This window comes from Pseudomonas putida (genome assembly GCA_041879295.1).
GTDB classification, from domain to species: domain Bacteria; phylum Pseudomonadota; class Gammaproteobacteria; order Pseudomonadales; family Pseudomonadaceae; genus Aquipseudomonas; species Aquipseudomonas putida_Y.
On record CP047152.1, the window covers coordinates 800,611 to 913,554 of the forward strand.

The window sequence follows — 112,944 nt, forward strand, 5'->3', positions numbered from 1 at the left end:
AGATCTCTGTTGTTCTCTAGTGCTGCATCGAGGAGGCGGACCAGCGCTGGATCTTTAAAAAACTCTTTTGCCTTGGGGAGAGCCGTCGCGATACTGCGTTGGTCTCCCTGCCCGCCGTAGGCCTGGCCCGTTGGCCATTGTGCCTGCATCGGTGCGGCTGGCTGCTGATAGTCGGGGATCAAGCTGCATCCGCCGAGCATCAGCAAAGCAAACATGGGGAGTGACTTAAACTTCATGAGTCACCTCCTTGACCGCGTTTGGCTTTCTTTTCATGAGCCCCTCGAAAAGCTTGACAACTACTACGTAGAACAGCGGAACAAAGAAGACAGCCAGCACCGTTGCTGTGATCATGCCTCCGACGACGCCGGTAGCAATGGAGTGCTGGCTGCCAGCGCCTGCGCCGGATGCTATGGCCATCGGCAGCACACCGAAGGTGAATGCCAGCGAGGTCATCAATATCGGACGCAAACGCAGCTTGGCGGCCTCTATCGCAGCTTTGACGATCGGATAACCCTCCTTCTCATACAGCTCTTTGGCGAACTCTACGATCAGGATGGCGTTCTTGGCGGACAAGCCAACCGTGGTCATCAAGCCCACCTGGAAGTACACATCTGCCGTCAGGTCGCGCCAAAGCGTTGCCAGCACCGCGCCCAAAATACCCAGAGGAACAACCATGATCACTGAGACCGGTACCGACCAGCTCTCATACAGAGCGGCCAGGCACAGGAAAACGATCAGCACAGTCAACGCATAGAGCAATGGTGCCTGGTCGCCAGTTTGGATTTCTTCATATGAGAGACCGGTGTAGCTCAGGCCAATGCCGGCAGGCAGTTGTTGCATGATTTCAGCGATAGCTATCATCGCGTCACCCGTGCTGTATCCAGGGGCTGGCTCGCCGAGGATGTTCAGGGACGAAATGCCACCGTAGCGCTCCAGCTTCGGTGAGCCGTTCACCCACTCACCGGTTGCAAACGCCGAGAACGGAACCATCTGGCCCAGGCTATTGCGCACGTACCATTTATCGAAGTCCTCAGGGGAGATTCGCGAGATGTCTTCGCCCTGGACGTACACCCGTTTGACCCGGCCGCGGTCGATGAAGTCGTTGACATACATCGAGCCCCAGGCTGCCGACATCGTTTCGTTGATGGACGCGATGCTTACTTGCAGCGCACGGGCCTTTTCGTCATCGATGTTCACCTGGAATTGCGGCTCGTCGTCCTTGCCGTTTGGACGAACTGCCTGGAGCTTAGGGTTCTGGCTTGCCAGTTGCAGGAATTGGTTTCGAGCTGCCATCAATGCTTCGTGGCCTAGACCGAGGTTGTCCTGCAGATACAAGTTGAAGCCCATCGCGTTGCCCATTTCCAGAATGGCTGGAGGGACGAACGCCATGACGCTGGCATCTTTGATCTTGGCAAAATGCTGATTAGCCCGTTGCGCGATGCTGAATACGTCTTGCCCAGCACCGTGACGCTCCTTCCAGTCCTTGAAGGTGATCAGCACCAGCCCCGAGTTCTGACCACGACCAGCAAAGTTGAAGCCATTCACCGTCATGAAGTGCTCAACCAATGCACCTTCATCATTGGCCAAGTAGTCTCGCACCTCTTGAAGCACACCCTCGGTACGTTCAGCGGAAGCGTTTGCCGGTGTACGCACCTCGATCATCATCAAGCCCTGATCCTCGTTGGGCAGGAATGCCTTAGGGATCTGGGTGAACAGATAGCCGGTTCCTCCGGTGATGAGCAAGAACGCAAGCAGGTACCTACCGCGCCCCTTCAGCATTGCGCCGACGCCTCGCTCGAACCGCCGCGTGCCGCGGTCGAAGATGCGGTTAAACCAGCCGAAGAAGCCCTTTCTCTCGTGGTGTGAATTACCCTCCGGAGCTTTGAGAATGGTCACGCAAAGTGCTGGGGTGAACACAAGAGCGACCAAGATCGAAAGCCCCATGCAGACTACGATGGTGATCGCAAATTGTTGATAGATGATGCCAGCGGAGCCACCAAAGAAGGCCATGGGTACGAATACAGCCGACAGCACCATGCCGATGCCCACCAAGGCCCCTGAAATCTGATCCATCGACTTGCGGGTAGCCTCAAGAGGCGACAAGCCCTCGTCATGCATGAGCCGCTCAACGTTCTCGACCACGACGATTGCATCGTCGACCAGCAAGCCGATAGCCAGCACCATGGCATACATGGTGAGCACGTTGATATTCAGGCCGAAGTACGGCAAAAGGGCGAAAGTGGCGAGCAGCACCACTGGAACTGCCAGGGTGGGGATCAGTGTGGCCCGGAAGCTCTGCAGGAACAGATACATGACCAGGAAGACCAGTACCACCGCCTCAAAGATCGTGTGTACTACCGACTCAATCGAGGCCTCAACAACCGGTGTCGTATCGTAGGGATAAATGACCTCCACGCCGTCTGGCAAGTAGGCCTTTTGCTGCTCCATCAGCTTTTTGACCGCGTCTACGGTTTCCAGCAGATTGCCGCCGGTGGACAAGCGCAGCGCCAGGCTTGCGGTTGGCGAGTCCTTGTACTGCGCGGAAATGGCGAAGCTGTCAGCCCCAAGTTCCGCACGACCAACATCCTTCACTCGTACCTGCGAGCCATCCGGGTTTACCTTGACCAGAATCTCATCGAACTGGCTAGGCGTGGTCATGCGCGTCTTGCCCAGAACGGTCGCATTCAGCTGGACGCCTGAGCGAGTTGGTAATCCACCCAACTGGCCGGAGGACACCTGAACGTTCTGCTCTCGGATAGCGCTGGCGACGTCAGTGGGCGTCAGCTGATAGCTATTGAGCTTGCCTGGGTCCAGCCAGATACGCATGGCATAAGGCGAGCCAAACAGCTGGAAATCGCCGACGCCTGGGATGCGCGAAATGGGGTCCTGGAGCTGTGACGCGATCAGGTTGCCCAGGTCGAAGTTATCGAGCTTGCCCGAACGATCCACCAAGCTCATGACCAGGAAGAAGTTCATCTGGTACTTCACTACACGAAGACCCTGACGCTGAACCTCTTCCGGCAAACGAGGTGTTGCCAGCTGCAGCTTGTTCTGCACCTGAACCTGTGCGATATCCGGATCGGTTCCCTGTTCAAAGGTCACGATGATGGTCATGCTGCCGTCAGAGGCGCTCTCTGCCGACATGTATCGGAACCCATCCAGCCCACTGAGCTGCTGCTCAATGACCTGAACCACTGTGTCCTGCACGGTTTGTGCAGAAGCACCTGGGTAGCTGACTTGGATCGAAACGGCAGGGGCCGCGATGTTTGGATATTGGCTAATGGGCATTTTCGCCAGAGACAGCGCACCGGCAAGCATGGCCACGATAGCGAGAACCCAGGCAAAAATCGGCCTGTCGATAAAGAAACGAGACATGAATCGTGCCCCCTCAGTTAGCCGAGGCTTCTGTGGTAGCGGCGAAGCCGTCTACCAAATTCACATTCTTGGCCTCAACCGCGTTGACAGCGATGCCGCTGCGAACACGTTGAACACCTTCGGTAATGATCCGCTCTCCCTCGGTCACGCCGTTGCTGATCAACCAAGCATTGCCCACGGTTCGGAGGGTCTGAATCTCACGGGACTCGACGGTGTTGTCAGCCTTCACGACCCAGACGCTTGGCACACCTCTCGTATCGCGGCTGATGGCTTGTTGCGGTACCAAGATTGCGGCGTTTTGCACGCCCTCTTTCAGCAGAGCATGCACAAACATGCCTGGTAGCAGCTTGCGATTAGGATTGGGAAATTCGGCGCGAAGGGTCACAGAACCTGTTGTGGGATCAACGCTCACCTCGGAAAACTTCAGAGTTCCTGGCAGTGGATAAGCACTTCCGTCATCCAGCGTCAGGCTGACTTCAGCCTGGTTCTCGCCTGTCTTTTGAAGGCGGCCTGACTCCAGCGCCTTTTGCAGACCAAGAAGCTTTGTGATTGGCTGAGTGACGTCGACATAAATGGGGTCCAGCTGCGTGACGGTGGCGAGCGACTGAGCTTGGCCATTGGTAACGAGCGCCCCCTCGGTGACCGTCGAGCGACCAATGCGCCCGGAGATTGGGGAAAGCACCCGTGTGTATTGAACGTCGATGCGAGCCACCTGGTAATCGGCTTCTGCTTGTTTCCATGCGGCAAGCGCATCGTCGTACTGCTGCTTGCTGACTGCCTTGGTCTTCAACAGCGTTTCATAGCGACGAGCCAGGTTTTGTGCGCTAGTTCGATTCGCTTCTGCACGACGCAACTGCGCTTCGTACGTCCGTGGGTCAATCTGATAAAGCTGCTGACCCAGCTTGACTTCAGCGCCTTCAACAAACGACCGCTTCTGAAGAATCCCCGAAACCTGTGGGCGGACTTCCGCTACACGGAATGCCGAAGTCCGGCCAGGCAAGTCAGTTGTCAGGGTCAGAGCTTGTGCACGCACGGTGTACACGCCCACGTCCGGTGGTGGAGTTGCAGAGCTAACCTGTTCTTTCTCACCACATCCCGAAATTAGCATCAGCGCAGTTAAGGGGATTACCCGTAATGCACGCGGGGATCGTATCTGTCTCACGGTTTGGCTCCATCTCTCTGCCCGCATGACGGGGGCTATTGCTGAATCGTAATGCGGTAGAGTGTACCATTATGTGATACTCTTGACGCAAGCAAGCCTGAGCCGCGGTTGGTCGAGGTTTACCGATTGAGGCGTTCGCGATGTGTGGCTGGCTAGCGGAGGCCGAGAGCTCTACAGTGGCGGCCAATGTGATAGGACGCAGCCGTACGCGCAGAGGAAAGATATGAACCAATCAGATGAAAATATTGGCAAGGCCGGGGGCATCCAGGTCATCGCCAGAGCAGCCTCGATCATGCGAGCGCTTGGCAGTCATCCGCACGGCTTGAGCTTGGCGGCCATTGCGCAACTGGTTGGGCTGCCTCGCTCCACCGTTCAGAGAATCATCAACGCTCTGGAAGAAGAGTTCCTAGTCGAGGCTTTAGGGCCTGCCGGAGGTTTTCGACTTGGCCCTGCGCTTGGCCAGCTAATCAATCAGGCGCAAACAGACATTCTTTCTTTGGTGAAACCGTACTTGCGCTCGCTGGCTGAGGAGCTGGACGAGTCGGTCTGTCTGGCTTCTCTGGCCGGAGATAAAATCTACGTGCTTGACCGTATCGTGTCAGAGCGAGAGCTGCGGGTAGTGTTTCCGATTGGTATTAACGTACCCGCCGCAGCGACGGCGGCCGGCAAAGTCCTCTTGGCAGCATTACCTGACGAAACCCTACAAGCCGCGCTTGGCGAGCAGCTGCCAGTATTCACCTCCAACACCCTAGGACGAAAGGCGCTTGTCAAACAACTGAGCGAAGTGCGGCAGAGTGGCGTTGCCAGCGATCTGGACGAGCACATTGATGGCGTGTGCTCATTCGCAACGCTTTTGGATACCTACCTCGGGTATTACTCCCTCGCGGTCGTAATGCCGAGTTCCAGAGCGAGCAAGCAGTCAGACTTGATCAAAAAAGCTCTGCTGCAGAGCAAGCTGAACATAGAGCGTGCTATCGGCCGCGCGTCGAAGAAAGCTCCCTAGATAAGATGGCCAGAAAGACGGCAGCTGAGGCGAAGGAGACAAGACAGCGCATTATTGATGCGGCGCTTGAGGTGTTTGTTGCCCAGGGTGTTCCCGACGCGACCCTAGATCAGATAGCTCGGAAGGCAGGCGTCACGCGTGGTGCTGTCTACTGGCATTTTAACGGGAAGCTGGAAGTGCTCCAGGCGGTGCTGGCATCTCGGCAGCATCCCCTCGAATTGGACTTTACTCCTGACTTAGGTATTGAGCGTTCTTGGGAGGCGGTGGTTGTCGCCATGCTGGACGCCGTGCATAGCCCCCAGTCAAAGCAGTTCTCGGAGATCTTGATTTACCAAGGGCTTGATGAGTCGGGCCTGATCCATAATCGAATGGTGCAAGCGAGCGATCGGTTCCTGCAGTACATTCGCCAAGTTCTTCGGCATGCGGTTACCCAAGGGGAATTGCCCATAAATCTGGATCTTCACACCTCAATCGGCGTCTTCAAAGGACTGATCACCGGACTGCTCTATGAGGGATTACGAAGCAAGGACCAGCAGACTCAGATAATCAAAGTTGCGCTGGGATCGTTTTTGGCTTTGCTCAGGGAGCCTCCTCGCTTCTTGTTGTGCGAGGAGGCTCAGATTAAGCAAGCCAAACCCTTCGAGTGAGGGGATGACGCGTCGGTTATATAGCCAGCGCTCGTTCCCGAAGCTCGCTGTTGAGGATGCGGTCGTTCTCGCTATAGTCGACAGGGCAGTCAATCACGTGCACGCCAGGGTTGACGATACAGTGGTCAAGCAGCGGCAACAAGGCGTCAGCGCTTTCTACTCGATAGCCGTGGGCACCGTAGGCTTCGGCATACTTGCCTTCACGGGCCAGATGATCGCCCCAGAAATACAGGCTGTCGATGCCGTCCGGGTTGATCAAAAGCGCCTGCCTGAGTAGTTCATCGGCCTTTTGCGCATCGCCGAAACCGATCGGCCAGCCGGGCACGCGATCATACAGCGCAGCCAGGCTGGTGTAGGCCGAACCCTGCAGGGCATCGGGGTCGAGTTGCAGGGCTTTTTCCAGATCAGTGCGCGACTGCTTGGCCTTGCTCAAGGCACCGAGGCCGCCCTGGGCACCGGCCCAGCTGCTGGTGACTATGCCTTTCCAGATCCACGCCTCGGCAGCTTACGGCTCGGCTGTGGTGAACGCTTCGGCCTGCTCGGCCAGCTTCTCGAACTCGGCGACCTTGCGCTCTTGCGGGGTGTCGTACTGGATCTGCGCCCAGCGTTGCTGGATGGCCTGCAACTGCTGGGTGCCGGCGGCATCCAGCGCCCAGGCGCCGGTGTGAATGCTCAGGGCTGCCAGGGCAACGGCGAGGTGAGTCAGGGTTCTTTTCATTGGGGGGGCGTCTTGGAGGAATGGGTGAAGCGGGGAATGGTCGGCAGCTGCTTGCGGATCGCCCGGTCGACCAGGCCTGGCAGCAGGCCGTTGAGTCGCACCAGCAGTTTTTCCGGCCAGCCCAGGTACAGCTCGGCGAGGTTGCGCTCGATGGCGCTCGTTACCGGCGACTCGACCAGGTAGGTGCCGGTCGAGTCACTGGCTTTCAGCTTGTGCAGTCGCATGGTCTGCTCCTTGGTGGTGATCAATCCATGGGGTATGGCACTTGGCTTGCGCCTCCAGCCTCTCGGCCAGGCTGTTTTTCGCAGATCGCTGGGGAGGGTTGGCGGCTGGGGATTGGCTTTCCTCGACGGGTAGAACTCCTCGACAATGGTGCTGGCGTCTTCCTCGCTGTCCTCGAACGCGCCATTGGCGAAGCCACGCTGCGCGGCTTCATCCAGCGCGGCTTGATCGAAGCCTGTCGCTTGTCGCTGCGCATCGAGCTCACTGGCGGCCTGCAGCGCCTCGGCCATGTCCATGCCGCCGCGTACTGTCAGGTCGACGTAGAAGATTGGCGTCCCATGGCTTTGGCGGGTGGACTTGCCACGCAGGCGCAATTCCAGCGGCAGACATGCCAGGCGGTTGCCGGAGATGGCCTGGAAGTAATGCAGCCGGGCGGCGAGGGTGCGGATGCTGTTGAAACCGGTGGTACGAAACACAAAGCTACCAAGCGGATCCTCATCGCCAATGACCACGTTCAGCCGTCCGTAGGGCCTGCAGGCATTACCCTTGGCCAACGGGCAAGCATCTGGCGAAGGGCAGGGCAACGACTGTATCCCGTCTTTTGTGATGCGCTTGCAGGTCTCACCGTTGCCCACGCACAGCGGTCGTCCGGACTGCCGATCAAACAGCGTGTAGTCGGCACGAAAGTTCAGTTCAGGCTCGTTGAACAGCAGGCGCATCGGGATGCTGCGCAGCTTATCGTCCTTACCCTGACGCAGCCCGTCGTTGAGCGGGTGCAGCAGCCAGCCGTCCTTGTCTTGTACCTGGGAGGTGATGGTGAACTGGTCATCCTTCTCCGGCAGGCGCTTGCCGTTCTTCTCGATGACCTTGCCGATGGAAATCCGCCCGAGCACTGGGGGCGTCAGGGCTAAGCCTTTCAGCATGGTGGTTCTCCTGGAAATGAAAAAAGGCCAGCCACGCAGCGCGAACTGCATGGATTGGCCAAGGGGAAGGGAGTGAGGGAAGTGAAAATCAGCCGACCAAGAAGCGCCGCGCACCGGGCTTCAGCTGTGGGTACCTGGCCTGCAGGTAGGGCTTGTCCCGGAGCAACTGAGCGACATCGAGGCCAACACTGTCCTTGGCTTTGCGCCAAATGACGTAGCCGCTGGTGAACTCCGCCCGACTGGCGTCGCCCATTGCCTGCTGCAGCAACTGCTTGAGTTCCGCCTCGCGCTTTTCCTTATCGGCAATCGACTGGCGAACGACCTTGAACTCCAGGAAGGTAGCGGTCAGTTCGGCATGGCTTCTGAAGTCGACGACTTCGCCGTTGTCCTGGGGATACAGGCAACGCAGCGCCAATTCAGCCGAAGCACTGCCATCAGCCGGTGGAGGTGTATCAGTTTCGACGTACCGCCAGAATGTGCGCTCCAGCTCGATCAGGCGTGCGATCATCTGCTCGTCCCGTTCGATGCGATGAATCTCCAGCGTCTGGCCACCGAGCAGCACCGCCACGTCCGCAGCCTGCTTGCCAGTGACGGCGAGCTGGTGCATCACCTGAAGCTCGACATACTCGGGGATGCCTTCCTTCCAGAGACGTGCCCCGTTTATGCCGGCGGTCTTGCATTCGAGGATCTGCACGTCGTCGGCTCCGATCACCTCGCGGTCGATGTTGGCCAGCATCCAGGGCAGCTCGAGATCCGGGTGTTGCAGCACGGCATTGATGCGCCGCACCTTGTTCTTGGTGCGCTTGCTGTAGTGCCAGGCCACGATGGGTTCCAGAACGTTGCCCCAGTACATCGGGCTTTCCTCATCCTGGGGATCGGCCTTGGGCATGCCGGCATCGCGACCGGTCTTCTCCAGCCACAGCTCCAGCTGTGATTTGTAGGGATTCAGGCCGACCGCAGCGGCGGCATCCGAACTGCCGATGCCTTGCTTGCGGATCTGCAGCCAGTCCTCGCGCGGCAGCTCCTTGGTGCTTACCAAGCGCAGAGCCGGACGAGGCTTGCTGATGTTGCGATTCAATGAAGTGGCTTTCATAGCATTCACCTTGCAGAAATAGAAACGCCCGACCTGCAACGAAGCGGGTCGGGCGTTATGGGGTGGGGTTGGTAAAAGGTCAGGCAACCAGTTGCAGGGCTGTATCCAAGGCGCGTTGCTTGATCTGGGCGCCTTGGCCGAACCATGCAGAGTCGAGGCGATACTCCGTGCTGCGTGCCCGGCGCTCGTGATCGACGTACTCGGTCACGGCGTTGAGCAGGCCCCAGGCGGTGCCGCGTGCCGAGTCCAGCAGGCTACCGCGACCACGACCTTCGTATAGCTCCTGGACTTTGCGCAGGGCGCGCTCGTTCGGTAATACCTCCGGCATTGCACCGGTTGGGCTGGTTTCGCAGAGCACAGACATGAAGAATCCCAAAGCCTCATGCCACTGCACCTTGCGCTCGGCCAGCGCGCGCATGCGGTACATAAAATCGTCCCATTGGGAGACGGCGATGCCGAGTTGCTTCTTCACCACTTTGGGATCGAAGCGGGTGTTATGCGGCACTTTGATCGCGCGGCTGGTGCCGTCCAGGGCGATGGTCAGAGTGTTGTTGCACACCACCCGCACAGTGGTCGGCGTTGCCGTGGTGGCCAGGGTACCGTCACAGGACGTGGCCAGCAGCAGGTAGCCGTTGACCTGGTCGTTGCCCTTGAGCGCAGCGCCTTGCCCGGTACGTGCCAGCGCCCAGAACTTGCGACCGCCCTTGAGTACGCCAGCCGTCTCCAGCTCATAGCCGGAGACCTCGGTCAGATCCCGGTAGAACTCCAGCACTTCGCGCGGCTGCACGGTGTGATAGCGCTGGGAGACCACCGACAGCGGTGCCTTGGTGTCCGAACGGAACAGCACCTTCTGCTCCGGGAAGGAGTGGATCGCGCCCAGATGGCCGACGGCATCCGACTTGAAATGCACGGGGCTCTCCAGGATCTGCCAGTCCATGCCGGCTTCGCGTTGCCAGACTTCGATGGGTTGCTTCTGCGTGAGCTGATTGCCCAGGCCATGCCACGGGGTAGCGCCAGCGTAGGCCATGGTTTCGATGAGATGTGCCATGTGAGTTATTCCTTTAGGTACAAATCGGTATAAAGCGCTGAGCGAGGCGCAGCACCGACTAGATGAATGAATGGGAATAGCGCTGGATCAGGTCGGCAGGTTGAAGCGATGACCGCAGAGCAGGCAGAGGTTGTGGGCCAGAACGTGGCGGTCGAGCGACTCGCCGAGTTGAGCGCCGAGCGCGCATCCACCGACGCCACCTGCCAGACCGCCGAGGATGGCGCCCGACACTGAGCCGAGCGTGATACCGACCGGCCCGGCGAGCGCGCCGATGGCTGCGCCGGCCTGCCCACCGGTCCAGGCTGCGCTGACGCCACGCGCAACACCGCCTACGGTGCCAATAGCTGCACCGACTTTCATGGCGTGATGGAAGGAAGCGATTTTGGGGGAGTTACAGCGAGGGCACTGCAATGACATGGTGAGAACCTCATTGGTAGGAATGTCACTGCTGTTATGTAGGGCTGAGTTTTTTTCGAATCGAATGGCCGCTTTTCAGCAGCTTACTAAGGCGTATTGAGCTACAGTCGGCCAAGAGGGCGGTCTCAGTGACCAAGTGCAACACCCGAGGTAAGGTGCTGCATGACTACTCACTACACCCACTTGACCATCGAAGAGCGCGTAACGCTAATGATCATGCGTATGCAAGGCGCCTCGCTGCGAGCCATCGCCCAAGTTCTTGGGCGCCAACCCAGCACGCTGAGTCGAGAGGTGCGGCGCCAGTCGCAGCCTGGGCACTATGACGCCAGCACTGCCGGTGCTCGAGCCCGTGCCCTCAGACACGTCCCGAGGCGCAGCAAGCTTCTTGCCCCTGGTTCTGAACTGTTCCAGGTCGTACACAGCATGTTAGCCAAGGGCTGGTCTCCTCAGCAAATTGCCGCCAGACTCAAGGACTACTGGCCTGATAATCCTGAGCGGCATGTGAGTCACGAAACGATCTACCTGACAATCTATGCATACCCACGCGGCGAGCTTAAGCGTCAACTCATTGGTTACCTGCGCCAGGGCGGCAGCAAGCGGCGTACTCGCAGCACTGCGCCAGCTCGGCGCGAGCGCTATCCAGCTGAACAGAATATTCGCTACCGGCCTGAAGAGGTCGAAGGTCGACAAGTGCCAGGTCATTGGGAAAGCGACCTGATCATGGGCGCGAACAATCGCTCGGCAGTAGCGACGATGGTCGAGCGCACGAGCCGTTTCGTGATCCTGGCCAAGTTGGATGCGCCCACCGCAGACGCCGCGCTAGAGGGGATGACGCGAGAACTTTCGCGGATGGCACCGGCGCTGCTGAAAACCATGACCCATGACCAAGGCAGCGAGATGGCCAAGCATCAAGAGCTGACAGCTCGTACGGGAATGAAGATCTACTTCGCTGACCCGCACAGCCCTTGGCAAAGAGGCAGCAACGAGAACACGAACGGCCTGCTCCGGCAGTACTTACCCAAGGGCACCGATTTGTCGCTGGTTAGCCAGGAGCGGCTGGACGAGATTGCCGACTTGCTCAACACCCGACCTCGTCAGACATTGGGCTGGAAATTCCCTGTTGAAGTGTTGACGGATCATCTGCAACTGCTGGCAACCAATCGGCTCAACATTATCAACTGACTGTTGCACTTGGAACCTGAGGCCGCCAGGCCTATCAGCAGGTCAGAACCAACCGGGGAGCTGCTGGAATCGACGATGAGACCATTGCCGATTTTGAGCGGAACCTGCCGAAGAATCTTTACAAGCTATGGAATCGAATGTCGTCGGGGTCTTATTTCCCGCCGCCGGTCAAGGTTGTTGAGATACCGAAGGCATCGGGGGGTATACGCAGGCTGGGAGTGCCTACGGTCAGCGACCGTATCGCACAAACTGTAGTCAAACTCCTCATCGAGCCGAAGCTGGATGCGCTTTTCCATCCGGACTCATATGGATACCGACCAGGGCGTTCAGCCAAACAGGCCATAGCGATCACACGCGAGCGCTGCTGGCGATACGACTGGGTGGTGGAGTTTGATATCAAGGCGGCTTTTGATCACATTGATCATGAACTGCTGATGAAAGCGGTGCGAACCCATATCAAAGAGGACTGGATACTGCTGTACATCGAACGATGGCTGGTTGCTCCGTTCGAGGCAGCAGATGGCGTTCGCATTCAACGCGAACGTGGCACCCCGCAAGGCGGCGTGATCAGTCCCATGCTGATGAATCTGTTCATGCATTACACCTTTGACGCTTGGATGCAACGAAACAGCCCAAACTGTCCTTTTGCCCGGTACGCCGATGATGCGGTAGTGCATTGTCGTAGCGAGAGGCAGGCAGAACACGTGATGCGTTCAATCGCTTCACGTCTAGCAGTTTGTGGTCTCACGATGCATCCCGAGAAATCGAAAATCGTGTACTGCAAGGACAGCAATCGACGCGCGGAGTATCCGCATGTGAGCTTTACCTTCCTTGGTTTCACTTTTAGACCCAGGAAGGCAATCGGCCAACAGAACAACCTTTTCACCAGCTTCCTGCCGGGAGTCAGTGCGCAAGCGTTGAAGCGGATGCGGCGAGCAGTGCGCGAGTGGCGGGTCAACCGCCAAACTCACGTGACGCTGGCTGCTGTGGCTCGGCTTTACAACCCAGTGATACAAGGTTGGTGGCAGTACTATGGCGCGTTCTATCGGACGGCCATGCTTGGCATCTTTCGACATATCGATAGCGCACTCAAGCGTTGGGCCGGTCGTAAGTACAAAATACTTCACGGGCGCAAGCGGCGCATATCTCAATGGTTGGACACGGTGCAGACGGCTGCCCCTCGACTGTTTTATCACTGGCAAGTAACCGAGCAACAGGTTGGATAACGGGAGCCGTATGACGCGAGAGTGTCACGTACGGTTCTGCGAGCGGCTACGGGGGCAGTTCCTGTGGCCGACTCACCACTTCGGCATGAAGGCTCACATCGGCGCGGATGCCGAGTCAGGTCTGGTGCACAGCGTGGTGGGGACGGCAGCCAACGTTGCTGACGTTACCCAGGTCGACAAACTGCTGCATGGAAAGGAAAACAGGGTCGGCGCCGACGCGGGTTACACCGGCGTAGAGAAACGCCCGGAACATGAAGGCCGGGAGGTGATCTGGCAGATTGCGGCCCGCCGCAGTACGTACAAGAAGCTGAGTAAGCGCAGTGCGCTGTACAAAGCCAAGCGCAAGATCGAGAAATCCAAGGCCCAGGTGCGCGCCAAAGTCGAGCACCCGTTCCGGGTGATCAAGCGCCAATTCGGCTACGTGAAGACACGCTTGCGTGGCCTGGCGAAGAACACCGCGCAGTTGGTGACACTGTTCGCGCTGTCGAACCTGTGGATGGCGCGCCGACATTTGCTGACGAATGCAGGAGAGGTGCGTCTGTAATGCGGGAAATGGCCGGCGCGAGGTGCTCGCGCCGGCTATAAATCCGGAAAGAGGGGATGATTTGATCGTTTTTTAGCCGAATTACCGTTTTGAAATCGGCAAGGGCTGGAGTCAGCCAGAAATACCTGACTACTTCAGACCATCCCTAAAGCTTGCGTGGATCTGATAATCCTTGGCTGGCTCTAGGATAAGGGTAGACCTGGTTTTGCAATGATAAGGACTGGATGAAGGAAAAAAAGTCGTTTTAATGATTCTGCGAGTCAGTTTTAAACTGTCTTGATTGCCGTGTATTTTTAGGCGGATTCACCGCGAATCACATGCCATGATACCGCAAGGGTCTAGGCACTCAGCTAACAATTAAAAAGGTGATTTATGATTAATGAGACGTACCCAGATACTCAACTTTTCATCAATGGAGAGTGGCGTGATGCTGAAGGTCGATCAACTATTGATGTTGTTAGCCCCGCAACCGGTTTGAGAATTGGTACCGTTGCCCATGCGTCTGAAGGTGACCTTGTACAAGCTGTTAATGCGGCACAGGCTGGATTCGATGTCTGGCGTAATGTACCTGCATACGAGCGATCTGCCATCATGCGCAAAGCCGCTTCCATCATTCGGGAGCGGGCCGAAACGATCGCCCGGTACATGACTCAAGAGCAGGGCAAACCATTGCTGGAGTCGCGTATCGAAGTCAACTCTGCGGCAGATATCATTGAGTGGTTTGCCGAGGAAGGTCGTCGCGTTTATGGTCGTGTAGTTCCTCCTCGCAATATCAACGCTAGCCAAATTGTCGTAAAGGAGCCAGTTGGCCCGGTAGCAGCCTTTACGCCATGGAATTTCCCGGTTAACCAGGTGGTTCGTAAGCTCTGTGCTGCATTGGCAACAGGTTGCTCTTTCGTGGTGAAGGCTCCTGAAGAGACCCCGCGTTCACCAGCCGAACTGATTCGTGCATTTGCCGACGCAGGTGTACCAAAGGGAGTTATCGGTCTGGTGTACGGTAACCCCGACCAGATCTCCAAATACCTTATCGCGCACCCAGTGATCCGCAAAATCACCTTCACCGGTTCCACTGCGATCGGTAAACAGTTGGCTGCCCTGGCTGGCCTGCACATGAAGCGGGCGACGATGGAGCTGGGTGGACACGCACCAGTGATCATCGCCGAGGATGCCGATTTGGAGTTAGCTATCCAGGTGGCAAGCGCCTCTAAATTCCGGAACGCCGGTCAGGTGTGCATCTCCCCGACACGATTCTTGGTGCATAACAGCATCAAAGATGCCTTTGTGAAAGGCATGGTCGCATACGCTGAAGGCCTCAAAATCGGTAATGGCCTCGAAGATGGAGTTAACTATGGGCCTCTAGCGAATGCTCGTCGAGTAGAGGCAATCGCAGGTTTGGTTGAAGACGCACGTAAATCGGGCGCGACGGTAGCGACTGGTGGTGAGCGAATCGGCTCGACAGGCAACTTCTTCGCCCCAACTGTTCTAGCAGATGTTCCGTTGGATGCTGAAGTGCTTTCTCAAGAACCGTTTGGTCCGATCGCAGCTGTACGTGGATTCGATCATATTGAGGAAGCGATAGCTGAGGCCAACCGTCTCCCATTCGGCCTGGGCGGTTATGCTTTCACGCGTTCATATCGCAACGTTCACCTTCTTACCCAAACTCTCCAAGTGGGCATGCTCTGGATCAACCAGCCTTCGACTCCGGTTCCTGAAATGCCGTTTGGCGGTGTTAAAGACTCGGGCTACGGCTCGGAAGGTGGCCCAGAGGCTCTTGAGCCGTACCTGGTCACCAAGTCGGTCACCGTAATGACCGCCTGAGACCTCACGTCTTCCTAAGGCGGCGTGTGTTGGGGGCTCGATTGTGAGCCTCCAATGCAGTCCAGGCTTGTATCTCTCTGAATCGCCCCTGGTTTCCTAGACACTCTCCAAGCTCAGGAAATAGCGTTTCTCATACTCTATTGGAGACAGCTGCATAGCACTGCTGTGTCGGCGTTTAGGGTTATAGAACATTTCGATGTAATCGAAAATATCACTTCGGGCTTCTTCACGGGTTGTGTAGATCTTTCGTCGGATGCGCTCCCGCTTCAAAAGTTGGAAAAAGCTCTCGGCTACGGCATTGTCGTGGCAGTTTCCCCGCCGACTCATGCTGCTGATTACATTGTTAGCCTTCAAGAAGCTTTGCCAATCTGAGCTACTGAACTGACTACCTTGATCTGAGTGAATCATCACTTGCTGCTGTGGCTTGCGTCGCCACACAGCCATCAACATTGCGTCGATAGCCAGGTCGCTGCACATCCTTGGCTTCATTGACCAACCAATTACTTGGCGTGAGAACAGATCCAGCACTACCGCTAGATAGAGCCATCCTTCATAGGTGCGGATGTAAGTGATATCTGTCACCCAGACCTTGTTCGGCTCACTGACCTTGAACTGCCGCGCGAGGTGGTTGGGCGAGGCCACTGTTGGTTTTCCACCGTAAAACCCTGGACGCCGCCGATCGCCCGTTTGCGAACGCAGCCCCTCCGCCTGCATCAAGCGCCCGACTCGATTTCGTCCGCATTCCTCTCCCAGCTCACGTAGGTCATCGTGAATTTTGCGGTAGCCGTATACACCTCCGCTTTCTAGCCAAGCGTGCTTGATCAAGCCAAGCAGACGTTGATCTTCTTTTGCTCGGGCAGATTGAGGCTCGGCCAGCCAGGCGTAGTAGCCGCTGGGGTGCACCTTGAGGGTTTGGCAAAGGCGCCGCACCGGGTAATCAGTCGAGTGCTTCTTGATGAAGGCGTACTTCAGCCGCACTCCTTGGCAAAGTACGCGGCGGCCTTTTTTAAGATGTCTCGCTCTTCCGTCACGCGCTTGAGTTCAGCGCGTAGCTTGCGCAGTTCGGCCTGCTGATCGTCGTCTTGCTGACGCTGCTCTTGGGGCTTGCTGTAGACCTTGATCCAGGCGTAAAGACTGTGCACGGACATGCCCAGGCGCTGGGCGACATCGGCGACAGGTTTGCCTTTCTCGGTCACTTGCTTGACCGCTTCGATCTTGAATTCTTCGGGGTAACGCTGACGACTCATGGCACCTCCTATTTGGGCCTCATTATGAGGCTTGGAGGTGTCTACGAAACCAGGGGCGATTCAGTTGAACCACGTGAGCATTGCATATTCGAATGCCTTAGATGAGATTTTTAGGGGAGAAATCTAGGATGAGCATTAGCATTGTGACTTGGACATTGGGGCTCACTGCGGCTCAGGACGTGATCAACAAAGCGCAAGCACTGGGCTTGGACGGCATTCAATACGCTGGTGATCATAGAGACGTCGATCCGATTCAGCTTCGAAACAGCGCCATCCAGTCAGGGTTAGAAGTCATCGCCGTCGACCCATTCAATGCTGGGCCTACTGACCCGAGCACTGCCAGTGCAGCCGGAGCTGTCGCCTACTACAAACGCGTGATCGATTTTGCCGAGATTCTCGGGACGGTGCCGGTTACGCTTCAAGGCCTCTCGCTGTGGACGAAGAACTGTGACAACAGGAACGATGCCAAGGATCAACTCCTAACCTGTTGCGAGGCGGTTAACCGATACGCTCATGAACGCGGCGTCCGAACGCTTTACGAGGTATGCAACCATTACGAAGTACCCCTGATACACACCGCTCAGGAGTGCCGGGAGCTTATCGAAGCTGTCGGTGAGGGAAACATGGGCATGATCTTGGACAGCTTTCACATGAACATCAATGAGCAGGATCCCTTGCAGGCTATACGGGCCAATTTGGACTTACTCGAGATCTATCACATCTCCGATTCAGGCCGAGGCGGAATTGGAACCGGACACATCAATTTCAGGACGCATCACCGGACGCTCCTAGAGGGTGGCTTTGCTGGCCATGTGGCGATTGAGCCAGTGCTCGCTCACCTCACCCCGAGTAATTCTCCGAGATTCGCAGACGACCAGGCTCAACTGGACGCGCAGATTTACCATAGCGCCTCGTGCTGGAGGAGTTACTCGAATGATCTTCCTGAGTGATACAGCCAAGTTTTCCATTGCTGCTGCCTAAAGAGTGATCACATGAGCAACTACGCCGTGACTCCTGACGGGCGATACTTTGTGGTCAAAGGTCGACTGTGGCGCTGCAGCGATCCGTCGCTTTCCGAGGATGAGCGAGGTCGATTGGTTAAGGAGTTGATGAACGCCCGGCGCGCAGTTAAGAAATCCAAGTCTTCCGGAGACGCCACTGAGCTTCGTGTCGCAAGGGAGCTTGTCAATGACGCCAAGGTAAAGCTCGGTGAACGAGGGGCGCCATGGTGGAAGGACGGTAGCCCGGACTACAACCGAAAAATGGTTGTAAATACGCCCTACGCAGACTGGTATGCCTCGCTCGACGATCAATGTCGAGGTTCGTCAGCGCTACCACAGGGCTGAGATCGCACAGCCAGGCTGGTGACTCCACAGGCTTGCTCCTGTTAGTGACCAAACCACGTACACTATCCTTTTCTGTGGCAGATCCTGATCGTGGACTTCAACGACCAAACCTTTGACACGTTCTTGAATGCGTTGCATGACGGCGTCTATATCACCGACGGCGCCGGTATCACCGTGAAGGTGAACACTGCATACGAGCGACTGACAGGGCTTGAAGGTGAGCAAATCATCGGGCGTAGCATGCATGACCTGGTACGCGATGGTGTCTTATCACAGTCAGCATCATTGCGCGTGCTCCAGCAAGGCGCTCCAGTATCAGTGATGCAAAGCCTAAGCAACGGCAAAAAGCTTTTGGTAAGCGCTACGCCGATTTTTGAAGATCGCCGCATCAGCTACGTCGTCAGCGCAGTTCGGGACATGACCGAGCTTCTGCGTATGAAGCACGAGCGTGATGAGCTAGCTGGGCTCAAAAAGCTTCGTAGCAGCACCGCGCAACTGCACGCTGGCGAATACATGAAGCTCGCAAAGTCTCCAATGGTTTTCGACCAGGCACAGACTGGACAGCTCTTTGCCCAAGCTCGACGAGTGGCCAGTAGCGATGTGAAGGTTCTGCTTCTCGGAGAGACCGGGGTAGGCAAAAGCCTCGTCGCCCAGTACATCCACAATGCAAGCGCTCGGGCAAATGAGCCTTTCATACCTCTCAATTGCGGAGCAATGCCGGAAAACCTCATAGAAGCGGAATTGTTCGGATATGCGCCAGGAGCTTTCACAGGGGCCGCTGCAAAAGGGAAGAGAGGGCTATTGGAGCTCGCCAACCATGGCACCTTGTTCCTCGATGAGATTGGTGATCTCCCCCTATCCCTTCAGGTCAAGCTTCTCAAGGCCATCGAGGAAAATCGCTTCATCCCTGTTGGAGGCCTAGAGCTAAAGGAGGTCGACGTCCGCATCATCAGCGCGACCCACCATGATCTTCGACAGCGGGTTGCTGATGGCTTGTTCCGGGCGGATCTGTATTACAGACTCAATGTCGTTCCGATCAAAATCCCTGCCCTGAGGGAACGTGGCAATGAGATACCCACGCTCCTGGAACATTACCTTGCTCATTTCAACGGCAGATATGAGCAAAACATGAAATGGAGTCTCGAGGCGGTCGATCTGCTCTGTGAGTATGCTTGGCCAGGAAATATCCGCGAACTAATAAATCTGGTCGAGCGCTTGGTCGTTACCTGCGAGTCTGAAACGATTGAAGCGCTAGACCTACCGGAGGAGATGCTGAACCTGCATGCAGAGGGCGAAAACCTGAGCCGACTCCCCTTGCGCAGGATCATTGAGAATGCAGAACGCAGCGCCATCATGTCCGCGATGCGTATTCACAAAACCACCCGCCTTGCGGCAAAAGCCCTGGGCGTCAGCCAAGCCACCATTGTCCAAAAGATGAAACGTTGGGAAAGGTCTGATTAGGTTCCTAATCGGAGACCAGCTTTTTGATTTAATTCTTGCTCGCTGAACGCCTCCCGACATTCACCAGAACGCTGTGAAGGCCAGCAACGGCGGTCTTTTCAAAGCTTTGGCATAGCTTTTGTTACCCACCAGCTCATCACAAGAAAACAAAGAGGATGAGCCCGTGAGTGTTTCTGCCTTTCAGATAGCTAACAAACTCCTTACTGGCGCCGGCGCGATTAACCAACTCGATGCCGAACTAACACGTTTGAAGGTCAATAATCCCCTCATCGTGACCGATGCGATCCTGGTGAAAACCGGCACCGTTGAGCTCGCCTTGGCCGAGCTGGCTGGCCGCAACTACGGCCTCTATGACCGAGTTCAACCAGAGCCGGAAATCGGCTTGGTTGAAGATTGCACTCGTGCTTACCGTGAAGGCGGTCATGACGGACTAATCGGCCTGGGCGGTGGCAGCGCGATTGATATCGCCAAAGGTGTTGCTGCCTTTGCTGGGCATGAGGGAGCTCTGGCCGATCTTTTCGGAGTAAATCAGGTAGCCCGCAAAGGCCCTCCACTGATCGCAATCCCAACCACTGCCGGCACCGGTTCCGAGGTCACCAACGTGGCTATTTTTTCGGACAAAAAGGCGCAGTTGAAGAAAGGGATTGTGAGCGACTACCTCTTGCCAGACGTCGCCTTGGTAAGTCCGGTAATGACCCTTACCTGCCCACGTAGCGTCACTGCTGCAAGCGGGGTAGATGCGCTTGTACACGCCATCGAATCGTACATTTCTGTAAACCGCTCACCTATCACCGATGCCATCGCGCTGGGCGCAATCCGACTTATCGCACGTGCCTTGCCAAAGGCCTATGCGAACCCTGATGACCTGGTTGCTCGCGAAGAAATGGCCACGGCGAGCCTCATGGGTGGCATGGCGTTTGGCAACGCTGGTGTCGGTGCGGTACATGCCCTGGCCTATCCACTTGGCGGACGCTTCAACATCGCTCACGGTGTCAGCAACGCACTCTTGCTTCCTTACGTCATGCGCTGGAACAAGCTCGCATGTGCTGAGCGCCTCAAAGATGTTGCCCAGGCAATGGGTATCAGCGTCGACGGGCTGAGCGACCTTCAAGCAGCTGATGCTGCAGTTACCGCGATGGCCGAGCTGTGTTCAGCAGTCGGTATTCCAACCGGGCTTCGAGCATTCAGTGTCCCCCATGACGCATTGGCATCAATGGCTGAAGAGGCCAGCAAGATCGACCGCCTGATGCGCAACAACCCTCGCAAACTTTCGCCGGCAGACATTGAGGAGATCTACCGAGCAGCCTGGTAGCAGCCTGATGAATCTGGCACCCCTGGCTGGGTGCCATGCCTACAAGACCAATAATACAGGTGCACTGATGTCAAATTCAGCACATGAAACTCCATACATTCCCCTTGGCCCGTTCAAGGTTCGACTGCCATTTCTGCACTATCGCCTTGAGCTACCAGACTTCCTCCAAGGCCTCTTGATGTGCGCCGTGGACCTCGCGGCGATCCCCCTGATGACCGAGCTTCTCGGAATGCCATTCGAAGTGGCCCTCGCTGTCGTCATGCTCAATGGTCTGCTTTACCTCACTCACCATCTCCTTGGAGATCCAACCGTTCCAGGATGGATCACGCCAGCAGTCCCACTGCTGATGGCTTACTGCGCGACATTCCCTGAGGGGCCAGAGCGCGTTCATGCACTCATTGCCTTCCAGCTATTGTTAGGAGTGTTCTCGATAACGCTCGGCGCAACGGGAATGGCCAAGAAGGTCTTCACCTACGTTCCCTCAGCCATCAAGTCGGGCATCATTGTCGGCGCGGGTTTCAGTGCCGTGATTTCTGTGTTCCAGATTGGCGGTAAATTCGATGTGCTGCCGATCACTATCAGCATCACCGTAGGCCTGGCGTTCTATCTGATTTTCTCCCAGCATTTCGCACAGCTGAAAAAACGGAATCGTTTCTGGTGGAATTTCGCCAAGCTTGGAATTCTGCCCATCATCCTGCTTGCCGTCGTGATTGCGCCGCTGGTGAACGAAGCATCCTGGCCAACCATCAAGTGGGGTATCAGCACGCCTGACTTTATGGGGCTCTGGAACAACTACACAGTCTTCGGCCTGGGCATGCCACCTCTCTCGATGTTCATCTCAGCCATTCCAATGGTGCTTGCGGTGTACATCGTCGTTTTCGGCGACGTGCTTAGCGCCAAGGTTCTGCTGGATGAGGCTGAGCAGGTGCGTACCGATGAAAAGGTGGACTACAACCCTGATCGCGCTCACCTGATCTTCGGTGGACGGAATGCATTCATGAGTATCTTCGGCCCAGATGTGGCAATGTGCGGGCCTAAATGGGCGGCAATGCTTGTGGTCATCATCGAGCGGTTCAAAGGTGGCCCACGTGCCATGCAGACCATCATCGGTGGCGTCGGCTCTTTCCGCTGGGGCACGAACACAGGCTTGTTGTTGCTGCCAGTCGTTACGCTTGTTCAACCCATCCTGGGTGTGGCCTTGGCCCTCACTCTGCTGATCCAGGGTTATGTGAGCGTTCGTCTCGGTGTTCTGGAAGCGAAGAGTCAGCGTGACCTTGGCATCGCAGGCGTGATCGGTGCCGTGCTCGCCATCAAGGGTGCCAGCTGGGCGTTCGCCGTGGGAGTCGCGCTTTGCCTGCTGATCTACGGGAAGAATTTCTTCAAAGGCGAGAACGATGGCACCTTCACCCGCGACCAGGCCGTCGATGACGAGCCTGCTCAGGTAAAGACAGATAAGGCCTCATCTCCGTCCATGATTCTCGATTAAGGCACGAGTGGTGTGGTCACCAAACTGAAAGTGACCCCACTGCGTAACTTAGGGAAGGTCTGAATTAGGCGCCGGGCCCACGCCCTCTTGGCTTGAGGTTAAAAGAATGTTCATTCGATCCGATAATCGAACATTCTTCGCCGTAAACTCATCGATTTACCTTCAAACGGAGCCCTTCCAAGGCGTTTTTCCGCATTAAAGACGCATTTCTCCCATCGCCAGTAGCCGCTTTCGAGTCATCCAGAGGTTCGACAGAGCAAAAAGCGTGGTTTGTTGTGCAATATTCTTCGTCAGGCCACGGTACCGCACTTTCGTGTAACCGAACTGACGCTTGATCACCCGAAACGGGTGTTCAACCTTCGCGCGTACCTGCGCTTTCGCGTATTCGATCTTGCGTCGTAACCGACCGATCAGGCTCTTCTTTCCGAGCTTCTTGTAACTACTTGGCCGAGCGGCAATTGACCAGATCATCTGACGATCCTGATGTTCGGGACGCTTCTCCACGCCGGTGTAGCCGGCATCCCCACACACGTAAGTTTCATCGCCATGTAGCAACTGATCGACCTGGGTCACGTCTGCAACATTCGCGGCTGTCCCCACCAGGCTGTGCACCAGCCCGGATTCGGCGTCGACACCGATGTGCGCTTTCATGCCGAAGAAATACATGTTGCCCTTCTTCGTCTGGTGCATTTCGGGATCACGCTTGCCGTCCTTGTTCTTGCTCGAGCTCGGTGCGTGAATGATGGTCGCATCGACCACTGTGCCTTGACGCAACAGCAGTCCACGGTCACCCAGATAGCCGTTGATGACCTGCAGAACCCCGGCAGCCAGCTCATGCTTTTCAAGCAGACGACGGAAGTTGAGGATGGTGGTTTCGTCAGGTATACGTTCCAAATTCAGACCGGCGAACTGGCGCAGGATGGTCGTTTCGTACAAAGCCTCTTCCATCGCCGGGTCGCTGTAGCCGAACCAGTTTTGCATCAGATGCACCCGCAGCATGGCCATCAAGGGATAAGCTGGGCGACCACCTTCACCTTTTGGATAGTGAGGCTCGATCAGTTTGATCAAGCCGGCCCACGGTACCACCTGATCCATCTCGATCAGGAAGCGTTCCTTGCGGGTTTGTTTGCGCTTGCCGGCGTATTCGGCATCGGCGAAGGTCATCTGCTTCATCAGGCGGCTCGACGGTAGTGGTCAGGCATTTTGCCAAATCTGGAAGTGTTTTTCAGAGGATCCCTAAGGCAATTCAACGAGCGCTACGAGCGCAACATGACGTGGGGGCTTGAGGCGCTGGACCTGCTCTGTGAGTACGCATGGCCCGGCAATATTCGCGAATTGATCAATCTGGTCGAGCGTTTGGTAGTCACCTGCGAAAGTGACACGATTGAGGCGTTGGATCTCCCAGAGGAGATCCTGAACCTTCACGTTGATCGCTTGAATCAAAATCGCCTGCCGCTGCGCAAGGTTCTGGAAAACGCAGAGCGGAGCGCGATTCTTTCAGCAATTCGCGTCCACAAGACCACCCGCCTGGCGGCCAAAGCGCTGGGCGTTAGCCAGGCAACCATCGTCCAGAAAATGAAACGCTGGGAGAGATCTGATTAGAATTCTGATCAGCAGCCGTTTTTTCGATTGAGATCGTGATCGCCAGCCGTGGTGGAGATCAGCAAAAACGAGGCAACCCCCCCCCTAAAACGGGCGTTTCAGAAATTTGGCACACGTTTTGTAATCTCCTGGTTCAACTCAAATAAAAAAACGAGGATGAGCCGATGAGTGTTTCTGCCTTTCAAATCGCCAATAAGCTCCTGACCGGGGCCAGCGCGGTAGAACAGCTTGATGCTGAGTTGACCCGGTTGAAGGTGAGTAATCCATTGATCGTGACCGATGCGATCCTGCTCAAGTCGGGCACAGTCGACCTCGCCTTGGCCCACTTGGGTGGCCGCAGTTATGGCCTTTACGACCAGGCTCAACCGGAGCCTGAAATCAGTTTGGTCGAAGACTGTACCCGCGCCTTTCGCGAGGGGGGCCATGATGGGCTGATTGGGTTGGGAGGAGGAAGCGCTATCGACATCGCGAAAGGTGTCGCGGCCTTCGCCGGACACGACGGCGCTCTGGCCGACCTGTTCGGCGTCGATCAGGTCAGCCGCAAGGGGCCGCCCCTGATCGCGATTCCTACCACTGCAGGCACGGGTTCGGAGGTCACTAACGTGGCGATCTTTTCCGACAAGAAAGCGCAGCTCAAGAAAGGCATTGTGAGTGACTACCTGCTGCCTGACGTTGCTCTCGTAAGTCCGGTCTTGACGCGCACCTGCCCACGAAGCGTAACCGCTGCCAGCGGTGTCGATGCACTTGTGCATGCGATCGAAGCGTACCTTTCGATCAATCGCTCGCCGATCACCGACGCCATTGCCCTTGGAGCCATTAAACTGATCGCTCGCGCTTTGCCTAAAGCGTATGCCAACCCCGATGATCTTGCTGCCCGGGAAGACATGGCTACAGCGAGTCTGATGGGCGGCATGGCTTTTGGAAACGCAGGCGTAGGGGCAGTACATGCGCTGGCCTATCCGCTGGGCGGGCGCTTCAACATAGCCCACGGCGTCAGCAATGCTTTGCTGCTGCCCCATGTCATGCGCTGGAACAAGCTTGCCTGTACGGAGCGCCTTCGCGACGTCGCCCAGGCAATGGGCGTGAATATCGCCGGGTTGAGCGATAGCCAGGCCGCAGACGCCAGTGTCGATGCGATGGCTGAGCTGTGTGCTGCTGTAGACATTCCTACCGGTCTTCGCGCGTTCAACGTTCCGCAGGACGCTTTGGCACCCATGGCCGAGGAGGCCAGCAAGATTGACCGGTTGATGCGCAATAACCCGCGCAAATTCACGGCTGGGGATATCGAGGCGATTTACCGGGCTGCCTGGTAACAAGGGGGCGGGTTTATAGAATCAAGAAAGATTGGAGTAGGGAGTGGCAGAGTGCACCGAGTTGAAGTGTCTAGGCGTCTCTCAACGGCTAATCGTCATTATTTGAAGGGCTATCGCGATGGAAGAAGTTAAATTATATGCAATGACATGCGGCTGGATCACCATGCCTTACGGTTTTTTCATGGCGGGTGAAACAGGTGATTTGGCAATTCCAGTGCCGTGCTATCTGATCGAACATCCTAAAGGTACTGTTCTGTTTGACACGGGGCTTGAGTTGCCTTTGCAATCGAAAGATCCAGAAGTGGTCAAGAAGTCGCTCGGGGTTTTTGCTGATTTGACTACAGTCAACTTTGTACCCGGTGAGGATGTGGCCAAGCGTTTAGAGGCGTTCGGTGTCGATCCGCTGAAAATTAATTTTATCATTAACTCTCATCTGCACTTCGATCACTGCGGTGGTAATGCGTGTATCCCGAATGCGCGGCTGGTGATTCAAAAACGTGAGTGGGAGGCGGCTAAGAGTGAAGAGAATATTGAAAAAGAAGTCTATTCGCCTCGTCATTATGATTTGGGCCACGACCGCCTTGAGGTTGATGGCGAGCACGATCTGTTTGGTGATGGATCGGTTGTGCTGGTGCCGAGTTTTGGACACACGCCCGGGCATCAGTCACTTAAAGTCATTGTAGAGGGTAAGGTTGTCGTCATTACTGCAGACGCTTGCTACTTGAAGGCGTCTCTAGAAAAGATGACGCTGCCTGATGCAATGGTGGTGAATGATGCACAAGCAATGCTCAATAATTTCAATGTGTTCAAACAGCTGAAATCTAAAGGGGCGATTGTGCTTTACGGCCACGACCCAGAGCAGTCGAAGCAACTGACCGATGGTTCAATTCGCAGGATTGGTGGCGAGACGCTTGCGAGCCTGTAATAAAGGTGTGAGCCATTATGAGTTGCTTCGCAGTTAAAGTGTTTGTAGCTGCAAGATAAGTTGATGCTTTTTGTAATGTCTTATCGGATGTTTAATGCAAACTATAATAAGGGATGATCATGAAGCCTGTATTGAAAGTATCGTTGTTCTTGGCTGCTGGGATTGCAAGCTCCCACGTGTTTGCAGCTTCTGCCCCGACTGATTTGCCAGACAGCTGTGCAAAGGACGCGAAAGGAAATTATAGCGAGAAGTTTGATGTTCCCTGCCAGGCACTGGACAGGTTCCTGACAACCTTCAATGCCAAGGATGAGTTGGCATGGGCGAAGACATTGAACTATCCGCACGTGCGCATGTCTGGCAACCAGGTCAATGTTTGGCAAACACCTGAAGTTTATGTGAAAGATCAAAACTTGCAAGCGCTTTCGAAAGCAATTGGCTGGGAAAATACACGTTGGAACTACCGGTATGTTGTCCAGTCCGGTACTGATGGGAAAGGCAACGCAAACAAGTATCACGTGGCCCTTTCATTTACACGCCTGGATAAAGCTGGGAACCCTATCCAAGGTCATACTTTTGACTCGTTCTATATTATTACGAATGTCGATGGCCATTGGGGGGCTCAATTCCGATCGAGCATGGCGGGTTCATTGCATGGCAAGTCGGCTTATTAATTTTGTTGTGAGAGCATAATATCCCGTGGTTATAGGTTGGTGCGTCCAGTTCCAACCTTTAATCACCCCACGTTGCAAATGACAGGCATGAACGCCACAGACGCGTGGGCTAGGTGCTTGCTCGAATCACTCATCATGCGGGCATTAAAAAGCCGGCTTGATGCCGGTATTTATTTGTTTTAACTGTATGATTTTAGAGGATTATTTTTTATTTTTTGTTTATGACCCACACTTTGACCCACTCCCTTGTCGAGGTGGTTGGTCGAGAGGGCTGCTGTAGGTGGCAGCCTGTATCGTTGTGATGGCGTAAATTGATGCTCTGACCGACTTGAGAGTTGGTCAGAGCACTTATGCCGCTTGGTCGCCAAATTTCTCAGCTAACTCCCTGTGTTTTATGTGCAGGAAATTTCTCGGCTGCTGGGGGAATCTTTCCTCTCGTTTTCCCGGCTGGTCGATGCCGTGCTGATCGGAGAGCTGCTTGTTCTAGTTATATACCTATACCTCATCAACCATACCCATAGCACCATGACCCGTAGCCATCAGCGCTAGCTGCACATGGGCATGACAGGACGCTGTTGCTGACCACACAGCAACAGCACTAGCAGGCTCGCAGCAGTAAAAAAATACAGACCTTGCACCTGATATGTACTAACAACCCAGGTGCAACACCATGAACCATCGTCACACATCCAAAACCCTCTCTCAGTCCGCTATCGCACTCCAGATCGAAGACCTAGTTGGCGCGGTAGAGCGCAGCGAAGGAACCGTGCAATCGGTGACTGCCAGCGGCACGGTCAAGCGTACCAAGCTCTCCCGGTACTTCGAAAACCTCGCTCAGATGCTGGAGTTGGTCAGCCATAACGATGACTACCACTACGGGCCGCATCTGCGACTGTTCCAACAGGCGTGCTACGACGTTGGTGTGGAGCACAGTTCACTGGCAGGGATCATTTCTTTCGATGAAGAGACGTCCCAGTACCGTGACTACACCGACACGCTCAACCGCCTGGCCGAACATATTCGCCAACTCACGCATGAACGCAGCTACCGTCGTCGTAGGGATGACGCGGCATATCAACGGCGTCAGCAGTCCCGTGAAGTGGCTGAATACGTCGACCGGGTGCTGGATCGTTACGCCACGACCCTGGTGGTCAGGGTCAATCTGTATTACCGCTCCGTTGCTCAGGCAAGGCTGCGGGTTGAGCATGTGTTTGCGGATTTGCAGCGACTGATTCGGGCGCGTGAGCGCAATCCGATCTTCGACCATGAGACTGGCTACATCTGTCGTGTCGAACAGGGAAAGCGTCGTGGGTTCCACCTCCATGCGGCCTTCTTCTTCAATGGCGCTATGGTGCGGGGTGACATCTACAAGGCGCAGCAAATCGGGGCTCTGTGGGAGCAGATCACCCGTGGCAGGGGTAGCTACGACAGTTGCAATCACAACAAAGCCCAGTACGGTGATAAAGGCGGTATCGGGATGATTCACCGTAGCAACGAGCGGACTCGTGGCAACGTGCACCTTGCGATGGACTACTTAACCAAGCGGTCTCAGCATCTGAGCCTGCGACCGAAAGGGGCGAAGTGCCTGCGCAAGGGGCAAGCACAGACCGATTTTCGGAAGTGCAAGTGTTCTGGATGAGTACGCCTGAAAGGCCCGGCACGCTTCTCGCGTGCCGGGCCGAGTGCGCTGCTTAGTTGCCGGTAGCGCGCATGTGCTGCACGCTGAATATCTCCGGCGGACTGAGAGTCGGGTCGACCTGACCCTTGAGCTGCCCGGTGGTGCAGTGCATAGCCTGTACGTCGATCATCGAGAAGCTGTCATCCAGTGCGACGCCAGTGCCCTTGTTCTTGGGCAGGTGGTGGTCGGGATGCGCCTTGCCGATGGTGAATGTCTTCCACTGCGCGCCCTTGCGGTCGTAGGAAATGGTGCGAGACACGGCGAAGGTCTGTGCATCCAAGTAGTGAACCCGCTTGGATAGGGGATGACTGGCCTCCACCGGCGCCGCTTCCACTTCGTAGACCTTGCGCAATTGCCAGGTAATGTTGGGGAAGCAGCCGCCCTGGCCACCGAACGCCACCATCTGGTAACCGTCGCTGTCCTTGTGGGTCTCGCTGTCCAGTGTCTGGTCGTTGTGGTTGTAGAAGGGCATGAGCATGAAACGGGTGCCCTTGTAGGTCCACTTCATATCTGAGATGCGCCCGTTGTAGCCCTCGAAGTCCTCGATCATCAAGTCGGAGCCGAGGAAGGCATCGGTCACCTGGCCGGTGGCCAGGCGCCGCACGCGGCGCTGGAAGCCCAGGTACAGCCAGGAGTTGTCACGCTTGAGGTCGTCTTCGGCGCGGTGGATCAACAGCTGGGTGTTGCGTACGTCATACGGCTCCAGCACCTTGACGTAGATGCCGCGGAACAGCTGCGACGGGTTGGGGGTGATGGCCGGTTTCGGCTCCTGGTCGACCCGGCGGGTGAAGTTGAGGAAGTGGAAGTCGAACTTGATGGTGCGCTCCACCTTGCCGGAGTTCAAATCGCGGAACTTCCAGTAGAACGGCGAGATGGCGGCGCTGTCGCCCCAGTTGTAGCCGTACTTGAAGTTCCAGGCGAGCTTCTCGCCGGCGCGCGGGTCGCTGGCGTCCGGCTCCTGGGGGAACGGCCGGCCGGCCACGGCACCACTGATCTCACCGGGCTTGGCGCCGAGTTTGACCGCGTCCATGTACTGGCGAGTGGCATCGACATAGCTGGCAGGGAGGTCGAAGGAGGTGGTGTCGCCGACCTTCAGCTCCGCCCAACCTTTCTCGATAAAGCCGTAGAAGGCCGGGTCGAGAATCTCCTTGAACTGGGCGACGTTGCCCTTGTTGATGGTCATGCCGGCGCTCAGACCGGCGAAGCTCGGCTTGTCGTTCTGGTAGGGGTGGAAGGACTGCTGGATCACCGCCTCGTCGGCGGCGTAGACGCCGCTGGTCGCGCCCAGCGTCAACAGGGCCAGCGCCAGGGCGCGGCTCTGCTGGAATTTCTTGTAGTTCATGGCTGTTCCTCGTGATTGATCAGAAGCTGTAACGCAGGGTCAGTTGCAGTTCGTCTTCCTTCTGCGCCATGCCGATGGGGCCGGCGCGGAAGCGGCCCAGCGGCTCGTAGCCGCTCAGACCGGCGCTTACGCCCTCCGGCAGGCCATAGCTGGTGAAGGGGTCCCAGGGGTTGCAGCTGCGGCAATCGTCGAACTCGCGAGCGCCGCGACCGACCTTGAAGTTGGCGCCGGCGACGATCTTCAAGTTGTCGCTGAACAGGTATTCCACGCTCGGCGCGATGGCCGTGGCTTGGGCCTTGAAGTCATGCGCGACGATTATTTGCGGGCTGAGGCGGCCGTTCATCCACCAGCCTTTCACCAGCAGGGTGCCGATCCAGTTCTGCTCCCAGTCCGGCATGCCGGCCTTGCCCAGTGGGCGATCCTCAAGCTGGTGCTCGTGGATGTGCTGGCCGAACAGCTGGCCGGAGAAGAGGAACGCGCGGCCCGGGTTGAGGAAGGGGATGAAGATGTTCTTGTCCGCACCGATCACGTAACGGGTGACGTCGGACTCGGAGAACAGCCGTGATTGCAGGGTGTTGGCAAACTCCTCGCCCTCGGTGTGCGCGACTTCGAAGCGGAACACCGTGTCGATCGCTTGCGAGTAGTAGTCCATCGAACCGCCGATCAGGTTGACCCGCGGGAAATGGATATCGAAGGCGATCAGGGCCGGCCATACCGCGGTTTCACCGGTGAAGGGGTTCAGAGCCGGGATGCCGCCACGCAGCGAGGGCAGTTGCGAGCGGTAGGTCAGGGCGTTCAGCGAGAAGCCGAAATCGCCATAGACGCCTTCCAGCTTGATGCCGAACTGGCTGTTGGACAGGCTCCAGGACGGCATGTGCGCCTTGCGGATACCGATCTGGCCGGGGCCGAAGTCGGTGGCGATGTTGCCGCCGGCGAAGTTGGCCACGGTGCCGCCGTTTTCCCACAGGTTGTTCATTCCGCGGAAGAAGCAGCCAGCGTCGAGGATCGAGTTGGGCTGGCCGCACTGGCCAAGGTTGTGCGGGCGGAACTTGTCGAAGTTCCACACGAACGACAGGTTGAGGTCGTCGAATACCTCGTTGGCACCCATCCGCCAGTCGGCCTTGGCAATCCACATCGGGATGCGGATGTCTTCCAGCTCGTCATAGATGTTGTTACGCGAGTAGTCGACCGGGTTGATCACGTCGAGCACGCGGAACACCGTGCGGCCCCAGATCACCTGCTGCTTGCCCAGGCGCCAGCTAAGGATGTCGCCGTTGGGCAGCTCGTTGTCGAAGTCGACGTAGAGCTCGCGGATGAAGTCCAGGCGTTCGTTGAACTCGGGGAAACGCAGGTCGTTGCTGCTGTAGTCCAGGTAGTCGTCGATGCAGCCGCGGCTGTCCTTGTCGCAGGGCCGTACCGGCACGCCGAAGGCCACGCCGCCACGGGTTTTGTGCAGGTTTTCGCCGAGCACGATCATCCCCTCGTTGGGGTTGCGCGCGTCGTTGAAGCCGAAGAAGGTGCCTGGCGGACGGATGCCACCGCCGTGCGGCACAGTCGAGCCCGCGCCGGCGATGTTGTTCTCCAGATTGACCGCGCCGCCGGCGCCACTGCCGTACTCGCTGCTGTTGAGGTCGTAGACCCCGTCGTAGGTGCCGCGGAATGTGCCGTGGAAGGCCACGTTGTTGAAGTTCAGCTGGCCCAGGGTGCCGAATTTCTTGTCCGCGTTGACCTGCACGGTGTTGCGGAATTTCGACAATCCGGCGCTATCGCGAACGAAGGTGGCATTCTCGTAGTAACCGGTGAACTGCATTTCTTCCTCGGCCATGACCGAAGTCAGTGGCGTCAGAGCAAGGCTTGAGCCGCCCAGCAGGGCCAGACTCCAGTGTCGCAGGCCCATTTTTGTTGTTGTCGGCATGACAGGTCCTCGTGCGGTTTAAGTGTGGGAAGGCATCCGGTTCAGGCCGGATGGCGTTCCCCTTGCGGCAGCCCGCCGGTCGCCACGCGGGGCGCGACCGGCAGGGATTCGGCAGAGGCGGGCACGGCAGCGTCGGCGTGCAGAATGCCGTCTTCGTCGGCATAGGCCCCGGTGATGAACTTCGGTTTGAACACCAGCACCCAGGCGGGTACCAGCAACATGGCGGCGATGGCGTTGATGACGATCATCACGCACAGCAGCAGGGCGGCATCGGACTGGAAACGCAGGTCCGAGAGGATCACCCACATGATGATCCCGGCCATCAGGGTCAGTGCGGTGAAGCTGATGGCGATGCCGGTGGTGGCGATGGCCTGGCGCACCGCGTCGGTGAGACGGCCAAACTTGGCCATTTCCTCGCGGATGCGATCCATCATGTAGATCGAGTAGTCGATGCCCACGCCAATGCCGACGGCGATCACCGGCACCGTGTTGATGTCGATACCCATGCCGGCCAGGCCCATATAGGCGTAGGTCAGCGCGCTGGCGAAGGCCATCGCCAGGAGCATCATCAAGCCGGCATGCCAGGAGGTGTAGAACAGCATGACGAAGACGAAGATCAGCAGGAACACCAGCGGCAGCACCACTAGGTTGGTCTCGAATGCCGACTCGTTCATCGCCGCGGCCACGCCGAGGGTACCGCCAGCCAGGCGGATGCTCAGCCCCGGCACTGCATCGCCGTGCTGCTCGATCCACTGCTTGGCCATGTGCATGGCGCGGCGGATGGTCTCGCCCTGACGATCCTTGTAATAGAACACCAGGTTGGCGACGCGGTCGTCGGTGTCGGTGAACTCGTTGAGCGCGCCGGGGATCGGGCTGGAGGCCATGTAGGTGAACATCAGCCCGCCGACGTAATTGGCGTCGTGGGGAATCTGCAGCCAGCGCGGATCGTCGTTGTGCATCAGCCGGTTGACCTGGGTGATCAGGTCCGGCAAGCCCTTTCTGCCGCCGACCGAGGGGTCGCTGAGCATGTGGTTTTGCAGCGCTTGCAGGGCGCGCAGCACCTCGGGTTTCTTGATTCCGCCTTTCTCGGCATGCTCGGCGACGATGTACAGCTCTTCCGAACCGGGGAAGCGCTGGTTGATCTCCTTGGACCAGACGTTGTAATCGTGTTCCGGGTAGAGGATCGGCGAGCCGGGCTCGGAGTCGCCGATGCGCACCTGGGAGGAGGCCCACAGGCTGGCGAGGATGGCCAGCCCGGCCAGGCCCAGCGCCTTGCGCGCGGAGGCCGGGTTGGCCACCGTCCGCGCACAGATCGCGCCGATGTGGCGCAGCGCGGTCTCGCGCATCTCCGGGTTCTTCGGTTTGGGCAGGATCGACAGCAGCAGCGGCACGCCGATCAGCACGCTGAAGATCACCGTGGTCGCCCACAGCGAGGCATAGATGCCCAGCTTGGTGTTCAGGGCGATCGAGCCGATGGCGATCAACAGCAGGCCGATGGCGTCCGTGACGATGCCCAGGGTGCCGGGGCGGAACAGGCTGTCGAAGGCGGCGCGCGCGGCCAGCGGGCCGTCGCCGAGCAGTTTGACCTCGGCGTAATAACGCTCGACCAGCTGCACGCCGTGGCTCATGGCCCGGGCGGCGATCAGGAAGGGAATCACCAGGCCCAACGGGTCGAGGTTGTAGCCCAGCAGGCTGATGATGCCGAGGCCCCAGATGGTCGATATCATTACCCCGCCGAGTGGGATCAGCACGCCATAGGCCTTGCGGAAATGCATCACCAGCAGCGCCAGCATGATCAGCACGGTGAAGATGAATATCTGCAAAATCTGGCTCATGTAGGTGTAGGCCCAGCCCACCAGCACCGGCTGGCCGGTGGCGTAGAGGGTCACCCCGTCGATCTTCTCGGCGTCGCGCAGCGCCTGGATCTGCGCGAAGGTCTTGGCGTAGTCGAGCTGGCCTTCGATCAGTTGCGCCTTGACCAGCGCCACTTGCAGGTCCGGCGACACCAACGGGCCATAGACCCGCGGGTTGGCCACCACGTCGGCTTTCATCGCCGCCAACTGCTCGGCGGAGAGCTGGCCAAACTCGGGTTGGTAGTAAGGCTCGGAGTTGATGCTGCCGACCTCGGTCAGCCAGACCTTGCGCGAGTTGCGGTGGGTCAGGCTGCTGACCAGGTTGTGGTTGACTCCGGGCAGGCTGTCCACCGCCTGGGTGACCCGATCGATCAAGGCCAGGCGCTCGTTGCTGAACAGGTCGCCTTTGTCGAAGGCCACGCCGATGACCAGCACGTTGGCGCCGCCGAAGCTGTCCTTGATGCTGTTGTGCAGCTGGATGTAGGGGTGTTCCTGCGGCAGCAGGTCGGAGAAGTCGGTGTAGACCTTCAGCCCGGGAATGCGCAGGGCGAAGAACAGGGTCAGCACCGCGATGATCGCCAGCACGGTGCGCGGGTGGTCGAACAACCAGACCTTGGCCTGAGCCAGCTTATGGCTAAACGAATGCAGTATGGACATGGTGGCGGGTCTCAGTCGGTCATGGTCGCAACGGCGGGCGTAGCGCTGGGCGCGGTGTCGAGGGTCAGCAGCAGGCCGCGGCCGCCGGCAACGATCAGGCGTTGTGCGCTATCCGCGGTGATGGCGCGCAAGTAGACCGGCGCATCGGGCGTCGGCAGCGTTTGCCACTGTTCACCGGCCAGTTGCAGCACGCCTGTGGTCGCCGACGGCGAACAGGCCGTTGTCGCTCGCTAGAAAGCCGAAGATCGGTGCGCTGCTCGGCGTGCTCTGGCGTTGCCAGCTCTGCCCGGCATCCGTGGTGTGGTAGATGAAGCCGTTGAGGCCACCGACCCAGCCCTCCTCGGGGCTGCGGAAGTAGCTGGCGTGCGGGTAGAACTCGTCCGGCAGGGTGCCGGCCAGCTGCCAGTTGGCGCCGCCGTCCTGGCTGGCGAAGAGCATGCCGAACTCACCTACGGCCACCGCATGGTCGCGGTCGATGAACTGCAGGTTGGTCAGCATGGCGTCTTCGTCGAGGCTGGTGTGCGTCCAGTCGCCGCCTTGGTCGTGGCTACCGAGCAAGGTGGTCAGGCCGCCGGCTACCCACAGGCGCCATCCGGGGCGCAGGCGGCGGTCAGCATTTGCTCCTCGGTCGGCAGGGCGTGTTCGCGCCAGCTCAGGCCGAGGTCGGCGCTGTGCCACAGGCGGTTGTCGAAGCTCAGGGCGATGAAACTGCCGTCGGCGCAGGCGTCGAGGTCGATCAGGCTGGCGCCCTTGGCGATCACCTGGCGCGTCCAACTCTGCCCCTGGTCAAGGCTGGTCAGCAACACGCCGTTGTTGCCGGCCAACAGGGTGGCCTGCGGCACGCTGGCGAGAGCCTGGTAGTAATCGGCGCGGTGGCTGGATTTGCTGCCTTCGGCGGCGACTCCGGCCAGGTTGAGTTCGGCTTCGCAGCCGGCGAGCACAATGGGTAGGAGAAACATCCCGAGTGCCGAGCGTACCGGGCGGCTCAGGACGCACGGCAACAGGCCGTGCGACTGCTTGTTATGATTCATCACGTGTCACCACTTGTGATTGTTGTTGTCGTGAAGCGGCTGACAAGGCGAGGGCAACGCCTGTGCCAGACCACCGACGGTGACCCGCAAGTAGTTTCAAGTTGTTGATTGGATTTGGTTTTTTTTGGGAGAGAAACAGCTTGTGGAGGGTTGTAGCACTTAAAGTGGGGGAAGAGGGGTTAATCAAATAATCAAAATCATCAGGCGTTTCACCAAATGGCGAAACGCCAGGCGCTGGCGCTCCGCATCGGCGCAAGGCGGTATATCGCGTGCTGGGTTACCTGCCGCGCCGCGATGGCAGTGTCTGATTGCTCAGCGCTTGGCGCCGCTCGCCCAGCCTACGATGCGCTAGGGTCTGTTGCCGTTTCAACGCGAGCCGCGTTGCAGCGAGAAATGTCGCCAGGTTAGGCGTAGGACGCAGGTAATGGTTGTTCCCTTGCCAAGTCCTACAACGACAGTTGGCGGCATTTCCCGCGCAACCCGCAGGGCCGGGCCTGTTTTTCCGCGATGCGGCGTTACTCGCCGCTCGTTTGGCCCACCAGACTTCACGGCTCGTGCCTAGCCTCGCGAAAAAACAGGCTCCGGCGCGGCCGCGTATGAAACGACAACAGATCCTAGCCTTCGATGCCGATTTTCTTCAGCCGATAGGCCAGTGCCGGTCGGCTTAGGCCGAGCAAGCGCGCGGCACCGGAGACGTTTTGGTTGGCCTGTTGCATGGCTTCGCGCATCAGGCTTTCCTCGATCTCGTCGAGGCTCAGGCCGCTGCTCAACAACTGGCTGATCCAACTGCCCTGGCCATTGCCTGGCTGAATCAGCACGCCGTCCAACGACACCCGCTCGCTGGCGGTCTGCGGCTCTTCCGGCGCCCGTAGGAACAGCGCCTGCACGCTGATGCTTTCGTTCGGATCGGTGAGGATGATGCCGCGCTCGATGACGTTCTCCAGCTCACGGATATTGCCCGGCCAACTGTAATGCAGGCAGGCCTCCAGGGCTTTGTCTGAAAGGCCGAGGGTTCTCTTGCCGTACTCCTGGTGGAAGCGCTGCAGGAAGTGCTCAACCAGCAGTGGAATGTCCTCGCGGCGTTCGCGCAACGCCGGGATCGCCACCGGGAAAACGTTCAGTCGGTAGTACAGGTCGGCGCGAAAACGCCCGGCCTTGACCGCTTCGGCCAGGTCCTCGTGGGTGGCGGCGATAACCCTTACGTCGATCTTGCGCGTGCGGTTGTCGCCAACTCGCTCCAGCTCGCCTTCTTGCAGCACGCGCAGCAGACTGGCCTGAGCGCGCGGGCTGAGTTCGATCACCTCGTCAAGGAAGATGGTGCCCTTGTCGGCCCGCTCGAAGCGGCCCATGCGTGACTGGGTGGCGCCGGTGAAGGCGCCTTTTTCCACGCCGAACAATTCGGACTCGATCAGGTCCGGCGGGATCGCCGCACAGTTCACCGCGACAAAGGGCTCGGCGGCGCGTTTGCTGCGCAGGTGCACGCTACGCGCGATGACCTCCTTGCCGACCCCGGTCTCGCCAAGCAGCAGCACCGAGACTTTGCCCTGTGCGGCCTTGTCCATCATATTGCGCACGGTCTGGTAGGCCGGGGTCTGACCGATGCCGTAGTACTGGCCTTCCTGTTTGTCGAGGTTGGTACGCAGCGACAACAGTTGCGATTGCAACTCGTAGAGTTCCTCGATGATGGGGTCGTTCTTGAAATACTGTTTGAAGCTGGCAACGTCGTCCCACTCTTCGGCCGGCTTGCCAATGACCCGGCACTTGTCGCCGCCGCAGCCGCGGCAGCTGACTTCCTTGAAGATGATTTCCCGGCCCATGAACGCCGAGGAATAGGCGCAGGCGTAGCCGAGCAGAGTCCAGCACACCGGGTCTTGCATCTGCCCCAGGTCGGTCTGGCAGATTTCCACCTCGAAGGAGTCGATCCACTCCATCTCGGCATAGAAGCGCCCGTATTCCTTGTCGATATCGAGCTCGGTGGGGCGGACCTTGACCAGACCCTTGAGTGAATGCATCTGCGGCCCAGCGAGGAACATGCCGACTTCGCTGGCATTCGGTCTCAGCTTCCTGGCCAGTTCGGCATCCTTCAGGCCGGACTGGTAACCATGGCGCAGGAACAAGCCCTTGGCGCGTTCGATGCCCAGGGTATTGACCATTTCCCGGCGAAAGCTGGCCATCGCTGAAAACTGCAGCAACAGCATGCGCTGTTCGCCAAGCCAGATCTTGCCTTCCATGCTCTGGAAGTGGATCAGGTTGGTCAGGTCCTTGAAATCGGAGTGCTGGATTTCAGGCTTGTACTTGATCGGCATGTAAGCGAGGCCCCTATTTATTTTTAGATGGGGAAAATCAGGGTCGCCGCTATAGCGCAAGGCAGGCGGCGATTCCAGATGGGGTCATGGGGAAAATCGGCAGTTTTTTCACCTGCGCCAGCTCCCCATAGCCAGCCTCAGTATCTGGCAAAAGTCAACCAAATGATCAATCGACGGCAGTGATTTTAGTATTAGAGATCAGCGTTCAGCTGCGCCATAAGCATTTGCTCAAGCGGCCTTGGGCAATTGATCAAATGCTTAAAAAGTCTGCGCAAGCGCGGCTTAATTTCGCTCGCTCCGATCATTCTAAAAATTAGAAACACATTGAAAAACAATACCTTGAAGTCTGTTTTCAGACCTTGGCACAGCCGTTGCTTGATGTCCTGCGCAAGCCGCCAACCTGGAGATGACCGTGACCAATACCCCCACACCGACTTTCGATCAGCTCACTCGTTACATCCGTGTGCGCAGCGAACCAGAAGCCAAGTTCGTCGAGTTCGATTTCGCCATTGGTCATCCGGAGCTGTTCGTCGAGTTGGTGCTGCCGCAAGACGCCTTCGTGAAGTTTTGCCAGCACAACCGCGTGGTGGCAATGGACGAAGCGATGGCCAAGGCGGTGGACGACGACATGGTCAAGTGGCGCTTCGGCGATGTCGGTCGCCGCTTGCCGAAAGACCCGGGCTGAGAACCCTGCCGACAGGCAGATGGGCATCCAACAACAAGAGGGTACGGTTGATATGAGCGTAGAGATAAAGACCAATACGGTGGATCCGATCCGCCAGACCTACGGCAACCTGCAACGGCGCTTCGGCGACAAGCCGGCTAGCCGTTATCAGGAAGCCAGCTACGACATCGAAGCGGTCACCAACTTTCACTATCGCCCGCTGTGGGACCCGCAGCACGAGCTGCACGATCCGACCCGCACGGCGATCCGCATGACCGATTGGCACAAGGTCACCGACCCCCGCCAATTCTACTACGGCGCCTATGTGCAGACCCGCGCGCGGATGCAGGAAGCCACCGAACACGCCTATGGCTTCTGCGAAAAGCGTGAGCTGCTGAGCCGTCTGCCGGCCGAGTTGCAGGCCAAGCTGCTGCGCTGCCTGGTGCCGCTGCGGCATGCCGAGCTGGGCGCCAACATGAATAACAGCAGCATCGCCGGCGACAGCATCGCCGCCACCGTGACCCAGATGCACATCTACCAGGCGATGGACCGCCTGGGCATGGGCCAGTACCTCTCGCGCATCGGCCTGCTGCTCGATGGCGGCACCGGCGAGGCGTTGGATCAAGCCAAGGCCTATTGGCTCGACGACCCGATCTGGCAGGGCCTGCGTCGCTACGTCGAAGACAGCTTCGTGATCCGCGACTGGTTCGAGTTGGGCCTGGCGCAGAACCTGGTGCTCGACGGCTTGCTGCAGCCGCTGATGTACCAGCGCTTCGACCAATGGCTCACAGAGAACGGTGGCAGCGATGTGGCCATGCTCACCGAGTTCATGCGCGACTGGTACGGCGAAAGCACGCGCTGGGTCGACGCCATGTTCAAGACCGTGCTTGCCGAAAATGACGCTAACCGTGAGCAGGTGCAGGCCTGGCTGGAGGTCTGGGAGCCGCGTGCCTACGAGGCATTGTTGCCCCTGGCCGAGGAAGCCACCGGTATCGCCGCGCTGGATGAAGTCCGCAGCGCCTTCGCTACTCGCCTGCAGAAAATCGGCCTGAAAAGCCGCGAGGAATAAAGCATGTCATCACTCGTCTACATCGCCTTCCAGGATAACGACAACGCGCGTTACGTGGTGGAAGCGATCATCCAGGACAACCCCCACGCCGTCGTCCAGCACCACCCGGCGATGATCCGTATCGAGGCCGAGAAGCGCCTGGAGATCCGCAGGGAAACCGTGGAAGAGAACCTCGGCCGCGCCTGGGACGTCCAGGAAATGCTGGTGGACGTAATCACCATCGGCGGCAACGTCGACGAGGACGATGACCGCTTCGTCCTCGAGTGGAAGAACTAGGAGACAAGCTCATGGCTACCCACAACAAGAAACGCCTCAACCTGAAAGACAAATACCGCTACCTGACCCGCGATCTGGCCTGGGAAACGACCTACCAGAAGAAAGAAGACGTGTTCCCGCTGGAGCACTTCGAGGGCATCAAGATCACCGACTGGGACAAGTGGGAAGACCCCTTCCGCCTGACCATGGACACCTACTGGAAATACCAGGCGGAGAAAGAGAAGAAGCTCTACGCGATCTTCGACGCCTTTGCCCAGAACAATGGTCATCAGAACATTTCCGATGCGCGCTACGTCAACGCCCTGAAGCTGTTCCTCACCGCCGTTTCACCGCTGGAATACCAGGCCTTCCAGGGCTTCTCGCGGGTTGGCCGGCAGTTCAGTGGCGCCGGTGCGCGGGTCGCCTGTCAGATGCAGGCGATCGACGAGCTGCGCCATGTGCAGACGCAAGTCCACGCCATGAGCCATTACAACAAGCACTTCGATGGTTTGCATGACTTCGCCCACATGTACGACCGGGTCTGGTACCTCTCGGTACCCAAGTCCTATATGGACGATGCGCGGACCGCCGGTCCGTTCGAGTTCCTCACCGCCGTCTCGTTCTCCTTCGAGTACGTGCTGACCAACCTGTTGTTCGTACCCTTCATGTCCGGTGCCGCCTACAACGGCGATATGGCCACGGTCACCTTCGGTTTCTCCGCGCAGTCGGACGAGGCGCGGCACATGACCCTGGGTCTGGAAGTGATCAAGTTCATGCTCGAACAGCATGAAGACAACGTGCCCATCATCCAGCGCTGGATCGATAAGTGGTTCTGGCGCGGTTACCGCCTGCTGACCCTGATCGGCATGATGATGGACTACATGCTGCCGAACAAAGTGATGTCCTGGTCTGAGGCCTGGGGGGTCTACTTCGAGCAGGCCGGTGGCGCGCTGTTCAAGGATCTGGAGCGCTATGGCATCCGGCCGCCGAAATACGTCGAGCAGACCACCATCGGCAAGGAGCACATCACCCACCAGGTGTGGGGGGCCTTATATCAATACAGCAAGGCCACCAGCTTCCATACCTGGATACCCGGCGACGAGGAACTGAACTGGCTGTCGGAGAAATACCCGGACACCTTCGACAAATACTACCGCCCGCGCTTCGAGTTCTGGCGTGAGCAGCAGGCCAAGGGTGAGCGCTTCTACAACGACACCCTGCCGCACCTCTGCCAGGTGTGCCAGTTACCGGTGATTTTCACCGAGCCGGACGATCCGACCAAGCTCAGCCTGCGCAGCCTGGTGCACGAGGGGGAGCGCTATCAATTCTGCTCGGATGGCTGCTGCGACATCTTCAAGAACGAGCCGGTGAAGTACATCCAGGCCTGGCTGCCGGTGCACCAGATCTACCAGGGCAACTGCGAAGGCGGGGATGTCGAAACGGTGGTGCAGAAGTACTACCACATCAAAAGCGGCGTGGACAATTTGGAGTACCTGGGCTCGCCCGAGCACCAGCGCTGGCTGGCCCTGAAAGGTCAGACCCCACCAACTGCCGCCCCGGCGGACAAGAGCCTGGGCGCCGCCTGAGGCAGCGCCAGCCGCTCAGGGGTGAAGCACCGCCCCTGAGCCATTCCAAGAACAAGAGGTTTCGATCATGACTGTCAACTCAATCGGCGAATACACCGCCACGCCACGGGATGTGCAGGCCAACTTCAACGGCATGCAACTGCTCTACCTCTACTGGGAAGAGCACCTGATGTACTGCTCCGCGCTCGCGTTCTTGGTAGCCCCCGGCATGCCCTTTGCCGAGTTCCTCGAGCAGGTGCTCAAGCCCGCGATCCACGCCCATCCGGACAGCGCGAAGATCGATTTCAGCCAGGCGCTCTGGCAGCTGAACGACCAGCCGTTCACCCCGGACTACGCCGCCAGCCTGGAAGCCAACGGCATCGACCACAAAAGCATGCTGCGTCTGAACACCCCGGGCCTGAACGGCATCCAGGGTTCGTGCAGCTGAGAGGTGTGTCATGAGTTACAACGTCACCATTGAACCGACCGGCGAAGTGATCGAAGTGGAGGACGGCCAGACCATCCTCCAGGCCGCTCTGCGCCAGGGCGTCTGGCTGCCGTTCGCCTGCGGCCACGGCACCTGCGCCACCTGCAAGGTGCAGGTGGTCGAGGGCGAAGTGGATATCGGCGAAGCCTCGCCGTTCGCCCTGATGGACATCGAGCGCGACGAGCGCAAGGTGCTGGCCTGCTGCGCCATTCCGCTGTCCGACCTGGTGATCGAAGCCGACGTCGATGCCGACCCGGACTTCCTCGGCCATCCGGTGGAGGATTACCGGGGGGTGGTCAGCGCCCTGGTTGACCTGTCGCCGACCATCAAGGGCCTGCACATCAAGCTGGATCGGCCCATGCCGTTCCAGGCCGGGCAGTACGTCAACCTGGCATTGCCGGGCATCGACGGCACCCGCGCCTTCTCGCTGGCCAACCCGCCGAGCCGGAACGACGAAGTCGAGTTGCACGTGCGCCTGGTCGAGGGCGGTGCGGCCACCGGCTTTATCCACAAGCAACTGAAAGTCGGCGACGCGGTGGAGCTGTCCGGGCCTTATGGGCAGTTCTTCGTGCGCGATTCGCAGGCCGGCGACCTGATCTTCATCGCCGGCGGCTCGGGCTTATCGAGCCCGCAGTCGATGATCCTCGATCTGCTTGAACGCGGCGATACGCGGCGGATCACCCTGTTCCAGGGCGCGCGCAACCGCGCCGAGCTGTACAACTGCGAACTGTTCGAGGAACTGGCCGCGCGCCACCCCAACTTCAGTTACGTGCCGGCACTCAACCAGGCCAACGACGATCCCGAATGGCAGGGTTTCAAGGGCTTCGTCCACGACGCCGCCAAGGCGCATTTCGACGGCCGCTTCGGCGGGCAGAAAGCCTACCTGTGCGGCCCACCGCCGATGATCGACGCGGCCATCACCACCCTGATGCAAGGTCGCTTGTTCGAGCGCGACATCTTTATGGAGCGCTTCTACACCGCCGCCGATGGGGCCGGCGAGAGCAGCCGTTCGGCCCTGTTCAAGCGCATCTGAGGTGAACCATGAACCGTGCCGGTTATGAGATTCGCGAAACGGTCAGCGGCCAGACGTTCCGTTGCCTGCCCGACCAGTCGGTGCTCAGTGCGATGGAGCAACAGGGCAAGCGCTGCGTGCCAGTCGGTTGCCGCGGCGGCGGCTGCGGCCTGTGCAAGGTGCGCGTGCTGAGCGGCACCTACCAGTGCCACAAGATGAGTTGCAACCATGTGCCGCCGGAGGCGGCCAAGCAGGGCCTGGCCCTGGCCTGCCAACTGTTTCCCCAGACTGACCTGAACATCGAATGCCTGCGCCGCCAAGGCCCGGGCGACCACAACAACAAGAACCAGCAAGAGGTGTCGTCATGAAAAAAGGCGTAATGCGCCCCGGTCACGTCCAGCTTCGCGTACTGAACCTGGAGAGCGCCCTGGCCCACTACCGCGACCTGCTCGGTCTGATCGAAATGGACCGCGACGAGCAAGGGCGCGTCTACCTGAAGGCCTGGACCGAGGTCGACAAATTCTCCGTGGTGCTGCGCGAGGCCGATCAACCGGGCATGGATTTCATGGGCTTCAAGGTGATCGACGAGGACTGCCTGAACCGCCTGACCCAGGATCTGCTCAATTATGGCTGCCTGATCGAAACCATCCCCGCCGGTGAACTCAAGGGTTGCGGTCGGCGGGTGCGTTTCCAGACGCCGTCCGGACACTTTTTCGAGCTCTACGCCGACAAGGAGTACACCGGCAAATGGGGGCTGGAGGAGATCAATCCGGAAGCCTGGCCGCGCAACCTCAAGGGCATGCGCGCGGTGCGTTTCGACCACTGCCTGCTGTATGGCGACGAGCTGCAGGCGACCTATGCGCTGTTCACCGAGGTGCTCGGTTTCTACCTGGCCGAGCAGGTGATCGACGACGACGGCACCCGCGTCGCGCAGTTCCTCAGCCTGTCGACCAAAGCGCACGACGTGGCCTTCATCCATTGCCCGGAGAAGGGCAAGTTCCACCATGTGTCGTTCTTCCTGGAAACCTGGGAGGACGTGCTGCGCGCAGCCGACCTGATCTCCATGACCGATACCTCCATCGACATAGGCCCGACCCGCCACGGCCTGACTCACGGCAAGACCATCTACTTCTTCGACCCTTCGGGCAACCGCAACGAGGTGTTCTGTGGCGGCGATTACAACTACCAGGACCACAAGCCCGTGACCTGGCTGGCCAAGGACCTGGGCAAGGCCATTTTTTACCACGACCGGGTGCTCAACGAACGTTTCCTGACCGTGCTCACCTGAAAGCCCGGCTCGCCTTTTTGCAGAGATTGCGCAGATGAAAGAGATCAAGCACTTCATTAACGGCGCCTTCGTCGGCTCGGCTAGCGGCCGCACCTTCGAGGACGTCAACCCCGCTAATGGCCAGGTGATTGCCCGTGTTCACGAAGCTGGTCGCGCCGAAGTCGACGCAGCGGTGCAGGCCGCACGCGCCGCGCTGAAAGGCCCCTGGGGCAAGATGAGCGTGAGCGAGCGGGCGGAGATCCTGCACCGCGTGGCCGACGGCATCACCGCACGTTTCGACGAGTTCCTCGAAGCGGAATGCCTGGATACCGGCAAGCCCAAGTCGCTCGCCAGCCATATCGACATCCCGCGCGGTGCGGCCAACTTCAAGGTCTTCGCCGACCTACTGAAGAACGTCGCCACCGAAGCCTTCGAGATGGCCACGCCGGATGGTAGTGGCGCGATCAACTACGCGGTGCGCCGCCCCAAGGGGGTGATCGGGGTGATCAGCCCGTGGAACCTGCCGCTACTGCTGATGACCTGGAAGGTCGGCCCGGCCCTGGCCTGCGGCAACACGGTGGTGGTCAAGCCCTCGGAGGAAACCCCACTGACTACCGCGCTGCTCGGCGAGGTGATGCAGGCGGCCGGCGTGCCGGCTGGGGTGTACAACGTGGTGCATGGCTTCGGCCCGGATTCGGCCGGCGCCTTCCTCACCGAGCACCCGGACGTCAACGCCATCACCTTCACCGGCGAAACCCGCACCGGCGAGGCGATCATGCGCGCGGCGGCCAAGGGTGTGCGGCCGGTGTCCTTCGAACTGGGCGGCAAGAACGCCGGCATCGTCTTCGCCGACTGCGACCTGGACAAGGCCATCGAAGGCAGCATGCGGTCGGTGTTCGCCAACGGCGGCCAGGTCTGCCTGGGCACCGAGCGCCTGTATGTCGAGCGGCCGATCTTCGATGAGTTTGTCGCCCGCCTCAAGGCCGGCGCCGAGAGCCTGGTGATAGGTACGCCGGATGACCCGCAGGCCAACTTCGGCCCGTTGATCAGCCTGCAGCACCGCGAGAAGGTCCTCTCCTATTACCAGAAGGCGGTTGATGAGGGCGCCACAGTGGTCACCGGCGGCGGCGTGCCCGAGATGCCGGCCGAACTGGCTGGCGGCGCCTGGGTGCAACCGACCATCTGGACCGGCTTGGCCGACGGTGCCGCGGTGGTCACCGAGGAAATCTTCGGGCCCTGCTGCCATATCCGCCCGTTCGACCGCGAGGAAGAAGCCGTCGAGTTGGCCAATAGCCTGCCCTATGGCCTGGCGGCGACCATCTGGACCGAGAACACCTCGCGCGCGCACCGCGTCGCCGGGCAACTGGAGGCCGGCATCGTCTGGGTTAACAGCTGGTTCCTGCGCGATCTGCGTACCGCCTTCGGCGGCAGCAAGCAGTCGGGTATAGGCCGGGAAGGGGGTGTGCACTCGCTGGAGTTCTACACCGAACTGAAAAACATCTGCGTGAAGTTGTGAGGCAGCCATGAATGCACCCCAGAACAGCCCGGAAATCGGCCGCGAGATTATCGCCGCCGGCATTCGCACCAACCTGCATGACAGCGGCGCAGGCTTCCCGCTGATGATGATCCACGGCTCCGGCCCCGGCGTGACCGCCTGGGCCAACTGGCGCCTGGTGATGCCAGAGCTGGCCAAGAGCCGCCGGGTGATAGCTCCGGACATGCTCGGCTTCGGCTACAGCGAGCGCCCGGCCGATGCGCAGTACAACCGTGATGTCTGGGTCGATCACGCGGTCGGCGTGCTCGATGCGCTGGAGATTGAACAGGCCGACCTGGTTGGCAACTCCTTCGGTGGCGGCATAGCCCTGGCGTTGGCCATCCGCCATCCCGAGCGCGTGCGCCGGTTGGTGCTGATGGGCAGCGCCGGGGTCAGCTTCCCGATCACCGAGGGCCTCGACGCGGTCTGGGGCTACAACCCCTCGTTCGCCGAGATGCGCCGTCTGCTGGACATCTTCGCCTTCGACCGCAATCTGGTGAACGACGAACTGGCCGAGTTGCGCTACCAGGCCAGCATCCGTCCAGGCTTCCACGAATCCTTCGCGGCGATGTTCCCGGCGCCGCGCCAGCGCTGGGTCGACGGCCTGGCCAGCGCCGAGGCGGCGATCCGCGCCTTGCCTCACGAAACCCTGGTGATCCATGGCCGCGAGGACCAGATCATCCCGCTGCAAACCTCGCTGACCCTGGCCGACTGGATCGCCCGTGCGCAACTGCACGTGTTCGGCCAATGCGGCCACTGGACGCAAATCGAACACGCCGCACGTTTCGCTAGCCTGGTCGGGGATTTCCTCGCCGAGGCGGACGCCGCTGCCATTTCCTGAGAGAGACGAAAATGGACAAGATTTTGATCAACGAGCTCGGCGACGAGCTGTACCAGGCAATGGTCAATCGCGAGGCGGTCAGCCCGCTGACCGAGCGTGGCCTGGATATTTCCGTCGACGATGCCTACCACATCTCCCTGCGCATGCTCGAACGCCGACTGGCCGCCGGCGAGAAGGTGATCGGCAAGAAGATCGGTGTCACCAGCAAGGCAGTGCAGAACATGCTCAACGTACACCAGCCGGACTTCGGTTACCTGACCGACCGCATGGTGTTCAACAGCGGCGAGGCGATGCCGATCAGCCAGTTGCTGATGCAGCCCAAGGCCGAGGGCGAGGTTGCCTTCATCCTCAAGAAGGACCTGATCGGCCCCGGCGTGACCAACGCCGACGTACTGGCCGCCACCGAGTGCGTGATGCCCTGTTTCGAGATCGTCGATTCGCGCATCCGCGACTGGAAAATCAAGATCCAGGACACCGTGGCGGACAACGCCTCCTGTGGCTTGTTCGTGCTCGGCGACCAGGCGGTATCGCCGCGCCAGGTCGACCTGGTCACCTGCGGCATGGTGGTGGAAAAGAACGGCCACATCATCAGCACCGGGGCCGGCGCCGCGGCGCTCGGTTCGCCGGTCAACTGCGTGGCCTGGCTGGCCAACACCCTGGGCCGTTTCGGCATCGCGCTGAAAGCCGGCGAGGTGATCCTGTCCGGCTCGCTGGTGCCGTTGGAGCCGGTCAAGGCCGGCGACGTGATGCGCGTCGACATCGGCGGTATCGGCAGCGCCTCCGTGCGCTTCACCTAAATTGGAGGCTTGCAGATGAACCAGAAACTCAAAGTCGCGATCATCGGTTCGGGCAATATCGGCACCGACCTGATGATCAAGGTGCTGCGCAACGCCAAGTACCTGGAAATGGGCGCCATGGTCGGCATCGACGCCGCCTCCGACGGCCTGGCCCGCGCCCAGCGCATGGGCGTGACGACCACCTATGCCGGCGTCGAAGGGCTGATCAAGCTGCCCGAATTCGCCGACATCGATTTCGTCTTCGACGCCACCTCGGCCAGTGCCCACGTGCAGAACGAGGCGCTGCTGCGCCAGGCCAAACCTGGCATCCGCCTGATCGACCTGACCCCGGCGGCCATCGGCCCGTACTGCGTGCCGGTGGTCAATCTGGAGGAGCACCTCGGCAAGCTCAACGTCAACATGGTTACCTGCGGCGGCCAGGCGACCATCCCGATGGTCGCCGCGGTCTCCCGTGTGGCCAAGGTCCATTACGCCGAGATCGTCGCCTCGATCAGCAGCAAGTCGGCCGGACCCGGCACCCGCGCCAACATCGACGAGTTCACCGAGACCACCAGCAAAGCCATCGAAGTGATCGGTGGTGCGGCCAAGGGCAAGGCGATCATCATCATGAACCCGGCTGAGCCGCCGCTGATCATGCGCGACACCGTGTATGTGCTGTCCGCCGCCGCCGATCAGGCCGCCGTCGCGGCCTCGGTGGCGGAAATGGTTCAGGCGGTGCAGGCCTACGTGCCCGGCTATCGCCTGAAGCAGCAGGTGCAGTTCGACGTGATCCCCGAGTCCGCGCCGCTGAACATCCCCGGTCTCGGCCGGTTCAGCGGGTTGAAGACCTCGGTGTTCCTCGAAGTCGAAGGCGCCGCCCATTACCTGCCGGCCTACGCCGGCAACCTCGACATCATGACCTCCGCCGCGCTGGCTACCGCCGAGCGTATGGCGCAGTCGATGTTGAACGCCTGAGGAGCTGCACCATGACGTTCAATCCGAGCAAGAAACTCTATATCTCCGACGTAACCCTGCGTGACGGCAGCCATGCCATTCGCCACCAGTACACCCTGGACGACGTACGTGCCATCGCCCGTGCGCTGGACAAGGCGAAAGTCGACAGCATCGAAGTCGCTCACGGCGATGGTTTGCAGGGCTCGTCTTTCAACTATGGCTTCGGACGGCACACTGACCTGGAGTACATCGAGGCGGTGGCCGGTGAGATCAGCCACGCCCAAATTGCCACCTTGCTGCTGCCGGGGATCGGCAGCGTGCATGACCTGAAGAACGCCTATCAGGCTGGCGCCCGAGTGGTGCGTGTCGCCACCCATTGCACCGAAGCCGACGTCTCGAAGCAGCACATCGAGTACGCCCGCAACCTTGGCATGGATACCGTCGGCTTCCTGATGATGAGCCACATGATCCCGGCCGAGAAACTGGCCGAGCAAGGCAAGTTGATGGAGAGCTACGGCGCCACCTGCATCTACATGGCCGACTCCGGTGGGGCGATGAGCATGAACGACATTCGTGATCGCATGCGCGCGTTCAAGGCCGTGCTCAAGCCCGAAACGCAGGTCGGTATGCACGCGCACCACAACCTCAGCCTTGGCGTAGCCAACTCTATTGTTGCCGTGGAAGAAGGCTGCGACCGTGTCGACGCCAGCCTGGCCGGCATGGGCGCCGGTGCCGGCAACGCACCACTGGAAGTGTTCATCGCCGTTGCAGAACGGTTGGGCTGGAACCATGGCACCGACCTCTACACCCTGATGGATGCCGCCGACGACATCGTCCGCCCGTTGCAGGATCGCCCGGTGCGGGTCGACCGCGAGACCCTCGGCCTCGGATATGCCGGTGTCTATTCCAGCTTCCTGCGTCACGCCGAGATCGCGGCCGCCAAATACAACCTGAAAACCCTCGACATTCTCGTCGAACTGGGACACCGGCGCATGGTCGGCGGCCAGGAAGACATGATCGTGGACGTCGCCCTCGACCTGTTGGCGGCCCACAAGGAGAACCGCGCATGAACCGCACTCTGACCCGTGACCAGGTGCTGGCCCTGGCCGAACACATCGAAAATGCCGAACTCGATGTGCATGACATCCCCAAGGTGACCAACGATTACCCGGATATGACCTTTGCCGACGCCTACGACGTGCAGTGGGAAATCCGTCGGCGCAAGGAAGCCCGTGGTAACAAGGTGGTCGGTCTGAAGATGGGCCTGACGTCCTGGGCCAAAATGGCGCAGATGGGCGTGGAAACACCGATCTACGGCTTCCTTGTCGACTACTTCAGCGTGCCGGATGGCGGTGTGGTGGATACCTCGAAGCTGATCCATCCGAAGATCGAGGCAGAAATCAGCTTCGTCACCAAGGCTCCATTGCACGGCCCTGGCTGCCATATCGGCCAGGTGCTGGCGGCTACCGACTTCGTGATTCCGACAGTCGAAGTGATCGACTCACGTTATGAGAACTTCAAGTTCGACCTGATCAGCGTGGTGGCCGACAACGCATCGTCGACCCGTTTCATCACCGGTGGGCAGATGGCCAACGTGGCGGATCTGGATCTGCGCACACTCGGCGTGGTGATGGAAAAGAACGGCGAAGTGGTAGAACTCGGCGCCGGTGCGGCAGTGCTTGGCCATCCGGCTTCCAGCGTGGCGATGTTGGCCAATCTGCTGGCCGAGCGTGGTGAGCATATCCCCGCGGGCAGCTTCATCATGACTGGCGGCATCACCGCTGCGGTACCGGTGGCACCGGGCGACAACATCACGGTGCGCTATCAGGGCCTTTGCTCGGTGAGTGCGCGCTTCATCTAACCCTGTGTGGCCGGCGTGCGCGCCGGCCATTGTCGACTAGGAGTACTGCAATGCCGATTGCTCAGCTTTACATCATCGAAGGTCGTACCGACGAGCAGAAGGAAACCTTGATCCGCCAAGTCAGCGAAGCCATGGCGAACTCGCTGGATGCACCCCTCGAGCGGGTGCGTGTGCTCATTACCGAAATGCCGAAGAATCACTTCGGCATTGGTGGCGAGCCGGCAAGCAAGGTCAGGCGCTAGTATGAGAGTGTTCGTTAAAGAGTTTGATTTGAATCCCAGAGCGGGTTGATAGGCAGAAAGAGCTACTGCTCTCTTTCGCCGCTCAAACGCAAAGTGCCCCTCTGTGGCAGGAGGCACTTTTTAGATGAAGCGTTATATTTAGTTTAGTCCTCGACATGCAGGCCGCACTCGGCCCGCATCTCATTCATCATGTCGAAGCTGATCGGGAAATTTGGGTTTTCCTCTTGGATTTCCGTGACCATGGCATCAAAGCAAGCCTCGGTGCCATAGCCTGACACATGGTTGGAGCTGCTCTTTGTATAGAGAGCATGGCCTTGCTGAGGGCCTACATCGCTGCGGTAAGCCGTGGTTTTTCCGCTACTGTCGAAATCCAGGTACCAACCTGAGTCCATTAGGGAAGGTCTGAAGTAGCCCTGTATTTCCGGTCGACTTCAGCCCTCGCTGCTTTTGAAAGCGGGCCGTCGATCAAATTCGACCAGGTAACCCGCTCAGTTCTCCGTTTTTGGCCGCCGCGAGCACCTCGCAGCAGCCATTTTCCGCATTACAGGTGCACCTTTCCTGCGGTAGTCAGCAAATGTCGGCGCGCCATCCATAGGTTCGACAGCGCGAACAGCGTCACCAGCTGAGCGGTGTTCTTGGCCAGGCCACGGAAGCGCACCTTCACGTAACCGAACTGGCGCTTGATCACTCGAAACGGGTGCTCGACCTTCGCTCGCACTTGTGCCTTGGCCTTCTCGATCTTGCGCTTGGCTTTGTACAGGGCGCTGCGTTTATCGAGCTTCTTGTAGGTGCTGCGGCGTGCTGCGACCTGCCAGATCACTTCGCGGCCAGCATGTTCGGGGCGCTTTTCGACGCCGGTGTAGCCGGCATCGGCGCAGACGACGTTCTCGTCACCGTGCAGCAGTTTTTCGACCTGGGTGATATCCGCCACGTTGGCTGCCGTGCCTACCACGCTGTGTACCAGCCCCGACTCATCATCCACGCCGATGTGCGCCTTCATGCCAAAGTAATACTGGTTCCCTTTCTTGCTCTGGTGCATTTCCGGGTCGCGCTTGCCGTCCTGGTTCTTGGTCGAGCTGGGCGCGTGGATCAGTGTGGCATCGACGATAGTGCCCTGGCGCAGCGACAGGCCGCGATCCCCCAGGTAGCCATTGATTACGCCGAGGATGCCGGCTGCCAGCTCATGTTTCTCCAGCAAGCGACGGAACTTGAGGATGGTGGTTTCGTCGGGAATACGCTCGAGGCTCAGCCCGGCGAACTGACGCAGGATGGTCGTCTCGTAGAGCGCTTCTTCCATGGCCGGGTCGCTGTAGCCGAACCAGTTCTGCATCAGATGGATACGTAACATGGCCATCAGCGGATAGGCTGGACGACCACCTTCACCCTTTGGGTAGTGTGGCTCGATCAGGGCAATCAATCCCTTCCACGGCACCACCTGATCCATCTCGATCAGGAACAATTCCTTACGGGTCTGCTTGCGCTTGCCGGCGTACTCGGCGTCGGCGAAGGTCATCTGCTTCATGGAAAAACTCGGCTGGCGGGATCGGCGTATTTCACCAGATTCAGGAAGTCTTTTTCAGACCTTCCTTAGGTACCTTCCGTAGACGCCTTGCCCGACCAGCGTCCCTTGCTTGAAGCCATCCCAGTTGTTGAGGACAGCGCAGCCATACTGGCCACAGTTCACAGGGAAGTAGGCATGGACTGTTTTCAGGAAGCGTTCACCGGTTTCAGTATCAATAAACGGTAGCTGCTTGAACCGCGGAGTGCGTTCACCAGCTATGCGGCAATCGAAGAAACGATTCTTGTCGAGCACCGTCGGGCAGACATAGACATTTTCTCCTTCTACATAAAGGCCTTGGCCGTCTTGGCCCATAGCAAAGTAGCCAACAGCAGCGGTAGTTGAGAGCGCAGCAGCAGCGCCGAGATACAGGGCGGTCTTTCCGGTCATGATCATGATCGAAGTCCTTTCGTGTGGTGGTCGTTGCCCAGGTGTGGGCATGAGGTGATTTTCCGTATTGGCGGTTACTTCTTCTTTTTCTTGTAGCGAACGACGATTCTGTTGAAGGTCGGGTACTTTTCGATTTCGTAATCTGGATTGAATGTCATGAGGTTGTGCATCGCGATCCCGGTGGCTGACAGCAGGCCAAGAGCGCCTGTGACACCGCCTGCGAAGCTGCTAGCTGCTAAGCCAACGCGGCCTACCGTGTAGACACGACAGGTCATCCCCGTGACCTCAATCTTGTTTTCTACCAGGCGAACGGCTTCGAGCAACTTGCCGCCGAGGCCTACGACCTCGAAGGACCCCTTGCTGCTGATGAGTTGAGGAAGTTTGGCGGTGGCCAGGTCGTCGAACGTCAGCTGTGTCATAGCTTCGATACTCTGCATGCGTGTGGCTGCTGAAGTAGGAACCACTTTATTGGATGGATTTCTACCTTTAAGGGTGGATAACAACCTTTGAAGACCTTCATGTCAAGAGGATGGCACTCGACCATTCAGGTTGACCTGGAGGTTTCATGCCTACATCTGAACAAACGAACCTGACTCAACTGGTAGGTAAGGCGATTGCCAAGCAGCGAATACGTGCTGGGCTGAGCCAGGAGCAAGTCGCTGAGCAGTTGGGGATTGGTAGCGAGGCGGTATCACGCATCGAACGTGGTGTGGTGATGCCCAACATCGAGCGACTGATGCAATTCGCGGAGATTTTTGCTTGTGAAGCAGCGGATCTGTTGACGCAGACAAGCACGCGTTCCGAGGACCAGGCAGTGCGTATCAGCCAGATGCTCAATCAACTGAGTGCTGATGATCGCCAGCTCGTCCTTGAACTGGTCGAGCGTTTGAGCCAGCGGCTCGGCAAGGGTTGAGCGCGCTGGTTTCAGGCTTCGGCATTTTCATCGAACAGTGCGCCGCAGCGTAGACACAAGCAGCCGTACTGCCTGAACTGAAAGTGTTGCACGTCTTTCAGAAAGGTCTGGTTTTCAGTCCATTTCTGTTCTGACGCTTTCACGCCATTGGCGAGCAGGGTGAATACGTTTTCCATACTGGTCGTATCGCCTGAAGAGGCATCTGCAGGTTGAAGTTGGCGCGCGGCTCGCAGAAAACCGTGCAGTGTGCTGATGAGCAAGACAACTGCTTTGACTGCATCAGCCGAAACGACGGCGGGCGAATCGCAGATCAAGCAACGTGTGGACATAGGTCGCTCCTGAGACGGCAAGCCGTCCCGTTATCGGAAAGGGATAGGGTGAGAACGGCGCAGCGGTGCGTCGCTACAGATGGCCTAGTTCAGCGAGAGAAGTGATTCCCTCGTGGCCGACGATGAAATGATCCAGTGTTGTGGTGCCGACCATGGCCAAGGCGTTCTTCAGTGTCTGCGTTAGACGCAGATCTGTCTGACTGGGAGAGGGATCACCGGAAGGGTGGTTGTGCACTAGGATCACCGCAGCGGCGTTTTGAGCGAGCACGGTCTTGACCACTTCGCGCGGATACACGCTGGCCGCATCAAGGGTGCCGCGAAACAGCTCCTCGAAACTGATCACGCGGTGTTTGCTGTCGAGCAACAACACCGCGAAGACTTCGTGTGGCAGATCCTGCAGCAACACCTGCAGGTGCTCCCTGACTTTGTGTGGATCAGTCAGTGCGCGGCCCTTACTGAGTCGGTGAGTGGCCAACTGCTGGGCCATACGCAGGATGTCGGTTTCGCTGACGGGTGAATCCACCAGGTAACTGCCGGCGACTTCACCGGCCTTGAGCTTGTGAAATTTCATGGTGTGTCTCCGGATGGCGAGCCGATTCGGCCTGCCCTTGGTTAGGCTGACGGTTCGAGCTGTTGGGATTGGGCTTCGAGCTTCTCGGCGAGTGACTGGGTGTGAACGGTGCTGTCGGGTTTCGACGCGGCGGGCTGACCGTCCGGAAAGAACTCTTCAGCAATGGCGCTGCTGTCCTCGCCGTCGTCCTCGAAGATGCCGTTGCCCAGACCGATTCGTGCGGTGGCATCCAACGCGGCTTGATCAAAGCCCGCCGCCTGACGCGCCTCATCCAATTCACGCGCAGTGAGCAACGCTTGCTCCACGGCCATACCGCTGCGCAGTGTCAGATCGACGTAGAAGATCGGCGTGCCATGGCTCTGCCGGGTGGATTTGCCACGTAAACGCAGCTCCAGTGGCAGGCAGGCCAGACGATCACCTGAAATGGCCCGGAAGTACTGCAGCCGGGCTATCAGCGTGCGGATGCTGTTGAAGCCCGTGGTGCGAAACACGAAGCTGCCCAGGGCATCCTCGTCGCCGATCACCACGTTCATCCGTCCGTAGGGCTTGCAGGCGTTGCCCTTGGCCAGTGGGCAGGCATCGGGCGAAGGGCAGGGCAGCGATTGAACGCCATCCTTGCCGATGCGTTTGCAGGCCTCGCCGTTACCGACACACACCGGTCGCCCGGTTTGTCGATCGAATAAGGTGTAATCAGCGCGGAAATTCAGCTCAGGTTCGTTGAACAACAAGCGCACTGGGATGCTGCGCAGCTTGTCGTCTTTGCCCTGGCGCAGTTCGTCATTGAGCGGGTGGAGTAACCAGCCGTCTTTGCCCTGCACCTGAGATGTGATGGTGAATTGGTCATCCTTTTCCGGCAGGCGCTTGCCGTTCTTCTCGACGACCTTGCCGATGGAGATGCGTCCGAGCACCGGCGGGGTGAGTGCGAGACCTTTGAGCATGGTGGTTCTCCTGAAAATGAAAAAAGGCCAGCCACGCAGTGCGAACTGCATAGACTGGCCAAGGGGAGGGAAGAGTTGATGGAGACGGAAATCAGCCGACCAGGAAACGCCGCGCACCGGGTTTCAGCAGCGGATACTTGGCCTGCAGGTAGGGTTTGTCCTGGAGTAGTTGAGCGACATCGAGACCGATGCTGTCCTTGGCCTTGCACCAGCTGACGTAGCCGCTGGAGAAATCTGCCCGGCTGGCACTGCCCATGGCCTGCTGCAGCATCTGCTTGAGCTCGGCCTCGCGCTTCTCCATGTTGGCAATCGACTGGCGAACGGCCTTGAGCTCGATGAAGGCAGCGGTCAGTCCGGCATGGTTGCTGAAGTCGGCGACCAGGCTGTTGTCTTCCGGGTAGAGGCAGCGCAGGGCCGATTCGGCGGAAGCGGTGCCATCGGCCGGCGGGGGTGTGTCGGTTTCCACGTGCTGCCAGAACTGGCGTTCCAGCTCGATCAGGCGGGCAATCATCTGCTCGTCCCGCTCGATGCGATGGATCTCCAGCGTCTGGCCGCCGAGCAGTACTGCCACATCTGCCGCCTGTTTGCCGGTGACTGCGAGCTGGTGCATCACTTGCAAAACCACATACTCAGGGACTCCTTCCTTCCAAAGACGAGCCCCGTTTATGCCGGCCGTTTTGCACTCCAGTATCTGGACATCTTCGGTACCGATTACCTCGCGGTCGATGTTGGCGAGCATCCAAGGCAACTCCGGATCTGGATGCTGCAGCACGGCGTTGCCTGTACGCTTGCTGTAATGCCAGGCCACGATGGGCTCCAGCACGTTGCCCCAATAGGCAGGGCTTTCCTCGTCTTGGGGATCGGTTTTTGGCAGCCCGGCATCGCGTCCGGTTTTCTCCAGCCAGAGTTCCAGTTGTGATTTGTAGGGATTCAGGCCGACCGCAGCGGCGGCATCCGAACTGCCGATACCTCGCTTCCGAACGGCCAGCCAGTCCCTGCGCGGTAGTTCCTTGGTGCTGACCAGGCGCAGAGCGGGGCGGTGCTTCTGGGCGCTGTTAATAGAGCGTGCTTTCATGGTGTTTACCTTGCAGATACAAAAACGCCCGGTCAGCTCAGCGCTGAACGGGCGTCATGGGGAATGAAAGTTGGGGAGTAGGTCAGGTGGGACTATATGCAAGTGTTCTGGGCGGCGACCGTGGCGCCAATCTTGAAACAAACTGGGTTATTGGGCGTTAGCGTATCGAGACGTCTTTTCTGTCCTGGTTGTCACTGGCGGCTGAGACCGACAGGTTGCCAGTAGATGCTTCTTGGATGTACTCGCTCCACCACGCTGTCAGCGGGCGGTTGCGTTTACTGATGTGGTGTTGTTTGTCTTCCAAGAGTCCAGCATGTCTGCCCATTGCTGCATCATCTCGGCCCGGTCATTCAGATACTCGGCATGGTTGTAGGTGCGTCTGACTGCGTTCTGCTCAGTATGTGCGAGCTGTCTCTCGATCCAGTCTGCGGAGAAACCCATTTCATTAAGTCTGGTGCTTCCTGTCGTCCGCGTGGCATGTGGACTGTACTTACCACCCCAGCCTAGTGTGTTGAGCATCTGGCGGAATGAGGCTGAGACCATCGGGCGAGTGCGCTCGTCTCGGTGTGGGAACACATGGCTGTATTTGCCGGTGATACCTTGAAGAGCCTGCAGCATCTCCACCGCCTGCCTTGGGAGTGGGATAGTGTGCTCCTTTCGCTTTTTCATTCGTTCGGCAGGGATGCGCCATAGGGCCTTGTCTAGGTCGAATTCAGACCATTGAGCCTCCACCGCTTCACTTGGTCGGCACAAAGTTAGCCACATGAGTCGGAAAGCGCAGAAGGTTTCATGGCGTCCGCCGTGGGATTCGACATCTCGCAGTAGCTGGCCAATTTCATCCGTAGAGAGTGGTCGTTTGTGTTGTGTCTTATTGGCAGGCAGTGCTTTTCGGACTGGGTGTACGGGATCACTGTTGGCACGTAGCGTTGAGATTGCCAGCTCGAATACGCCGGACATGGTTCGTTTGGCTTCGGCAGCTACAGATGGGCCATTGTCCTGTGCTGCTCCTTTGAGCACTTCAAGGATGTGGGCGGGGGTGATGGCTTTTATCGGCAGATTTCCGATTTTCGGAAAGACGACGCGTTTCAGCATATTGAGTCGTCTAGATTTGGTGATCTCCTCCCATTCCTTCAGCGACAGCCACTCTTTAGCGACCGCTTCAAACGTGATTGTTCTCTCATGCTCGCGTTTCACCCGCTCTTGTTGGCGGTGGTGCACGGGGTTGATGCCTTGTACAACCAATGATCGCGCCTTTATGCGCTCATCACGGGCTTCTGAAAGGGTAAAACGACGTCCTCTTCGGCGCTCCTCGGACTGCTCGGGCGTTTCGCCCTTGGGGGCAACCACATATTCCCCGATGGCGAACACACTTTCTTTCCTAGCGCTGCCGTCGCTCAGTTCGAATCGATAGCGCCACGCCTTTACTCCGTTGGGCTTCACCTCCAGATAGAGCCCATTTCCGTCTGTTAGTTTGTAGGGCTTTTCCTTTGGCTTAGCAGTACGGCACTCGGTGTCGGTAAGCGGCATGGCTACATCTCTCTATCTGTACCCGGTATTTTTATGATGCTATCAGAGCTGTACCCGGTAGCGTACCCGGTAACATCGCGGATCGTATAGAGTCTTGATAGATCTTGCTGGAAAAGAAAAACCCCTTAAAGTGGCGTTCTTTAAGGGGTTTGGTGTCCTATGACGTCCAATAGAATCTAAATTTCTATTTAGACGTTGAAGCGGAAGTGCATCACGTCGCCGTCTTTGACGATGTAATCCTTGCCTTCCAGACGCCACTTACCGGCTTCCTTGGCACCGGCTTCACCCTTGAACTGGATGAAGTCGTCATAGGCCACCACTTCAGCGCGGATGAAGCCTTTTTCGAAGTCGGTGTGGATGACGCCGGCTGCCTGCGGGGCAGTGGCACCGACGCGTACGGTCCAGGCACGTACTTCCTGCACGCCGGCAGTGAAGTAGGTCTGCAGGTTCAGCAGTTCGTAACCGGCGCGGATCACGCGGTTCAGGCCAGGCTCTTCCAGGCCCAGGGCCTCCAGGAACATGTCCTTCTCTTCACCGTCTTCCAGCTCGGCGATTTCTGCTTCGATCTTGTTGCACACCGGCACCACTACCGCGCCTTCTTCCTCGGCAATGGCCTTGACCACGTCCAGGTGCGGGTTGTTGTCGAAGCCGTCTTCGGCCACGTTGGCGATGTACATCACCGGCTTGCTGGTCAGCAGGTGGAAGCCACGGATGACGGCTTTTTCATCGTCAGCCATGTGCTTCATCAGGCTGCGCGCTGGCTTGCCTTCGGTAAAGTGCGGGATCAGCTTTTCCAGAATGGCCTTCTGCGCCAAGGCTTCCTTGTCGCCGCCCTTGGCGTTGCGGGCTACCTTCTGCAGTTGCTTTTCGCAGCTGTCGAGGTCGGCGAAGATCAGTTCGAGGTCGATGATCTCGATGTCACGCTTGGGGTCGACGCTGTTGGAAACGTGGATCACGTTCTCGTCTTCGAAGCAGCGCACCACGTGGGCAATGGCGTCGGTCTCGCGGATGTTGGCGAGGAACTTGTTGCCCAGGCCTTCGCCCTTCGAGGCACCGGCAACCAGGCCGGCGATGTCGACGAATTCCATGGTGGTCGGCAGGATGCGGTTTGGCTTGACGATCTCAGCCAGCGCAGCCAGGCGAGCGTCGGGCATAGGTACGATGCCGCTGTTTGGCTCGATGGTGCAGAAAGGGAAATTCTCCGCCGCGATGCCAGACTTGGTCAGGGCGTTGAACAGGGTGGACTTGCCGACGTTGGGCAGGCCGACGATGCCGCAATTGAAACCCATGGGTATTCCCCTCTCTAAAGGAAATCAGGCCTTCTGGCTGTGCAGCTCGCGCATCGCCTTGGCGAAATCGCCGGCGAGCACGTCCGGCAGCACGCCGAGGGCAAAATCGATGCTGGCGTCGAGCTTCTCCTGCTCGGCGCGCGGCGCGCGGCCCAGGACGAAGTTGGATACCAGTTTGGCGTCACCCGGGTGGCCGATGCCAAGCCGCAGGCGGTGGAAGTCGTTCTGGTTGCCGAGCTGCGCGATGATGTCGCGCAGGCCGTTGTGCCCACCATGGCCGCCGCCGCGCTTGAGCTTGGCAACGCCCGGGGGCAGATCGAGTTCGTCGTGTGCCACCAGTATCGCTTCCGGCTTGATGCGGAAGAAATTGGCCAAGGCCGCTACGGACTGGCCGCTGCGGTTCATGTAGGTGGTGGGAATCAACAAACGAACGTCGTTGCCCTGATGGCTGAATTTAGCCGTCAGGCCGAAATACTTTTTGTCAGCGGTCAGCGAAACACGCTGGGCGCTGGCAATGCGTTCAACGAAAAGAGCCCCTGCGTTATGCCGGGTCTGTTCGTATTCGGGGCCGGGGTTACCCAGGCCGACGATCAACTGGATGGCGGTCACGTCAGGGGCTCTTCCTTGGAGTTGGTGGGTTACAGTGCGCGCGGCACTGTAACCCGATCAACGCCGGCGTGCGAGTGGATTACTCGGCAGCGCCTTCTGCTTCTGGAGCAACGCGTGGAGCGTGAACGTTGGCAACAGCTTTGTCATCACCGTGGGCCAGAGCGACGAACTCTACGCCTTTCGGAGCTTTCAGGTCCGACAGGTGGATGATGGTGCCGATTTCGGCGTTGGCCAGGTCAACTTCGATGAACTCAGGCAGGTCTTTGGCTTCGCAGGAAACTTCGATCTCGGACTCAACGTGGGAGATCTCGCCGCCTTTCTTGGCCGGGGCTTCTTCGTTGATGAAGTGAACCGGAACCTTGGCGGTCAGTTTCTGGCCAGCAACGACGCGGACGAAGTCAGCGTGCATGATGAACTGCTTGGCTGGGTGGCGCTGCATGGCCTTGATGATGACGTTCTGCTTAACACCGTCAACGTTCAGCTCGATAACGTGGCTGAAGGCAGCTTCGTTTTCGAACAGCTTGGTGATTTCCTTGGCCAGGATGGTCAGGGATTGAGCTTCTTTACCACCACCGTAAACAACGGCTGGGATGCTCAGCGAGTGACGCAGGCGGCGGCTCGCACCTTTCCCCAGGTCAGTACGCGCTTGGGCGTTCAGAATAAAATCAGTCATTTTGTTTCTCCAAAATAGCCCCCCGAGGGCGTTTGCGACCAGCGCCAACGGGGATGGCAAAAAAGCCCCGCCCCAACACAGGTTGGGGCGGGGCGCTTCATATCAACACGTGTCCCGCTTAGCGGAACATCGCGCTGATCGATTCTTCGTTGCTGATGCGGCGTACCGCTTCAGCGACAACCGGTGCGATATCCAGCTGACGGATACGGTCACAGGCTTGAGCAGCGGCGGACAGCGGAACGGTGTTGGTCACCACCAGCTCGTCCAGTACCGACTTCTCGATGTTCTCGATCGCGCGGCCCGACAAAACAGGGTGCGTGCAGTAGGCGTAAACCTTGGCAGCGCCGTGCTCTTTCAGGGCTTTGGCCGCGTGGCACAGGGTGCCGGCGGTGTCGACCATGTCGTCTACCAGGATGCAGGTGCGCCCTTCGACGTCGCCGATGATGTGCATAACCTCGGAGTGGTTAGCCTTTTCGCGGCGTTTGTCGATGATACCCAGATCGACGCCCAGGGACTTGGCGACAGCGCGTGCGCGCACGACACCACCGATGTCCGGGGAGACGATCATCAGGTTCTCGAAACGCTGGTCTTCGATGTCGTCAACCAGTACGGGCGAGCCGTAGATGTTGTCGACGGGGATATCGAAGAAGCCTTGGATCTGGTCAGCGTGCAGGTCGACGGTGAGTACACGGTCGATACCTACGACAGTGAGCATGTCAGCAACAACTTTGGCGCTGATGGCTACACGTGCCGAACGCGGACGGCGGTCCTGGCGGGCATATCCGAAGTAAGGAATCACGGCGGTGATTCGGGATGCTGAGGAGCGGCGGAAGGCGTCGGCCATCACTACCAGTTCCATCAGGTTATCGTTGGTCGGAGCGCAGGTCGGCTGAATAATGAAAACGTCTTTACCGCGAACATTTTCATTGATCTCAGTACTGATCTCGCCGTCGGAGAATTTACCGACAGAGACGTCACCGAGAGGGATATGCAGCTGACGTACGACACGCCGAGCCAGATCGGGGTTAGCGTTCCCCGTAAAGACCATCATCTTGGACACGCGCAGTACCTGAAGGCTGAGGGTATACCTGGATGAGTATAAGGAAAATGGCAGGGGCGGCTGGATTCGAACCAACGCATGGCAGGATCAAAACCTGCTGCCTTACCGCTTGGCGACGCCCCTGTATCTGTTGCTGCGAACGCTCATGCGCTCGACTTCTTGACCAGACTTTGCAGCTTGCGATGCAACATCGAAATATTGCTTCCTTTCGCCACAAACCCTGTTTGGGTCGCTGAAAGAAGGGCCAGAACTTTATCAGCTTCGGCTTTGCTTGGGAAGGCCCCAAACACACAACTTCCAGTGCCGGTTAGTCGAGCCTCAGTGAACTTTCCCAGTAAATTCAACGCATTGCGAACTTCAGGGTAATTCTGCTCTACCACCGGTTGGCAGTCATTTCGACTGTTTCCCTCGGGAACGGGGCGCATCTTAAGGGGGAGTGAATCACGTGTCAACTGCGGATGTGAAAAAATTTCTACTGTGCTGACAGACACTTGCGGCACCAGCACGACATACCAAGGTTCGATCGGGTCGACCGGAGTCAGTTGCTCCCCTACACCTTGCGCGAACGCCGCATGGCCGCGTACGAACACCGGCACATCGGCGCCCAGGCGCAGACCCAGTGCGGCCAGGCGGTCTTCGTCCCAGTCCAGTTGCCACAGGTGGGCGAGCGCCAGCAGGGTGGTCGCGGCGTCCGAGCTGCCGCCGCCGATGCCACCACCCATGGGCAGCACCTTGGTCAGCCAGATGTCGGCGCCGAGGGTGGTGCCCGATTGTGCCTGCAACATACGCGCGGCCCGCACGATCAGGTTGCTGTCGTGGGGGACTGCCTCGATCTCGGTGTGCAAGTGGATCACGCCATCGTCACGCAGGGCGAAGCTCAGTTCGTCGCCGTGGTCGAGAAACTGGAACACCGTTTCCAGCTCGTGGTAACCGTCCGCGCGGCGGCCGATGATGTGCAGCCACAGGTTGAGCTTGGCCGGGGCGGGCAGGGTGAGCTTGTGCATGGGATCAGTGCCCCAGCTGGCGTGGCTGCCAGTCCTTGACCACCAGGGTTACGTCCAGGTCCTTGCCGTGCAGCTTCAGGCGCTCGGGCAACCAGTAGCCGTTCTGTTCGGTGTAGCTCAGGTACTGCACCTGCCAGCCATCCTGGTCCAGGCTGGCCAGGCGGCTGTCGCCGTCCAGGGTCAGCTTGCTCTTGCTGTCGGGAGCGGGCAGGCCGCGAACCCACCAGACAAGGTGCGACACCGGCAGTTGCCAGCCCAGTTGCTCTTCCAGCAGCGCTTCAGGGCTGGCAGCTTCGTAGCGGCCCTGGTTGGCCACCTCCAGCACGACGCCACCCGGGCGGCCGGTCAGGCGTGCGGCGCCACGGCCCAGTGGGCCGGCCAGGCGAATATCATAGTAGTCCTGGCGTTGCAGCCAGAACAGCGTGCCGCTGCCAGAGTCGCGCGGGGCACGGATGCCGACCTTGCCGCTGATCTGCCAGCCATCAAGGTTGCTCAGTTGCTCTTTATGGACGCGCCACTGTTGCGGGTCGCCGTGGCCCTGCAGGGCCTCTCGGCTACCGAAGCCGGCACAGCCGGCCAGCAGGGCGATCAAGGTAAAGGTGATGCAATGGCGCAGGAACATGGCGTTAAAGAGTCTCGGATCCGGTCAGGCGTAAAAGGGTCTTGCGCAGGATAGGGCTGTCGGCCTGGGCTTCGAAGCCCTTGGCCCATACATGACGAGCTTCGCGGCGCTTGCCGTTGGCCCACAGCACTTCGCCCAGGTGGGCGGCCACTTCGTGGTCGGGGAAGTTGGCAAAGGCCTGGCGCAGGTAGGTTTCAGCTACGTCGAGGTTGCCCAGGCGATAGTTGACCCAACCCAGGCTGTCGAGCACTGCCGGGTCATCGGGGGTCAGTTGGTGGGCCTTGTCGATCAGCGCCTTGGCTTCGGCATAGCGGGTGGTACGGTCGGCCAGGGTGTAGCCCAGGGCGTTCAGGGCCATGGCGTTTTCTGGCTCGCGGGCGATGATGGCGCGCAGGTCTTTTTCCATCTGCGTCAGATCGTTGCGCTTCTCGGCCAGCATGGCGCGGGTGTAAAGCAGGTTGAGGTCGTCCGGGTAGCGCTGGATGGCTTGCTGCAGCACCTGGTTGGCCTGGGCGTCCTTGTTGTTGTTGCTATAGCTTTCCGATTCGATCAGGAATAGCTGGATGGCGTAGTCTGGCTGGGCTTCGCGTGCTTCGGCGAGGAGGCGCGAGGCATCACTGCTGCGGCCGTTGGCGATCAGGATGTCGGCCTGGCGCAGCTGTGCCGGCAGGTAGTCTGGGCCTGGGCCGACCAGGGCGTATTCACGCAGAGCGCCAGCAGGGTCGTGGCGCTCCTCTTGGATGCGGCCCAGGTTCAGGTGCGCAGCGTCGACGTTGCTGTCTCGCTCGACCAACTCCTGCAAGTAGCCTTCGGCTTCATCCCAGTCTTTGTTCTCAAGGCACACCAGCGCCAGCGAGTAGCGCAGTTCGTCATCATCGGGGTATTGCTGGACCAGACTGATGAATTCGCCTTTGGCATCGGCGATACGGTCCTGTTCGACCAGGGTGCGAGCGTAGGTCAGGCGCAGGCGTTTGTCGTCCGGGTTGTCGCGAATTGCCCCACGCAGCAGTGGCAGGGCTTCCGGACCACGGTCCAGGGCCTGCAGCAGCCGGGCACGCAGCAGGATCGGAGCGACCTCGCCGTTTTGTGCTGGGTGCGACTCGAGCAGTTCCAGGGCTTCTTCTGTCTTGCCGTCCTGGTTCAGCAACAAGGCCTTGCCGAATATCAGCTGGCCGTTGTCGGGGTATTTCACCAGCAAGCGTTCGAAACTATGTAGCAGGCCGTCGCGGGTGCTCTGGTCGGTTTCGGCTGCAGACAGGGCGAGGAAGTCGAAGTGGGTGTCGCCCTTGCCCTGCAGTACCTTTTCCATGTAGGTCATGGACTCGTCATAGCGACCGGCGCGGGCCAGCTGGATGGCGGCGGCGCGCTGTGCGTCGAGGTTCTGCGGGTCGTTGCGCGCCCAGACCAGCGCGTTCTCCAGTGACGGCTCGTCGGCGCCGAGGTACTCGGCAATGCGGTAGGCACGCTCGGAAACCCCAGGATCCTGGGTTTTTGCCGCCTGATCGGTGTAGTTGGCCAGGGCGATGTCGAAACGGTTGCGCTGGCCGGCCAGCTCTGCCACCAACAGGCTATAGAGTGTGTCCTGCTTGAACGAACCATACACCACGGGCTTTTCCGCCTCGCCCTTGCCAGCTTCGGCGACGGGAGGCTCGGCCTTTTGCGGGGCCAGGCTTTGGCAGCCCTGTAGCAGGGCGAAGGCAAGCAGCAATGCGTATGGTTTGTTCATAGAAAGGCTTATAGGAGGACTCACCGGCGGTCGGAGCATGATGACACAAGCGCGGAGGCAAACCCACCTGCGAAGGTCGTGGTTTACAGGCTGGGTGGTGCAGAGTGGGACAGCGGGGTGGGGGAGAGGTCAATGTCATCAACTTTGGAAATTATCCATAAATATCATATAATTAGCGCTCAAATCAGTGCATGGGAGAAGCCCTTTTGACTACCTATACCGCATCGCTTGACACCGCCAGCCAAGCCCTGGTTTGAAAATTGTACAAAAAATAACCAGTCCGCTCGATTGTCCCGCCTTCATCGCCGCCCACCGCCAGAATCCTCAAGACTTTACCCGCCGACGCCAGCTCACCTTCAAGAACCTCGTCCTGTTCCTGCTCAATCAGCCGCGCACGGCCCTGCAAACCGAACTCGATCAGTTCTATCGCGTACTCAATCAGGCGTCGACTGAGACGCAAATGGTCACTGCGCAGGCCTTCTGCAAAGCGCGCAAAAAGCTCAACCCCGAGGTATTTGAAAGTCTCAATCACCTCCTGCAGCAACAAATTGACTGCTTCGGGCTGCGTCAGAAGTGGCGTGGGCTGAGGGTGCTCGCGGTGGATGGCTCGACCGTGCATTTACCCCTGGAGTCGACCATGGCGACCTTCTTTGGCAGTCACTCTGGCTTTCCCATGGCTCGCTTGTCCACACTCTACGAAGTCGCTGACGGTCAAACCCTGCATAGCCTGATCGTGCCCCTGACCGTCGGCGAGCGCGACTGTGCCCATCTGCACCTTGAGCACCTGCCGGCTGACAGCCTGACGCTGTTTGACCGTGGTTACCCTGGGCACTGGTTATTCGCGCTGTTCGCGCAGCAACAGCGGCACTTTCTGATGCGCCTGCCCTGTGGCTATAACGCCCAGGTCAAAGCGTTTCTATACTCTGGCCAAGTTGAAGACACACAGCTTTTCGTGGCCAACCATCCTGAAGCACGTCTGTTCTGCTCCGAGGCTGGCGTTGATCCTGCCAGCCAGATCGAGCTGAGACTGATCCGGGTCGAGTTGGCCAACGGCGAAAGCGAGGTATTGCTGACCTCGTTGCTGGATCGAGAAGCCTTTCCCGCTGAGGTGTTTGCCGAGCTTTACCACCGCCGCTGGGGCATCGAAACCGACTTCCGTCGCCTCAAACAAACCCTGACGCTGGACAACTTCAGCGGCCGCAGCGTGACTGCTGTAAAGCAGGACTTTCATGCCGCTCAACTGTTGAAGAACCTGGCGCTGTTGATGCAGCACCTGCTACAGCCGGTCATCGAACAGCGCCACAAAGGTCGCAAGCTGCGATGGAAAGTCAACTTCACCCAAGGCGTGTCACGGCTCAAAAATACCCTGGTCGAGCTGCTGGTGCGGCACTGTGCTCAGGGGCTGAGCAATGTGCTGGCCTTGATGGCTAAAAGCCTCAGTGCCGTACGCTCAGGCCGTAGCTTTGCGCGCCAACGCAAACGCGCAGCCAGCCGAGGTTGTGAGGGCTACAAACCGACGCGCTGAAGAAACACCACCGCCCAACCTCCGTGCAAAAAAAAGCTGGCCACAAGCGGTCGGCATAGGCTCGTCCGGAGAACGAGAAATCTCGCCTAGACAGCCGGAACAGACGATGATCACATCACCGCCAGCCCAGTTAGACCGCCTGATTGAGCGGCAGAGGCCTGGTCATCGCCCGACGGCCATGGCGGCTGGCTGCTTCGGGGGGCTTGCCTTGGGCAGGGCTGCAGCTTAGGTTGATGACATTGGGGGAGAGGTTCGCTGGGGCTTGTGCTTGAGGTTTGGCGCTGCCTTCAAAGGGTTAATGATCGGCAACATATAGGAATGCCCTAAAGAGTAACAGTGCGAGAAAAAGCGCTATGCACACAATGACGAGTCTGCTGAGTAATTTCTTCGTGTGGCTTGGTAATTGGTTTGCTTCTTTGATGCCTATTAAGCCTTTGCGTGCATAGGCTTTCGGGAAAGTTGGCATTAAAGATATTGTTCCGAATCGAAGAGCTTTCCCGGTAAAGCCAAGTTCAGTATTGTTTTTCTGTTCTCGCTGATTAACTTGCAATTGGGTCGCATTGATTCAATGTGTTCAGTCAGGCGATGGGGTAAATATAGGGTTATCGACATGGATACGAAGATTGCAGTGATAAGAATGGCGAACACCACTCCTAGAGACTGTCAGGTTTCGATTCGGGGCAAGTCGTATCGGCATGAAGTCATAGATAATGCGACAGCATCAGTGCAATGAACAAGGTGATGTGAATAACCCATAGGGTTAACAAAATGCGCTTTTCGCGGAGGGGGAAATTTTTTATTTCCTCAATATCAGCGTAACCCCTGTAAATGAAGATTTTGGGTAGGGCCAACAGTGTTGCAATCTGACCGGTTCTTATTGTTTTGCCCAAGAGTCCGGCGTGCTGGTAATTTTTGATGTTGTCAGATACGAGGCGAGAGGTGGGCAGGAAAGATTCAAAATGCTCGGTGTATTTGTGTGAAATAATAATTTGCGCGCTAGCGGCAATTAGCATTGCTGTAATCAGGATCAGTGCGATCAGTCCTGGCTCTATGTTAGTCATTTTGAGAGCTCGTGATACAAGAAGTCACCTAATACCTCGCCTTTTTCTCCTGCGAAATCACCGGCTAACTTCGCCCCGGCAGCGCCACCGATGACCGCGCAGGTGAGTGCCCCTAGTCCGGCAGTCCCTACTCCTAGTGCCGCACATACTGCGGGTGCAACAATACTCCCTCCTAGGTAACCGCCTACAGCGCTACCAGCCAGACCTCCAGCTAATGATGCAGAGTTTACATATGCAGCTCGCTGGCATTCGCTTTCTCTGCCCAGAATACAAGCCTGGCGAATCTCTAGCCCCGTCGCTGCTACGTCAAGCGCTATGCCAATATAGGTTCCTTTTTTGATCAGGTTGGCAGCCTTGCCCACCCCGGCAACCTTATCCGCATACCCCGCAATTTCACCCGTGTGCAAATAGCTTTTCGTAGAAATGGCCAGTGTCCTCTTGATCGATCCCTTGTTGCGCAATCCAGCGCCGAACCCCGCCAGCTGGCCCAACTGTTCGTCAAGTTTCGAGAACAGTGCCGCACGCTTGGCATAAAACTGGTCGCGGGCATTGAGCGTCCCTGAGCCCAGATGCTCCCTGTGCAATTTCTCGATTTCCAGCAATGTGCCCTCAATTGCTTTCAGATGCTTGCTCAAGCCATCGCTAACCACGCCTGCACCCATTGACGCGTGGGCGAGCAAGCTCTTCAACAGTTCGAAATTCTCCAGAAAAAACTCATCGGCACCTTGCCCGCTGCGCATCAGCCCCATATGGGTCACGGCAGCTTTCGACATCAGATACGCCTCCTGACTGGTGCAGGAAGGCGTGGACCAGTCACCGACGATCACCAGTTCGCCGCCTCTGACCACGCTGTTGAAAATGTGCGAATTGAGGATGTCAAACTTGCTGGCCGAGTGCCGGGTCAGCGCGAGACTGGCCTTGAGCGTGTGGTAGTTTTGCATCCTGGGGTTGATGAACGCACGGGCTTCAGACATGGCGACCCCTCATGCGTACTTCTTGTTACCGATCCGGTCCCACCCGCCAGCAATGTTGCCGCCGCCGGAGCCGTCGGTGCGTTTTTGCTGGGTATAGGTGGTCTTGATTCGGCCGTAGTCGAGCTGAACCACCTCGATCGGCACGCCATCGGCGGCGCTCTGGGTGTAGTCGGCGATGATCACTTCTTCGAGAATGATTTCGTAATACTTGAGCTTGTCGCCGCCCGCGCGGCACAGCGCGAGTTTCACTTCCTTGAAATGCTGGCCTGCACAACTGGCCTCCATCAGTTTGCAACTGGCGCTGTCGAGAAACTTGGTGAAGGTGAAGTTGCTGGCTGCGGTGCGGCCAGAGCTGGCGCCGCCGGCGGAGCTTGCGGTGGCGGAGGTGCTTTGGCTTACACCGAAGTCATAACCGGTCACTTCAATCCACTTGCTGTACTTTTCGTCCAAGGCTTCGCCTGGGATATCGCTGATTTGCAAATACGCGTCAAAAGCCATGTTTACCGCTCCTTGGCAAGGATGTGGGTACGGAATATTGATGTGACGACGGGACTTGCCCCGTCAGTGATTGGCAAGGCTAGGCGCGGAAAGGGGGGAGGGCAACAGCTGGGCATATATTTGGGAAATGGGCTACAAGCTTGTGGATAAGTCCTCTGGAAATATTTAGGAGTTTTCTCGCTTTGGTCGGCTTAGTTGGCCTGGGCGATATTCAAACTGGCCGGCCAATTTCGCGACCAGCAGGCTATCGAGCGTGCCTTTCTTGAATGAACCATGCATTACGGTTTTTCCAACTTGCTCTTGCTCTTGCTCTTGCTCTTGCTCTTGCTCTTGCTCTTGCTCTTGCTTCTAAGTGCGCGATAGTTCAGGCGACGCAGATTGCGACTTCAGGAGGCCGAGCGCAGGGATTGCGGAGGGAGGTGACGGGCATGGATGCCCGTCAAGCGCTGGGCCCCAGGATGGGGCCTGCAGCGCGGTCCTCCCGGGAGCAAGCCTGGAGCGAGGGGACCCCGGAGCGCAGCGTAGGGGCCGGATGATGGGAGCCGACGGTTTTGGTTACTTTGGCCACGACCAAAGTAACCCGCCGGAAGGGCGGAAAGGTGACTTGGTGCCTATATCGTGAATGAATGTCTACTCGATGTGAAAGCACAACCCAAAAGCCCAAAGCCCAAAGCCCAAAGCCCAAAGCCCAAAAGCTTAAGCGGCGGTTTTGATCAGGCGTACAGTCCGTTTGCGATGGCGACGCCAATTCACCTTTCCGCCCTTACGGCGGGTCCCTTTTTGTCGTGACAAAAAGGAACCAAAAACCGTCGGCTCCCATCATCCGGCCCCTACGCTGCGCTCCGGGGTCCCCTCGCTCCGGCCTTGCTCCCGGGAGCACGCGCTGCAGGCCCCATCCATGGGGCCTCAGCGCTTGACGGGCATCCCTGCCCGTCATCTCCCTCCGCAAGCCCTGCACTCGGCCTCCTGAAGTCGCAATCTGCGTCGCTTGGACTACCGCGCGCTTAGAAGCCAGATCAAAAGCGAAAAGCGAGCTCTGTGATCGGCCGGCACCGCCGATGCATTCGGTGAGATTCTGCCCGGTCATCTGGATAAGGATATCGCCGGCAAGGCTGCCCTCGGCCTGGTATACCTGGAAGAACGCCGTTGCTCTTGCTCTTGGCTTTTGCTTCTGAGCGCGCGGCAGTTCAGGCGACGCAGATTGCGACTTCAGGAGGCCGAGCGTAGGGCTTGCGGAGGGAGGTGACGGGCATGGATGCCCGTCAAGCGCTGGGCCCCAGGATGGGGCCTGCAGCGCGGTCCTCCCGGGAGCAAGTCCGGAGCGAGGGGACCCCGGAGCGCAGCGTAGGGGCCGGATGATGGGAGCCGACGGTTTTGGTTACTTTGGCCACGACCAAAGTAACCCGCCGGAAGGGCGGAAAGGTGACTACGCGCCACCTTCGCGAATGAATACCTACTTGATGTGGATGCTCACATCCAAGAAGCAAGAAGCAAGAAGCAAGAAGCAAGAAGCAAGAAGCAAGAAGCGAAGTGGTCTGTTTTGACTCGGCGAACCGTCATTTGCGATGGCGACGCTGACTCATGTTATGCCCGAACACAAAATTTCTGACACCCTCCGGGGCAAGCCCACCAAAAAACGCTGCGCTCCCATCATCCGGCCCCTGCGCTGCGCTCCGGGGTCCCCTCTCTCCGGCCTCCTGAAGTCGCGAAGATCAAAAGCGGGAGTGAAACCTGAAATCGACGCTGATGCTGGGCCGCGAGCGGCGATAGCCGCAGCGCTATCAGCACAATAGCGAACGGTGGTTGTTCTAAAACCTGCGAAAGAGGACAATTATCGGCTTCCCGTCACAACCAGCGACCTTGCATGGCCTTTCTTGCACTTGGTATCAACCATAAGACTGCCTCGGTAGACGTACGCGAGCGCGTGGCGTTTACCCCAGAGCAGCTGGTAGACGCCCTGCAGCAGCTCTGCCGACTGACGTCCAGCCGCGAGGCGGCGATCCTGTCGACCTGCAACCGCAGTGAGCTCTATATAGAGCAGGACCACCTGTCCGCCGACGCCGTGCTGCAGTGGCTGGCCGACTATCACCGCCTCAGCCTCGACGAGCTGCGCGCCAGCGCCTACGTGCATGAAGAGCACGAGGCCGTGAAGCATATGATGCGCGTGGCCTCGGGCCTGGACTCGCTGGTTCTCGGCGAGCCTCAGATCCTGGGCCAGATGAAGTCCGCCTACGCCGTGGCCCGCGAAGCCGGTACCGTCGGGCCGTTGCTCGGGCGCCTGTTCCAGGCCACCTTCAGCGCCGCCAAGCAGGTGCGTACCGACACCGCCATCGGTGAAAACCCGGTTTCGGTAGCGTTCGCCGCAGTCAGCCTGGCCAAGCAGATTTTTGCCGACCTGGGCCGTAGCCAGGCCCTGCTGATCGGTGCCGGCGAAACCATCACGCTGGTCGCCCGCCACCTGCACGAGCAGGGCGTACGCCGTATCGTGGTGGCCAACCGTACTCTGGAACGCGCCAGCATCCTGGCTGAGCAGTTCGGTGCGCATGCCGTGCTGCTGGCAGACATCCCACAGGAACTGGCCAACAGCGACATCGTGATCAGCTCCACCGCCAGTCAGTTGCCGATCCTGGGCAAGGGCGCGGTCGAGAGCGCACTGAAACAGCGCCGACACAAGCCGATCTTCATGGTCGACATCGCTGTCCCTCGCGATATCGAAACCGAAGTCGGCGAGCTGGACGACGTCTACCTGTACACCGTCGACGACCTGCACGATGTAGTGGCGGAAAACCTCAAGAGCCGCCAGGGCGCGGCCCAGGCGGCCGAAGAGCTGGTATCCGTGGGCGCCGAAGACTTCATGCTGCGCCTGCGCGAACTGGCTGCGGTGGACGTGCTCAGGGCCTATCGCCAGCAAAGTGAGCGCCTTCGCGACGAAGAACTGCAAAAGGCCTTGCGCCTGCTGGCCAATGGCGGCAACCCCGAAGACGTGCTGGCCCAACTGGCCCGGGGCCTGACCAACAAACTCCTGCATGCGCCCAGCGTGCAGTTGAAAAAGCTCTCGGCCGAGGGCCGCCTCGATGCGCTGGCCATGGCCCAGGAACTCTTTGCCCTCAACGAGGGCTCCACGGACAAATCCCCGCAATGAAAGCGTCGCTGCTGAACAAACTGGAAATCCTCCAGGACCGTTTTGAAGAACTCACCGCCCTGCTCGGTGACGCCGAGGTTATTTCCGACCAGACGCGTTTTCGCGCCTACTCCCGTGAGTATGCCGAGGTCGAGCCGGTTTACGCTGCCTATAAAGAGTGGCGTAAAGTCCAGGACGACCTCGAAGGCGCCCAGGCGCTGCTCAAGGACAGTGACCCGGACCTGCGTGAAATGGCCGTGGAAGAGGTGCGTGAAGCCAAGGAGCAACTGCTGACGCTGGAGGCGCAGCTGCAGCGCATGCTGCTGCCCAAAGACCCCAACGACGGCCGCAACGTGTTTCTCGAAATCCGCGCCGGTACGGGGGGCGACGAGGCAGCCATTTTCTCTGGTGACCTGTTCCGCATGTACTCGCGCTACGCCGAAAAGCGCGGCTGGCGCCTGGAGATCTTGTCCGAGAACGAAGGCGAGCACGGCGGCTACAAGGAAATCATTGCCCGCGTCGAGGGCGAGAACGTCTACGGCAAGCTCAAGTTCGAGTCCGGTGCACACCGGGTTCAGCGTGTGCCCGAGACCGAGTCCCAAGGCCGTGTCCACACTTCCGCGTGCACGGTGGCGGTGCTACCCGAGCCGGACGAGCAGGCTGCCATCGAAATCAACCCGGCCGACCTGCGCGTGGATACCTACCGTGCCTCCGGTGCCGGCGGCCAGCACGTCAACAAGACCGACTCGGCGATCCGCATCACCCACTTGCCCACCGGTATCGTGGTCGAATGCCAGGAGGAGCGCTCGCAGCACAAGAACCGCGCCCGTGCCATGTCCTGGCTGTCGGCCAAGCTGAACGACATGCAGACCAGCGCCGCGCAGAACGCCATTGCCAGTGAGCGCAAGTTGCTGGTGGGCTCCGGTGACCGCTCCGAGCGCATCCGCACCTACAATTACCCACAGGGCCGGGTGACCGATCACCGCATCAACCTGACCTTGTATTCGCTGGACGACATCCTCAGCGGTGGCGTAGACGCGGTGATCGAACCGCTGCTGGCCGAATACCAGGCCGATCAACTGGCCGCCTTGGGGGACTGATGACTGTCATCGCCAGCCTGTTGCGCAACGCGCAGTTGCCCGAATCGCCCACTGAGCGCCTGGATGCCGAGTTGCTGCTGGCTGCGGCCATCGGTAAGTCGCGCAGCTACCTGCACACCTGGCCTGAGCGTATCGTCAGCAGCGAAGATGCCGAGACCTATGCCAGCTACCTGCAGCGCCGCCGTGGCGGCGAGCCAGTGGCCTATATCCTTGGGCTGCAGGGCTTCTGGAAGATCGACCTGGAGGTTGCGCCGCATACCCTGATCCCGCGGCCGGATACCGAGCTACTGGTCGAGACGGCCCTTGAGCTGCAACCCGCTTCGCCAGCCAAGGTTCTTGACCTGGGTACGGGAACGGGTGCCATCGCCCTGGCGCTGGCCAGCGAGCGCCCGGCCTGGCAGGTGACAGCGGTTGACCGTGTGGAGGAGGCTGCTGCCCTCGCCGAGCGCAACCGTCAGCGGTTGGGTCTGGCCAACGCTCGGGTACGGCTAAGCCACTGGTTCGACAGCCTGGCCGGCGAGCGTTTCGATCTCATCGTCAGCAACCCGCCCTACATCGCTGCTGAAGATCCGCACCTGGCGACCGGAGACGTGCGCTTCGAACCCAGCAGTGCACTGGTGGCCGGTGCCGATGGCCTGGACGACCTTCGTGTGATCGCTACCCAGGCCCCAGCGCACCTGTTGCCTGGTGGCTGGCTACTGCTGGAACATGGCTACGATCAGGCGGCAGCGGTACGCGCTATGCTGGCTGAACATGGCTTTATCGAGGTGGCCAGCCGCACGGACTTGGGCGGCCATGAACGTATTACCCTGGGGCGACTGCCATGCTGAGTGATCAGGAACTGCTACGTTACAGCCGCCAGGTGCTGCTGGCTCAGATCGACATTGATGGCCAGCTGCGGCTCAAGCAGAGCAAAGCGCTGATTGTCGGGCTGGGTGGCCTGGGCTCGCCAGTTGCCCTTTATCTGGCCGCGGCCGGAGTAGGTGAGCTGCACCTGGCCGACTTCGACACCGTCGACCTGACCAACCTGCAACGCCAGGTAATCCACGACAGTGCCAGCGTCGGCATGAGCAAGGTCGACTCGGCCTTGCAGCGTTTGCAGGCTATCAACCCGGAAGTCAGCCTGGTTGCTCACCGCCAGGCACTGGACGAGGACTCGCTGGCGGCTGCGGTGGCGGCGGTCGACCTGGTGCTGGACTGCTCCGACAATTTCTCTACCCGCGAAGCGGTCAACGCTGCCTGTGTCGCCGCCAGCAAGCCATTGGTCAGCGGTGCGGCAATCCGTCTGGAAGGTCAACTGTCGGTGTTCGACCCGCGGCGCGACTACAGCCCGTGCTACCACTGCCTTTACGGACACGGTAGCGAAGCTGAACTGACTTGCAGCGAAGCAGGCGTCATTGGCCCGCTGGTGGGGCTGGTGGGTAGCCTGCAGGCGCTGGAGGCGATGAAGCTGCTGGCGGGCTTCGGTGAACCGTTGGTTGGCCGCTTGCTGTTGATTGATGCCCTAGGTACCCGTATCCGCGAGCTTCGTGTCAAGCGCGACCCGGCGTGCACGGTCTGTGGCAAGCGCGATGGCTGAGCGCTCGGCGCCGGTAGGCGTCATGGACTCGGGGGTTGGCGGTTTGTCGGTGCTCGCCGAGATCCAGCGCCTGCTGCCCAACGAGACGTTGCTGTATGTGGCCGATTGCGGGCATATACCCTACGGTGAGAAGTCGCCGGACTATATCCGCGAGCGCTGCCGGCACATTGCCGGGTTCTTCCATGAGCAAGGCGCAAAGGCCATGGTGTTGGCCTGCAACACCGCCACGGTGGCGGCAGTGGCCGACCTGCGAGAGTTGTATCCGACCTGGCCGTTGGTGGGCATGGAGCCGGCCGTGAAGCCTGCTGCAGCCGCCACCCGCTCGGGCGTGGTCGGTGTGCTGGCCACTACCGGTACCCTGCAGAGTGCCAAGTTCGCAGCCTTGCTCGACCGCTTCGCCAATGACGTACGGGTTATCACCCAGCCTTGCCCAGGGCTGGTCGAGCTGATCGAAACCGGTGACCTTGCAAGCCCGGCGTTGCGCCAGATGCTGCAAGGTTACGTGCAGCCGCTGCTGGCAGCAGGTTGCGATACGCTGATCCTCGGCTGCACCCATTACCCTTTCCTTCGCCCATTGCTGGCCAGCATGGTGCCGGAGGACGTGGCCATCATCGACACCGGCGCGGCCGTGGCGCGTCAGTTGCGACGGCTGTTGGGTGCCAATGATCTGCTGGCCGAAGGCCCGGCTGGCGCTGCACGCTTCTGGACAAGCGCTGATCCAGAAATCCTAAGAAAAATCCTACCTGTGCTGTGGCATAAGTCCGGCGATGTGCAAAGCTTTGCGTTGTGAAAAAAACGTGAAAACCAGCTGAACTATCGTTCCACTTCTGCTTTCTACCGCTTTGCCTGAGATGAGGCGGACACTAACAACAGCATCAGGAAGAAGGATGTTTCTCATGAGGAAACTGCTCGGCTTGGCAGCGGCTGCTGCCTTTGTTATGGGACAATCGATGTCGGTACAAGCTGCCGATGTTTCGTTTTCGGTGGGGCAGACCGGCGATTCGACCATGGTCTACCGGCTAGGGCTGCAATCGAACTGGGATGCGAGCTGGTGGCAGACCAGCGTTGGTCGGCTGACCGGCTATTGGGATGGCGCCTACACCTACTGGGATGGCGACGAGACCGCGAGCAATCACAGCCTGTCCTTCGCGCCAGTGTTCGTCTATGAGTTTGCCGGGGAGTCGGTGAAGCCTTACATCGAAGCGGGGATCGGGGTGGCGGCGTTCTCCAGCACCGAGTTGGAAAGCAACGAGCTGGGTTCGGCTTTCCAGTTCGAGGATCGCATCGGCTTTGGTTTGCGCTTTGCCGGCGGGCATGAGATTGGGGTGCGGGCGATTCACTACTCGAACGCCGGCATCAAAGAGCCCAATGATGGTGTAGAAAGCTATAGCTTGCATTACCGAATGGCGCTCTGAGTTCACCTGCATTCCCCCCTTCGCGGGCAATGCCCGCGAAGGGGGTAGTACTGAATTCAGGTGTTAGCGCGTCAGTGGCCACAGGCTACTGACGTTCAGCGTCTCCAGGACCAGTTCCGGTTCTCGCTGAGGCCACCGCCGCAATAACTCCTCTGCGGCACTGTCGGGCGTCCACGCCTCCGGTATCGCCTGTGCCGACGTCACCGTTACCTTCAGCGATTGTGGTCCTACAATGGTCAGTGCTACCCCTTGCTCCTCAAGGGCCTTGCGCTGCTCACGCATCCACTGCGGCAAGTTGTTCCAGCCCGCAGTCACCTGTGTCGGTGCAAACAGCTGCAACGCCGAATAACGGTTGAAAAGCGCCATCACCTGCGGTGACTGCCCCTTTGCCAGCAACGGCAGCGCTTTGCCCAGGCAATGCTCTGCGGCAAGCTGGTTGGTAGTGACGATTGTTTCGATCAGCTCAGCGTCATTGACATCGGCTGACAGGTAATCGCTGGTGCCGGTGTTGATGATCAGACCGTCCAGCGAACACCAGGCATGGCAAATCTGTTGGCATGCATGGGTGATTTGTTGTTCTTCATGCAACTGCCACGGCAAACGCAACAATTGGCGGCCGTAGCGTGCCCCCAAAGCATCCAGTGCAGCGCCATCCTTGCCGCTGGCGGCAACGCGATGCCCTTCCTCGAGCATCCTCTTCACCAAAGCCAAGCCAAGTCCGTTGCTTGCGCCCGTAACCCAGAAACTGCGTGAGTTATTCAAGACGTTATCCCCTGATTCTGCCGGCGTGGCAGCCCTTTGAACGCTTCCAGGGCCCGCTGGCGACTGCTGCTGAGATCTACGATTGGACTTAGGTAAGCAGTATTACCGAAAAGGTCCGTCGATTTAATGGGGTGATGGATGGCTTTTTCGTCGAGCGCTTGTAGTTCTGGTACCCAGTGGCGAATGAAATGCCCCTGAGGATCGAAGCGCTGCGACTGCGAAATCGGGTTGAAGATACGGAAATAGGGCACCGCATCGGTGCCGGTGGACGCACTCCACTGCCAGCCCCCGTTGTTGGCGGCCAGGTCGCCGTCAATCAGGTGGCGCATGAAGTGCCGCTCGCCCTTGCGCCAGTCAATCAGCAGGTTCTTGCTGAGGAACATGGCCACGACCATGCGCAAGCGGTTGTGCATCCACCCGGTGTGCAGCAGTTGGCGCATGGCGGCATCGATGATCGGGAAACCGGTGCGGCCCTGCTCCCACGCCTCCAGGTCTGCCGGGGCGTCACGCCACGGCAGGGCTTCGGTCTGGGCACGGAAGGCGCGGTGGCGGGAGACCTGTGGATAACCGCTCAGGATGTGCTTGTAGAACTCGCGCCACAGTAGCTCGTTGACCCAGGTCTGCACGCCCGTGCTGCCACTGTCGAACTCGCCCCGGTTGCAGGCCAGTGCACCGTGCAAGCATTGGCGGGGCGAGATCACGCCGGCGGCCAGGTAGGGTGAAAGCTGGCTGGTACCGGGCTTGGCAGGCAAATCACGCAAGTGCTGGTAGTCGTCGATGGTTTCGTCGAGGAAGCGTGACAGGCGGGACTGTGCCTCAGCCTCACCTGCTGGCCAGTGGTCGCGCACTGTGTGCGTGGTTGTTCCGAATCCCTCTACGTGTAGCGGGACCGGATCGCTGCCGATGTTCAACGGTGCCTGGCGCTTCACTCGCCGGGCCAAGGCCGGCAGGCTGCGGTGCAAATGTTCCAGGCAGGTTTTCTTGAACTGGCTGAAGACCTGGAAGTAATCGCCACTGCGGGTAAGCACGGTACCCGGACGGAAGAACAGCTGGTCGAGGTAGCTGTGTGCCTGGATGGCCGACTTTTCCAGCAGTGCCCGGGTGGCATCATCCCGGCGCTGCTCATTGATGCCGTACTCCTCGTTCCAGTGCACGCTTTGCACCTGATGCTGGCGGCAGACATCGAGCACCGCCTGTGGTGCCTGGTCCCAGGTTTCGATTGTGCGGATCAGCAGGGGTATGTTCAGCTTTTCCAGTGATTGGCGCAGGTCATTCAGGTTACGCAGCCAGAAGTCGACTTTGCAGTCGGCATCGTCATGGGCTTGCCATTGCCCGGGGCTGACAAGCCACAGGGCGATGGTCGGGCCGCGCTCTGTGGAGGCGCTGAGTGCAGTGTTGTCATCGATGCGCAGGTCGCTGCGCAGCCAGGTCAGGTGCATGGGGGAGTTTTCTCTACAGGCTGTCGATCGTTGGCTTGAAGCACGCGCAATGCCGCCTGCGGGGTATCGAACAGGAAAAGGTCGGGAAGCTCAAAAGCCTTCAAGCGGGCTTCATGCAGCGCCAGCGTGGTACCGCCCAGTAGCTTGGGGACCGGCAAGCCTTGCAGGGTGCGCAGCAACGCCTTGTCGTCGATGCGTGGCCCGAGGTGCAGGAGTAAGGCGCGTGGTTTCAGCACGTTGACGGCGCTTAGCAATTGCGGGCCTGCGACAGGCTGCTCGAGTACCTCGACCGGGAAGCCGTTGCTGGTGAGCAGCCAGGCGCACAACCATAAGCCTGGACTGAAGGTGCGTTCGCTGTCTTCAGCCAGCAATACGGCAGGGCCTTGCAGCAGCTGGTTGTCGTGATACACGCGGGCACCGAGCTTGCTGCGTAGCCAGCTGTGGAAAAACACCTGCTCCAGCCGAGCGTTGAAGTAATTGCGCCAGCGCAGGTCGAGCATGTCGAGTAGCGGCAGCAGCAATTGCTCGCACAGGGTGACCGCCGGGTACAGCGCCATGGCCTGGTTAAGTTGCTGGTCGAGGGCGCGCTGTGACAGGCTGGCGATGGCCTCGATCAGCTGGAATTGCCTGGCTTGCCAGTCACCCTTTGGTGGAGTGCTGGTAGGTTTGTCGAGCAACTCGCGGACTTGGCCGACCGACGCGCCACGCTGCAGCCAGGCCAGGACGGCCTCGACGCGTTCGACCTGCTCAAGTGGATACAGGCGATGCCCCTTGGCGGTGCGCTGTGGCTTGAGCAACCCATAACGGCGCTCCCAGGCGCGCAGGGTGACGGGGTTGACGCCGGTGCGACGGGCCAGTTCGCCGATGGGCAGCAAGTCCTCAGACCGCATTGCGCAAGCCCAGGCTCTCGGGGTGCGGTTGCAGGTAGGCTTGCTGCTGCAAGTAGGGGTCTGGGTGCTTGCGCAAATGGTGTTTGAGCAGGGTCAGTGGCACTACCAGTGGTACCACGCCTTGTTGGTATTGGCCGATGACTGCCTGCAACTCAGCCTTGTCCTGCTGCGTCAGGGCATCCTTGAAGTAACCGCTCAGGTGCTGCAGCACATTGCTGTGGGTGCCGCGGCTGGCACAGCGGCGCAGGGCCTGCATCAGCTGGCTGAAATAGCGTGAGCCGATGCTCTGTGGTTCATCATCCCTGCTCATGCTGCCAAGCAGGCGGCCGAGGGTACGATAGGCCTGGGGGTTGTTGGCCATCAGCAAATACTTGTAGCGCGAATGAAAGCGCACCAGAGCACCACGGTTCAGGCCTTCGGCCAACAGGCGCTGCCAGTCGGCGTAGGCGTAAACGCGGCTTATGAAGTTTTCGCGCAGCACGGGGTCATGCAGACGGCCTTCTTCCTCTACTGGCAGGTCCGGGCGCAGCGCGCAGAAAGCCTGGGCATAGACACCACGGCCGCCATGCACGGCCGGGTGGCCATTGTCCTGATAGACCTTTACCCGTTCCAGGCCGCAAGAAGGAGACTTCTGCATGAAGATGTAGCCGCAGATGTCGTCAAGTTCGTTGGCCATCTGCTCACCATAGGTGCGCAGCGGGTCGGTCAGGTCCTTGCCGGGGTCGCGGGTGCCGACCACTTCGGGCTGTTCGGGGTTGCCGACCAGGCGAATCGGGTCACGGGGAATACCCAGGCCGATTGCCACTTCCGGACACACGGGTAGCCAGTCGAAGTGATGTTCCAGCTGTTTACGGCACAGGTCGGAAGCCTTGTGGCCGCCGTTGTAGCGCACGCTGTGCCCGGTCAGGCAGGCGCTGATGGCGATGCGTGGCTTGCTGTGTACGGAAGGGTCGTGCATGGCTGCCTCCGAAAATAAACCTGTACGTGACGCAAATCTTGTACAGGTTTATTTCAGCACAGCGCTGAAGTTATGCAAACTAGTATTTTTGTATAGTTCTGCATCACTCAAGGTGTTCGAGCAAGCGCCGAGCTGCTTCCTGGCCACTGAGCCAGGCGCCCTCGACGCGGCCGGACAGGCACCAGTCCCCACAGGCGTACAAGCCTTGGTCAGCATCCGCCAGTGCCCCCCACTCATGGTTGCTGCTGGGGCGGGCATAGAGCCAGCGGTGGGCGAGGGCGAAGGTGGGCGGCGGTACCACGCAGCCGACCAGCTCGGCGAATTCGCCCCACAGCTGTTCGATGACTTCTTCCTTGGGCAGGTCGATGTGCTGCCGGCTCCAGTCTGACGTGGCGTGTAGTACCCATGTGTCCAGGTGCTCATCGCGGCCGGGCTTGCTGCGATTGCGGGCCAGCCAGCCCAGCGGGCTGTCCTGCACGAAGCAGCCTTGCATTGGCGTATCCAGCGGTGCCTCGAAGGCAAGGGCGACGGCCCAGGTAGGCTCCATTTGCACGCCAGCGGCCACGGCAGCCAGCTTCGGTGTGGCGGCCAGAAGTGGCGTGGCCTGCGGTGCCGGGACGGCGATCACTACACGGCTGTAGGGGCCGTGGCTGCAACCTTCGGTGTCCTGCAGGTGCCAGTACTGCTTGCCGCGAAACACTTCCGCGATGCGGCAGCCGAAGTTGACGGTGACGTCCTTGAGCAAGCCTCGGGTGATGGCGCTCATGCGTGGCACGCCCACCCAGCGCGTCTGCTCGTCGGGGGAGGGGGTGAGTTCGCCATCAAGGTAGTTGTACAGCTGAGGCTTCCACTGCTCGGCCCAGCCAGCGGCCACCCATTGCTGCACCTGATCGACAAAGCGACGGTCACGGGCCGTGAAGTATTGGGCTCCGAGGTCGAGCGCGCCGGCCTCGCTGCGCTTGCTGGCCATGCGCCCGCCACTGCCGTGGCCTTTGTCGAACAAGTGCACGGATTGCCCGGCCTTCTGCAAGGCCTGGGCGGCTGACAAGCCGGCGATGCCGGCCCCGATGATGGCGATAGGTACTGTCATGATGGCCTCTTCAAACCTTGCTGTGAGCAGACTACGCTGTCAGGCAAACCTGTACAATGCACAAATTATGTATAAGGTTATTCCGTGTGGCGAACAGGTTGGCCTATGTTTATCCGAGAGCGTCGGGTCAAGAAAGTGCCTTGATGTTAAAAATAGACCACCGCCGCACTCTGCGAGGACACAGCCATGCATATATTGCTGACAGGTGGCACCGGTTTGATTGGCAAGCATCTATGCCAGTACTGGCTTGGCCAAGGGCATCGGCTTACGGTTTGGAGCCGGCGTCCTGAACAGGTGGCGAAGATTTGTGGTAGCGGGGTACGTGGCATCGCCCGCCTGGAGCAGCTGGAGGCCGATGATCATCTTGATGCGGTGGTCAACCTTGCCGGTGCGCCGATTGCCGACAGGCCCTGGACGGCCGCCCGGCGCAACTTGTTGTGGGCCAGCCGTGTCACCCTTACCGAGCAATTGCTGGCTTGGCTGGGCACCCGTGAGCAGCGCCCGGAGGTGTTGATCTCCGGCTCTGCGGTAGGTTGGTACGGAGACGGCGGCGAACGTGAACTGACCGAGGCTTCACCCCCGGTGCGTGAAGATTTCGCCAGCCAGTTGTGCATTGCCTGGGAAGAGACCGCCCAGCGTTCGCAAGCCCAGGGGATCCGCGTGGTACTGGTCCGTACCGGCCTGGTGCTGGCCAGTGACGGCGGCTTTTTGTCGCGCCTGCGCATGCCCTTCAAGCTGGGGCTGGGCGGGCCTTTGGGCAACGGGCGTCAGTGGATGCCCTGGGTTCATATAGATGACCAGGTCGCCCTGATTGATTTTCTCTTGCAGCACAAGGATGCCAGCGGTCCTTATAATGCTTGTGCCCCGGAGCCTGTGCGCAACCGTGAGTTTGCCAGGCGACTGGGCCGTGCCCTGCATCGGCCGGCGCTGCTGCCAGTGCCGGCATTGCTGCTCAAGGCGGGCCTTGGCGAGATGTCGACCTTGCTGCTGGGAGGCCAGCGGGCGCGCCCGGTACGCTTGCTGGAAGCCGGCTTCACCTTCCGCTTCAACGATCTGCAATCGGCGCTGGACAACCTGTCCAGTCGCCTCTGACATAGGACGCTGCATGACCGATCACGCCCTGCTGCTGGTCAACCTTGGTTCCCCGGCCTCCACCTCGGTGGCCGATGTGCGCCGCTACCTCAACCAGTTCCTCATGGACCCGTACGTGGTCGACCTGCCGTGGCCGGTGCGGCGCTTGCTGGTGTCACTGATCCTGGTCAAGCGCCCGGAGCAGTCGGCACATGCCTACGCTTCGATCTGGTGGGAGGAGGGCTCGCCTTTGGTTGTGCTGACCCGTCGCCTGCAGGCCGCGATGGTCGAGCACTGGCCCCATGGCCCGGTGGAAATTGCCATGCGCTACGGCCAGCCGGCCTTGCCTGATGTGTTGGCGCGGTTGGCCGCTCAAGGTGTGCGCAAGGTGACTTTGGCACCGCTTTATCCACAGTTCGCCGACAGTACGGTGACCACTGTGGTCGAGCAGGCAAAACAGACGGTCAGCGAGCGGCAGTTGCCGTTGCAGATGCGCGTGTTGCAGCCGTTCTACGAGCACCCGGCGTACATCGAGGCGCTGGCAGCCAGCGCCCGGCCGTACCTGGAGCAGGGTTACGACCACCTGCTGCTGAGCTTTCATGGCTTGCCGGAACGGCACCTGAAGAAGCTGTTTCCGAAGGGGGTCAAGCACGACCTGCGTGCTGCCGATTGCTGCCACGGTGCACCTGCCGAAGTACGTTCGGTTTGCTATCGCGGGCAATGCCTGGCTACGGCCAAGGCCTTTGCGCAGCGCATGGGCATACCTGATGGCAAATGGTCGGTATCGTTCCAGTCGCGGCTGGGGCGGGACAAGTGGATCGAACCTTACACAGAGACGCGGTTGGATGAGCTGGCCAAGGCCGGGGTGAAGAAGCTGCTGGTGATGTGCCCTGCGTTTGTGGCGGATTGCATCGAGACGCTGGAAGAGATTGGCATGCGTGGCAGCGAGCAGTTTGTCGAGGCTGGCGGCCAGGAGCTGGTGCTGGTGCCGTGCCTGAATGATCACCCGGAGTGGGTCAGGGTGTTGGCTGATATGTGTGAAAACGCCTGAATCAAAGGGGCCGTGTGGCGGCCCCTTCCGACCGGTTATACATCCAGCTTCTTGTGCTTCCAGCCATCATTGCCCGGCAGAATCAGGTTCAGGGCAATAGCCACAATGGCGCACAGGGCGATGCCCTTCAGGCCCCAGTCATCCGGACCGTCACCGCTGCCGATCAGCACGCCGCCGATACCGAACACCAGTGTCACCGAGACGATCACCAGGTTGCGTGCTTCGGCCAGGTCGATCTGGTGGCGGATCATGGTGTTCATGCCCACCGCTGCAATCGAGCCGAACAGCAGGCACAAAATGCCGCCCATCACCGGCACCGGGATGCTCTGCAGCAGCGCGCCGAACTTGCCGATGAAGGCCAGGGTAATGGCGAAGACCGCCGCCCAGGTCATGATCTTCGGGTTGTAGTTCTTGGTCAGCATCACCGCGCCGGTCACTTCGGCGTAGGTGGTGTTGGGCGGGCCGCCGAACAGGCCGGCAGCAGTGGTGGCCAGGCCGTCGCCCAGCAAAGTCCGGTGCAGGCCGGGCTTTTTCAGGTAGTCACGGCCGGTCACGCTGCCCACTGCGATCACCCCGCCGATGTGCTCGATCGCCGGCGCCAGAGCAACCGGGACGATGAACAGAATGGCCTGCCAGTTGAACGCAGGGGCGGTGAAATTGGGGATTTCCAGCCACGGTGCGGCAGCGATCTTGGCGGTGTCGACTACGCCAAAGGCGAACGACAGGGCAAAGCCCACCAGCACGCCGGAGATGATGGGAACCAGGCGGAAAATACCTTTGCCGAATACGGCAACGATCAAGGTTGTCAGCAGCGCTGGCATCGAGATCAGCATGGCCGTCTTGTACGGCATCAGTGCTGTACCGTCCCCACCTTTGCCCATCGCCATGTTGGCGGCGATCGGTGCCATGGCCAGGCCGATGGAGATGATCACCGGGCCGATCACTACCGGCGGCAGCATGCGGTCGATGAAACCGGTGCCTTTGACTTTGACCATCAGCCCCATGAAGGTGTACACGAAGCCAGCAGCCATTACACCACCCATGGTCTCGGCAAGGCCGAACTGGCCTTTGGCGAGGATGATCGGCGTAATGAAGGCAAAGCTCGAGGCCAGGAACACGGGTACCTGACGACCGGTGACCAGCTGGAATAGCAGCGTGCCGATGCCGGCGGTGAACAGCGCGACGTTCGGGTCGAGGCCGGTGATCAGGGGCATCAGCACCAGCGCGCCGAATGCCACGAAGAGCATCTGCGCGCCCGAAACGACCTGGCGCCAGAGCGGGTCGTTGAAGCCGTCCTGCATGGTCAGGCGTCCTTTTGCTTGGTGCCGAAGATCTTGTCACCGGCATCGCCCAGGCCAGGCACGATGTAGCCGTGTTCGTTCAGGCGCTGGTCGATCGAGGCGGTGTAGATCTTCACGTCCGGGTGGGCTTTTTCCACCACCTCGATGCCTTCTGGCGCGGCGACCAGGACCATGGCGCGAATCTCTTTACAGCCGGCCTTTTTCAACAGGTCGATGGTGGCAACCATCGAGCCGCCGGTGGCCAGCATCGGGTCGATGATCAGGGCCAGGCGCTGGTTGATGTCCGGCGCGAGCTTTTCCAGGTAGGTATGGGCTTCGAGGGTTTCTTCGTTACGGGCAACGCCGACGGCGCTGACCTTGGCACCCGGAATCAGGCTGAGCACGCCGTCGAGCATGCCGATGCCGGCGCGCAGGATCGGCACTACAGTGATCTTCTTGCCGGCGATTTTTTCAACCGAGACCTTGCCACACCAGCCGTCGATCTCGTAGGTTTCGAGGGGCAGGTCCTGGGTGGCTTCATACGTCAGGAGCGCGCCGACTTCCTGGGCGAGTTCGCGAAAGTTTTTGGTACTGATATCGGCACGGCGCATCAGGCCGAGCTTGTGGCGGATCAGCGGATGGCGGATCTCACGAGTGGGCATAGGGGGGCTCCGAAAGGCGGGCAAAAAAACCGCGCTAGATTAATCTATTCAGCCTGTGCTGTCGTCTGGTCATTCTGGACGTTAGTCCATAAATGCTTGATCTGTGACGAGCGGATGCGTACCTTTGCCCGCTTTTCCAAAATGCACCCCCGGAGAGCGCCATGTCCGCCGATCTCGAGCATATCCGTCAAGTCATGCGTGAAGCTGACTGCCTGTACACCGAAGCCGAAGTCGAAGCGGCCATCGCCAAAGTCGGCGAGCAGATCTGCAAGGACCTGCACGACAAGAACCCGGTTGTGTTCTGCGTGATGAACGGCGGCCTGATCTTCTCCGGCAAACTGCTGACCCACCTGCAGTTCCCGCTGGAAGCTTCGTACCTGCACGCTACCCGCTACCGCAACCAGACCAGCGGTGGCGAGCTTTTCTGGAAGGCCAAGCCGGAAGTGTCGTTCATCGACCGTGACGTGTTGATCGTCGATGATATCCTCGACGAAGGGCACACCCTCAGCGCCATCATCGAGTTTTGCAAGCATGCCGGCGCCCGCTCGGTGTACACCGCTGTGCTGATCGACAAGGACCACGACCGCAAGGCAAGCCCTGACCTCAAGGCCAACTATGTGGGCCTGCCTTGCGTTGATCGCTATATCTTCGGTTACGGCATGGACTACAAAGGTTACTGGCGCAACGCTAACGGCATCTTCGCCGTAAAGGGGCTGTAACCGTGCGCCAGCCTGCGTTCATCGACCAATCGCTGTTCGCCGGGCTGGCCGAAAAGGCTACTGCCAACCCGCGCGGGCGGCAGCATCACACCTTCCATGAAATGGAAGAGCCGTGCCATCGCATGGCGGTCGGGCTGCAACCGAGCACCTACATTCCGCCGCATCGCCATTTGAGCGCCGACAAGGCTGAAACCTTGATAGCGCTCAAGGGGCGCTTTGGCCTGTTGATCTTCGATGAGCAAGGCGCGGTCACTGACAAGCGGGTGCTGCAGGCCGGTGGCGACTGTCTGGGGGTGGATCTGGCGCCTGGTACCTACCATGGCTTGGTGGTGCTGGAGCCGGACAGTATGTTGTTCGAGTGCAAGGCTGGGCCATACCGACCGGTGGGCGAGGGTGAGCACGCACACTGGGCGCCGCGCGAGGGTGAAGCCGGTGTGGCCGATTACCAGGCCTGGATGCGCGCGCAGTTCGATTGATATCGGCTGTACCCGGCGTGCTAGAGTGCTCCTTCAGACAAGGAGCCTCACATGCGTGCGATTCTTCCCCTCCTGCTGGCGGTCAGTATGCCGCTCGCTGCCGCACCGCTGCACAGTCAGTTCCTGCCACCTGATGACCAGTCCCTGCGCCAGGAAGCGCCGACCAGCCAGCAATTGCTGCAGGTGACTGACTATTCGGTGGTCGTAGGGGCCCAGCGCCAGTCCGATCAGCAACCGATCCCGATCACATCGTCATTGCAGGTGCGTCTGAAGGGCAAGCCGCTGAGCAAGGGTGCGACCATTGCCCAGGTGCTGCTGACGTTCGATGGTGAAGCGGCCAAAAGCCTGAAAAAGCCTGTGTATGACGCTAAAACCCGTACCTTGAGCCTGAATTACCCGGTCAGCAACTACCGGGTGGTCATGGACCTGCTGCGTAACGAAACCCTATACGTGCAGTTTCTGACTTATGGCAACGGCCACATCTGGGCCGACCTGCACACCGGGACGGTACGTACGCGTTGAGGCGCGAAGCCTGCGGGGGGTAAACTGCCGGCCTTCGAAATTCAGTGATGGTCCAGTTGGAGTCGGCAATGCGTAAAGACAAGAAACAGGTAATCGGTGACGAAATCAGCGACGACTACGTCAAGTCGTTCCTTCAGTTCGAGCCGGCCGATGGTGTGACTTCGCCGTCGCTGCACAAGCTGGTCAAGGCCTACCGTGGCCTGCGCGTTGGCGACTTCGAGCGCTTTGTAGGCTTCTTCGTCGAAGCTGGCCTGGACCTGGATGGCAAGGACGAGCACGGCAAAACCTTCGTCGAGCAGATTGCCGACCAGCGCAATGCACCTGAGTACATCGAGATCATCGATAAAGCCCGCGGTTGATCTTCAACCTGTGCTGGCCCTTTCGCGGGCTCGCCCGCTCCCACAGGGATGAGGGCAGCGCCGAACCTGTGGGAGCGGGCAAGCCCGCGAAGAGGCCGGCACAGGCTGATAGGTCTCCAGGCACAAAAAACGCCCCGAGGGGCGTTTTTTCGTTAGCAGGCAGTTCAGGCGTAATGCTTGGCCGCCGGGCTGCTTTCTGCCAGGTCCAGGGCCGCGTCGTTATCGGCACTGATCTTGTGGTACAGCGCAGCATCGGTTGCCAGGGTCTTCTCGCGAGCCGGGAAGATTTCCTTGAGCTTGGCAGCCCAGGCACCCTTGGCCTGCTCGGGGAAGCAGCGCTCAATCAGTTCCAGCATGATCGATACGGTTACCGAGGCACCCGGCGATGCGCCGAGCAGTGCGGCCAGGCTGCCGTCCTGGGCCGAGACCAGCTCGGTACCGAACTGCAGCACGCCGCCTTTCTTCGGGTCTTTCTTGATGATCTGCACACGCTGACCAGCCACTTCCAGGCGCCAGTCCTCGGCCTTGGCCTGCGGATAGAAGCGACGCAGGGCTTCCAGGCGCTGCTCCATCGACTGCATCACTTCGCTGACCAGGTACTTGGTCAGGTCCATGTTGTCGCGGGCCACAGCCAGCATCGGGCCGATGTTGCCCATGCGCACCGACAGCGGCAGGTCCATCAGCGAGCCGTGCTTGAGGAACTTGGTGGTGAAGCCGGCATAGGGGCCGAACAGCAGCGAAGTCTTGCCGTCCACGACGCGGGTGTCCAGGTGCGGTACCGACATCGGCGGGGCGCCTACGGCGGCCTGGCTATACACTTTGGCCTGGTGCTGCTTGACGATTTCCGGGTTGTCGCAGCGCAGCCACTGGCCGCTGACCGGGAAGCCGCCGAAGCCTTTGCTTTCCGGAATGCCGGACAACTGCAGCAGCGGCAGAGCCGCGCCACCAGCGCCGAGGAAGACGAAGCGGGCGTCGACTTCACGGCTGCCGCCGCTGTTGACGTCCTTGATGCTCACGGTCCAGCCGCTGCCGTTACGGCGCAGGCCGACAACCTTCTTGCTGTACTTGACCTGCGCGTCCGGCGAGTCGCCCAGCAGCTTGAGCAGCTTGTTGGTCAGTGCGCCGAAGTTCACGTCGGTGCCTTTGGCCACGCGGGTAGCGGCGATGTGCTGGTCGGCCGGGCGGCCAGGCATCATCAGCGGCATCCAGTCGTTCATCACGGCCTTGTCTTCGGTGTATTCCATCTCGGCGAAGGCATGGTGCTGCTTGAGCAGCTCGAAGCGCTTCTTGAGGAAGGAAACACCCTTGTCACCCTCGACATAACTCAGGTGCGGGACAGGGTTGATGAAGGCACGCGCCGAGCCGAAGTTGCCCTTCTTGCACAGGTAGGCCCAGAACTGGCGCGAAACCTCGAACTGGGTGTTGATGTGCACGGCCTTCTTGATGTCGATGCTGCCATCGGCGGCCTGCGGCGTGTAGTTCAGCTCGCACAGGCCGGCGTGGCCGGTGCCTGCGTTGTTCCAGGGGTTGGAGCTTTCCGCGGCCCCGGAGTCCATCGCCTCGACGACCTCAAGCTTCAGGGTCGGGTCAAGCTCCTTCAGCAGTACGGCCAGGGTGGCACTCATGATGCCCGCGCCTACCAGTACCACATCAACCGATTCGTTCTGCGCCATTTAACGCGTCTCCACAATCTACAGCTACCTAATTGACAGCATAGGACCTGGGGTTGCCAGGGTCGCCATGTCCGACTTTTCGCAGTTCTTGCAACTTCCGCGGACACCGCCAATCAGTCTTCGGGTTCGGGTATTGAACGCCGTTTGCCACAGGTGCGGCAATTCGACTTATGGTCAAGGTGTCGTGCGTGCGTTATGGAACGGTTCAGACACTCATACAGGATGAGCGCATCTGCCGCCTGTTCAGGGCTGTTCGGGACACATCTGCCGCTTTTGCACATGCCAGACTGTTCATTTGCTCGCCACACTCTTGTGAAGTTGTGAAAACCGTTTTTTCACGCTCTTTTGGAGACGTGAACCTCAAAAGGGGACTGCGCGATGGCAACCCGCAGGTTCATGCAGTGTGAAGGGCCGGAAAAACAGGCACGACAGCCGATGCAAGACCTGAGTGGAAGGCTCTCTGTGGGCGAAGCGGTGAAGTTGCCGGGGTCAATCGGCGGATGCGGGGCCCGATCAGGAGACGTCCTTATAATCGGGGGGAGATTATAGCGATGTCGCGGGCAGAAATGTCGCCATTCGTGGTTTTTATTGCAGCGTTTGTCAGACAGCGAGGAGGCGCTGGTGCCAACGGCGGCTTGCGCGGGCGCAAGCCCGGGCTTCGATGGGCAGCTCGCGCCCCAGCCAGGCTAGCTGAATTTCGCTGACCTGCACCCAGTCGATGCCGCTTGGTGCCTGGCTGCATTGCTTGAAGGCCAGGCATTTGCCATCAGCGTCAAGGCGGGCATAAGCGTTGTGGCGCGGCCGTTGGAAGAGCAGAGTCCAGAGCGAGGCCATGGCGGCGAGTCCTTTGCGTTAGGGCTTGGCGCAAGGATAAGGGAGTGGCCATGAAACGATTGTGACAACCGGGGCGGGCCGATGACTGGTCTGTGCCTGGCTGGGTATACTGTGGGCCTTTGCCGCATTTTCTGGAGAAACGCGCATGTTGCAACGTCTGTTGTTCGGTTTGATCGCCGTGGCCAGCCTCAGCCTGGTCGGTTGTGCCCACAGCCCGCAACAACTCAATCCGCAACCCACGCTCAAGGCCCAGCTGGCCCCGGTCGGCCATGGCCAGCCGGTAGTGGTCCGGGTAGTGGATGGGCGGCCTTCGCAGTCCCTGGGTACCCGCGGTGGCATGTACCCCGAGACCAGCACCATCAGTGTCAGCGGTAATGACGTGGTGCCCAAGCTGCAGGCTCAGGCTGAAGCGGCTGTGCGCCTGCTCGGCTTCACCCCGACCCCGAACGCCGGCAATGCACCGCAGCTGACCGTGACCCTGGCTGAGCTGAAGTACCAGTCGCCCAAAGACAACCTTTACGTGACCGAGGCCACCATCGGCGCCACCTTCCGTGCTGATGTGACCAATGGTGGCCGCCGTTACAGCGGCCGTTATGGCGCTTCGCTGGACCAGCGTTTCGGCATGGCGCCGAATCAGGACACCAATAACCAGCTGGTGGGTGATGTGCTGAGCGATGCCCTGACCCGCCTGTTCAAGGACCCGAGCATCGGGCAGGTGCTCGGTCAGTAAGCTTCAGGTTGTACAAGAAAACCCGCTGCCTGAGTGACAGGCCGCGGGTTTTTTATTGTCCGGTCGGCGCAGGCTCACGCAGCTTCTATGTGGAAATCCAGCAAGCTGAATCCTGTGCCTGCATGCACTTCGGGCAAATCCTCATGCGCGTGCCCGCCAAGCGCACAGTAGACCAGCCACTGGCGATCCTGCACATTGATGGCAAAACCATCGATCAACGCCTGTTGTTCATCGCTCTGGGCAACGAGGTAGAGGCGGTCCTGGTTTTCGGCGTGCAACATGAAAAGGCTCCGGGCCATGAAAAGGCCGACAGGGTCGCCTGTATTGATGACGAGCGGATGACAGATGAAATTTAATGACAGTTTGTCGCCAAGGCCGGGCACCAAGGTGCGACTTGGGTAGAATGCTGGCCTTTGCCGTTGCTCACACCGAGGTTGCGTGATGTCCTTGCAAGTGCTCTGGGGGTTCCTGGCCGCCCACCCCACCAAGCTGATCAACCTGCTGGCGCTGCTGCTGACCTGCCCGGGCGGTTTGCTGCTGCACAGTGCTCGGCGGCGCGAGGCCGAAACCCGCGAGTACATGGCAGCAGACGAGGGGGTCGTGGACGCGTTCGACCTTCGGGTGCCGAAATACTTCTACATTCTTGGCTTTTCGTGCCTGGCGATGGCGCTGCTGCTGTCCTGGTTCAGCACCTGGGTCTGAGAACCATCGGGGCCGCAAGGCAGCCCCGAACCTGATCAGGCTACAGGTGCCTGCTGTCTGACCTGGTACTGGTTGCGCACCGGCGTCGCATACTGCAACACCAGGTAAGGCCGCTGCTCTTGCGGGCAGGCATCCAGACGCCGTTGCCATTCTTCCTTGGCCTTGGCCAGCTCATCCGCCGGGAACACCTTCTCAGCGCTTGGCACCTGCAGGGCTTCGTCCTTGCCCTCCCACATCGCATACGCCAGGTAATGCACCGGGAACAGTCGGTAGCCCCCCAGAATCTGCCGGTCGATCTCCGCAGCCAGCTGCTTGGTGTCTTCGTGGTATTCGGTTACTGGCGGCGCAAAGTTGATGTGCACGCGGCCCTTGTAGCCGGTAATGCCTTTGGCAATGCTGTTGTCATCTTCGCCCGGCGCCTTCTTGTAGGTGCCGGTGGTGGCGCGGATGTACAGCTCCCGGGCCTTGGCCTGGTCGCACGGGTCGTACTCGTAGCTGATCGACACCGGGGTCAGGTTCAGGCTCTGGATCACTGCACCGAACGGCTCGTCCTTGCGGCTCATGTGGAACATCTTGAGGATCGCCGAGTCGGTGCGGTCGTCACCGTCCTTGGCCCGACCTTCGGCCTGGGCGATCCAGATCGAGGTGGCATCGTTACGGATCGAGTGGTTGATGTAGGCCGATAGCAGTTGGTAAGCAGCCAGTTTTTCGCGTCGCCCGCTGATCGAACGGTGCACGATGAAGCTCTTGTTCAGGCGCATCATGTCGCTGACAAAGGGCTTTTGCAGCAGGTTGTCGCCAATGGCGATGCGCGGCGTGGGCAGGCCGGCGTGGTACACCGCATAGTTGACGAAGGCCGGGTCCATGACGATGTCACGGTGGTTGGCCAGGAACAGGTAGGCGGTGCCGGCCTTGAGCTGTTCCACACCCGAGTAGGTGACGCCGTCGGTGGCGCGATCGATGGTCTGGTCGACGTAGTACTCGACTTTGTCCTGCAAGGTCGAGACACAGGTAACGCCGGCGAATTCCTTGCGCAGGCGGCGTGCAATCAAGGGCTTGAGCAACCAGCCGAGAGCACCGGCCGCCCGCGGAAAGCGGAAGTGGGTGAGGATATCGAGGAATGCCGGGTCGCTGAGCAGGCGTGCCAGAACGGCAGGGACCTCAGCGTCGTCGTACGGTCGGATGGCATCGAATTCGCCCATCATGCTCTCTTGTTGGAAACGGCTAGGGTAATAAGGTAGGGACGGGCTCCGAAAAACGGCTCGGACGCACACAGACCCTGTAAACAGACCGGCAATTATACGCATAAGTCACTGCGGAGGCCGCGATGCTGGAAACCGACTTCTATGATTGCCCTTATTGTGGCGAACGTGTGGAAACTACCGTCGATCTATCTGCTGGCGACCAGGTTTATACCGAGGATTGCCAGGTGTGCTGCCAGCCTGTGGTGTGCATTCTGCAGGTGCACGGTGACGAATGGATGCTTGAAGTCCGCCGCGAGGACGACACCTGATGCAGCGCATCTATGAACCGGAAAGCCTGCTCGAGGCGCAAATGCTGGCGGGCATGCTTGCCAGCGAAGGGATCGAGGTACATGTGGTCGGCCGTGACCTGCTCGGTGCCGCCGGCGAGCTGCCTTTGCAGGGGCTGCTGGGGCTCATTGTCGCTGATGAGCAGGCCGAATGCGCACGGCGTCTGATCGATGCGTACAATGATGCCCAGCCATTGGTTGGCGACGAACCGGAGGATGTCCCCGGTACCTTGATCTGCTAGGTTCTGAATTCGCCCATGTGTGGACGTTACGCCCTGTTTCGCTGGCCCCAGGCCCTTGCCAGTCTGCCGGGCTTCCCCGTCGGCCAGCCGGCCCAATGGAATATATCGCCTGGGGCGTCGGTGCTGATCCAGCGTCAGCTTGACGGCCAACAGCAACTGGCCAAGGCGCGCTGGGGGTTGACCCCGGCCTGGCTCACCGACCTGTCCCGTACCCCCGCCCATGCCCGGGCCGAAACGCTGGCCGAGCAACCGATGTTTCGCGATGCATTTCGCCAGCGTCGCTGCCTGATGCCGGCCAACGGCTTTTACGAATGGCGTGGCAACGTGCGCAAACGCCCGTTCTGGTTGACCCCGGGGGAGGGCGCGTCGTTGTACTTTGCGGCGGTTTGGGAAGCCTACCCGGTGCAGGACCAGGTATGGCTGAGTTGCGCGGTGGTGACCCAGGCCGCCATGAACCAGCGCCGGCCGCTCATCCTCGACGAAGCGGGGCAGGCGGCCTGGCTTGACCCGGACACGCCGGTTGCCCGTTTGCACGAGCTGCTGGCCAGCCCGCCGGCGACGTTGCGTGAGCGAGCCTTGGCCAATTTCGTCAATGACCCGAAGCTGGATGCGCCGGAGTGTTTGACCCCGGCTTGATAGGTTGTCTGCGCCGGTCCTTTGGCGGGCAAGCCCGCTCCTACAACGGTCGTGTTCCCCTGTGCGGACGGGCTTGCCCGCGAAGGGATCGGTACAGGCGACGAAAATCTTCCCTGCGGCTATGGCAGCCACTGGCGACTCGGCCTAGGATACGGCGCATGTAAAAAGGGAGTGTTTTCATGCGTAAGTCTTTTGTCGTCAGCCTGTTGAGTGCTGGCATCCTGCTGGCCGGCTGCCAGGCGGTGAATACCACCAGCGGCGGTGCTGTTGGCGTCGAGCGCCAGCAGTACATGTTCAGCATGCTCTCGACCGACGAGGTCAATCAGATGTACGCCCAGTCGTATCAGCAGACCCTGGGTGAAGCATCGAGCAAGGGTGTGCTCGACAAGTCCAGTGCCGATGCCAGGCGTGTGCAGGCCATTGCCAACCGCCTGATTGCCCAGGCGCCCAAATTCCGCCCGGATGCCGCGCAGTGGGACTGGCAAGTCAACGTGATCAAGAGTGACGAACTGAACGCCAACTGCGGCCCGGGCGGCAAGATCATCGTTTACACCGGGCTGATCGATCAGCTCAAGCTCACCGATGCGGAAATTGCCGCAGTGGTAGGGCACGAGATTGCCCACGCCTTGCGTGAGCATAGCCGCGAGGCCATGTCCAAGGCATACGGTGTGGAAATGGCTCGCCAGGGTGCCGGTGCCATCTTCGGCCTCGGCCAGAGCAGCATGGCCATGGCCGACACGGTGGTGAACTACGCCATGACCTTGCCCAACAGCCGGGCCAACGAGAACGAGGCCGACCTCATTGGCCTGGAGCTGTCGGCCCGTGCCGGCTACGACCCGAATGCCGCGATCACCTTGTGGAACAAGATGAGCAAGGCTTCCGAAGGTGCACCGCCTGAGTTCATGAGCACTCACCCGGCGTCCGCGAGCCGCATTGCTTCGCTGCAGGCGGCGATTCCGAAGGTGATGCCGCTGTATCAGGCTGCAGCCAAACCGTAACTGCCTGAATGCAGGGGCTGCATGGCAGCCCCCGCTTTCCCTTTACCCAATCCAGCCACTGGTCTTCATTGCCGAATAGACGGCCACGATCGCCAGCACGAAGAACGCCGTTGCCGCCAGGCGGCGAATCAGCGTCAACGGCAGTTTGTCAGCCGCGAAGTTGCCCGCCAGCACCACCGGCACGTTGGCAATCAGCATGCCCAGGGTAGTGCCGATAATGACCATGATCAGGTGCGGATACTGCGCGGCCAGCATCACGGTAGCGACCTGGGTCTTGTCGCCGATTTCGGCCAGGAAGAACGCAATCAGTGTCGTCAGGAACGGCCCGAAACGGCGAGCCGGGTTCTCGTCGTCATCCATTTTGTCCGGCACCAGGGTCCACAGTGCGGTGGCGGTAAAGCTCGCGGCCAGGATCCAGTGCAGCGCCGATTCGCTGAAGAAGCTGCCGACCCAAGCCCCCACGGCACCAGCCGCGGCATGGTTGGCCAGGGTGGCGGCGATGATGCCGGCGATGATCGGCCAGGGTTTGCGGAAGCGGGCAGCGAGAATGAGTGCGAGCAGTTGCGTCTTGTCGCCGATCTCGGCCAAGGCAACGATAGCGGTGGGGACCAACAGAGATTCCAGCATCAGGATTCCTACGGGGGCGGGTCGACACGGCTATGACACGTACAGCCTCCCCGCCCCGGGTAAGGTGTGCGTGTCATAGGTCTTGTCAAACCCTCGATCCGTCTATGCGGATCTCGCCATGCAGGCTTGCATGGTGGGTCGCACGCGCCATGGTCTGTGGACCAAGTATGTTGACGCGTACCGGGCGAGCTGGGTGCTCGCGGGAGACTACTCCCCTAGGACGGTGCGGATTCTGCCTAGGCAAAACGCTTTCGGCAAGCGCTGTTTTTATCCGTGAGTTGCCTGGTAGATGCGGAAACCGTCGGCCTCGTCACGTACCTGACAGTTGCCCAATGCCCCTTCGATCAGTGGCTGGTAGCGCAGGAAGCTGTTGGCAACCAAGCGTATTTCGCCACCTTTTCGCAGATGAACGGCCGATTTTTTCAGCAAGTTTTCTGAAGCTTGATAGTTGGTATGAACGCCGGTGTGGAACGGCGGGTTGCTCAGGATAAGGCTCAGTTCGGTAGGGGCTGCGTCAATGCCATCGCCGCTGATCACTTCGCCTTCCAGGCCGTTGGCAGCCAGCGTCAGGCGGCTGGCGGCCACGGCGAAGGCATCCACGTCCAGCAAGGTCACCCGGCTTTGTGGGTATCGGCGTTTGAGCGTGGCACCCAGCACCCCGGCACCACAGCCAAAGTCCAGCATGTGGCCATCGGCCAGGCCGTCAAGATGCTTCAGTAGCAGGGCAGTACCTCGGTCGAGTCGGCCATGGCTGAATACCCCAGGCAGGCTGACCACCTGAAGCGGGCCGTCTTCCAGGGCCAGCTCGAAGCGCTCGGCCAGGCTTTCCAGCGGTTTTGCCTGTGGCGCCTGGTCGATGGTCACTTGCCACAGCTGGCAGTGCCGGGCACTGTCGAGTTTGCGTGGCTTGCCAAAGGCCTGCAACTGCTTGGCCGCGCCCTCGATGCCACCGCGCTTCTCACCGACCAGGTACAGCTCACGGCCAGCCAGGCGCGACGCCAGGGCGTTGAGCAGGTAGGCGGCCAGCTCGCGGGATTTGGGCAGGAACAGCACGGCGCTGTCGAATGCTGTTTCAGGGGCCTCGACGCCGTAATGGCTGCGGCCTGCGAAACGGCTTTCGAGCATGGCCTGATCGCCGGCATGCCAAGTCCAGGCCTGGGCCTGAGGCAACTGGCCGAGCAGGTCGTCGGCGGGGGCGCCGGCGATCAGCAGCGGCCCCTGAAACAGCTCTGCCTGGCGGAGCAACACTTCACTGCGCGGGTCCATGGACGACGTCTCCTGGAAAAAAGTGGCGCAGTGTAGCAGAGGCAGGCGCCTGGCTCAGCTGACCACGCGGCGTGGCTGCCCGGCGAAGAAGGCTTGGGCGTTCTCGCTGAGCTGGCCGACGATGCGCTGGCGGGACTCTACGGCACCCCAGGCGCTGTGCGGGGTGATGATCAGGCGCGGGATGCCGGGCTCCAGCAGCGGGTTGCCGTTGACCGGCGGCTCCACGCTCAGCACATCGGTGGCCGCGCCGCCCAAGTGACCACCGCGCAGGGCGTCTGCCAACGCCTGTTCGTCGATCAGGCCGCCGCGGGCGGTGTTGACCACCAGCGCATTGGGCTTGAGCAGCGCCAGTTCGCGGGCACCGAGCATATGCCGGGTGTACTCGTTCAGCGGGCAGTGCAGGGTCAGGGCGTCGACTTGCGGCAGCAACTCGTCCAGCGGTAGCCGGTCGGCGCGCTCCGGGCGGCCAGGGATCTGCCCGCTCAGTACGCGCATACCGAAGGCTTCGGCCAGCCTCGCCACGGCGCCGCCCAGTTCACCGTGGCCGAGCAGACCGAGGGTTTTGCCTTCCAGTTCGACGATAGGAAAGTCCAGCAGGCAGAACTGGCTGGCCTTGGCCCACTGGCCTTCGGCTACCGCCTGGTTGTAATCGCACAGCCGGGTGGCCAGGGCCAGCAGCAGGGCCAGGGTATGCTGGGCGACAGACGGCGTGCCGTAGCCCTGGCAGTTGCATACGGTGATGCCCTGGGCGCGGGCGGCGGCCAGGTCGACATTGTTGGTGCCGGTAGCGGCCACCAGGATCAGCTTCAGTTGCGGGTTGGCGGCCAGGGTCGCGGCATCGAGCATGACTTTGTTGCTGACCACTGCCACGGCGCCCTGCAAGCGTTCTGCAACCTGTTCCGGGCGGGTCGCGGCGAACAGTTCGAACGCGTCGAACTGCTGCTTCAGGGGTGAAAGGTCGAGGTCGCCAAGGTCCAGGGACTGGTGATCGAGAAACACGGCGCGACGCGGGCTGGGCATGAAGATCTCCGGTGGCAGGGAGGGATAAGGGTGTTGTGGCCATTCGCGGGCACTACAACCCTTGCGGGAGCGGCCTTGCCCGCGAAGAGGCCCTCAGCTTCGGCACAAAACTGAAGCCGACGCCGCAGTGTCTAGCTCAACCTTGCCGCCCGTCAACGCCCGCCACTCATACCTCTGCCACGCAAATCATTCCTTCGGCTGATTTAGCCGTCATATTGGCGGACTACAGTAATCCCCAGACTTGTCCGGCCCGCTTTTCAGAAAAGGGATACCCATGTTGCAGACGCGCATCATCAAGCCCGCCGAGGGCGCCTATGCCTATCCACTGCTGATCAAGCGCCTGCTGATGTCCGGCAGCCGCTATGAAAAGACCCGCGAAATCGTCTATCGCGACCAGTTGCGGCTGACGTATCCACAGCTCAACGAGCGCATTGCCCGCCTGGCCAATGTGCTGACCGAGGCCGGGGTCAAGGCCGGGGACACCGTGGCGGTGATGGACTGGGACAGCCATCGTTACCTGGAATGCATGTTCGCCATCCCGATGATCGGTGCCGTGGTGCACACCATCAACGTGCGCCTGTCGCCCGAGCAGATCCTTTACACCATGAACCACGCCGAAGACCGAGTGGTGCTGGTCAACAGCGACTTCGTCGGCCTGTACCAGGCCATTGCCGGGCAGCTGACCACTGTCGACAAGACCTTGCTGCTGACTGATGGCCCGGACAAGACTGCCGAACTGCCCGACCTGGTCGGCGAGTATGAGCAGCTGCTGGCTGCTGCCAGCCCGCACTACGACTTCCCGGACTTCGACGAGAACTCGGTAGCCACCACCTTCTACACCACTGGCACCACCGGTAACCCCAAGGGCGTGTATTTCACCCATCGGCAACTGGTACTGCACACACTGGCCGAAGCCTCGGTCACCGGCAGTATCGACAGCGTGCGCCTGCTGGGCAGCAACGACGTGTACATGCCCATCACCCCGATGTTCCACGTACATGCCTGGGGCATCCCCTACGCTGCCACCATGCTCGGCATGAAGCAGGTGTACCCGGGGCGCTACGAGCCAGACATGCTGGTCAAGCTCTGGCGCGAAGAGAAGGTCACCTTCTCCCACTGCGTACCGACCATCCTGCAGATGCTGCTCAACTGCCCGAACGCCCAGGAGCAGGACTTCGGCGGCTGGAAGATCATCATCGGCGGCAGTTCGCTCAACCGGTCGCTGTACCAGGCCGCCCTGGCACGCGGCATCCAGCTGACCGCCGCGTACGGCATGTCGGAAACCTGCCCGCTGATCTCGGCCGCACACCTGAACGATGAACTGCAGGCCGGCAGCGAGGATGAGCGCGTCACCTATCGAATCAAGGCCGGTGTGCCGGTGCCGTTGGTCGAAGCGGCCATCGTCGACGGCGAAGGCAACTTCCTGCCCGCCGATGGTGAAACCCAGGGCGAGTTGGTACTGCGTGCGCCGTGGCTGACCATGGGCTACTTCAAGGAACCGGAGAAGAGCGAGGAGCTGTGGCAGGGAGGCTGGCTGCACACCGGTGACGTCGCCACCCTCGACGGCATGGGTTACATCGACATCCGCGACCGCATCAAGGATGTGATCAAGACCGGCGGCGAGTGGGTTTCCTCGCTCGACCTGGAAGACCTGATCAGCCGCCACCCGGCCGTGCGCGAAGTGGCGGTGGTGGGGGTGGCCGACCCGCAGTGGGGTGAGCGCCCGTTTGCCCTGCTGGTGGTACGGGACGGCCACGATATCGACGCCAAGGCGCTGAAGGAACACCTCAAGCCGTTCGTCGAGCAAGGTCATATCAATAAGTGGGCGATTCCAAGCCAGATCGCCGTTGTTACTGAAATTCCCAAGACCAGTGTCGGCAAGCTCGACAAGAAACGCATCCGCCAGGACATCGTCCAGTGGCAGGCCAGCAACAGCGCATTTCTTTCCACGTTGTAACCTTTGTGCGGGTCGCGTACGTCAGGGCGCGACCCGCATGCTAGAGAGCCCGCCGCCTTGCCAAACGGCAGAAATGCGCCATCCTTGAGCACTGCCAGCCCGCAACCGGAGCAAAACGGCAGCGAGTTGGTGGCATGGAGCGCAAATCACACTTTAGAGGGATCAAGCGCCTGTGCCTGCTGGCTATAGTCGGGGCCAGGGGATTTTCAGGAATGGGGGAGGGCGACATGCGCAAGCTGTGTCGCCGCAGGTGCAAGCCTGCAAACCGGTCGCTCGGGCCGTTCTTGAAAGGACTCACTGCCATAACAAAAAAGTACATGGAGTAGCGTCGATGAAATCTGCAAACCTGTTCTGGCGCCGGGCCAAGCTGCCCTTGGCCGTCAGCCTTGCTTCCACGCTCGCAAGTCCTGCTTTCGCTGTCAGTTTCAACATTGGTGAAATCGAAGGCCAGTTCGACTCCTCGCTCTCCATCGGCGCCAGCTGGTCGACGGCCAACCCCAACAAGAACCTGATAGGGGTTAACAACGGCGGCAAGGGCCTGTCACAGACATCCGACGATGGCCACCTGAACTTCAAGAAGGGCGAAACCTTCTCCAAGATCTTCAAAGGCATTCATGACCTGGAGCTCAAGTACGGCGACACCGGTGTGTTCGTCCGTGGCAAGTACTGGTACGACTTCGAACTGAAGGACGAAAACCGCGAGTTCAAGGACATCAGCGACTCCAACCGCAAGGAAGGCGCCAAGTCGTCCGGCGCCGAGCTGCTCGACGCCTTTGTCTACCACAACTACGCCATCGGCGATCAGCCTGGCTCGGTGCGTTTTGGCAAGCAGGTGGTGAGCTGGGGCGAAAGTACCTTCATCGGCGGCGGCATCAACTCGATCAACCCCATCGACGTGTCGGCGTTCCGCCGCCCCGGGGCCGAGATCAAGGAAGGTCTGATTCCGGTCAACATGTTCTACATCTCGCAGAGCCTGACCGACAACCTGTCGGCCGAGGCCTTTTACCAGCTTGAGTGGGACCAGACGGTCGTCGACAACTGCGGCACCTTCTTCTCCCAGCCGGACATCATTGCCGACGGCTGTACCGACAACCTGCGTGTGCTCAATAGCAGCCGCACGGTGCCGGGTGCTGCGCAGCAGTTCCTCGCCACGCAGGGCGTGAACATCAACGAAGAGGGTGTGATGGTGCGCCGTGGTGCCGACCGCGATGCGCGTGACAGCGGCCAGTTCGGTGTGGCCATGCGCTATATGTTCGAGCCGTTGGACACGGAGTTCGGCGCCTACTTCATGAATTACCACAGCCGTGCACCCATCTTCAGTGCCACAGGGGCCCCGCCGTCCGTGTTCGCCGGGCTGAGCGCCCTGCCTGCACAGCTGCGCGCCTTGGCGCCTCTGATCGTGGCAGGTAATTCCGAGTACTTTGTGGAATATCCCGAGGATATCCGCCTTTATGGCTTGAGCTTCTCCACTACGTTACCCACCGGCACCGCCTGGAGCGGTGAAATCAGCTATCGCCCCAATGCGCCAGTGCAGCTCAATACCACGGATATCCTGTTCGCCGGTGTCCGTCCAATCGGCGGCGCGTTGAGCAACGCATCGTTGCTGACCGGTACGCCGGGACAGGACCTGCACGGGTATCGCCGCAAGGAGATCACTCAGTTCCAGACCACCCTGACCCACTTCTTCGACCAGGTGATGGGCGCCAGCCGGATGACTGTAGTCGGTGAAGTGGGTGTGACCCATGTCGGCGGCCTGGAGAATGCCCACGATACCCGCTATGGCCGCGACCCGGTGTTCGGCCCAGGTCCGTTGCCATCCACCGGTGGTGCCGATACCTGCCAGGCGCTCAATGGCAGCACCATCGCCGGCGCTGGTGCGGGGGCACCCACCACCAACCTGAACCGCAAATGCGAGAACGACGGCTACACCACCAGCACGTCCTGGGGTTATCGCGCCCGGGTCATCTGGGACTACAACGACGTTTTCGCGGGTATCAACCTGAAGCCGAGCGTGGCCTGGTCGCATGATGTCTCCGGCTACTCGCCCGGCCCTGGCGGCAACTTCGAGGAAGGCCGCAAGGCAGTCAGCCTGGGCCTGGATGCCGAGTATCAGCAAACCTACACGGCGAGCCTCTCGTACACCAATTTCTTCGACGGCAAGTACAGCACCGTGGATGACCGCGACTTCGTCGCCCTCAGCTTCGGCGTGAACTTCTAAGCATACAGATCCAGGACGACACGACATGAACAAGACCAGAAGTCTGCTGCAAGCCGGTGTACTGGGCCTGTCCCTGCTGGCGACCAGCGTCATGGCTGCGGTATCCGCCGACGAGGCGGCCAAGCTGGGCAGCACCCTGACCCCGATGGGCGCCGAGAAGGCCGGCAACGCCGACGGCTCCATCGGCCCATGGGAGCCGCTGTCGAAGACCGCAGGCAGCGTCGACGGCAAGGGCTTCCTGTCCGATCCGTACGGCAGTGAAAAGCCGCTGTTTACCATCACGGCGCAAAATGCCGACCAGTACAAGGACAAGCTCTCGCCGGGCCAGATGGCCATGCTCAAACGCTACCCGAGCACCTACAAGATCCCGGTGTTCAAGACCCATCGCGGCGCAACCGTTCCGGCCGATGTGTTCGCGGCCATCAAGGAAAACGCTACCAAAACCACCCTGGTGGAGGGCGGTAACGGCCTGAGCAACTTCCGCACGGCGGTGCCGTTTCCGATCCCGAAAAGCGGCCTGGAGGTGATCTGGAACCACATCACCCGCTACCGCGGCGGCAGTGTCAGCCGCCTGGTGACCCAGGCCACGCCGCAGCAGAACGGCTCGTTCAACCCCGTGTACTTCTCCGACCAGTTCGTCTTCCGCGACAAGATGAAGGACTACGACCCGAACAACCCGGGCAACATCCTGTTCTACTTCAAGCAGGAAGTCACTGCGCCTGCGCGCCTGGCCGGGACTGTGCTGTTGGTGCACGAAACCCTCGACCAGGTGAAGGAGCCGCGCAAGGCGTGGATCTACAACGCCGGCCAACGCCGTGTGCGCATGGCACCCCAAGTGTCGTATGACGGCCCGGGTACCGCCGCCGACGGCCTGCGTACATCGGACAACCTGGACATGTTCAACGGTGCACCCGATCGTTATGACTGGAAGCTGGAAGGCAAGAAGGAACTGTACATCGCATCGAACGCCTTCAAACTGGATGATCCGAAGCTCAAGTATGCCGACATCATCAAGGCCGGACACATCAACCAGGACCTGGCCCGTTACGAGCTGCGCCGCGTCTGGCACGTAGTTGCAACCCTCAAGCCGGGCCAGCGGCACATCTACGCCAAGCGTGATTTCTACATCGATGAGGACACCTGGCAGGCAGCAGTGATCGACCAGTACGACGGCCGTGGCCAACTGTGGCGCGTGTCCGAGGCCCACGCTCAGCCTTATTACAACGTGGAAGTGCCTTGGTACACCCTGGAAGCCATCTACGACCTGCAGTCCGGTCGTTACCTGGCCCTGGGCATGAAGAACGAAGAGAAACGCGCCTACGATTTTGGCTTCAGTGCCAGCAAGGCCGACTTCCAGCCAGCGGCGCTGCGTCAGTCGGGTATTCGCTAAGCTGAAATCACGGAAATCCGTGTGATCCCCAGAACGCCCCGGCTCGCCGGGGCGTTTCTATTTCCTGAGCTGGCCTCTTCGCGGGTTCACCCGCGAAGAGGCAGGGCAAGGCAATAAACCTCCTGAATACCTCTCCAAACCCCCGCTCCAGCCCCTGTCCATCAGCCATGTTGCTTTTTGTCGCAGTCTTTTCCATGGCAATTGCGCCCATCATCTTCAAATGCGCCGCATTACCCGCTAGTCTCGCAAGCATCCATACCGCCGTTGTCTTCCAACCAGAACGAGCCGGCCATGACAGATTTGTCCCGTACGCATGGATTCGCGAGTCAGGCCCTTGGCCTGCGGGACGGGCGTTTCTTCCGGCCGCCGCTGCCGGATGGCCATGTGCCGCGCCTGCGTTTGTGCCAGCGGCTGGAAGCCGGCTTGGGCGGGCGGCTGTTGCTGGTCAATGCCCCGGCGGGTTTCGGCAAAAGCTCCCTGGCCATCGAGTTTTGCGAAGCATTGCCCGAGCACTGGCGCAGCCTGTGGCTGGGCCTGAGCCAGCGGGATGCCGACCCTGGCCGCTTCCTTGAGCGCTTGCTTGAAGGCCTGCAGCAGTACTGCCCGGCCCTGGGCGGCCAGGCCATGGGTCTGCTGAAAATGCGCCAGCGCCACCAGCCGTTTGCCTTTGAAGAATGGCTAGATGGCCTGCTCGATGAGCTGGCGGTCTACCTGCAGGCCGATACGCCGCTGCTGCTGGTACTGGACGACTATCACCTGGCCCAGGGGCCGGTGCTCGACCGCTGCTTGCAGTTCTTCCTCAATCACCTGCCCCCCGGCCTGGTACTGCTGGTGACCAGCCGCCAGCGGCCAGACTGGCACCTGGCGCGCCTGCGCCTGTCCCGGCAGTTGGTCGAGCTTAACGAACAGGACCTGCGCCTCACCGCAGATGAGTCGCTGGCAGTGATCGGCCGCCAGCCTACCGGCCTGCGCGGCCAGGCGCTGGACAACCTGATCCAGCGCAGCGACGGCTGGGTGGCCGGGTTGCGTTTCTGGCAGCTGGCGGCCAGCGACAGCGCTGACGAGCAAGCCTTGCCCCAGGCGCTGCATGGTGGCGAGGGCCTGATCCGCGACTACTTGCTTGAAGAGGTCATCGACAGGCTACCTGCAGACGTGCAGGCCTTCTTGGACGAAACCGCCTGCCAGGAGCGTTTCTGCGCTCCACTTTGCGATGCGCTGCGTGGCCGCCATGACAGTGCCGCCGTCCTGAGCTTCCTGCAGGCGCATCAGGTGTTCCTGGTGCCGCTGGACGAGCATGGGCACTGGTTCCGCTACCACCATTTGTTCTCCGACCTGCTGCGCAGCCGCCAGGCCAGCGAATCACTGGTGGCTCTGCATTTGCGAGCCTGCCGCTGGTTTGAAGCCCAGGGCCTGCTGGATGAGGCGGTGGAGCAGGCTTTGCGTGCCGGCCACCTCGATGTTGCCGCCGACCTGGTGCAGAGCCTGTCCGAGGAGCAACTGCTGGCCGAGCAGAACGTCGGCATGTTGCTGCGCTGGAAGATGGACCTGCCCGACAGCCTGTTGATCAGCACGCCGCGGCTGATCGTGCTGTACAGCTGGGCGTTGGGCCTGGCTTGCCAGCTGGATGCTGCCGAGGAACTGGCCGGCTACCTCAGTCGCTTTTTGCCCGCGCCTTCGGCGACTGCGCAGAAGTCGATGCTGGCCCAATGGCTGGCACTCAGTGGGGTCATTGCCCGTGGCCGTGGCGATCGCGAGCGCACCTTGGCCTATTGCGGCGAAGCGCTACAAAGCCTGCCGAGCAAGCGCTATGGCCAACGCCTGGTGTGCTTGTCGACGCTGTCCAACCTGGCCATTGCCGATGGTGACTTCTGGCGTGCCCGAGGCTGGAACCGTGAAGCCCTGGAACTGGCCCAGCGTGTCGGCAACCCCTTGTTCGAGGCGCTGGCTCATTACGACCGGGCGCGGGTGCTGCATGCCCGTGGCGAGGTGCTGCGCGCGTTGGACGAAGTGCGCCAAGGGCTGCAACGTCTGCAAGGGCTTTCGGCGCAGCGGCTGTATGCCGTGCGTGCGCGCCTGACGCTTTACGAGGGTTACCTGCTGGTCTCGCGCCTGCAGCCGGCTCAGGGCCGGGCGCGTTTGCGCGCGGGGTTGGGGGAGGCGCGAGCGTGCCGGGACATCAGTGTGCTCATCGGCCATTGCGTGATTGCCACGCTCGACGGCCGGGAAGGTCACTTTGCCGAGGCCTTTGCCGAACTGGCCGAGGCCGAGCGTTTGATGCATATATGGGATGTGCCCCCGGTCTACTATCTGGCCATGATTACCCTGGTCAAATGCGAACTGTGGCTGGCCCAGGGGCGTACCGACCTGGCGGAGTCCTGGCTGCAGCGCCTGGGCCAGACCTATGGTGGCGAGCAGCCGGCGGTGCCACCGGAATTCCATCCGCTGCTGCCTTTGCACATTGCGTTGCAGCAGGCATTGCTCGATCGTATCCAGTTGCGTAGCGACGATGCCGTGCAACGCCTGGCTTGCCTGGTAGAGCGCGGCCAGGCCAGTGGCGGCATGATGCTCGCCGTAAGCGCCCTGTGCCAATGGCTTTCCCTGCTATTGGACGAAGGCAAGGAAGGGCAGGCCGCGCAGTTGCTGCCCAGTTTGCTGGAGGCGGCTCATGGCGGCGTGATGCAGCCGATGCAGCCACTACTGGAAAAACACCCGCAATGGCTTCATGAACAACTGCAGGCAGGTGCCGTTTGCCCGGTGCAGGCTGAACTGCTCAAGCATCTGCCGCCAGTGCCAATCGCCAGTACGGGCAACGGCGAAGCGCTGAGTGGTCGTGAGTTGGCCGTGCTCGAACTGATTGCCCAGGGCTGTTCCAATCAGCAGATCAGCGAGCGGCTGTTCATTTCCCTGCACACGGTGAAGACCCACGCCAGTCACATCAACAGCAAGTTGGGTGTGGAGCGGCGCACCCAGGCGGTGGCCAAGGCCAAATCCCTGGGGTTGCTGGCGTGATACTGGCTCTGTAGGTCATGGTTCATTAAAGCGATGGCCTGGCGCCATGGTTCGTGGCCGGCAATGCTCTATCCTCATCTTTCCCGACCAGCTGCCGATACAGCTATCGGTGGCATCGCCTCGCGCGATTTTTCAATCATTCCAAGGCAGGTCGTGTTGATGCTGCAGTACGGGCAAAAGAGCTTTCTGATCGTCGACGACTTTACCGACTTTCGTACGTCGACCCGTTCCATGCTGCGCGAGTTGGGCGTGCGCGATGTGGACACCGCTGACAGCGGCGAGCAGGCGCTGCGCATGTGCGCGCAGAAGCGCTATGACTTCATCCTGCAGGACTTCCATCTGGGCGATGGCAAGAAGAACGGGCAACAGGTGCTTGAAGACCTGATCATCGACAAGCACATCAGCCATGAATGCGTGTTCATCATGGTCACCGCCGAGAGCAGCCAGGCGATTGTCCTCAGCGCCATCGAGCACGAGCCCGATGCCTACCTGACCAAACCGTTCAACCGGGTTGGCCTGGCCCAGCGCGTCGAGAAACTGTTCCAGCGCAAGACGTTGCTAAAGCCGATCCTGCAAGCGCTGGACCGCAACCGCCCGGCCGAAGTACTGGCGGCCTGCGCCGAGCTGTGCAAGAGGGATCCGCGCCTGGCTCCATTGTGCTTGCGCTACCGGGCCGATGCCCTGCGCAACCTCAACCGCTTCGAGGAACTGGAAAAGTTCCTCAAGGCCATCCTGGCCAGCCGCCCGCAGCCGTGGGTTTACGCCGCGTTGGGCGCACTGATGCACAAGCGTGGTCAAAATGCCCAGGCCCAGGGTGTATACGAGCAGGCGCTCAAGGCGTTCCCGATCATGCCAGGCCTGTACGATGGCATGGCCGAGGTGCTGGTGGCTCAGGGCGATACCCGGCGCGCGCAGAACTTGCTTGAAGAAGCCGTGCGCCTGTCGCCATTGTCGGTGCGTCGGCAGTCGACACTGGGCAAGCTGGCGCTGGAGAACGAAGACTTCGAGAGCGCATCGAAGGCGTTTCGCCATGCGGTGAACCAAGGGCAAAGTTCGCGTTACAAGGATGCCGAAAACAACCTTGGCCTGGTCCAGGCGTTGATGAGCAAGAATGCAGGCTTCGGCCTGGACGCCCGTACCCGGGTCGAGATCAACACCACGCTCAGCGAGGTAGCCAAGGAAAACCCCGAGGACCAAGGCCTGCAGGTGCGTGCGCGGATGATGAAGGCTGCCAGCCTGCAGCAGGCCGGTGACCCGGAAACGGCCGGCAAGCTGACAGAACAGGCGATTCAGCGCCTGGACAAGATGAACCAGTTCTTCTCGGTCGATTCAGCCCTGACCGTCGCTGCGCAATTGCAGGCAATGGGGCAGGAAGCCGCTGCCATCGGAGTGCTGAGGAGTTGTGTGGAAAGTTATGGCGATGACCCCAAGGTCATGGAGAAAGTGGGCAAGCTGACGGATGACCCCAGCGTGCTCAACGCCATTACCGAAGCCGTCACCCTCAATCGTCAGGGGGTACGCAGTTACCAGGGAGGGCAGCTTGGAGAGGCGTTGCAGATGTTCCGAAAGGCATTGGGTTTACAGCCGAAGAACATCAGCATCGCCCTCAACACCGCCCAGGCGCTGCTGCGCATCGGCGGTGACAACCCTCAGCCTGCGATCATGCAGGAGTGCCGCGACGCCCTCACCAGCGTGGCCGGTATCCCTGCCAGCGACAATCGCTATGACCGTTACCGCAAACTGCATATCCGAGTGTTCGGCGCATGAATCAAGACAATCAGGGGCTGGATTTTTCCACGGTGATCGCCTCCACCGTGCACGACCTCAAAAGTTCATTGTCGGCGCTGATCCAGTCCCACAGCCAGTGGGTGGAACGCTTGCCCGAGGAGCTGCGTGGCGGTGCCGAACAAGGGATCATGGAGCATGAATTTCGTCACCTCAACGGCATGCTGGTGCAGTTGCTGGGCTTATACAAACTGGGTGTGAACCAGTTGCCGGTATGCCCGGACTACCATGAGCTGGATGATTTCATCGAAGCCCAGCTGGCGGCGCACGAGGAAGTACTCAAGCACAACGACATTCTCGCCACCTGGCGCATCGACACCGATAACCCGCTGGGTTTCTTCGACCGCGAACTGGTGGCCTCGGTGATCTCCAACGTTATCACCAACGCCACCCGCTTTGCCGGGCACGCCTTGCTGATCACCATCGAAGAGGCCGATAACCAGTTGGCCATTTGCGTCAATGATGACGGCCCGGGTTATCCAAAGCACATGCTCGAGCGCCAGGAGGAGTACATCCAGGGCATTGACTCGACCAGCGGCAGCACTGGCCTTGGGCTGTATTTTGCGGCGCGGATTGCAGCGTTGCATGAAAGCGGTGGTGCGCGTGGGCGGATCGAGATATCCAACGGCGGGGCGCTTGGGGGCGGGTTGTTCAGGTTATTCCTGCCTTGAGGTATTGGGTGCCTGGGCGATCGAGCGCCGCCCGCGCGGCGCATCGCGAGCAAGCTCGCTCCTACATTTGTTTCGGGCCAGTATTGCCTGCACCCACGCGCGCGACCGCCTTGTTTGTTCCACGCAATATCCAGGTGGGCACCAAGGTGGCGCGCACCTCCGCCTCAGGAATAACTGGCCCGCAACAAATGTAGGAGCGAGCTTGCTCGCGATGCGCCGCGCGGGCGGCGCTCGATCTCACAGGCGCCACTTCGCTCAAGACATGAACCTCGTGCACCCAACCCATTTTCCTGTCAGGCTCCCAGCAGAACCCAGCTTCACCTGCGAGAACACCATGACCCAAGCCCCGCCTGCTCTCATCCGCGAAACCTTCCCCGTCGGCCCCTTGCAGTGCAACTGCACGCTGATCGGCGACCCCCTGACCAAGAAAGCCATTGTCGTCGACCCGGGTGGTGACGTGGACAAGATCCTTGCCCGCCTGCAGGCCCACGGCCTGACGCTGGTGAGCATCATCCACACCCATGCGCACTTCGACCACTTCCTCGCGTCAGGCAAGCTCAAGGAGCTGACGGGTGCCACGCTGCACCTGCACAAGGACGACCAAGTGCTGTGGGACAACCTCGAGATGCAGTGCCAGATGTTCGGTGTACCTTACACCCCGGTACCGGCACCGGACCGCTGGCTGGGCGATGACGAAGAACTCGCCTGCGGCTGCGGGGTGGCGCTGCATACGCCTGGCCATACCCCGGGCTCGATGAGCTTCTGGTTTGCCGATGCCAAATTGTTGATTGCCGGTGACACCCTGTTCCGTCGGGGTATTGGCCGCACTGATTTGTGGGGTGGCGACCAGCGGGCAATCGTGCGCTCCATCAAGGAGCGGCTGTACCGGCTGGACGAAGAGGCCATCGTGGTGACCGGCCACGGGCCCGACACCCGTTTGGGCGACGAGATGCGCGAAAACCCGTTCGTGCGTGCCTGATGGCACATGAAGGCACTTTCATGGAATTTTTCGTTGCCGATGCAATCCAAGGCTGGCATAGATCCCTTCGAGATCTGCCGCATTTATGAATTTCAGTAGGAGCTTGTCCATGTTCACCATGCGTCGTCTGATTATCGTCGCAACTGCCGCAGCACTGATGACCGGCTGCGCCGGCCAGAATCCTTACGACAACCAGGGTCAGGCGCAGGGCTCCACAGGGATGAGCAAAACCGCCAAGTACGGCGGCCTGGGGGCGCTGGCCGGTGCCATCGCCGGTGCTGCGATCGACCACAACAACCGTGGCAAGGGTGCACTGATTGGTGCTGCCGCAGTGGGTGCCGCTGCAGCCGGTTATGGCTACTACGCCGACAAGCAGGAAGCCGAGCTGCGCGCGCAAATGGCCAACACGGGGGTGGAAGTACAGCGTCAGGGTGACCAGATCAAGCTGATCATGCCGGGCAACATCACCTTCGCCACCGACTCGGCCAACATCGCCCCAAGCTTCTACTCGCCGCTGAACAACCTGGCTGGCTCGTTCAAGCAGTTCAACCAGAACACCATCGAAGTGGTCGGCTTCACCGACAGCACTGGCAGCCGCCAGCACAACATGGACCTGTCCCAGCGCCGCGCGCAGGCGGTCAGCACCTACCTGACTTCGCAGGGTGTGGATGCCTCGCGTATCTCTGTACGTGGCATGGGCCCGGACCAGCCGATCGCCAGCAACGCTGACGCCAATGGTCGTGCGCAGAACCGCCGTGTGGAAGTGAACCTGAAGCCGATTCCGGGTCAGCAGTATGAGCAGCAAGGTCAGGTTCAGCAGTATCCCTGATTGACCTTCAGGGCCGCCTTGCGGCCTTGTGGGAGCGGGCAGTCCCGCTCCCACAAGGCTTGCAAAGAAGCGGCTGCTTTTAGCGCGCCACGCTGGCCTGAATCGCCGTCAGGGCAATGGTGTGCACGATATCGTCAACCTGCGCCCCACGCGGCAAGTCGTTCACCGGCTTGCGCAATCCCTGCAGCATCGGCCCCAGGCTGACCCCGTCGGCACTGCGCTGCACCGCCTTGTGCGTGGTATTGCCGGTATTCAGGTCGGGGAACACGAATACCGTGGCGCGCCCGGCCACCGGGCTAGCCGGCGCCAGCTCTCGGGCAATCGCCGGGTTTGCCGCCGCGTCATACTGTAACGGCCCGTCGATCAGCAGCCCCTGCGCCGCGTCCTGTGCCAGGCGTGTTGCTTCGCGTACTTTCTCGACTTCTTCATCGCTGGCCGAATCGCTTGAATAACTGATCATCGCCACCCGTGGCGCGATGCCGAAGGCCTGCGCCGATTCGGCACTCTGCTGGGCAATCTCTGCCAGCTCGGCAGCGCTTGGGTGCGGGTTCATCACGCAGTCGCCGTACACCAGCACCTGCTCAGGGAACAGCATGAAGAACACCGACGAGACCAGGCTCGAGCCGGGTGCGGTCTTGATCAGTTGCAGGGCCGGGCGGATGGTGTTGGCCGTGGAGTGCACCAGGCCCGAGACCAGGCCGTCCACTTCGTCCAGGGCCAGCATCATGGTGCCGATCACCACCGGGTCTTCCAGCTGCTGCTCGGCCATCGGTGCGTTGAGGTTCTTGCTTTTGCGCAGCTCGACCATGGGCTCCACATAGCGCCCGCGAATCAGTTCGGGGTCGAGAATCTCCAGCCCCGGCGGCAACGTGATGCCCTGGGCGAGGGCCACTGCGTCGACATCTTCGGGTTTGGCCAACAGCACACAGCGGGCAATGCCGCGGGCCTGGCAGATGGCTGCGGCCTGCACCAGCAGTGGCTCGGCGCCTTCTGGCAGGACGATGCGCTTGTTGGCCTGCTGCGCACGCTGGATCAGCTGGTAGCGGAACACTGCCGGTGAGAGGCGCAGTTCGCGCGGCGTACCGCAGCGTTGGTGCAGCCAGGCCGCGTCGAGATGGCTGGCGACGAAGTCGGTGATGAACTCGGCACGCTCCCGGTCGTCCACCGGGATTTCGCGGTTCAGCGAGTTGAGCTGGTTGGCGGTGTCGTACGAGCCGGTGCTGACCGACAGGATCGGCAGGCCGGCCTGCAGTGCACCGCGGCACAGGCCAAGGATACGCTCGTCAGGCTTGCTGTCGCTGGTCAGCAGCAAGCCGGCCAGTGGCACGCCATTGATCGCTGCCAGGCTGACAGCGAGGATGATGTCGTCGCGGTCGCCCGGGGTTACCACCAGGGTACCCGAGGTCAGTAGCGGGACCGTGTTGGCCACCGTGCGCGCACAGATGATGATCTTGCTCATGCGCCGCTGCTCGTAGTCGCCGGCATTGAGCACCTGTGCGCCGAGCAGCTCGGCCACATCGCGGGTCCGTGGTGCGTTCAGCTCGGGTTGGTAGGGTATGCAGCCAAGTAGACGGAAGTCATTACCGCGCAGCAATGGCGAGTGCTCGCGCAGGCGGGTGGCAAAGTCCGCCATGCTCTCGTCGGTGCGCACCTTGTTGAGGATCACCCCGAGCACTTTCGGGTCGCGTGGGCCGCCAAACAGTTGGGCCTGCAGTTCGACCCGCCCAGACAGCTCGCTGAGCACTTCGTTTTCCGGGGCCGATACCAGGATTACCTCGGCATCCAGGCTCTTGGCCAGGTGCAGGTTGACCCGCGCTGCGTAGCTGGCGTGGCGCGTGGGCACCATTCCCTCGACCACGACAACGTCGTTGCCGACGCAGGCTTGCTGGTAGAGGCGGATGATTTCTTCAAGCAACTCGTCCAGCTGGCCATCGCCGAGCATGCGCTCGACGTGGGCCAGGCTCAGTGGGACCGGTGGCTTGATGCCATGGGTGCGGGCGACCAGTTCGGTGGAGCGCTCGGGGCCGGTGTCACCCGGGTGGGGCTGGGCGATAGGCTTGAAGAAGCCGACCTTCAGGCCGGCACGCTCCAGGGTGCGCACCAGGCCCAGGCTGATCGAAGTCAGGCCGACACCGAAGTCGGTCGGCGCAATGAAAAATGTCTGCATGCGTGCTTCTCGAAATAAGCGGTGCAAGAAATTAACGGTCAAGGGTAGCGCTATCGGCCCCTTGTGCGCACCAGCCGCAAGCGAAAGGCTGGCCGATGTGTTGCGCACGTTGTGCCGGGTCGAGCACCCACGGGCGTGCCTGCCACGGCGGCTGGTGGCGCAGGTGCTGGGTATGGCCGCACGAAAGTTCCGCCACCCAGTGGCCTTCTTCGTCCTGATGAAAGCCGTTGATCCGACTGATGGGCCGTTGCTCGTCCGCAGTTCGTTCGCAATCGGACGATGGCTTGGTTACACTTGTGCGCTCTACATTCTTTTGCAAAAGGTCTTGCCCCATGCTGATCGCCGCCAACAAGGCTGTCTCCATCGACTATACCCTGACCAACGACGCCGGGGAGACCATCGACAGCTCCGCCGGTGGCGCGCCGCTGGTTTACCTGCACGGTGCCGGCAACATCATCCCGGGCCTGGAAAAAGCCCTGGAAGGCAAGCAGGCTGGTGACGAGTTGAACGTTTCCATCGAACCTGAAGAGGCCTATGGCGAGTACCTGGCCGAACTGGTCAGCACCCTGAACCGTAGCCTGTTCGAAGGTGTCGACGAGCTGGAAGTGGGCATGCAGTTCCACGCTTCGGCACCGGACGGCCAGATGCAGATCGTCACCATCCGCGACATCGACGGCGACGACGTTACCGTTGATGGCAACCACCCGCTGGCCGGTCAGCGCCTGACCTTCCAGGTCAAGGTTGTCAACGTGCGTGACGCCAGCGACGAAGAAATCGCTCACCGTCACATCCAC

At 60.0% G+C, this 112,944-nt stretch carries 108 protein-coding genes, 1 tRNA gene and 6 pseudogenes (2 of these 115 cut by a window edge); 60 read left to right on the forward strand and 55 right to left on the reverse strand.

Annotated features, from left to right (window positions below; genetic code table 11):
- The 3 genes in view from srpC to srpA are tightly spaced (at most 13 nt apart) and all read right to left on the reverse strand, a layout consistent with a single transcriptional unit that may run on beyond the window.
- On the reverse strand, positions 1–236 hold the 5' portion of the coding sequence (gene srpC / locus GST84_03725; GenBank protein XGB11510.1) for a solvent efflux RND transporter outer membrane subunit SrpC. Its footprint begins 1,177 nt before the window's first position; only the first 236 of its 1,413 coding nucleotides appear in the window; its start codon is at positions 234–236; its stop codon lies beyond the left edge, outside the window.
- Positions 226–3,375, reverse strand: coding sequence for a solvent efflux RND transporter permease subunit SrpB (srpB, locus tag GST84_03730; protein XGB11511.1), 3,150 nt, complete (start codon positions 3,373–3,375; stop codon positions 226–228). The genes srpC and srpB overlap by 11 nt, the downstream gene beginning before the upstream one ends.
- Positions 3,376–3,388: 13 nt before the next feature.
- A complete protein-coding gene (srpA, locus tag GST84_03735; protein ID XGB11512.1) occupies positions 3,389–4,537 on the reverse strand; it encodes a solvent efflux RND transporter periplasmic adaptor subunit SrpA in 1,149 nt (382 codons plus the stop codon).
- Between the two features lie 223 nt (positions 4,538–4,760).
- On the opposite strand from srpA, the gene srpS reads away from it, so the two are divergent.
- Together srpS and srpR are read left to right on the forward strand one after the other, a co-directional pair.
- Entirely contained in the window at positions 4,761–5,540 is a 780-nt protein-coding gene (srpS, locus tag GST84_03740; GenBank protein XGB11513.1) for a solvent efflux transporter transcriptional repressor SrpS, read from the forward strand.
- Positions 5,541–5,545: 5 nt separating this feature from the next.
- On the forward strand, positions 5,546–6,187 hold the full coding sequence (gene srpR / locus GST84_03745) for a solvent efflux transporter antirepressor SrpR (protein ID XGB11514.1): 642 nt from the start codon (positions 5,546–5,548) through the stop codon (positions 6,185–6,187).
- Positions 6,188–6,368: 181 nt separating this feature from the next.
- Here srpR and GST84_03750 read toward each other — a convergent pair.
- From GST84_03750 to GST84_03775, 6 genes and pseudogenes are all read right to left on the reverse strand, one after another.
- A pseudogene (locus GST84_03750) lies at positions 6,369–6,905 on the reverse strand (hypothetical protein).
- The gene (locus GST84_03755) at positions 6,902–7,129 is read right to left on the reverse strand and encodes a hypothetical protein (GenBank protein XGB11515.1); all 228 of its coding nucleotides are present in this window, start codon (positions 7,127–7,129) and stop codon (positions 6,902–6,904) included. Before GST84_03755 ends, GST84_03750 begins: the two are co-directional and overlap by 4 nt.
- Positions 7,101–8,050: pseudogene (locus GST84_03760) on the reverse strand (hydrolase or metal-binding protein). The gene GST84_03755 and the pseudogene GST84_03760 overlap by 29 nt, the downstream one beginning before the upstream one ends.
- A gap of 88 nt (positions 8,051–8,138) precedes the next feature.
- Positions 8,139–9,143 (reverse strand): alkaline phosphatase, encoded by a 1,005-nt coding sequence (locus GST84_03765; GenBank protein XGB11516.1) that lies wholly within the window; start codon positions 9,141–9,143, stop codon positions 8,139–8,141.
- A 79-nt stretch (positions 9,144–9,222) separates the two neighbouring features.
- Positions 9,223–10,191 (reverse strand): DUF932 domain-containing protein, encoded by a 969-nt coding sequence (locus GST84_03770; protein ID XGB11517.1) that lies wholly within the window; start codon positions 10,189–10,191, stop codon positions 9,223–9,225.
- Positions 10,192–10,278: 87 nt separating this feature from the next.
- The gene (locus GST84_03775) at positions 10,279–10,608 is read right to left on the reverse strand and encodes a hypothetical protein (GenBank protein XGB11518.1); all 330 of its coding nucleotides are present in this window, start codon (positions 10,606–10,608) and stop codon (positions 10,279–10,281) included.
- A 162-nt stretch (positions 10,609–10,770) separates the two neighbouring features.
- Here GST84_03775 and GST84_03780 point away from each other — a divergent pair, with 162 nt between their 5' ends.
- The 4 genes and pseudogenes from GST84_03780 to GST84_03795 all read left to right on the forward strand — a co-directional run bounded on the left by GST84_03780 (position 10,771) and on the right by GST84_03795 (position 15,378).
- The gene (locus tag GST84_03780) at positions 10,771–11,790 is read left to right on the forward strand and encodes an IS30 family transposase (GenBank protein ID XGB11519.1); all 1,020 of its coding nucleotides are present in this window, start codon (positions 10,771–10,773) and stop codon (positions 11,788–11,790) included.
- A gap of 26 nt (positions 11,791–11,816) precedes the next feature.
- Positions 11,817–13,016 (forward strand): annotated as a pseudogene (gene ltrA / locus GST84_03785) (group II intron reverse transcriptase/maturase).
- Positions 13,017–13,089: 73 nt separating this feature from the next.
- Positions 13,090–13,560, forward strand: a pseudogene (locus tag GST84_03790) (IS5 family transposase).
- A 372-nt stretch (positions 13,561–13,932) separates the two neighbouring features.
- Complete coding sequence (locus GST84_03795; GenBank protein XGB11520.1) at positions 13,933–15,378, forward strand: aldehyde dehydrogenase family protein; 1,446 nt, start codon at positions 13,933–13,935, stop codon at positions 15,376–15,378.
- Between the two features lie 96 nt (positions 15,379–15,474).
- Here the strand turns inward: GST84_03795 and GST84_03800 are convergent.
- Positions 15,475–16,625 (reverse strand): IS3 family transposase gene (locus tag GST84_03800; GenBank protein ID XGB11521.1). Its coding sequence is split into 2 segments (ribosomal slippage): positions 15,475–16,391 and positions 16,391–16,625, totalling 1,152 coding nucleotides; the frame shifts between segments, so codons are not numbered across the junction.
- Between the two features lie 128 nt (positions 16,626–16,753).
- Between GST84_03800 and GST84_03805 the strand changes: the two genes are divergently transcribed.
- From GST84_03805 to GST84_03825, 5 genes are all read left to right on the forward strand, one after another.
- Positions 16,754–17,575 carry a TIM barrel protein gene (locus tag GST84_03805; GenBank protein XGB11522.1) on the forward strand — a complete coding sequence of 274 codons (822 nt, stop codon included), beginning with the start codon at positions 16,754–16,756 and terminating at the stop codon, positions 17,573–17,575.
- Positions 17,576–17,617: 42 nt separating this feature from the next.
- Entirely contained in the window at positions 17,618–17,971 is a 354-nt protein-coding gene (locus GST84_03810; protein XGB11523.1) for a hypothetical protein, read from the forward strand.
- Positions 17,972–18,061: 90 nt separating this feature from the next.
- The gene (locus GST84_03815) at positions 18,062–19,432 is read left to right on the forward strand and encodes a PAS domain S-box protein (GenBank protein ID XGB11524.1); all 1,371 of its coding nucleotides are present in this window, start codon (positions 18,062–18,064) and stop codon (positions 19,430–19,432) included.
- A gap of 163 nt (positions 19,433–19,595) precedes the next feature.
- Complete coding sequence (locus GST84_03820) at positions 19,596–20,744, forward strand: iron-containing alcohol dehydrogenase (protein XGB11525.1); 1,149 nt, start codon at positions 19,596–19,598, stop codon at positions 20,742–20,744.
- A gap of 67 nt (positions 20,745–20,811) precedes the next feature.
- Complete coding sequence (locus tag GST84_03825; protein ID XGB15702.1) at positions 20,812–22,230, forward strand: hypothetical protein; 1,419 nt, start codon at positions 20,812–20,814, stop codon at positions 22,228–22,230.
- A 195-nt stretch (positions 22,231–22,425) separates the two neighbouring features.
- Here GST84_03825 and GST84_03830 read toward each other — a convergent pair whose 3' ends face one another.
- Complete coding sequence (locus tag GST84_03830; protein XGB11526.1) at positions 22,426–23,403, reverse strand: IS5 family transposase; 978 nt, start codon at positions 23,401–23,403, stop codon at positions 22,426–22,428.
- A gap of 63 nt (positions 23,404–23,466) precedes the next feature.
- Between GST84_03830 and GST84_03835 the strand changes: the two are divergent.
- The 5 genes and pseudogenes from GST84_03835 (at position 23,467) to GST84_03855 (ending at position 28,380) form a co-directional block, all read left to right on the forward strand.
- Positions 23,467–23,832 (forward strand): annotated as a pseudogene (locus GST84_03835) (hypothetical protein).
- A gap of 164 nt (positions 23,833–23,996) precedes the next feature.
- Positions 23,997–25,145 (forward strand): iron-containing alcohol dehydrogenase, encoded by a 1,149-nt coding sequence (locus GST84_03840; GenBank protein ID XGB11527.1) that lies wholly within the window; start codon positions 23,997–23,999, stop codon positions 25,143–25,145.
- Between the two features lie 118 nt (positions 25,146–25,263).
- Positions 25,264–26,070 carry an MBL fold metallo-hydrolase gene (locus GST84_03845; GenBank protein ID XGB11528.1) on the forward strand — a complete coding sequence of 269 codons (807 nt, stop codon included), beginning with the start codon at positions 25,264–25,266 and terminating at the stop codon, positions 26,068–26,070.
- 119 nt (positions 26,071–26,189) lie between these two features.
- Complete coding sequence (locus tag GST84_03850) at positions 26,190–26,741, forward strand: hypothetical protein (protein XGB11529.1); 552 nt, start codon at positions 26,190–26,192, stop codon at positions 26,739–26,741.
- 670 nt (positions 26,742–27,411) lie between these two features.
- Positions 27,412–28,380, forward strand: a complete 969-nt coding sequence (locus GST84_03855; GenBank protein ID XGB11530.1) for an inovirus-type Gp2 protein — start codon at positions 27,412–27,414, stop codon at positions 28,378–28,380.
- A gap of 52 nt (positions 28,381–28,432) precedes the next feature.
- Here the strand turns inward: GST84_03855 and GST84_03860 are convergent, their stop codons facing one another.
- The 7 genes from GST84_03860 to GST84_03890 form a co-directional block, all read right to left on the reverse strand.
- On the reverse strand, positions 28,433–29,761 hold the full coding sequence (locus tag GST84_03860; protein XGB11531.1) for a DUF1329 domain-containing protein: 1,329 nt from the start codon (positions 29,759–29,761) through the stop codon (positions 28,433–28,435).
- A 19-nt stretch (positions 29,762–29,780) separates the two neighbouring features.
- A complete protein-coding gene (locus GST84_03865) occupies positions 29,781–31,676 on the reverse strand; it encodes a DUF1302 domain-containing protein (GenBank protein XGB11532.1) in 1,896 nt (631 codons plus the stop codon).
- 41 nt (positions 31,677–31,717) lie between these two features.
- The gene (locus GST84_03870) at positions 31,718–34,186 is read right to left on the reverse strand and encodes an MMPL family transporter (protein XGB11533.1); all 2,469 of its coding nucleotides are present in this window, start codon (positions 34,184–34,186) and stop codon (positions 31,718–31,720) included.
- An 11-nt stretch (positions 34,187–34,197) separates the two neighbouring features.
- Positions 34,198–34,377 (reverse strand): hypothetical protein, encoded by a 180-nt coding sequence (locus tag GST84_03875; GenBank protein XGB11534.1) that lies wholly within the window; start codon positions 34,375–34,377, stop codon positions 34,198–34,200.
- Positions 34,358–34,744 (reverse strand): hypothetical protein, encoded by a 387-nt coding sequence (locus tag GST84_03880; protein XGB11535.1) that lies wholly within the window; start codon positions 34,742–34,744, stop codon positions 34,358–34,360. Before GST84_03880 ends, GST84_03875 begins: the two co-directional genes overlap by 20 nt.
- Positions 34,745–34,761: 17 nt before the next feature.
- Positions 34,762–35,217: a hypothetical protein gene (locus tag GST84_03885; GenBank protein XGB11536.1), complete on the reverse strand. Its 456-nt coding sequence runs from the start codon at positions 35,215–35,217 to the stop codon at positions 34,762–34,764.
- A 614-nt stretch (positions 35,218–35,831) separates the two neighbouring features.
- Positions 35,832–37,523: an AAA domain-containing protein gene (locus tag GST84_03890; GenBank protein ID XGB11537.1), complete on the reverse strand. Its 1,692-nt coding sequence runs from the start codon at positions 37,521–37,523 to the stop codon at positions 35,832–35,834.
- A 406-nt stretch (positions 37,524–37,929) separates the two neighbouring features.
- Here GST84_03890 and GST84_03895 point away from each other — a divergent pair, with 406 nt between their 5' ends.
- The 15 genes from GST84_03895 (at position 37,930) to GST84_03965 (ending at position 50,050) form a co-directional block, all read left to right on the forward strand.
- A complete protein-coding gene (locus GST84_03895; protein ID XGB11538.1) occupies positions 37,930–38,208 on the forward strand; it encodes a phenol hydroxylase in 279 nt (92 codons plus the stop codon).
- Positions 38,209–38,260: 52 nt separating this feature from the next.
- Positions 38,261–39,256 carry a phenol hydroxylase gene (locus GST84_03900; GenBank protein ID XGB11539.1) on the forward strand — a complete coding sequence of 332 codons (996 nt, stop codon included), beginning with the start codon at positions 38,261–38,263 and terminating at the stop codon, positions 39,254–39,256.
- 3 nt (positions 39,257–39,259) lie between these two features.
- Positions 39,260–39,532 carry a monooxygenase gene (locus GST84_03905; protein ID XGB11540.1) on the forward strand — a complete coding sequence of 91 codons (273 nt, stop codon included), beginning with the start codon at positions 39,260–39,262 and terminating at the stop codon, positions 39,530–39,532.
- Between the two features lie 11 nt (positions 39,533–39,543).
- Positions 39,544–41,097: a YHS domain-containing protein gene (locus tag GST84_03910; protein XGB11541.1), complete on the forward strand. Its 1,554-nt coding sequence runs from the start codon at positions 39,544–39,546 to the stop codon at positions 41,095–41,097.
- 67 nt (positions 41,098–41,164) lie between these two features.
- A complete protein-coding gene (locus GST84_03915; protein ID XGB11542.1) occupies positions 41,165–41,524 on the forward strand; it encodes a phenol hydroxylase in 360 nt (119 codons plus the stop codon).
- 10 nt (positions 41,525–41,534) lie between these two features.
- Complete coding sequence (locus GST84_03920; protein ID XGB11543.1) at positions 41,535–42,596, forward strand: 2Fe-2S iron-sulfur cluster binding domain-containing protein; 1,062 nt, start codon at positions 41,535–41,537, stop codon at positions 42,594–42,596.
- A gap of 8 nt (positions 42,597–42,604) precedes the next feature.
- The gene (locus tag GST84_03925) at positions 42,605–42,943 is read left to right on the forward strand and encodes a 2Fe-2S iron-sulfur cluster binding domain-containing protein (protein XGB11544.1); all 339 of its coding nucleotides are present in this window, start codon (positions 42,605–42,607) and stop codon (positions 42,941–42,943) included.
- Positions 42,940–43,863, forward strand: coding sequence for a catechol 2,3-dioxygenase (locus GST84_03930; GenBank protein ID XGB11545.1), 924 nt, complete (start codon positions 42,940–42,942; stop codon positions 43,861–43,863). The genes GST84_03925 and GST84_03930 overlap by 4 nt, the downstream gene beginning before the upstream one ends.
- 34 nt (positions 43,864–43,897) lie before the next feature.
- Complete coding sequence (locus GST84_03935) at positions 43,898–45,358, forward strand: 2-hydroxymuconic semialdehyde dehydrogenase (GenBank protein ID XGB11546.1); 1,461 nt, start codon at positions 43,898–43,900, stop codon at positions 45,356–45,358.
- A gap of 7 nt (positions 45,359–45,365) precedes the next feature.
- Positions 45,366–46,217: a 2-hydroxymuconate semialdehyde hydrolase gene (locus GST84_03940; GenBank protein ID XGB11547.1), complete on the forward strand. Its 852-nt coding sequence runs from the start codon at positions 45,366–45,368 to the stop codon at positions 46,215–46,217.
- 11 nt (positions 46,218–46,228) lie between these two features.
- Positions 46,229–47,014 carry a 2-oxopent-4-enoate hydratase gene (gene dmpE / locus GST84_03945; protein ID XGB11548.1) on the forward strand — a complete coding sequence of 262 codons (786 nt, stop codon included), beginning with the start codon at positions 46,229–46,231 and terminating at the stop codon, positions 47,012–47,014.
- 15 nt (positions 47,015–47,029) lie between these two features.
- Positions 47,030–47,968, forward strand: a complete 939-nt coding sequence (locus GST84_03950; GenBank protein ID XGB11549.1) for an acetaldehyde dehydrogenase (acetylating) — start codon at positions 47,030–47,032, stop codon at positions 47,966–47,968.
- 11 nt (positions 47,969–47,979) lie between these two features.
- On the forward strand, positions 47,980–49,017 hold the full coding sequence (gene dmpG / locus GST84_03955; GenBank protein XGB11550.1) for a 4-hydroxy-2-oxovalerate aldolase: 1,038 nt from the start codon (positions 47,980–47,982) through the stop codon (positions 49,015–49,017).
- The gene (gene dmpH, locus GST84_03960; protein ID XGB11551.1) at positions 49,014–49,808 is read left to right on the forward strand and encodes a 2-oxo-3-hexenedioate decarboxylase; all 795 of its coding nucleotides are present in this window, start codon (positions 49,014–49,016) and stop codon (positions 49,806–49,808) included. The genes dmpG and dmpH overlap by 4 nt, the downstream gene beginning before the upstream one ends.
- 50 nt (positions 49,809–49,858) lie before the next feature.
- Positions 49,859–50,050, forward strand: coding sequence for a 2-hydroxymuconate tautomerase (locus GST84_03965; GenBank protein XGB11552.1), 192 nt, complete (start codon positions 49,859–49,861; stop codon positions 50,048–50,050).
- A 143-nt stretch (positions 50,051–50,193) separates the two neighbouring features.
- On the opposite strand, the gene GST84_03970 is transcribed toward GST84_03965, so the two are convergent.
- From GST84_03970 to GST84_03985, 4 genes are all read right to left on the reverse strand, one after another.
- Complete coding sequence (locus GST84_03970; GenBank protein ID XGB11553.1) at positions 50,194–50,442, reverse strand: hypothetical protein; 249 nt, start codon at positions 50,440–50,442, stop codon at positions 50,194–50,196.
- 149 nt (positions 50,443–50,591) lie between these two features.
- A complete protein-coding gene (locus GST84_03975; protein XGB11554.1) occupies positions 50,592–51,572 on the reverse strand; it encodes an IS5-like element ISPpu18 family transposase in 981 nt (326 codons plus the stop codon).
- Between the two features lie 54 nt (positions 51,573–51,626).
- Positions 51,627–52,004 (reverse strand): hypothetical protein, encoded by a 378-nt coding sequence (locus GST84_03980; GenBank protein ID XGB11555.1) that lies wholly within the window; start codon positions 52,002–52,004, stop codon positions 51,627–51,629.
- Between the two features lie 68 nt (positions 52,005–52,072).
- Complete coding sequence (locus GST84_03985; protein XGB15703.1) at positions 52,073–52,417, reverse strand: hypothetical protein; 345 nt, start codon at positions 52,415–52,417, stop codon at positions 52,073–52,075.
- Positions 52,418–52,563: 146 nt separating this feature from the next.
- Between GST84_03985 and GST84_03990 the strand changes: the two genes are divergently transcribed.
- On the forward strand, positions 52,564–52,911 hold the full coding sequence (locus GST84_03990) for a helix-turn-helix domain-containing protein (GenBank protein ID XGB11556.1): 348 nt from the start codon (positions 52,564–52,566) through the stop codon (positions 52,909–52,911).
- 11 nt (positions 52,912–52,922) lie between these two features.
- Here the strand turns inward: GST84_03990 and GST84_03995 are convergent, their stop codons facing one another.
- The 13 genes from GST84_03995 to GST84_04055 all read right to left on the reverse strand — a co-directional run bounded on the left by GST84_03995 (position 52,923) and on the right by GST84_04055 (position 64,334).
- Positions 52,923–53,240 carry a hypothetical protein gene (locus tag GST84_03995; protein XGB11557.1) on the reverse strand — a complete coding sequence of 106 codons (318 nt, stop codon included), beginning with the start codon at positions 53,238–53,240 and terminating at the stop codon, positions 52,923–52,925.
- A 73-nt stretch (positions 53,241–53,313) separates the two neighbouring features.
- Positions 53,314–53,811, reverse strand: coding sequence for a DNA repair protein RadC (radC, locus tag GST84_04000; GenBank protein XGB11558.1), 498 nt, complete (start codon positions 53,809–53,811; stop codon positions 53,314–53,316).
- A 41-nt stretch (positions 53,812–53,852) separates the two neighbouring features.
- Positions 53,853–54,749 carry a hypothetical protein gene (locus GST84_04005; GenBank protein ID XGB11559.1) on the reverse strand — a complete coding sequence of 299 codons (897 nt, stop codon included), beginning with the start codon at positions 54,747–54,749 and terminating at the stop codon, positions 53,853–53,855.
- Positions 54,750–54,840: 91 nt separating this feature from the next.
- A complete protein-coding gene (locus tag GST84_04010; protein XGB11560.1) occupies positions 54,841–55,824 on the reverse strand; it encodes an alkaline phosphatase in 984 nt (327 codons plus the stop codon).
- A gap of 258 nt (positions 55,825–56,082) precedes the next feature.
- On the reverse strand, positions 56,083–57,351 hold the full coding sequence (locus tag GST84_04015) for a tyrosine-type recombinase/integrase (GenBank protein XGB11561.1): 1,269 nt from the start codon (positions 57,349–57,351) through the stop codon (positions 56,083–56,085).
- A gap of 188 nt (positions 57,352–57,539) precedes the next feature.
- Positions 57,540–58,640, reverse strand: a complete 1,101-nt coding sequence (gene ychF / locus GST84_04020; protein ID XGB11562.1) for a redox-regulated ATPase YchF — start codon at positions 58,638–58,640, stop codon at positions 57,540–57,542.
- 24 nt (positions 58,641–58,664) lie between these two features.
- Complete coding sequence (locus tag GST84_04025) at positions 58,665–59,249, reverse strand: aminoacyl-tRNA hydrolase (GenBank protein XGB11563.1); 585 nt, start codon at positions 59,247–59,249, stop codon at positions 58,665–58,667.
- Between the two features lie 79 nt (positions 59,250–59,328).
- On the reverse strand, positions 59,329–59,922 hold the full coding sequence (locus GST84_04030) for a 50S ribosomal protein L25/general stress protein Ctc (GenBank protein XGB11564.1): 594 nt from the start codon (positions 59,920–59,922) through the stop codon (positions 59,329–59,331).
- A gap of 118 nt (positions 59,923–60,040) precedes the next feature.
- Complete coding sequence (prs, locus tag GST84_04035) at positions 60,041–60,982, reverse strand: ribose-phosphate diphosphokinase (protein ID XGB11565.1); 942 nt, start codon at positions 60,980–60,982, stop codon at positions 60,041–60,043.
- 48 nt (positions 60,983–61,030) lie between these two features.
- Positions 61,031–61,105: transfer RNA gene (locus tag GST84_04040), tRNA-Gln, on the reverse strand.
- Positions 61,106–61,125: 20 nt separating this feature from the next.
- The gene (gene ispE, locus GST84_04045; protein XGB11566.1) at positions 61,126–61,986 is read right to left on the reverse strand and encodes a 4-(cytidine 5'-diphospho)-2-C-methyl-D-erythritol kinase; all 861 of its coding nucleotides are present in this window, start codon (positions 61,984–61,986) and stop codon (positions 61,126–61,128) included.
- A 4-nt stretch (positions 61,987–61,990) separates the two neighbouring features.
- Positions 61,991–62,608 carry a lipoprotein localization protein LolB gene (gene lolB, locus GST84_04050; GenBank protein XGB11567.1) on the reverse strand — a complete coding sequence of 206 codons (618 nt, stop codon included), beginning with the start codon at positions 62,606–62,608 and terminating at the stop codon, positions 61,991–61,993.
- A gap of 4 nt (positions 62,609–62,612) precedes the next feature.
- Positions 62,613–64,334: a tetratricopeptide repeat protein gene (locus GST84_04055; GenBank protein XGB11568.1), complete on the reverse strand. Its 1,722-nt coding sequence runs from the start codon at positions 64,332–64,334 to the stop codon at positions 62,613–62,615.
- Positions 64,335–64,587: 253 nt separating this feature from the next.
- Here GST84_04055 and GST84_04060 point away from each other — a divergent pair, with 253 nt between their 5' ends.
- Positions 64,588–65,859: an IS4-like element ISPa1635 family transposase gene (locus tag GST84_04060; protein XGB11569.1), complete on the forward strand. Its 1,272-nt coding sequence runs from the start codon at positions 64,588–64,590 to the stop codon at positions 65,857–65,859.
- 701 nt (positions 65,860–66,560) lie between these two features.
- On the opposite strand, the gene GST84_04065 is transcribed toward GST84_04060, so the two are convergent.
- The 4 genes and pseudogenes from GST84_04065 to GST84_04080 form a co-directional block, all read right to left on the reverse strand.
- On the reverse strand, positions 66,561–66,920 hold the full coding sequence (locus GST84_04065) for a hypothetical protein (protein ID XGB11570.1): 360 nt from the start codon (positions 66,918–66,920) through the stop codon (positions 66,561–66,563).
- Complete coding sequence (locus GST84_04070) at positions 66,917–67,894, reverse strand: hypothetical protein (GenBank protein ID XGB11571.1); 978 nt, start codon at positions 67,892–67,894, stop codon at positions 66,917–66,919. The genes GST84_04065 and GST84_04070 overlap by 4 nt, the downstream gene beginning before the upstream one ends.
- Positions 67,895–67,903: 9 nt before the next feature.
- Positions 67,904–68,392, reverse strand: a complete 489-nt coding sequence (gene hcp / locus GST84_04075) for a type VI secretion system tube protein Hcp (GenBank protein XGB11572.1) — start codon at positions 68,390–68,392, stop codon at positions 67,904–67,906.
- A gap of 1,048 nt (positions 68,393–69,440) precedes the next feature.
- A pseudogene (locus tag GST84_04080) lies at positions 69,441–69,533 on the reverse strand (hypothetical protein).
- 723 nt (positions 69,534–70,256) lie between these two features.
- On the opposite strand from GST84_04080, the gene GST84_04085 reads away from it, so the two are divergent.
- The 6 genes from GST84_04085 to GST84_04110 all read left to right on the forward strand — a co-directional run bounded on the left by GST84_04085 (position 70,257) and on the right by GST84_04110 (position 75,607).
- Entirely contained in the window at positions 70,257–71,534 is a 1,278-nt protein-coding gene (locus tag GST84_04085; GenBank protein XGB11573.1) for a glutamyl-tRNA reductase, read from the forward strand.
- Complete coding sequence (gene prfA, locus GST84_04090) at positions 71,531–72,613, forward strand: peptide chain release factor 1 (protein XGB11574.1); 1,083 nt, start codon at positions 71,531–71,533, stop codon at positions 72,611–72,613. Before GST84_04085 ends, prfA begins: the two co-directional genes overlap by 4 nt.
- Positions 72,613–73,443, forward strand: a complete 831-nt coding sequence (prmC, locus tag GST84_04095; GenBank protein XGB11575.1) for a peptide chain release factor N(5)-glutamine methyltransferase — start codon at positions 72,613–72,615, stop codon at positions 73,441–73,443. The genes prfA and prmC overlap by 1 nt, the downstream gene beginning before the upstream one ends.
- A complete protein-coding gene (gene moeB, locus GST84_04100) occupies positions 73,437–74,192 on the forward strand; it encodes a molybdopterin-synthase adenylyltransferase MoeB (protein ID XGB11576.1) in 756 nt (251 codons plus the stop codon). The genes prmC and moeB overlap by 7 nt, the downstream gene beginning before the upstream one ends.
- Complete coding sequence (locus GST84_04105) at positions 74,185–74,982, forward strand: glutamate racemase (GenBank protein XGB11577.1); 798 nt, start codon at positions 74,185–74,187, stop codon at positions 74,980–74,982. Before moeB ends, GST84_04105 begins: the two co-directional genes overlap by 8 nt.
- A gap of 106 nt (positions 74,983–75,088) precedes the next feature.
- A complete protein-coding gene (locus tag GST84_04110; GenBank protein ID XGB11578.1) occupies positions 75,089–75,607 on the forward strand; it encodes an acyloxyacyl hydrolase in 519 nt (172 codons plus the stop codon).
- Between the two features lie 63 nt (positions 75,608–75,670).
- Here the strand turns inward: GST84_04110 and GST84_04115 are convergent, their stop codons facing one another.
- From GST84_04115 to GST84_04135, 5 genes are all read right to left on the reverse strand, one after another.
- Positions 75,671–76,369, reverse strand: coding sequence for an SDR family NAD(P)-dependent oxidoreductase (locus GST84_04115; GenBank protein XGB11579.1), 699 nt, complete (start codon positions 76,367–76,369; stop codon positions 75,671–75,673).
- Positions 76,366–77,808, reverse strand: coding sequence for a deoxyribodipyrimidine photo-lyase (phrB, locus tag GST84_04120; GenBank protein XGB11580.1), 1,443 nt, complete (start codon positions 77,806–77,808; stop codon positions 76,366–76,368). The genes GST84_04115 and phrB overlap by 4 nt, the downstream gene beginning before the upstream one ends.
- Entirely contained in the window at positions 77,799–78,698 is a 900-nt protein-coding gene (locus tag GST84_04125; protein ID XGB11581.1) for a MerR family transcriptional regulator, read from the reverse strand. Before GST84_04125 ends, phrB begins: the two co-directional genes overlap by 10 nt.
- On the reverse strand, positions 78,688–79,656 hold the full coding sequence (locus GST84_04130) for a DUF1722 domain-containing protein (protein XGB11582.1): 969 nt from the start codon (positions 79,654–79,656) through the stop codon (positions 78,688–78,690). Before GST84_04130 ends, GST84_04125 begins: the two co-directional genes overlap by 11 nt.
- A gap of 103 nt (positions 79,657–79,759) precedes the next feature.
- Entirely contained in the window at positions 79,760–80,746 is a 987-nt protein-coding gene (locus GST84_04135; GenBank protein XGB11583.1) for an NAD(P)-binding protein, read from the reverse strand.
- Between the two features lie 186 nt (positions 80,747–80,932).
- On the opposite strand from GST84_04135, the gene GST84_04140 reads away from it, so the two are divergent.
- Entirely contained in the window at positions 80,933–81,838 is a 906-nt protein-coding gene (locus tag GST84_04140) for a TIGR01777 family protein (GenBank protein ID XGB11584.1), read from the forward strand.
- 13 nt (positions 81,839–81,851) lie between these two features.
- Positions 81,852–82,868 (forward strand): ferrochelatase, encoded by a 1,017-nt coding sequence (locus GST84_04145; protein XGB11585.1) that lies wholly within the window; start codon positions 81,852–81,854, stop codon positions 82,866–82,868.
- Between the two features lie 35 nt (positions 82,869–82,903).
- Here the strand turns inward: GST84_04145 and GST84_04150 are convergent, their stop codons facing one another.
- Positions 82,904–84,169 (reverse strand): uracil permease, encoded by a 1,266-nt coding sequence (locus GST84_04150; protein ID XGB11586.1) that lies wholly within the window; start codon positions 84,167–84,169, stop codon positions 82,904–82,906.
- Positions 84,170–84,171: 2 nt separating this feature from the next.
- Positions 84,172–84,810, reverse strand: coding sequence for a uracil phosphoribosyltransferase (upp, locus tag GST84_04155; GenBank protein XGB11587.1), 639 nt, complete (start codon positions 84,808–84,810; stop codon positions 84,172–84,174).
- Between the two features lie 161 nt (positions 84,811–84,971).
- Here upp and GST84_04160 point away from each other — a divergent pair, with 161 nt between their 5' ends.
- The 4 genes from GST84_04160 (at position 84,972) to GST84_04175 (ending at position 86,886) form a co-directional block, all read left to right on the forward strand.
- Positions 84,972–85,529, forward strand: coding sequence for a hypoxanthine-guanine phosphoribosyltransferase (locus GST84_04160; protein ID XGB11588.1), 558 nt, complete (start codon positions 84,972–84,974; stop codon positions 85,527–85,529).
- A 2-nt stretch (positions 85,530–85,531) separates the two neighbouring features.
- Positions 85,532–86,005 carry a cupin fold metalloprotein, WbuC family gene (locus GST84_04165; protein ID XGB11589.1) on the forward strand — a complete coding sequence of 158 codons (474 nt, stop codon included), beginning with the start codon at positions 85,532–85,534 and terminating at the stop codon, positions 86,003–86,005.
- A gap of 51 nt (positions 86,006–86,056) precedes the next feature.
- A complete protein-coding gene (locus tag GST84_04170; protein ID XGB11590.1) occupies positions 86,057–86,527 on the forward strand; it encodes a hypothetical protein in 471 nt (156 codons plus the stop codon).
- 68 nt (positions 86,528–86,595) lie between these two features.
- A complete protein-coding gene (locus GST84_04175) occupies positions 86,596–86,886 on the forward strand; it encodes a hypothetical protein (GenBank protein XGB11591.1) in 291 nt (96 codons plus the stop codon).
- Between the two features lie 164 nt (positions 86,887–87,050).
- On the opposite strand, the gene mqo is transcribed toward GST84_04175, so the two are convergent.
- Both mqo and GST84_04185 read right to left on the reverse strand, forming a co-directional pair.
- A complete protein-coding gene (gene mqo / locus GST84_04180) occupies positions 87,051–88,559 on the reverse strand; it encodes a malate dehydrogenase (quinone) (GenBank protein XGB11592.1) in 1,509 nt (502 codons plus the stop codon).
- Positions 88,560–89,159: 600 nt separating this feature from the next.
- The gene (locus tag GST84_04185) at positions 89,160–89,393 is read right to left on the reverse strand and encodes a hypothetical protein (GenBank protein ID XGB11593.1); all 234 of its coding nucleotides are present in this window, start codon (positions 89,391–89,393) and stop codon (positions 89,160–89,162) included.
- 145 nt (positions 89,394–89,538) lie between these two features.
- Between GST84_04185 and GST84_04190 the strand changes: the two genes are divergently transcribed.
- A complete protein-coding gene (locus GST84_04190; GenBank protein XGB11594.1) occupies positions 89,539–90,123 on the forward strand; it encodes a hypothetical protein in 585 nt (194 codons plus the stop codon).
- A gap of 74 nt (positions 90,124–90,197) precedes the next feature.
- Here the strand turns inward: GST84_04190 and GST84_04195 are convergent, their stop codons facing one another.
- Positions 90,198–90,404 carry a hypothetical protein gene (locus GST84_04195; protein XGB11595.1) on the reverse strand — a complete coding sequence of 69 codons (207 nt, stop codon included), beginning with the start codon at positions 90,402–90,404 and terminating at the stop codon, positions 90,198–90,200.
- A gap of 160 nt (positions 90,405–90,564) precedes the next feature.
- Between GST84_04195 and GST84_04200 the strand changes: the two genes are divergently transcribed.
- Positions 90,565–90,825, forward strand: a complete 261-nt coding sequence (locus tag GST84_04200) for a hypothetical protein (GenBank protein ID XGB11596.1) — start codon at positions 90,565–90,567, stop codon at positions 90,823–90,825.
- A gap of 35 nt (positions 90,826–90,860) precedes the next feature.
- On the opposite strand, the gene GST84_04205 is transcribed toward GST84_04200, so the two are convergent.
- Positions 90,861–92,027: a glycerol acyltransferase gene (locus GST84_04205; GenBank protein ID XGB11597.1), complete on the reverse strand. Its 1,167-nt coding sequence runs from the start codon at positions 92,025–92,027 to the stop codon at positions 90,861–90,863.
- A gap of 125 nt (positions 92,028–92,152) precedes the next feature.
- Here GST84_04205 and GST84_04210 point away from each other — a divergent pair, with 125 nt between their 5' ends.
- The 4 genes from GST84_04210 (at position 92,153) to GST84_04225 (ending at position 94,232) form a co-directional block, all read left to right on the forward strand.
- Positions 92,153–92,338, forward strand: coding sequence for a CPXCG motif-containing cysteine-rich protein (locus GST84_04210; protein XGB11598.1), 186 nt, complete (start codon positions 92,153–92,155; stop codon positions 92,336–92,338).
- On the forward strand, positions 92,338–92,598 hold the full coding sequence (locus GST84_04215) for a DUF2007 domain-containing protein (protein XGB11599.1): 261 nt from the start codon (positions 92,338–92,340) through the stop codon (positions 92,596–92,598). Before GST84_04210 ends, GST84_04215 begins: the two co-directional genes overlap by 1 nt.
- Positions 92,599–92,613: 15 nt before the next feature.
- On the forward strand, positions 92,614–93,234 hold the full coding sequence (locus GST84_04220) for an SOS response-associated peptidase (protein XGB11600.1): 621 nt from the start codon (positions 92,614–92,616) through the stop codon (positions 93,232–93,234).
- A 179-nt stretch (positions 93,235–93,413) separates the two neighbouring features.
- Positions 93,414–94,232 carry a M48 family metalloprotease gene (locus tag GST84_04225; protein ID XGB11601.1) on the forward strand — a complete coding sequence of 273 codons (819 nt, stop codon included), beginning with the start codon at positions 93,414–93,416 and terminating at the stop codon, positions 94,230–94,232.
- Positions 94,233–94,274: 42 nt separating this feature from the next.
- Here the strand turns inward: GST84_04225 and GST84_04230 are convergent, their stop codons facing one another.
- The 3 genes from GST84_04230 to GST84_04240 all read right to left on the reverse strand — a co-directional run bounded on the left by GST84_04230 (position 94,275) and on the right by GST84_04240 (position 97,145).
- On the reverse strand, positions 94,275–94,859 hold the full coding sequence (locus tag GST84_04230) for a TMEM165/GDT1 family protein (protein XGB11602.1): 585 nt from the start codon (positions 94,857–94,859) through the stop codon (positions 94,275–94,277).
- A gap of 267 nt (positions 94,860–95,126) precedes the next feature.
- The gene (locus tag GST84_04235; GenBank protein ID XGB11603.1) at positions 95,127–96,125 is read right to left on the reverse strand and encodes a methyltransferase; all 999 of its coding nucleotides are present in this window, start codon (positions 96,123–96,125) and stop codon (positions 95,127–95,129) included.
- A gap of 54 nt (positions 96,126–96,179) precedes the next feature.
- Positions 96,180–97,145, reverse strand: a complete 966-nt coding sequence (locus tag GST84_04240; protein XGB11604.1) for a 2-hydroxyacid dehydrogenase — start codon at positions 97,143–97,145, stop codon at positions 96,180–96,182.
- 274 nt (positions 97,146–97,419) lie between these two features.
- Here GST84_04240 and GST84_04245 point away from each other — a divergent pair, with 274 nt between their 5' ends.
- The 8 genes from GST84_04245 (at position 97,420) to GST84_04280 (ending at position 109,983) form a co-directional block, all read left to right on the forward strand.
- On the forward strand, positions 97,420–99,102 hold the full coding sequence (locus GST84_04245) for a long-chain-fatty-acid--CoA ligase (protein XGB11605.1): 1,683 nt from the start codon (positions 97,420–97,422) through the stop codon (positions 99,100–99,102).
- A gap of 331 nt (positions 99,103–99,433) precedes the next feature.
- Positions 99,434–101,320 (forward strand): DUF1302 family protein, encoded by a 1,887-nt coding sequence (locus GST84_04250; GenBank protein ID XGB11606.1) that lies wholly within the window; start codon positions 99,434–99,436, stop codon positions 101,318–101,320.
- Positions 101,321–101,345: 25 nt separating this feature from the next.
- Positions 101,346–102,710 carry a DUF1329 domain-containing protein gene (locus GST84_04255; protein ID XGB11607.1) on the forward strand — a complete coding sequence of 455 codons (1,365 nt, stop codon included), beginning with the start codon at positions 101,346–101,348 and terminating at the stop codon, positions 102,708–102,710.
- A 291-nt stretch (positions 102,711–103,001) separates the two neighbouring features.
- Positions 103,002–105,719, forward strand: a complete 2,718-nt coding sequence (locus GST84_04260) for a helix-turn-helix transcriptional regulator (protein XGB11608.1) — start codon at positions 103,002–103,004, stop codon at positions 105,717–105,719.
- Positions 105,720–105,878: 159 nt separating this feature from the next.
- Positions 105,879–107,486, forward strand: coding sequence for a response regulator (locus GST84_04265; protein ID XGB11609.1), 1,608 nt, complete (start codon positions 105,879–105,881; stop codon positions 107,484–107,486).
- Positions 107,483–108,175 carry a sensor histidine kinase gene (locus GST84_04270; GenBank protein ID XGB11610.1) on the forward strand — a complete coding sequence of 231 codons (693 nt, stop codon included), beginning with the start codon at positions 107,483–107,485 and terminating at the stop codon, positions 108,173–108,175. Before GST84_04265 ends, GST84_04270 begins: the two co-directional genes overlap by 4 nt.
- A gap of 334 nt (positions 108,176–108,509) precedes the next feature.
- A complete protein-coding gene (locus GST84_04275) occupies positions 108,510–109,154 on the forward strand; it encodes an MBL fold metallo-hydrolase (protein ID XGB11611.1) in 645 nt (214 codons plus the stop codon).
- 109 nt (positions 109,155–109,263) lie between these two features.
- A complete protein-coding gene (locus tag GST84_04280; GenBank protein ID XGB11612.1) occupies positions 109,264–109,983 on the forward strand; it encodes an OmpA family protein in 720 nt (239 codons plus the stop codon).
- A gap of 79 nt (positions 109,984–110,062) precedes the next feature.
- Here the strand turns inward: GST84_04280 and GST84_04285 are convergent, their stop codons facing one another.
- Together GST84_04285 and GST84_04290 are read right to left on the reverse strand one after the other, a co-directional pair.
- Complete coding sequence (locus tag GST84_04285; protein XGB11613.1) at positions 110,063–112,150, reverse strand: phosphate acetyltransferase; 2,088 nt, start codon at positions 112,148–112,150, stop codon at positions 110,063–110,065.
- Between the two features lie 31 nt (positions 112,151–112,181).
- Positions 112,182–112,484 carry a DUF3565 domain-containing protein gene (locus GST84_04290; GenBank protein XGB11614.1) on the reverse strand — a complete coding sequence of 101 codons (303 nt, stop codon included), beginning with the start codon at positions 112,482–112,484 and terminating at the stop codon, positions 112,182–112,184.
- Here GST84_04290 and GST84_04295 point away from each other — a divergent pair.
- Positions 112,483–112,944, forward strand: partial view of a peptidylprolyl isomerase gene (locus GST84_04295; GenBank protein XGB11615.1) — the 5' portion only. 24 nt of this gene lie beyond the right edge of the window; 462 of the gene's 486 nt are visible here — the first part of the coding sequence; it begins with the start codon at positions 112,483–112,485; the stop codon falls past the right edge of the window. The genes GST84_04290 and GST84_04295 overlap by 2 nt on opposite strands.

Coding starts and splice junctions, on each gene's coding strand:
- GST84_04210 (XGB11598.1), top strand. CDS start 92,153: ATGCTGGAAACCGACTTCTATGATTGCCCTTATTGTGGCGAACGTGTG.
- GST84_03860 (XGB11531.1), bottom strand. CDS start 29,761: ATGAACTACAAGAAATTCCAGCAGAGCCGCGCCCTGGCGCTGGCCCTG.
- GST84_03980 (XGB11555.1), bottom strand. CDS start 52,004: ATGATCATGACCGGAAAGACCGCCCTGTATCTCGGCGCTGCTGCTGCG.
- GST84_03870 (XGB11533.1), bottom strand. CDS start 34,186: ATGTCCATACTGCATTCGTTTAGCCATAAGCTGGCTCAGGCCAAGGTC.
- GST84_04200 (XGB11596.1), top strand. CDS start 90,565: ATGTCCTTGCAAGTGCTCTGGGGGTTCCTGGCCGCCCACCCCACCAAG.
- GST84_03865 (XGB11532.1), bottom strand. CDS start 31,676: ATGCCGACAACAACAAAAATGGGCCTGCGACACTGGAGTCTGGCCCTG.
- ychF (XGB11562.1), bottom strand. CDS start 58,640: ATGGGTTTCAATTGCGGCATCGTCGGCCTGCCCAACGTCGGCAAGTCC.
- GST84_03990 (XGB11556.1), top strand. CDS start 52,564: ATGCCTACATCTGAACAAACGAACCTGACTCAACTGGTAGGTAAGGCG.
- GST84_03845 (XGB11528.1), top strand. CDS start 25,264: ATGGAAGAAGTTAAATTATATGCAATGACATGCGGCTGGATCACCATG.
- ispE (XGB11566.1), bottom strand. CDS start 61,986: ATGCACAAGCTCACCCTGCCCGCCCCGGCCAAGCTCAACCTGTGGCTG.
- GST84_04175 (XGB11591.1), top strand. CDS start 86,596: ATGCGTAAAGACAAGAAACAGGTAATCGGTGACGAAATCAGCGACGAC.
- GST84_04260 (XGB11608.1), top strand. CDS start 103,002: ATGACAGATTTGTCCCGTACGCATGGATTCGCGAGTCAGGCCCTTGGC.
- GST84_04125 (XGB11581.1), bottom strand. CDS start 78,698: ATGCGGTCTGAGGACTTGCTGCCCATCGGCGAACTGGCCCGTCGCACC.
- GST84_04205 (XGB11597.1), bottom strand. CDS start 92,027: ATGGGCGAATTCGATGCCATCCGACCGTACGACGACGCTGAGGTCCCT.
- GST84_04285 (XGB11613.1), bottom strand. CDS start 112,150: ATGCAGACATTTTTCATTGCGCCGACCGACTTCGGTGTCGGCCTGACT.
- prmC (XGB11575.1), top strand. CDS start 72,613: ATGACTGTCATCGCCAGCCTGTTGCGCAACGCGCAGTTGCCCGAATCG.
- GST84_03755 (XGB11515.1), bottom strand. CDS start 7,129: ATGCGACTGCACAAGCTGAAAGCCAGTGACTCGACCGGCACCTACCTG.
- GST84_03830 (XGB11526.1), bottom strand. CDS start 23,403: ATGAAGCAGATGACCTTCGCCGATGCCGAATACGCCGGCAAGCGCAAA.
- GST84_04085 (XGB11573.1), top strand. CDS start 70,257: ATGGCCTTTCTTGCACTTGGTATCAACCATAAGACTGCCTCGGTAGAC.
- GST84_03825 (XGB15702.1), top strand. CDS start 20,812: ATGTCAAATTCAGCACATGAAACTCCATACATTCCCCTTGGCCCGTTC.
- GST84_04290 (XGB11614.1), bottom strand. CDS start 112,484: ATGGGGCAAGACCTTTTGCAAAAGAATGTAGAGCGCACAAGTGTAACC.
- GST84_04010 (XGB11560.1), bottom strand. CDS start 55,824: ATGAAAGCACGCTCTATTAACAGCGCCCAGAAGCACCGCCCCGCTCTG.
- GST84_03765 (XGB11516.1), bottom strand. CDS start 9,143: ATGAAAGCCACTTCATTGAATCGCAACATCAGCAAGCCTCGTCCGGCT.
- srpB (XGB11511.1), bottom strand. CDS start 3,375: ATGTCTCGTTTCTTTATCGACAGGCCGATTTTTGCCTGGGTTCTCGCT.
- GST84_03935 (XGB11546.1), top strand. CDS start 43,898: ATGAAAGAGATCAAGCACTTCATTAACGGCGCCTTCGTCGGCTCGGCT.
- GST84_04105 (XGB11577.1), top strand. CDS start 74,185: ATGGCTGAGCGCTCGGCGCCGGTAGGCGTCATGGACTCGGGGGTTGGC.
- GST84_03940 (XGB11547.1), top strand. CDS start 45,366: ATGAATGCACCCCAGAACAGCCCGGAAATCGGCCGCGAGATTATCGCC.
- dmpE (XGB11548.1), top strand. CDS start 46,229: ATGGACAAGATTTTGATCAACGAGCTCGGCGACGAGCTGTACCAGGCA.
- GST84_04190 (XGB11594.1), top strand. CDS start 89,539: ATGTTGCAACGTCTGTTGTTCGGTTTGATCGCCGTGGCCAGCCTCAGC.
- GST84_04265 (XGB11609.1), top strand. CDS start 105,879: ATGCTGCAGTACGGGCAAAAGAGCTTTCTGATCGTCGACGACTTTACC.
- GST84_03930 (XGB11545.1), top strand. CDS start 42,940: ATGAAAAAAGGCGTAATGCGCCCCGGTCACGTCCAGCTTCGCGTACTG.
- GST84_04160 (XGB11588.1), top strand. CDS start 84,972: ATGTCCGCCGATCTCGAGCATATCCGTCAAGTCATGCGTGAAGCTGAC.
- GST84_04145 (XGB11585.1), top strand. CDS start 81,852: ATGACCGATCACGCCCTGCTGCTGGTCAACCTTGGTTCCCCGGCCTCC.
- GST84_03780 (XGB11519.1), top strand. CDS start 10,771: ATGACTACTCACTACACCCACTTGACCATCGAAGAGCGCGTAACGCTA.
- mqo (XGB11592.1), bottom strand. CDS start 88,559: ATGGCGCAGAACGAATCGGTTGATGTGGTACTGGTAGGCGCGGGCATC.
- srpS (XGB11513.1), top strand. CDS start 4,761: ATGAACCAATCAGATGAAAATATTGGCAAGGCCGGGGGCATCCAGGTC.
- GST84_04130 (XGB11582.1), bottom strand. CDS start 79,656: ATGCACGACCCTTCCGTACACAGCAAGCCACGCATCGCCATCAGCGCC.
- GST84_04250 (XGB11606.1), top strand. CDS start 99,434: ATGAAATCTGCAAACCTGTTCTGGCGCCGGGCCAAGCTGCCCTTGGCC.
- GST84_04185 (XGB11593.1), bottom strand. CDS start 89,393: ATGGCCTCGCTCTGGACTCTGCTCTTCCAACGGCCGCGCCACAACGCT.
- GST84_04005 (XGB11559.1), bottom strand. CDS start 54,749: ATGCTCAAAGGTCTCGCACTCACCCCGCCGGTGCTCGGACGCATCTCC.
- GST84_04225 (XGB11601.1), top strand. CDS start 93,414: ATGCGTAAGTCTTTTGTCGTCAGCCTGTTGAGTGCTGGCATCCTGCTG.
- GST84_03925 (XGB11544.1), top strand. CDS start 42,605: ATGAACCGTGCCGGTTATGAGATTCGCGAAACGGTCAGCGGCCAGACG.
- GST84_03810 (XGB11523.1), top strand. CDS start 17,618: ATGAGCAACTACGCCGTGACTCCTGACGGGCGATACTTTGTGGTCAAA.
- GST84_04215 (XGB11599.1), top strand. CDS start 92,338: ATGCAGCGCATCTATGAACCGGAAAGCCTGCTCGAGGCGCAAATGCTG.
- GST84_03805 (XGB11522.1), top strand. CDS start 16,754: ATGAGCATTAGCATTGTGACTTGGACATTGGGGCTCACTGCGGCTCAG.
- GST84_03920 (XGB11543.1), top strand. CDS start 41,535: ATGAGTTACAACGTCACCATTGAACCGACCGGCGAAGTGATCGAAGTG.
- GST84_03795 (XGB11520.1), top strand. CDS start 13,933: ATGATTAATGAGACGTACCCAGATACTCAACTTTTCATCAATGGAGAG.
- GST84_03970 (XGB11553.1), bottom strand. CDS start 50,442: ATGGACTCAGGTTGGTACCTGGATTTCGACAGTAGCGGAAAAACCACG.
- GST84_04070 (XGB11571.1), bottom strand. CDS start 67,894: ATGTCTGAAGCCCGTGCGTTCATCAACCCCAGGATGCAAAACTACCAC.
- GST84_03985 (XGB15703.1), bottom strand. CDS start 52,417: ATGACACAGCTGACGTTCGACGACCTGGCCACCGCCAAACTTCCTCAA.
- GST84_03950 (XGB11549.1), top strand. CDS start 47,030: ATGAACCAGAAACTCAAAGTCGCGATCATCGGTTCGGGCAATATCGGC.
- GST84_03905 (XGB11540.1), top strand. CDS start 39,260: ATGTCATCACTCGTCTACATCGCCTTCCAGGATAACGACAACGCGCGT.
- GST84_04220 (XGB11600.1), top strand. CDS start 92,614: ATGTGTGGACGTTACGCCCTGTTTCGCTGGCCCCAGGCCCTTGCCAGT.
- GST84_04150 (XGB11586.1), bottom strand. CDS start 84,169: ATGCAGGACGGCTTCAACGACCCGCTCTGGCGCCAGGTCGTTTCGGGC.
- GST84_03900 (XGB11539.1), top strand. CDS start 38,261: ATGAGCGTAGAGATAAAGACCAATACGGTGGATCCGATCCGCCAGACC.
- GST84_03975 (XGB11554.1), bottom strand. CDS start 51,572: ATGAAGCAGATGACCTTCGCCGACGCCGAGTACGCCGGCAAGCGCAAG.
- GST84_04270 (XGB11610.1), top strand. CDS start 107,483: ATGAATCAAGACAATCAGGGGCTGGATTTTTCCACGGTGATCGCCTCC.
- dmpH (XGB11551.1), top strand. CDS start 49,014: ATGAACCGCACTCTGACCCGTGACCAGGTGCTGGCCCTGGCCGAACAC.
- GST84_04255 (XGB11607.1), top strand. CDS start 101,346: ATGAACAAGACCAGAAGTCTGCTGCAAGCCGGTGTACTGGGCCTGTCC.
- GST84_04055 (XGB11568.1), bottom strand. CDS start 64,334: ATGAACAAACCATACGCATTGCTGCTTGCCTTCGCCCTGCTACAGGGC.
- GST84_04140 (XGB11584.1), top strand. CDS start 80,933: ATGCATATATTGCTGACAGGTGGCACCGGTTTGATTGGCAAGCATCTA.
- GST84_03890 (XGB11537.1), bottom strand. CDS start 37,523: ATGCCGATCAAGTACAAGCCTGAAATCCAGCACTCCGATTTCAAGGAC.
- GST84_04065 (XGB11570.1), bottom strand. CDS start 66,920: ATGACTAACATAGAGCCAGGACTGATCGCACTGATCCTGATTACAGCA.
- moeB (XGB11576.1), top strand. CDS start 73,437: ATGCTGAGTGATCAGGAACTGCTACGTTACAGCCGCCAGGTGCTGCTG.
- GST84_04235 (XGB11603.1), bottom strand. CDS start 96,125: ATGGACCCGCGCAGTGAAGTGTTGCTCCGCCAGGCAGAGCTGTTTCAG.
- GST84_04015 (XGB11561.1), bottom strand. CDS start 57,351: ATGCCGCTTACCGACACCGAGTGCCGTACTGCTAAGCCAAAGGAAAAG.
- GST84_04170 (XGB11590.1), top strand. CDS start 86,057: ATGCGTGCGATTCTTCCCCTCCTGCTGGCGGTCAGTATGCCGCTCGCT.
- upp (XGB11587.1), bottom strand. CDS start 84,810: ATGCCCACTCGTGAGATCCGCCATCCGCTGATCCGCCACAAGCTCGGC.
- GST84_03895 (XGB11538.1), top strand. CDS start 37,930: ATGACCGTGACCAATACCCCCACACCGACTTTCGATCAGCTCACTCGT.
- GST84_03850 (XGB11529.1), top strand. CDS start 26,190: ATGAAGCCTGTATTGAAAGTATCGTTGTTCTTGGCTGCTGGGATTGCA.
- phrB (XGB11580.1), bottom strand. CDS start 77,808: ATGCACCTGACCTGGCTGCGCAGCGACCTGCGCATCGATGACAACACT.
- GST84_03910 (XGB11541.1), top strand. CDS start 39,544: ATGGCTACCCACAACAAGAAACGCCTCAACCTGAAAGACAAATACCGC.
- GST84_03995 (XGB11557.1), bottom strand. CDS start 53,240: ATGTCCACACGTTGCTTGATCTGCGATTCGCCCGCCGTCGTTTCGGCT.
- radC (XGB11558.1), bottom strand. CDS start 53,811: ATGAAATTTCACAAGCTCAAGGCCGGTGAAGTCGCCGGCAGTTACCTG.
- prfA (XGB11574.1), top strand. CDS start 71,531: ATGAAAGCGTCGCTGCTGAACAAACTGGAAATCCTCCAGGACCGTTTT.
- GST84_04245 (XGB11605.1), top strand. CDS start 97,420: ATGTTGCAGACGCGCATCATCAAGCCCGCCGAGGGCGCCTATGCCTAT.
- GST84_03770 (XGB11517.1), bottom strand. CDS start 10,191: ATGGCACATCTCATCGAAACCATGGCCTACGCTGGCGCTACCCCGTGG.
- GST84_03885 (XGB11536.1), bottom strand. CDS start 35,217: ATGAATCATAACAAGCAGTCGCACGGCCTGTTGCCGTGCGTCCTGAGC.
- GST84_04195 (XGB11595.1), bottom strand. CDS start 90,404: ATGTTGCACGCCGAAAACCAGGACCGCCTCTACCTCGTTGCCCAGAGC.
- srpR (XGB11514.1), top strand. CDS start 5,546: ATGGCCAGAAAGACGGCAGCTGAGGCGAAGGAGACAAGACAGCGCATT.
- GST84_04110 (XGB11578.1), top strand. CDS start 75,089: ATGAGGAAACTGCTCGGCTTGGCAGCGGCTGCTGCCTTTGTTATGGGA.
- GST84_04135 (XGB11583.1), bottom strand. CDS start 80,746: ATGACAGTACCTATCGCCATCATCGGGGCCGGCATCGCCGGCTTGTCA.
- GST84_04275 (XGB11611.1), top strand. CDS start 108,510: ATGACCCAAGCCCCGCCTGCTCTCATCCGCGAAACCTTCCCCGTCGGC.
- dmpG (XGB11550.1), top strand. CDS start 47,980: ATGACGTTCAATCCGAGCAAGAAACTCTATATCTCCGACGTAACCCTG.
- GST84_03965 (XGB11552.1), top strand. CDS start 49,859: ATGCCGATTGCTCAGCTTTACATCATCGAAGGTCGTACCGACGAGCAG.
- GST84_04240 (XGB11604.1), bottom strand. CDS start 97,145: ATGCCCAGCCCGCGTCGCGCCGTGTTTCTCGATCACCAGTCCCTGGAC.
- GST84_03775 (XGB11518.1), bottom strand. CDS start 10,608: ATGTCATTGCAGTGCCCTCGCTGTAACTCCCCCAAAATCGCTTCCTTC.
- GST84_04230 (XGB11602.1), bottom strand. CDS start 94,859: ATGCTGGAATCTCTGTTGGTCCCCACCGCTATCGTTGCCTTGGCCGAG.
- GST84_04280 (XGB11612.1), top strand. CDS start 109,264: ATGTTCACCATGCGTCGTCTGATTATCGTCGCAACTGCCGCAGCACTG.
- lolB (XGB11567.1), bottom strand. CDS start 62,608: ATGTTCCTGCGCCATTGCATCACCTTTACCTTGATCGCCCTGCTGGCC.
- hcp (XGB11572.1), bottom strand. CDS start 68,392: ATGGCTTTTGACGCGTATTTGCAAATCAGCGATATCCCAGGCGAAGCC.
- GST84_04030 (XGB11564.1), bottom strand. CDS start 59,922: ATGACTGATTTTATTCTGAACGCCCAAGCGCGTACTGACCTGGGGAAA.
- GST84_03855 (XGB11530.1), top strand. CDS start 27,412: ATGAACCATCGTCACACATCCAAAACCCTCTCTCAGTCCGCTATCGCA.
- GST84_03840 (XGB11527.1), top strand. CDS start 23,997: ATGAGTGTTTCTGCCTTTCAAATCGCCAATAAGCTCCTGACCGGGGCC.
- GST84_03915 (XGB11542.1), top strand. CDS start 41,165: ATGACTGTCAACTCAATCGGCGAATACACCGCCACGCCACGGGATGTG.